Here is a 111,879-nt window from a genome sequence, read left to right as displayed (position 1 = left end):
GAGAAGCCGGCCACGCGGGTGTACTCCTCGCCGAAGCCGACACAGCCGGACAGCAGCACCAGCGGCGTGTTCAAATGCAGGCCGCAGAATTCCAGGGCCAGCCGCGGATCGGTGCGCGAATCACTCATGCTTCACATCGTCCTCTATGAACCGGAGATCCCGCCGAACACGGGCAATATCATTCGTCTGGCGGCCAATACCGGGGCGGCGCTGCACCTGATCCATCCGCTCGGCTTCGAGCTGGACAGTGCGCGGGCGCGCCGCGCCGGGCTCGACTATCACGAGCTGGCCCGGGTGCAAGAGTATGACAGCCTCGACCATTGGCGGGAATCGGTGCAGCCTGCCCGGGTCTTCGCCATGACCACGCGCGGGCAGGCCCGCTACGATGCCCCGATCTTCCGCGATGGCGATGCCTTGTTGTTCGGCCCGGAGACGCGCGGTCTGCCGGAGTCGGTCCTGGAGACCCTGCCGCCGGAGCATCGCCTGCGTCTCCCGATGCGCGAGGGCAGCCGCAGCCTCAACCTCTCCAATGCCGTTGCGGTGGTGGTTTACGAGGCCTGGCGCCAGCTGGGATTTCCTGGCGGCCAGTAGACATGCGGGGCGGCAGAACGATCCGGATTGCACTAGGCTTCGGAAGAAAGTAACCGGGCCGCCCGTCTTCCAAGGGCGCATCTGCCCGCCCCGACTCACCATTTTGATGAGGTTTCCGATGTTTCCAGTGCTGCGTTCCTTCTGTCTGCTGGCCGCCACGGCCCTGATCTCGGCCGCGCTGACGGCCGATGAACCCACCGGTTCCGACAACTGGTGGTGGGATGACGACTGGTGGGAGGACGGCGTGATGTATGCCGACCTCGAAAACCACGACGTCGCGATCGAACGCATCGAATACGAGCGCGATGGCATTGGCATTCCGGCGATGGTCGCCCGTCCGACGGACGGCGAGGACTATCCCGCAATCCTCTGGACCCATGGCCGGCGCGGCCTGGACGATCTGGCCGAACTGCATGTGAAGCGCCTGGCGGCCCGCGGCTTCGTCGTGCTGGCACCGGACCTGTACACCGGCCGCTTCATGGAGAGCCACCCGCTGGACCATGACTACGAACTGGAAGGCGACCTGAACAAGGGCCTCGACGTGCTGCTGGAGCGCGAGGACATCATTGGCAATCGCGCCTGCCTGCTTTCCATCACCCGTGGCGGCTACAAGGCGCTCAAGGTCGCCGTCACGTTCGAGCGCCAGGTCGAGGATGTCGCCTGCTGGGCCGGCTACTACCCGCACCTGCAGGACCCGAATCTGGGCGAACCGCACCAGGTGTATCGCTACGCCAACGAGGTCAACCAGCTCGAGATCCCGATGATGATCCTGATCGGCGACGAGGAGCAGTACCAGCGCCATCGCACCGCGCGCATGGCCGCCGACGGCCTCGAAAGCCGGGGCGGCGAGGTGCTCTGGATCGAATACCCGGGCGTGGGCCGTGGCTTCGACTTCCGCAACGGCAACAACCGCACCTTCGCCGACGACCTCGCCTCACGCGATGCCATGACCCGCGTCACCCGCTTCGTCAACCAGCACCTGCGCGACTAACCTCGCTGCCGTCCGCGAACGCTCGGCACCAACGAAAAGGCCCCGCCGGGGCGTAAGCCGACGGGGCCTGGTATTGAGGACTCCCCCCGGCGGTCCTGGCCGCCGGAGTGTCCGTGCTACGGCGTTAGAAGTCGTAGCGCATGCCGATCGACAGTGCCGTGGCCGTCTGGCCGAGGGGGTTGGCGTCGTCGGGGTCGGCACTGCGGGCCGCACTCCAGGGGCTCAAGGCGGAGTTCGCGTCGTTGTCGACCATTGCGACGTTGCCGTAGAAACGCAGGTCACTGTCGACACGGTATTCGAGGCCAAGCGCATACATGGTGGCGTTGGCATCGTCCAGATCGGAATCCAGCTGGAAGGCGTGGCCGTTCAGGTACATGTTCGATGTCAGGCGGAACTGCCCGCCCAGGCCGTACACATCTGCTTCGTCGCCATTGGTGGTTTCCGAGTTCTGGTAGAAGGCACCCATGCGGAAGGCCGGCGTGATGCGGTAGCCAACGGCCAGGCGCCAGGCATCCGGATCCATCGCGCCGTCTTCCTGTTTTTCGTAGGCCAGGGCACCGGTCAGGTCGCCCATGTTGAGATTCAGCGAGGTGGAGTAGGCCTTGTTGGTCGCACCGTCCACGGTGGAGGCATCGCCGGTCTCGTTGGAGTACTGGATGTTCCAGGTCAGGCCGCCGAAGCTGGGGGTCTGGTAGTGGATGCTGTTGTTGAAGCGCTCGTCGAACCGTCCGGTCTGGTCGCGTGAGCGAGTCAGGTTGCGCATGTCGCCGACCTGGTCGCCGAAGAAGTTGGCCGGGCCACGGGCGCGCTTGAACGGGGTGTCGAACTTGCCGATCCGCAGCATGCCCCAGTCGGAACCCTTCACACCCACAAAGGTGTCGCGGGTGGCGAAGTTCGTGCCGTTGGTGTCGAAATCGATCTGTTGTTCGATCTGGAACATGCCGATCAGTTGTTCGCGAAACTCGCGCTCGCCCTTGAAGCCCAGGCGGCTGGAATTGCTGGAGACGTTGAATTCGTTGTAGTCGGCGCCGTCGTCGAGGACGTCGGCGGACAGGTGGGCGCGGCCGTACAGCGTCCAGTCGGCGGTGGCCAGGGCCGGAACGATCAGGCCAGCGGCGATCAGGCTGGTCAGCAGGTGCTTGCGATTCATGGATTTCTCCCCTATTTGCGCTTGAAGGTTGGCGAGACGCGGGTGCCTCTCGACAGGGCGCCAGCATGGGGAGGCCGGGTGACGCCCCGGTTAAGCGGCGATGAAGATCGCGTTAAAAGGCAACACCGTTGCGGAAAAGACACGGCTGGGAAGGGAACCCGCTGTAAGGCGGTGGGTCCTTTGGAGAGGAGCCGGCTTCCGGTCCAATGGAGATCCAGGGGGCGAACGATAGGAGGTGCGGCGTTGCAAGCATCGGAGTCGACGATCCCCCGCCTGGGTCGCTGGATACTGCCGCCCCTTCTGCTCGTCTCCGCAGCGAGTAGTGCGGAGGACGATCCGCCGGTGCTTGATCCGGTGGAGATCACAGTGACCGCGCCGCGGCTGGCGACCCCGCTGGCGGATCTTCCGGCGGCGGTCAGTCGCGTTGGTGAGCGCCAGGCCACCGAGGGGCGTCAGGGCCTGCAACTGGACGAGGCACTGAATCGTGTGCCGGGTCTGTTCGCCCAGAACCGCTACAACTTCGCCCAGGACGCGCGGCTGTCGATCCGCGGTTTCGGCTCGCGTGCGCCGTTCGGGGTGCGTGGGCTGCGCATCCTCCAGGACGGGATCCCGGAAACCACGCCGGACGGGCAGTCGCAGGTGGATGCGATCGATCTGCTGAACCTGCGCGACATCGAGGTCCTGCGCGGGCCCAGCGCTGCGTTGTACGGCAATGCCTCCGGCGGCGTGATCGCTGCGCGCACCCGCGACGGGCGTGACCCGCGCGGCTTCGGCGGCGGCGTGCTGATGGGTAGCTACGGTTATCGTCGCGCCGAAGCGGTGGCGGAGCAGGACCACGGGACCCATCGCTATTCCCTGACCGCACATGATTTCGCCATCGACGGCTACCGCGAACAGTCCACCGCCGAGAAGCGCTATCTGCGCCTGCACACCGCCTCGGAACTGGAAGCCGGCACCCTCAACTTTCACCTGCGCTACCTCGATGCGCCGCGCACCGATGACCCCGGCGGCCTGACCCGCGAGGAGATGCGCGAGGACCGGCGTGCCGCGGCCCCGCTGGCCACGGCGCTGGACAGTACCCAGTCCGCCGAGCAGCTGACCACCGGCCTGCAATGGGAGCAGCCGCTGGCCGGGGGCGAGCTGCGCCTGGGCGGATTCTGGACCCAGCGCGATTATGCGCAGCAGTTGCCCTTCCCCGGTGATTCCCGCGTCGCCTACGAGCGCGATTTCTTTGGAGTCAATGCCCAGTACGAGCGCGACGTTGGGGCGACCCGTGTGCTAACCGGCATCGACCTGGAAGAACAGCGCGATGACCGCACTCGCCGTTGTTCTGTCGGGCTGGTTTTCGATCCAGACGAAGGCGAGTGTGCCGACCGGGCTCCGGAATCGTTCGACCGTCTGGCGCTTGACCAGCGTGAGCGGGCCCGCTCGCGCGGTGTGTTCGTGCAGACCGATACCGCACTCGGGTCGGACTGGAACCTGGTGGCCGGCGCCCGTCACGATCGTATTCGCATGTCCATCGACGATCACTTCGTCGAGCGGTTCGACGACGGTGATGACGTCACGGACCGATCGGGCCGGCGGACCTTTGACGAGACCAGCGGCATGGCCGGGCTGATCTGGCACTTTCGGCCGGAGTATCGCGCCTACGTGAATGTGGCGACCAACTTCGAGACCCCGACCTTCACCGAGTTTGCCAATCCGGAGGGCGGAGGCGGCTTTAATCCCGAGGTCGACCCACAACGGGCGCGCAGTATCGAGGTCGGTATCCGGCGCGAGAATCCGCAGCTCTCCTGGGAGGCCTCGGTCTATGCCACGCGGGTTCGAGACGAGATCGTCGTGGACGACGAGGGAGATTTCCGCGATTTCTATGAGAATGCGGGACGTACGGCGCGTGAAGGGGTGGAGCTTGGTGTCGAGTGGCGGGCGTCGGAGGCCTGGACCTTGAGCAGTGCGCTGAGTCTGAACCGCTTTCAGTTTCGGGAGTATGCGGATGCCGGGGGCCAGCACTTCGACGGCAACCGGATGCCGGGGCTGCCGCGCGAGCAGTTGTTCGTCGAGGCCGACTGGCGCGACGGCCCCTGGTTCGTGACCGTGGACGCGCTGCACGTGGGGTCGCGTTACGCGGACAACGCGAACACGGAGAAGGTGGGGCCGCAGACGACGCTGAACCTGCGCGCCGGCCGGTTCTGGCAGCAGGGCGATACCCGTGCCGAGGCCTTCGTCGCCGCCAACAACCTGCTGGATGCGGACAATGTCGACAACATCCGGATCAATGCGGCGGGCGGCCGCTACTACGAGCCAGCGCCGGGTCTGACCTTGATGGCGGGGGTGCGGATGTATTTCGGACAGTGAGAGGGGGGCGGTGCGGTTCGCTGCGCTCACGGCACCCTACGATCTGCGGGTCCGGAAGCATCATCGTAGGATGCGCTGAGCGTAGCGAACCGCATCAACACACGTGTCCGACTAATCACGTCGCCCCGGTTCCTCCGGCGGCTGTCTTGGCTCGATCTCGTCCAACCGCCCCTGCTCGATCTTGCGCAGGGTCTCCGGGTCGGTCTCGTCGTCGTCCTCCCAGGAGGATCGGCGCGCCGGGGGTAACGGGTCACGCCGGTACAGGAACCCGCCACAGACCGCGCCCACCACCGCGCCGAACAGGTGTGCCTCGAAGGACACCTTGGGACCACTGGGGAACACGCCCCACAGCATGCTTCCGTAAAGGAACAGGATGATGATGGCGAGCGCGATGGACAGCGCATCGCGGCGGCGAATCCCGATCACGACCGCGAAGAACATCAGACCGTGGGTAAGGCCGGACGCCCCGATGTGCAGCCCCTCGCGGGCAAACAGCCACACGCCCAGTCCACCCATCAGCCAGATCAGCGGCACCGCCGTGCGCGTGGCCTGGGGAAAGCCGTAGAGGGTCAGCATGCCCAGCACCCAGAGGGTCGGGACATTGGCCAGCAGGTGGCCCCAGGAGCCGTGGATCAGCGGCGAGGTGATGATGCCCAGCACCCCGACCGCGTCGCGCGGGAGGATGCCCAGGCGTGACCAGTCACCGCCGGTCAGCTCCTGCAGCGCATGGATCGCGATCAGGATGCCGGCCCCGAGCATGGGCCACATCAGGGCGCGCCGAATGCGCTCGCGTTCGGCCCTGGGATCGGTCGGGGGTGCCGGCCGGCGCAGATTCATCATGTGCCTAGCCTGCCACGCTCGGGCACGAGGTCCAATTTCTCTGGCTCCCGGGCGCCGCCCCTGGCACCGTCATTGCGAGGCCCCGCAGGGGCCGTGGCAACCTCCCAAAGCTGGCGCCGAGTCGGGAGCCGGTGGTTCCGGATGGAGGTTGCCGCGTCGCCTTCGGCTCCTCGCAATGACGGTGCCGAAGGCGAACGGCGGGATTAGTGCCCGCCCGGCCCCAGGTCGGCGCCCTTGTCGTGCAGGGCGAGCTTGTCGTGGAGTTCGCCGCTCTCGCCGTGCGGGGCCTTCACGTCGACCTCCATGCCGTTACGGCGGAACTTGCCGACCACCTTGTCGATCGCGGCCACGGCCGAGCTGTCCCACAGCGAGGCGCGGGTCAGGTCGATCTCGACGTTATGGATGCCTTCGCGGTAGTCGAAGCTGTCGATGAACTTGTCCACGGCGACGAAGAAGAGCTGGCCGCGAACGGTGTAGATACGGGTCTTGCCGTCCTCCGACAGGTCACTCTTCACTTCCACCGCCTTGACCATCTTGCGCGCGAAGAAGATCGCGGCGAGCAGCACGCCGGCGAACACGCCCATCGACAGGTCGTGGGTGATCACGGTGACCGCGACGGTCACGATCAGCACCACGGCATCGGTGCGCGGCAACTTGTGCAGCGTGGTCAGCGAGCCCCAATCAAAGGTGGCGATGGAGACCATGATCATCACCGCGACCAGTGCGGCCATCGGGATGATCGAGACCAGATCGCCCAGCACCAGGATGAAGAACAGCAGGAACAGGCCGGCCGACAGGGTCGACAGCCGACCGAGACCGCCGGACTTGATGTTGATGACCGACTGGCCAATCATCGCGCAGCCGGCCATGCCGCCGAAGAAGCCGGTGACGATGTTGGCGATGCCCTGGCCCTGGGCCTCGCGGTTCTTGCCGGAGGGGGTGTCGGTCAGGTCATCGAGGATCGAGGCCGTCAGCAGCGACTCCAGCAGACCAACGATCGCCAGCGCGAAGGCGGTCGGGAAGATGATCTGCAGGGTCTCCAGGTTCCACGGGATGTCTGGGAACAGGAACACCGGCAGGCCGGAGGGCAGGTCGCCCATGTCGCCGACTTCCAGCGTGGGCATGCCCATGTAGTAGACGACGGCGGTTAGCGCGATGATCGCGACCAGCGGTGGCGGCAGGAGCTTCGGGTAGCCCGGGATCATCGGCAGGCCGTAGAGGATGATCAGGCCGGCCGCGACCAGCGCCCACATGGTGGTGTCGCCATCGACCAGATACGGCACCTGGGAGAGAAAGATCAGGATCGCCAGCGCGTTGACGAAGCCGACCAGCACGGTGCGCGGTATGAACATCATGTAGCGCGCGAGCTTGGCCCACGAGAACAGGAGCTGGATGATCCCGGTCAGGATGGTGGCCGCCAACAGGTACTGCAGCCCGTGCTCGGCCACTAGCGTGACCGTGAGCAGGGCCATCGCCCCGGTTGCCGCCGAGATCATGCCGGGGCGCCCGCCGGCGAAGGCGATCACCACGGCCATGGTGAACGAGGCGTACAGGCCCACGCTCGGATCGACGCCGGCAATGATGGAGAAGGCGATCGCCTCGGGGATCAGGGCCAGTGCGACCACGATCCCGGCGATCAGGTCGCCGCGGACATTGAAGAACCAGACCTTGCGCTGGCGGGACAGGAAGTCTTGTGTGGTCTGCTGCACGTTGCGTTCCCCAATACCGGTGCGCGCCGAAGCCGACCCGGGTCGGGATCAACGGGTGAACGAACAGGTACCAGAGACTTTGGGAGGCGCGGATCCACGCGAAGGGTTGGATCGGCGCTTCCCCGGGAAGTAGCCGGGCCCGGTTGCCACCAGTGGATGGCGCGGTTGCAAGCGGTTCGGTGCCAGTACAGACTGAGAACCGCTCAGGAAAGGCGCGAAATTGTACCACTCTATGTAGTCGGTTCTGAAGTTTTCATGACCCCGGGCGCGTACGCCGGGTCGGTTTCAAGCGATCACAAAGGGGATCTTCATGCTGCAGCGCGTCATCATCGCCATCGACTTCTCGCCCGCTTCGGCCTCGGCCCTGGCGATTGCCCGCCAGCACTGCCCGGGGGCGAAGAAGCGGTTGCTCTATGTGATGAAGCCGTCGGACGTGGCCGGTCCCAGCTCTGCCGGTGCGTTCAGTGGTGCGGGCTCGTCGCCGCTGAACGCGAAGGACATGCGCAATGCTGCGGAGGAGAAGGTGCGTGCCCAGATGCAGGAGTGGGCCGAGGCAGACGACGACGTCGCCATCGCCGTGGGCAGCGCCCCCGAGGAAATCTCGCGCCACGCCGAGGAGTGGGGTGCGGACATGATCGTGATGGGGACCCGTGGGCGCAGCCAGATCTCCAACATGCTCTCTGGTTCTGCCACCGAGTGGCTGGTGCGCAATGCGCGCCTGCCGGTGCTGGTGGTGCACGACGTGCCGCTGTCCGACTCGATGAAGGAAAAGCTGCCGCCGGAAGGCGCCGTCGACTGAGCCGGCTCGCAGCCCTCCCGGCATGCAGAAGGCCCGCTTTCAGCGGGCCTTTCTCGTTCCTGCGGCATGCTCTCGCGATGACGGCTGGTCGGGCGTCAGCCCCCGGTCATGGACATGAAGCGCAGGACTTTCTCCGGGCGCTCGGAGAATTCGTGGCGTTCCGGCTTCAGGTTGATGGCCTGGATCACCAGGTCCTCCAGTTCCGAATCGGTGCAGCCCTCGCGCAGGTAGGGGCGCAGGTTCAGGCTGTGGTCGTTGCCGAGGCAGGTGTAGATGGTGCCGTCCACCGACAGGCGCACGCGGTTGCAGGTATCGCAGAAGTGCTGCGAGATCGGGGTAATGAAGCCGATGCGCACATCGGTATCCGGGATCTGCATGTAGCGCGCCGGGCCGCCCCCGGGCATCACGCCGGGCACCAGGTTGTAACGCGGCTCCAGGCGGGCGCGCACATCCTGCAGGTTCACGTAATGGCCCTCTTTCGCCTGGCGGCCCGTGTCGCCCATCGGCATGGTCTCGATGAAGCGCAGGGTGAAGCCGTGCTCGATGCAGAAGTCGACCATGTCCTCGACCTCCGGCTCGTTGATCCCGCCCATCACGACCATGTTGATCTTGATTGGGGCGAGGCCCGCGGCCTTGGAGGCCATCAGCCCGTCCAGCACCTTCTCCAGCTTGCCGCCGGTGATCTCCTTGAAGACCTCGGGCTTGAGCGAATCGAGGCTGACGTTGATCCGGTCGACGCCAGCATCCTTCAGCTCCTGCGCATGGCGCGCCATGCGCGTGGCGTTGGTGGACAGCGAGATATCGTCGATGCCGGGCAGGGCATTCAGGCGCGCGGCCAGATCCGGGAGGTTCTTGCGCACCAGGGGCTCGCCGCCGGTCAGGCGCACACGGCGGGTGCCGAGGCGACCGAAGGCGCCCATAACGCGCTCGATCTCCTCGAAGCTGAGCCAGTGTTCCGGCTCCTCGAAGTCGCGAAAGCCCTTGGGCATGCAGTAGAAACAGCGCAGATCGCAGCGATCGGTGACCGAGAGGCGCACGTATTCGATGCGGCGACCGAAGGCGTCGATCAGGGCGTTTCCTTCCGTGGGGGTGTCGGCGTGTTCCATTGGCGGGCCTGTAACGTCGAGTGGGGCGATATGTTCCGTGGTACACATCGTAGATCATTTTGCCGTCTTTGCCACATGAACGTGCAAATCATCTGTGGATTCGCGTCACAATAAAAAAAATCTTCACCCGATAATTCTGGCTTATCCGCAAATAGAAAAGACTCGTTGGCAGAATGTGTCCGCTCCGTCCACAATGCGCGATGCATAACTGAACCGAGATCACGAGGTCGCCCCCATGAGCGCGTTGCCCGAATTCGAAAAGCACGGCGAGCAGGAGATCAAGTACACCACCTGCTACATGTGCGCCTGTCGTTGCGGTATCAAGGTTACCGTCCAGGACAACAAGGTCCGCTACATCCAGGGGAATCGGCACCACCCGATCAACAAGGGTGTGCTCTGCGCCAAGGGCAACGCGGGGATCATGAAGCAGCAGTCCCCGGCGCGCCTGCACCAGCCGATGCGCCGCAAGCCGGGCACCGAGCGCGGTGCTGGCGAGTTCGAGCCGATCTCCTGGGACGAGGCGCTGGACACCCTGTCCGCGCGCCTGCAGAAGATCCGCGAGACCGACCCGCGCAAGCTGGCGTTCTTCACCGGCCGTGACCAGATGCAGGCCCTGACCGGCCTGTGGGCAACCCAGTTCGGTACCTACAACTGGGCGGCCCACGGTGGCTTCTGCTCGGTGAACATGGCCGCCGGCGGCCTGTATACCACTGGCTTCGCCTTCTGGGAATTCGGCGACCCCGACTGGGATCGCACCAAGTACCACATGCTCTGGGGTGTGGCGGAAGACCATGCCTCCAACCCGATCAAGATCGGGCTGGAAAAGCTCAAGCGCAGCGGCGGCAAGTTCGTCGCGATCAACCCGGTGCGCACCGGCTACCAGGCGATCGCCGACGAGTGGGTGGGCATCAAGCCCGGCACCGACGGCCTGTTCGCGCTGTCGATGCTGCACGTGCTGCTGAAGAACGACCAGTTCGACTGGGACTTCCTGGTGCGCTACACCAACGCCACCCAGCTGGTGGTACAGACCCCGGGCCAGAAGGGCGACGGCCTGATCCTGCGTGACGAGGCCGGCAACCCGCAGGTCTGGGAACTGGAGAAGGAGGCCTTCGTCGACGGCAGCCAGGTCGACATCAAGCCGGCCCTGTTCGGTGAGTACACCGCCCCGGACGGCCGCCCGGTCAAGACCGTGATGACCCTGCTGGCCGAACGTTACCTGGCGGACGAGTATTCCCCGGAGAATACCGCCGCGGTGACCGGCATCCCGGCCGAGCAGACCGAGCGCCTGGCGCTGGAGATGGCCCACGTCGCGTTCAAGGAGACCATCGAGCTCGACATCGAGTGGACCGACTCCTGGGGCCGCAAGCACGACAAGGTGTTCGGGCGTCCGGTGTCCATGCACGCGATGCGCGGCATCTCCGCGCACTCCAATGGATTCCAGACCTGCCGCGCGATCCACCTGCTGCAGATCATGCTCGGCTCGGTGGACTGCCCCGGCGGTCACCTGGCCAAGCCGCCATATCCGAAGCACATCCCGCCGGGCATCAAGCCGGCCAAGGAATGCGCCCCGAACACCCCGCTGAAGAGCCCGCCGCTCGGTTTCCCGACCGCGCCGGAGGATCTGGTCATCGATGACGACGGCAACCCGCTGCGCATCGACAAGGCCTTCTCCTGGGATGCGCCGGTGTCCAACCACGGCATGATGCACATGGTGGTGACCAACGCGGTCAACGCCGACCCGTACCCGATCGACACCCTGATCTTCTTCATGGCGAACATGTCGTGGAACTCCACGATGAACACCGCCGAAGTGATGGACATGCTGCGGTCCAAGGACGAGAACGGCGAGTACAAGATCCCGTTCCTGGTGGTCTCGGATGCGTTCAATTCCGAGATGGTCAGCTTCGCCGACCTGGTGCTGCCGGATACCACCTATCTGGAACGCTACGACACCATCTCCATGCTCGACCGCCCGATCTCCGAGCCGGCCGCGGCGGCGGATTCCATCCGTCACCCGATCCTCGAGCCCGATCGCAACGTGCGGCCGTGGCAGGAGGTCATGGTCGAGCTGGCCGGGCGCCTGAAGTTCCCGGCGTTCACCAAGGACGATGGCAGCCGCAAGTTCTCGGACTACAAGGACTTCATCGTCAACTTCGAGAAGGAGCCGGGTATCGGCTTCCTGTCCGGCTATCGCGGCAAGGACGGCCAGAGCCACCTGCGCGGCGAGCCGAACCCGAAGCAGTGGGAGGCGTACATCGAGAACCAGGGGTTCTTCCTGTACCACCTGGCGCCGAACCAGCAGTTCTACCGCTACGCCAACAAGGACTACCTGGAGCTGGCCAAGCACGCCGGCTGGGTAGGCAAGACCGATCCGATCACGATCGAGATCTACTCCGAGACCCAGCAGCGCTTCAAGCTGGCCGGCCAGGGCCTGTACGACGGCCCGCAACCGACCAAGCAGGAGCACAAGGACCGGCTGACCCAGTACTTCGATCCGCTGCCCATCTGGCACAAGCCGCTGGAGCAGACCCGGATCGACGAGGACGAGTACCCGTTCTACGCGGTCAACCAGCGCCCGATGTTCATGTACCACTCCTGGGATTCGCAGAACGCCTGGCTGCGCCAGATCTGCGCCCAGAACTACCTGTACATGAACCGTCAGAAGGCGGAGTCCATGGGCATCGAGGATCTGTCCTGGGTGTGGCTGGAGTCGCACAACGGCAAGATTCGCGTGCAGGTCAAGCTGATCGAGGGCTGCGAGCCCAGCACCGTCTGGACCTGGAACGCCATCGGCAAGCAGAAGGGCGCCTGGGGCCTGAAGCCGGAGGCGAACGAGTCGCAGAAGGGCTTCCTGATGAATCACCTGATCAGCGAGCTGCTCCCGAAGAAGGGCGACCCGATCGACAACATCACCAACTCCGACCCGGTCACCGGGCAGGCCGCGTGGTACGACCTCAAGGTCAAGATCACCCCGGCCGGTCCCGACGAGCAGAGCGCCTGGCCGCAGTTCGACGAGGTGAAGGCCACGCCGGGCATGTCCGAATCGCCGGACCAGCTGCGCTACCACGCGCACAAGCCCGTGCACCTGAACCGCGACATCCGCGACGTGCTCACGCGCGGTTCGCTGGACGACGAGAAAAACTGATCCGGCCCGGTTCCGCGACGGCCTCAAGGCCATCGCGGGGCTTGCCCGCACGAACGATTTGAGGGAGTACCAACCATGCGACTTGGACTCGTAATCGACATGGACACCTGCGTGGGCTGCCATGCCTGCGCGGTGGCCTGCAAGCAGTGGAACACCAGCGGCACCACGGGTCCGCTGACCGACTATCGCCCCTACGGCGAGGACCCGAGCGGCGTGTGGTTCAACCGCATCCGCCACTACGAAGTCGGGGACTACCCCAACAACAAGACCGTCAACATCCCGATGTCCTGCATGCACTGCGAGCATGCCGACTGCGTGAATGTCTGCCCGACCGGCGCCTCCTACAAGCGTCCGGAAGACGGCATCGTGCTGGTCGATCAGGACAAGTGCATGGGCTGCAACTACTGCGCCTGGGCCTGCCCGTACGGCGCTCGCGAGCTCGACCGCGAAGACGGCGTGATGAAGAAGTGCACGCTTTGCGTGGACCGCATCTACGACGAGCAGCTGCCGCCGGAAGAGCGTCAGCCCGCCTGCGTCATCACCTGCCCGGCGCACGCGCGTTTCTTCGGCGACTTCGATGACGACGCCTCCGAGGTGAGCCGCCTGATCCGCGAGCGTGGCGGCGTGAAGCAGATGCCCGAGCTTGGCTACAAGCCGGTCAACACCTATCTGCCGCCGCGGATCACCCGTTCCATCCCCACCGACGACGTGCGTGCCAACACGCTGATCACCTCGGTGAAGGACTGGGTCAACAAGATGGTGGCGCGCTAAGCGCGCCCGATCGGGGAGAGAAAACCATGCATCCGGCGTTTTCCGTCATTCTGTTTACTGTCATCTCTGGTGCGGGCTACGGCCTGTTCCTGTTGCTGGTGGCCTTCCATCTCGCGGGCATCGGTCCGGTCATGAGCCATGGCGAGCTGATCGCGCACGGGGTTGCGGCCCTGGGCATGATCACCGTCGGGCTCATGCTGTCCACCGGCCACCTGGCGAACAAGAAGAACGCCTGGCGTTCCTTCATGCGCTTCAAGACCTCCTGGCTCTCGCGCGAGGCGGTATTTGCCGTGCTGTTCTACCCGTTCGCCGCGATCTATGGCCTCGGCGTGCTGGTGCAGGGCCACGAAGTCGGTCCGTTGGCCGCAGTGGCTGGCGCCATCGCCGCCGTGCTGGCGGTGGTCACGCTGTTCTCCACCGGGATGATCTACGGCTGCCTGAAGACCATCCGCCAGTGGAACACCGCGCTGACCCCGGCCAACTACATCCTTCTGGGTGTGGCCACCGGCGCCGTCGCCTTCGCCGCCATTGCCAGTGTGTTCGGCAACGCCACCGCGATGCATGCGGGCGTGGCCATCGTGCTGCTGCTGATCGCCGGCGTCCTCAAGGGGATCTACTACTTCTGGATCTCCCGCGTGACCGGCCCGACCATCAACACCGCCACCACCTTCAACCGCGCGACCGTGCGCTTGCTGGATACCGGGCATACCGCCGGTACCTTCCTGACCGACGAGTTTGGCTACGATGCAGGCAAGAACACCACCGACACCCTGAAGATGGGCGTGTTCCTGCTCGCGTTCGGCACCCCGATCCTGGTATTCGCGGCGATCCTGTCCGGCGTGCCGGCCGTCGTGGCCTGGCTCGGCCTGGTCGCGGCCCTGGTGGGCGTCATCATGGAGCGCTGGCTGTTCTTCGCCGAGGCCCGGCACGTGGTGCGCCTGTACCACGGGGACCAGCACACCTGAGCCCTGCTGGCTGAGGTGGCACATGGAACGCCCGCCTTGCGCGGGCGTTTTCATGGGTGGCCGTCGCGGGCGCGCCGGCCACGGAGGGTTACTCTTTCTGCTTGTCCTGGCGCATGCCGTGGATGATGTAATAGCCCACGTAGCCAAAGAACGCCACGATCCCCAGCAGGGTGATGATCGTCAGAATGCCGATGGGCGACTGGAACATGATTTCGGTCAGCATGATCGTTCTCCTGAGGTGTCGATACACCTCAGACGCTAGCGCTGCCCCGGGCTGTCGAATTTGATCCAGATCAAGGCAATAGCCGATCGCCCCGGCGACCCTGCACATCCACTTTCGTGATGTATCTACGCACCTTTGCTGCCAGCCGGCCTATCATTAGAGTGAGTTGATGCTGCCCGTGGTGCGCAATGACCGGCGCGCTGCTGCGACGAGGTCCCCTTGAAACACTGGTACACCATCCAATGCAAACCCCGGGAAGAAGCCCGCGCCGAGGCGAATCTCGACCGCCAGGGGTATCGCACGTTCCGGCCGTTAATCCGCCGGGCCATTCGCCGCGGGGGGCGTCGCACCGCCGTCACCGAGTCCCTGTTTCCGCGCTACCTCTTCGCCCAGCTTTGCGACGTCGAAGAAAACTGGGCGCCAATTCGCTCCACGCGCGGCGTGCTTGGTTTGGTGCGCTTTGGTTGCAGCCCGCTGCCAGTGCCCGAGCCGGTCATCGAGGGTATCCGCCTGCGTCTGGACCCCGACAGCGGCTGTCTCGACCTTACCCGTGACAGCGACTTTGCCCCCCAGCAGCCGGTCACCATCACGGATGGACCGTTTCAGGGGCACGAGGCCCTGTTTCTCGCCCGCACCGGAGAAGAGCGCGTGATCGTGCTCATGCAGATCATGAACCAGAGTCAGCAGGTCGAACTGCCGGCTGCGGCCGTGGGGCCTGTTGCCTGATCACGCAGTCCGAGGGCGAGGCTGTCGTCTGCTATGCACAGAGGCTTGGGATTGTCCTGGCGGGGCTGAGGTGTTTGCGCGTTCTGCGGGCCTCGATTCGAGAGGGGAGGCTCGGCCGGCCCCGGGCTGCAGCCGCATAACGAAGAAGGGCCCATAAAATGGGCCCTTCTTCGTCGTCATGATGGCGCGCCCGGCAGGATTCGAACCTGCGACCCCTGCCTTCGGAGGGCAGTACTCTATCCAGCTGAGCTACGGGCGCAAGACCTGCCATGATACGGGCGCGAGCTTTGGCGCGTCCAGCCATATTTGACCGCCACACTCGGTTTGTGGTCCTGGTTTGCATGATGCCCTATACTCTGCGCCCGATTTGCGCTTGATGCGCGAGGGCTTTTGAATAGCACACCACATGGCCACTCAAGGCCAGGATCTCGGAGGGAGAGAAGTGGGAAATCAACCGATCAAGATGGACACCGGGAACAAGGTGTTGCTGTTTATTGCGTCCCTGGCCCTGCTGGCCACGGTCCTTTTTCTGGTGTCGCACCTGGCCGGCTGGCTTGCCGGCATGCAGGTGTCCCAGCCCGACACCGTGAGTGACGAGCGCGTCGCCCAGCGCATCGCGCCGATCGGTCAGGTGGTCTCCGGTGAGGTGGACGCGGCCGAGGAAGCCGCAGACCTGAGCCCGGGCGACCTCTACTCGAACGTCTGCGCGGCCTGCCATGATGCTGGTGTTTCCGGCGCCCCGCTCAAGGACGACACCGACGAGTGGAGCAACCGCCTGAACGACAAGGGTCTGGACACCATCTTCGCAAATTCCATCAACGGCATCGGCGCCATGCCGGCGCGCGGTGGCGATCCCAGTCTGAGCGACGAGCAGATGCGCGACGTCGTCGCCTACATGCTGGATCAGGCTGGCGTTGAACACGACTACGAGGGCAACGGCGACGATAACGGCAACGGCGACACCGCCGCCGCCGAGGGCGAAGAGCCGGTTGCGAGTACCGATACCGGGGAAGCGGCGGCCGAAGAAGAGGCCGAGGCGGTTGCAGCCATCGCGGTCGAAGATGGCGATGCGGAGCGCGGTCAGTCGGGTTACAACACCTGTATTGCCTGCCATGGTGCGCAGGGTCAGGGTACCCCGGTGTTCCCGAAGCTGGCCGGTCGTGATGCCGAGTACATCGCCGACAAGCTGGTGCGTTACCGTGCGGGCGAGACCGTTGGCGATCAGACGGCCCTGATGGCGCCGAATGCCGCCAACCTGTCGGATGGGGATATCGCCGACCTGGCCGTGTACGTGGCGACCTTCGAAGACTGATCGTCCCAGTAAGAACGGCAGTACGAAACCCCGCTCAGGTACCGCCTGGGCGGGGTTTTTCTTTTGCCGCATCCTATTGTGTGCGCCAGTGGTCCAGGGCGCGGTAGCTCAGTGCCTCGGTCAGGTGCTGGGTCGCGATCGCCTCGGCGCCGTTGAGATCGGCAATGGAGCGCGCCACCCGCAGGATTCGGTGGTAGGCCCGCGCGGAGAGCCGAAAGCGTTCCGCAGCCTTGTCCAGCAGCTCCCGGTCAGCCGTTCCGAGGGCGGCGTACCCGTCCAGTGCCGTGCCATCGAGTGCGCTGTTCAGTCCATTCTGGCGCTCGCGCTGCACCTTGCGGGCCCGAGCGACGCGCTTCGCCACCGAGGCCGAGTCTTCCGATGCCTCGGCTGATCCGGCCAGGTCCTTGGGCGGGATGCGCGGGACCTCGATGGCCAGGTCAATCCGGTCGAGTAGCGGTGCGGACAGGCGCTTGCGGTGGCGGGCCCGCTGCTCCGGGGTGCATTCGCAGCGTTCGGCGAGGTCGCAGTCGAATCCCTGTGGGCAGGGGTTCATCGCACCGACCAGCTGGAAGCGGGCCGGAAACTCGGCCTGGCGGGCCGCGCGCGAGATGTGGATGACCCCACTCTCCAGCGGTTCGCGCAGTACGTCGAGCACCGAGCGGCTGAACTCGGTGAGTTCGTCGAGGAACAGTACGCCCTGGTGCGCGAGCGAGATCTCGCCGGGGCGTGGTGTACTGCCGCCGCCGACCAGCGCGACGCCCGAGGCGGTGTGGTGCGGGGACCGGAACGGGCGCGCCCGCCAGTCCTGGCGCAGGTGCGAGCTGCCGCGCAGGCTGTGGATGGCCGCGGTCTCCAGGGCCTCGGCCTCGTCCATTGGCGGCAGGATGCCGGGGATGCGCGAGGCCAGCATGGACTTGCCGCTCCCGGGTGGGCCGACCATCAGCAGGTGATGCCCGCCGGCGGCCGCGATCTCCAGGGCCCGGCGCGCCTGGTGTTGGCCGCGCACGTCGGCGAGATCGGGGTGGGCGGGTGCGGAGGGCGCGGGCGGTTGCGCCGGGGCCAGTGCGGCGCGCCCCGCCAGCGCGGCGCAGACGGCATTGAGGTGCGAGCCGGTGAGGACCCGGGCACGGCTGGCGAGGGCCGCCTCCGCCCCATCCTCCGGGTTCACCACCAGCGCCCGCTCGGCGTCGGCCGCCGCAAGCCCGGCGGCCAGGGTGCCGCCCACTGGGCGCAGGGTTCCGTCCAGCCCCAGCTCGCCGAGGAATTCGTGGCGCGCCAGCGCCTCGGCCGGGATCTGCTGGCTGGCGGCCAGGATGCCCAGGGCAATGCCGAGGTCGAACCGGCCGCCGTCCTTGGGCAGATCGGCGGGGGCCAGGTTGACGGTGATGCGGCGCCGTGGGAACTCGAAGCCGCTGGTCTGGATCGCCGCGCGGACGCGGTCACGGCTCTCGCGCACCGCAGCCTCGGGCAGGCCGACGATCTGGAAGGCGGGCAGCCCGTTGGCCAGGTGGGTCTCGATGGTGACCAGCGGGGCGTGGATGCCGTCGATGGCGCGGGCGTAGGCAATGGTGACGGGCATCCGTGCCCCTCCGTTCTGCCGCCAGGCATCCGTGCCCGGCGGGTGGTTTCAGATGGTGGTTACTGCCCGGCTTCGTCGCTCGGGCGGGCTTCCAGCGCGGCGACCCGAGCCTCCAGCTCTGCCAGGCGTTCGCGGGTGCGTTCCAGCAGGGCCACCTGGATGTCGAAGTCCTCGCGGGTCACCAGGTCCATGCGCTCGAAGCCGCTTTGCAGCGACGAGCGGACCTGGCGTTGCACGTCCTCCTGCATGTGGCGTACCGACTCCGGCAGGCTTTCGGTGATGCGGCGGGCGAGGTCGTCGAAGCGTTTGGAATCGATCATGCTGCAGTCTCCTGGCGCAAATGCTCGGTTGGGGGCCAGTGTAGCGCGGCAGGACGGGGTCGCGGCTACTGCGATGCTGACCGGCCGCCGTCCACCGGGATCACCTGGCCGGTAATGTAGGGCGCGTCCAGCAGCAGGAAGCGCACGGTGCGTGCGATGTCCTCCGGGCTGCCCTCGCGCTTGAGCGCGGTGCGCTCGATCATTGCCTCGTGGGTGCCGGTGTTTTCCGCGTCCTCGGGGGCGAGGATCGCGCCGGGGGCGACGCCGTTGACCCGCACGTCCGGCCCCAGCTCGCGGGCGTAGGCCTGGGTGAGCGCCCACAGCCCGGCCTTGGCCGCCGAATACACTGGGTAGCCCTTTAGCGGGCGCAGGGCGTGGATGTCGACGATATTCACGACCGCGCCCTGCTGGCGTTGCAACGCCGGGCTGCAGGCCTGGGTGAGGAAGGTCGGGGCCTTCAGGTTGGAGCCGATCAGGTCGTCCCAGGCCTGTTGTGTGATTTCGCCCACGGCGGTGGCGTAGAAGGTCGAGGCGTTGTTGACCAGGAAATCCAGGCGGCCCCAAGCCGCCTCGGCCTCGCGGGCCAGGCGTTCGATGGCCTCCAGGTCGAGGAGGTCGGCCTGCAGGGCGCGGGCGCTGTCCGCGCGCTTCGCGTTCAGTTCGGCGGCGAGGTCTTCGGCATCCGTGCGCGAGCCGCGGTAGTGGATCAGTACCCGCAGCCCGGCTGCGTGCAGCCCGCGCACGATGGTTGCGCCGACCCGCCGCGCGGCCCCGGTGACGAGTACCACCCGTGCTTGCCCGGAGGTCGTGTCCATGCTGTCGGTTTGAACCTGCGCCACGCCTGCCCCCGGGTTGGTACCATTCGTCGTCATGATGCCGCCGAAACCTAGCACAAACGCCCCGGCCGATCCGGTTGCTGCCGATATCGCCCTGCGTCTGCACGCCTTCCTGCAACAGAGTGTCGTCGCCGGCGAGGGGTTCCTTCCGTTCGTCGATTACATGCAGGCCGCGCTGTATGCGCCGGGGCTGGGCTATTACGTGAACGGGGCGCACAAGCTGGGCGAGGGGGGCGATTTTGTCACCGCACCGGAGCTCTCGCCGCTGTTTGGCGAGACCCTGGCGACCTGGCTGGCCCCGGTGTTGCGGGACGATCTGGACGGGACCGGCACACTGCTCGAGTTCGGCGCCGGCAGTGGCCGGCTCGCGGGGGACGTGATCGCCACGCTGCGCGAACTCGGGGTGGCATGGGAGCGCTACTGGATCATCGAGGTCAGTCCGGACCTGCGGGCGCGGCAGCAGGCCCACCTGGAGGCCACGCTTGAACCCGCCGAGTACGCCCGGCTGGCGTGGCTGGATGCCCTGCCCGAGACCCCGTTGCGCGGCGTGGTGCTCGCCAACGAGGTGCTGGATGCCCTGCCGGTGGAGCTCTTCCGCTGGCGCGAAGGCCGGGTCTGGCAGGTCGGGGTCACGACCGATGCAGCGGGCGCCCTGGGCCTGGCCGAGCGACCGGCCTCGGCCGGCCTCGCCGAGCCGGTGGCGCGGCTGCAGGCCGAGCATGGCCCGTGGCCCGAGGGTTACCTCTCCGAGTGGCGCCCGGCCCAGGCCGCGTGGGTGACCGCGCTGGCCGGTTTTCTGGAGCAGGGGGCCGCCGTGATCGTGGACTATGGCTTTCCGCGCAGCGCCTACTACGCGCCGGAGCGTCACCAGGGGACGCTGGTGGGTTACTACCGCCAGCAGATGATCCAGGACCCGCTGGCCCATCCGGGCCTGATGGATCTGACCGCGAGCGTGGATTTCACCGGGATCGCCGAGGCGGCGGATGCCGCGGGCCTCGATGTGCTGGCGTATGCCGCGCAGGGCGAATTCCTGCTGGGGGCGGGGCTGCCGCAACGTTTCGAGGCGCGCGTGGGCAGCGGCGAGGATGCCCGTCTGACCATGCGGGCCGCCCAGGCCGTGCGCATGCTGACGCTGCCGGGGGAAATGGGCGAGCGTTTTCAGGTGATGGCCCTGGGTCGCGGTTGCACGCAGCTGCCGCTGGACGGTATCCCGGATCGCCGGGGGCGCCTGTGAAGCCTAGCCCGAACGCAATGGCGCGGCGCGGCAGGGGCTGCTTGGTGCGGTCTGCGAAACCCGGCATGCTTGCGCGATGATCGTACTGGGCATCGAGACTTCCTGCGACGAGACGGGTGTGGCGCTGATCGACGCGGACCGGGGCCTGCTCGCGCACCGGCTGTACAGTCAGACCGACCTGCATGCCGTCTACGGCGGCGTGGTGCCGGAGCTGGCCTCGCGCGATCATATCCAGCGGTTGTTGCCGCTGGTGCGCGCCGTGCTGGACGAGGCGGGCGTGGACGGCCACGACCTGGATGCGGTGGTCTACACCGGTGGGCCAGGGCTGCTGGGGGCGCTGCTGACTGGGGCCTCCGTGGCGCGCTCCCTGGCCTGGGGCTGGGGCATTCCGGCGCTGGCCGTGCATCACCTGGAGGGCCACCTGCTGGCGCCGTTTCTGGAGGATACCGGGCTCGATTTCCCGTTCCTGGTGCTGCAGGTCTCCGGCGGGCATACCCAGCTGATTCACGCGCGTGCCCTGGGCGACTACGACTTGGTCGGCGAGAGCATTGACGATGCCGCCGGCGAGGCCTTCGACAAGACCGCCAAGCTGCTGGGGCTGGGCTATCCGGGTGGGCCGGCGCTGGCGCGTTTGGCCGAGCAGGGGCGTTCGGATGCCCTGCGCCTGCCGCGCCCGATGCTCGACCGCCCGGGGCTGGACATGAGCTTCTCCGGTCTGAAGACTGCGGTGCTGACCGCGTTGAAGAAACAGGTCTACCGGCCGGAGGATGTCGCCCGCGCCTTCGAGGAGGCGGTGACCGATACCCTGGTGGAGAAGACCCGGCGTGGCCTGGATCAAACCGGGGCCCCGGCGCTGGTGGTGGCCGGCGGGGTGGCCGCCAACACCACGCTGCGCGCCGGCCTGCGGGCGATGGCGCAGCGTCAGGGGGTGCCGGTGTATTTCCCGCGGCCCGAATTCTGCACCGACAACGGGGCGATGATCGCGCTGGCCGGCCTGCGGCGATTGCAGGCCGGCCAGGTGGCGGAAACCGGGGCGCCGGTGGTTGCGGCGCGGGCGCGCTGGCCGCTGGCGGAGCTGACGCCGCCCGCTGCGGCATGAAGTGGTCTGCGGATGGGACTGCGGATTTGTAAACCCATCCGCGGGCCGAAGGGTTACTCCTTCGGCGCCGCCGGTGCCTTGTCCTTCTGGCCGATCCGCGATTCCTCCCCGCGCATCAGGCGGCGGATGTTGGCGTCGTGACGGATGAACAGGATCACGCTCATCAGGGCCACGGCGGCACTGATCCAGTGGTCCATGCCCAGCAGGACCATGTACACGGGGGCCATGCCGGCGGCGACCAGGGCGGCCAGCGACGAATAGCGCCAGATGGCGGCGACGACGAGCCAGGTGAGCAGCACAAGCCCGCCGACCAGCGGGCTGATGGCGAGGATCACGCCCAATGCGGTGGCCACGCCCTTGCCGCCCTGGAAGCGGTAGAACACCGGGAACACGTGCCCGAGGAAGGCGGCCAGGCCGATCAGGCCGATCGCCCAGCCGGGAAACAGGTCCAGCTGCAGGGCGACGAACACCGGCAGCCAGCCCTTGCCGACATCCCCGATGAGCGTGATGATGGCCGCCGTCTTGCCGCCCGAGCGCAGTACATTGGTGGCGCCGGGGTTCTTCGAGCCGGTGGTGCGCGGGTCCGGCAGGCGCAGCAGCTTGCTGACCAGAATGGCCGTGGAAAGCGATCCCAGCAGATACGCGATGATGATGCCGATTGTAATGCCCATGAGCGGTCAGCCTGCCTGCGCGGTTTGGCGAGAGGATTCGACCGCACATGATACGCAAGCCGGTGGTTGTCGTTCAGGGCGCTGACGTGAGCGCTGCGAAGCCGCAGGGATGCACCCCGACGTTGGTGCTCCTGCATGGCTGGGGCTTCTCCGGCGCGGTGTGGGCCCCGCTGCGGGCCGCACTCCCAGGCGCCACGCAGGTGCTGGCGCCGGACCTGCCTGGGCACGGGGCGGCCGGCGATGCCGAGACGCTGGCGGATGCCGAGCGCACCGCGGCGGCGCTGATCGCTTCGCTGCCAGCAGATGTGGAGTGTCCGGTATGGGCCGGCTGGTCTCTGGGCGGGCTGGTCGCGCTGGCCGCCGCGCGCCAATGGTCGGGGCCCCAGGGGGTGCTGCTGATCGGGGCTACGCCGCGCTTTGCGAGGGCCGACGACTGGCCGGCCGCCCTGCCCCTGGCCGAGCTGGAGGGTTTTCGTGCCGCCCTCGGGGGAGATCGCCGCCGGCTGGAGCGCCGCCTGGCGATGCTCTGTGCGCGCGGCAGCCTGGATGCCGCTTCGCTCGCCCGCCGGCTTGCGGCGCAGTTGCAGGCCGCCCCGGCCTCGCCGGAGGGCCTGCAGGCCGGCCTCGCGCTACTGGAGGCGGCGGATCTTCGGTCCGTCTGGGCGGGCCTGGAGGTGCCGGCGGCGGCCTGGCTGCAGGTGGGCGATGCCCTTGTGCCGGCCGCCGTGGCGGACGATCTGCACGGGCTGCGACCCGCCAGTCGGATCGTCCGCGGCGTGGGCGGCCACGCGGAGTGGTTCGCGCGCCCGCGGCCGCTGGCCGCTTTTGTCGCCGAGTTCTTGAATCAGTGCAGCGCAGGGAAATCCGCATGAGCCGACCCGACAGCTTCGATCTCGACAAGGCGCGGGTCCGCGAGTCCTTCGCGCGGGCGGCGTCCACCTACGAGGAGCACGCGGTCCTGCAGCGCGAGGTGCAGGAGCGAATGCTGGGCCGGCTGGACTGGATTCGCATGCAGCCGGAGCAGGTCGTGGATCTCGGCTGTGGCATCGGCGAGGCCCTGGATCACTTGAGCCGCCGCTATCGCAAAGCCCGCCTGGCCGGGGTCGATTTCGCCCCGGAGATGGTCGCGCGTGCGCGCCGCCGCGGGCGTTGGCTGCGTCGGCCGCAGGTGGTCTGCGGCGATCTCGAGGCGCTGCCGCTGGCGGAGCAATCCTTCGACCTGGCGGTTTCCAGTTCAGCCCTGCAGTGGTGCGCCAGCCTGGATCAGGCCTTCACCGAGGTGCGGCGTATCCTGCGCCCGGGCGGGCTCTGGATGTTCACCACCTTCGGTCCCGACACCCTGCGCGAGCTGCGGGCCGCCTTCGCGGCGGTGGACGGCGGGGCGGGGACGCATGTGAACGCCTTCATGGATATGCACGACATTGGCGATGCCCTGGTGCGCGCCGGGTTTGCCGATCCGGTGATGGACCAGGAGGCCCTGACCCTGACCTACCCGGATCTGACCGGGTTGATTCGCGACCTGCGCGGGGTCGGGGTGCGCAATGCCCTGTCGGGCCGGTCAACGGGCCTGTTCGGTCCGCGCCGCCTGGTTGCGGTGGCTGAGGCCTACGCGCGCGACTTCGGTGTGGAGGGTCGTCTGCCGGCAACCTGGGAGGTGATCTACGGCCATGCCTGGGTGCCGGATGCGCCGCCGCCATCGCGCCCGGAGGGGCGGGTAATCCCGGTCCAGCCGATTGCTTGATCCAGATCAAGGAATCGGCCCATCGGTCGCTCGCCTCGGCGCTCGTGGACGATGTATTCTTGACGCGGTCAAAAAGTTCCCCTGATCGTGCTTAATATCCGAGTGATCCAGGCGGTCTTGGTTTTTTGTGCGCCCAGAATGGGGTAGAGTTCACGCCCCCGAACCATCGGGACATCCGTGTTCCCCGCAGCAAGGTGGAAAAGTCATGTCACAAGCAGCCACTACGGCGGGTGCCGCACCCGCAGCGTCAGTCGCGACTTCCGAGCAGTACAACTACGCGATCATCAAGCGGTTTGCCATTGCCGCCGTCCTCTGGGGCGTGTTCGGGATGGCCGCCGGCGTCTGGATCGCCTCGCAGTTGGCGTTCCCGTTCCTGAATTTCGATATCGCGCAGATCACCTTCGGACGTTTCCGTCCGGTCCATACCACGGCCGTGATCTTCGGTTTCGGGGGTAACGCGCTGTTCGCCACCTCGTATTACGTGGTTCAGCGGACCTGTCAGACTCGCCTGTGGAGTGACTCCATGGCGAGCTTCACCTTCTACGGGTGGAACCTGGCGCTGGTCCTCGGCGTGATCAGCTACACGATGGGGATCACCCAGGGTCGTGAGTACGCCGAATTCAACTGGCAGATCGACCTGATCATCCTGGTGGTCTGGGTGGCCTATTTCATGGTCTTCCTGATGACCCTGCTGCGCCGGAACCAGCCGCATATCTACGTGGCGAACTGGTTCTTTATGTCGTTCATCCTGGCGACTGCGTTGCTGCACATCTTCAATAACATCGAGGTGCCGGTCGGCCTCTTCCACACGCAGTCCTACCCCATCTTCTCCGGGGTGCAGGACGCTATGCGCCAGTGGTGGTACGGCCATAACGCGGTAGGCTTCTTCCTCACCGCGGCCTTCCTCGGGATGATGTACTACTTCGTGCCGAAGCAGGCCGGACGTCCGATCTACTCGTACAAGCTGTCCATTATCCACTTCTGGGCGCTGGTCTTCCTGTACATGTGGGTGGGCGCGCACCACCTGCACTGGACGGCCCTGCCGGACTGGGTCTCCACCTTGGCGGCGACCTTCTCCATCCTGCTGCTGCTGCCCTCCTGGGGCGGGATGATCAACGGGATCATGACCCTGTCGGGTGCCTGGGACAAACTGCGCACCGACCCGATCATGCTGTTCCTGATCACTGCGCTGGCGTTCTACGGCATGTCGACCTTCGAAGGCCCGATGATGTCGCTGAAGAGCGTGAACGCGCTGTCCCACTACACCGACTGGACCGTGGGCCACGTGCATTCCGGTGCCCTGGGCTGGGTGGCGATGATCACCTTCGGCTCCCTGTACCACCTGATGCCGCGGCTTTGGAACGTGAACCTGTACAGCCTGAAGCTGGTGTACGTGCACTTCTTCCTGGCGACCATCGGGATCGTGCTGTACATCACTGCGATGTGGGTGGCCGGTATTGGTCAGGGCCTGATGCTGCGTGCCTTCGACCAGTACGGGAACCTCGCCTACACCTTTACCGAGTCGGTGGTGTTCCTGCACAAGCCGTACGTGGTGCGCGCCATCGGTGGCGGGTTCTTCCTCGCCGGCATGCTGATCATGGCGTTCAACATCGCGATGACCATTCGCTCGGGCATCAAGGCCGAGGCCCGCGAGGCCCAGGCTGCGTCCGCCGAAGCCCGCACGGCCTGATTAGGGAGAGACTAGACCCATGAAGCATGAAAGCGTTGAAACCAATGCCGGCCTGCTGATCATCCTCACCCTTGCGGTGATCAGCGTCGGCGGCCTGGTCGAGATCGTGCCGTTGTTCTACATCGACGACACGATCGAGGAAGTGGACGGTGTGCGTCCGTACACCCCGTTGGAGCAGAGGGGGCGCGACATCTTCCTCCGCGAGGGCTGCTACGCCTGCCACTCTCAGATGGTGCGCCCGTTCCGTGACGAGATGCTGCGCTACGGCCACTACTCGCTGGCGGCCGAGTCGCAGTACGACCATCCGTTCCAGTGGGGCTCCAAGCGCACCGGCCCGGACTTGGCCCGAGTTGGCGGCAAGTACTCCAACGAGTGGCAGGTCCAGCACATGATTGATCCGCAGTCGCTGGTACCAGAGTCGATCATGCCGGGTTATCCCTGGCTGGCGGAGACCCCGCTGAATTACTCCGATATCGACCGTCGGATGATCGCGCTGAAGCGAGTCGGTGTGCCGTACTCGCTCACCGAAGAGGAATACGAGGCCAACGTCGAGAAGTTCGGTGAAGAGCACGCCCGGATGTTCGACATCCGCAACGCCGAGGACAGCTTGGTTCAGCAGGCCCAGACCGAGAACTTTGACGGCAACCCTGGGACCATCACCGAAATGGATGCGCTCGTGGCCTATCTCCAGGTCCTCGGGACGATGGTCGACTTTAGCGAATACGACGACGGACACTTTGCCGAGTTTCGGTAAGGAGGAGCGGGCGCAAGCATGATGGGAATGTGGGAATGGATCACGGACATGGGCAACAGCAAGATGGTCGCCCTGTTGCTCTTCATGGGCACCTTTATTGGGGTCGTGATCTTCCTGTTCTCCAATCGGCGGCGCGCCCAGAAGTTCGAGACGTATCGCTACATTCCTCTGGATGACGATGATTCACATCGGGAGCCCGTGGCCCGGCGTGACAAAACCGAGAGTGACGAGCAATGAGCACACAGGACAACCGTGAAAAGGACCCGAACCAGGTCGAGACCACTGGGCACGTCTGGGACGGGAACCTCCAGGAATACAACAACCCGCTCCCGCGCTGGTGGCTGTGGGGCTTCTACGCCACGATCGTCTTCGCTGTGGTGTACTGGCTGATCTATCCGGCCTGGCCGATCGGTGACAGCTTCACCAAGGGTTTCAACACGATCACGTTCGAGCAGAATGGCGAAGAACGGACGATGCACTGGAATACCCGTGCGCTGCTGGCCAAGGACATGCAGACCGGTACCTACGCCGTGCGTCAGCGGGAAATGCTCGAACAGGTCGCGGCCCAGGATTACGAAACCATCCTGCAGGACGCCGAGAGCATGAGCTTCGTCAACGCCTACGCCCAGGGCTCCTTCGGGACCTGGTGTGCTGCCTGCCATCAGGTCGGTGGTGCGGGCGTAGTGGGGCAGTACCCGAATCTGCGCAACGACCACTGGAAGTGGGGCGGCACCGTGGAGCAAATCGAGGAAACCCTGCACCAGGGCCGCCTGGGCTACATGCCCGGTTACCGCGACACCCTGGACGGCGATCAGCTGAACCAGGTCGCCGCCTACGTACTGTCGCTGAACGACTATAGCGTCGACCAGGACGAAGCCGATGCCGGTGAACGAATCTTTACCGGTACGGACGGCGGCTGCTACCAGTGCCATGCTATGGATGCCCAGGGCCTGGCCTCCCAGGGCGCGCCCAACTTGACCAATGATCTGTGGGGTCTGGTGGACGTGCGCGGTGCGGAAAGCGACAGCGAGCGTCAGCGTCTGGTGGCGAACTTCGTTCGCAACGGCGCCCAGCGCGAGATGCCCGCCTTCGCGGACCGCCTGTCCGATGCGGAGATCAAGATGCTGACCGCCTACGTGCATTCGCTGGGTGGCGGGCAGTAAACGCGGATCTGTTGACCGTATGGGGAGCCCCGGGGCCGGGTGCTTCCCGCGATAACTACAGGGGTGCCCGCCGGGTTGTTTGACGCCCGAGGGCGCCCCTGCTTTTTTGGAAGGAACCCGATGCCAGGGCGCGCCTTGCAGCCGCCCCACTCTGCCGGATAAAACTCCGGGAGGTTTAGATGTCCCAGGCCCAGCCGTTGTACGAGGCACGCATCCCGATCCATCCGCGGTCGGTCAAGGGGCGTTTCCGCAATCTGAAGACCGGCATCCTGTTGCTCGCCTACGGCGTGTTCTTCGGCCTGCCCTGGGTCCGCTGGGAGCGCGAATACGGCCCCAATCAGGCGGTCTTGTTCGACATTCCGGGCCGTCAGTTTCACATCTTCGATCTGGTCGTCTACCCGCAGGACATCTTCTGGCTGGCCGGCTTCCTGCTCGTGGCTGCCTTGCTGCTGTTTTTCGTCACGGGTGTCGCCGGACGGGTGTTCTGCGGCTATTTCTGCTTCCAGACACTGTGGACCGACGTCTTCATGTGGCTGGAGCGCAAGATCCAGGGCGAACGGCCCGCCCGCCTGCGCCTGGCCAAGCAGCCGTGGAGTGGCGAAAAGCTCTTCAAGTACGGGTTGACCCACCTGTCCTGGCTGTTCGTGGCCTTCGCCACCGGCCTCGGCTTCGTCCTGTACTGGGGTAATGCGCCCTCGATCGTGAGCGACTTCTTTACCGGGCAGGCGGTCTACGCGGCATACTTGACCACCGGCATCCTGACGGCCACGACCTACACCTTTGCCGGATTGGCGCGCGAACAGGTCTGCACCTTCATGTGCCCCTACGCCCGCTTCCAGAGCGTGATGTTCGACCGTGACACCATGATCGTCTCTTATGACGAAACCCGTGGCGAAGGGTCGGCGGGCCGCGCGAAGGTTCAGGCCGGACTGAAGACCCGCGAGGAACGTCAGGCCAAGGGCGTGGGTGACTGCATTGATTGTGGCTACTGCGTGCAGGTGTGCCCGACCGGCATCGATATCCGCGACGGGCTGCAAGTCCAGTGCATCCACTGCGCGCTGTGCATCGATGCCTGTGACACCATTATGGACAAGCAGGGCTGGCCACGCGGCCTGATTGGCTACACCTCGGAACGCGAGCAGGAGGGTGGCAAGACCCGTGTCCTGAGGGGCAAGACCCTTGGCTACGGGGCCGCAGTGCTTATCGTGGTCGTGGCGCTGGTCGCCAGTATCCTCGGCCGCCCGCCGGTGGACGCCAACGTCAACCAGGTGCGCCAGCCACTCTACGTCCAGATGTCCGATGGCCGGACCCAGAATGGCTACGAGATCCGCCTGAACAACACCGCGGATCGGGAGTTGGACTTCGAGATCGGCCTGGCGGGGCTGGAGGGTGCCGAGCTGGATCTGGGACAGGTGGAACGCATCCGTCTGGAGCCTGGGGAACGGCTGACCGTCGTGGCACGCGTGCGCTACGACGTGCCCGCGGGTACCCCCTCGCCGCAGCCTTTCCGCTTCGTCATTACCGACCGCGAGGGCCATATCGAACCGCTCGAGGTGACCTCGCAGTTCAGTCACCGCTAGCAACCGTCCGCTGGCCACTGGCGAAGAAACAGTAATCGAGCTGCCGGAACTCGCGCGGCACACCGCAAGCGCCTAGCTTGCGTTCATGCAGGAAACGAAGAAAACAATATGAGCAACCTCGTCATTACCCTCGGCATCGGCAGTGCAGCACTGGCCATCCTGTTCGCCCTGATCTACCGTTTCACGCGGTTCAAGGCCTACAGCACCTCGGCCGTCGTGGTCGCGCTCATGCTGTTCGTGTTTATCCCTTACTCGATCCTGACCTGGCAGGGGGCGGACGTCTTCGCCATTCACCTGGCGCTCTACATCATCGTGCCTTACGGCCTGGGGATCGTCTTCACCCAGAAGGAGGCCGAGGTCGAGAGTGGTGGCAAGGGCAAGATTGGGCGTCTGCACTGGGCCCCGTTGGTATTGGTGGGTTTCTTCACCATGGTCGCCTCGGTGCAGGCGGTCCTGATCACACTCGCCCATAACGGGATGCCGCAGCAGTTCATTGGCTCGATCCTGCCGGAGCCGGAGAACCGGGCCGAGCGGGTGACCTCCGCCTTCCCCGGCACCGTGGCCGGCATGGAGAGCCGCAAGCAGGCGCTCGCCGTGCACCGGGTCTCGGATCTGCAGGAACAGCGACAGAAGGGCTGGCAGGTGCGTCAGGGCTGGGTCGACCGACCCACCGAGGGCGAGACCGCCACCCTGCAGGTCGAGGTGCGGGATGCGGACGGCGAGCCTATCGACGATGCCAGCATCCGCGGGCTATTCATGTGGCTGGCCGACGAACGTCGAGACCAGGGCTTCGAGATGGAGGCGACGGGCGAGGGCATGTATCAGGTCGAGATAGCGCTGCCGGCACCGGGGCGCTGGGATCTGCGCTTCCAGGTCCAGCACGATGGGCAGCTTCTGGAGCAACAGGCACGCACCCGCGTGCGTAGCGCCCAGCCCGGCTAGCTCCCGCCGCTCCCGCCGTGGCGCTCGCGTCCGACTCGCAGGGCCCGGCAACGCCCGAGGCCGAGGCCCGTTGTTTCCACTGCGGCCTGGAGGTGCCGGCAGGCGCCTGCTACCCGGTGACGTTCGAGGGCCGCGAGGAACCCACCTGCTGTCCCGGCTGCCAGGCCGTGGCCGGCGCGATCATCGAGCGTGGCCTGGGGGCCTATTACCATCACCGTGATGCCCCCCCGGCGGACACCGGCAGCCCCCTGATCCCCGACGAGCTCCGCGAGCTCGAACTGTTCGATCACCCCGGCGTCCAGCAACAGTTCGTCGCGCCCGCCGGCGCAGAGGGCGACCGCCGCGAGGCCGCCCTGATGCTCGAGGGCATCACCTGTGCGGCCTGCGTATGGCTGAACGAGCGTCATGTGCAGGCCCTTCCAGGCGTGGACAGCTTTCGCGTGAATTACTCTACTCATCGCGCGCAGGTCGTCTGGGACCCCGCGAGGATCGCCCTGTCGGATATCCTCAAGGCGATCCGCGACATCGGGTACCACGCCCATCCCTACGACCCCGGAACCCGCGAGCAGGCGATCGCCCGCGAACGGGGCCTCGCCTTGCGCCGGATCGCCGTCGCCGCCCTGGGGATGATGCAGGTGATGATGCTGGCCGTGGCGCTCTGGCTGGGCGCCGAGGACACCGAGCACGAAGACCTGCTCCAGTTCATGCGCTGGGTGGCGGCGGCACTGACCACCCCGGTCGTCCTGTACTCCGCAATCCCGTTCTACCAGAGCGCCTGGCGCGACCTGCGTCATCGACAGCTCGGGATGGACGTGCCCGTGAGTCTGGCGATCATCGTGACCTACCTGGCCAGCTTGTATGCGGTCATCCTCGGGACTGGCGAGCACGTCTATTTCGAATCCGTCGTGATGTTCGTCTTCTTCCTGCTCACCAGCCGCTATCTGGAACTGATTGCGCGCCAGCGCGCCAGCCATGCCATTGATCGCCTGGATCGCCTGGTCCCCGCCATCGCCAATCGTCTGGACCCAGCCGGACGCGTCGAGGCCGTCCCGGTCGGCGAGCTGATCCCGGGGGCTCGGGTGCGCGTTCGTCCGGGCGAGACCATCCCCACGGACGGCGTGGTGTGCGAGGGCGAGTCGACGGTCAATCGTGCCCTGCTGACCGGCGAGCCCGAGCCCCACGCGGTGCGGGTCGGTGATCCCGTGACGGGCGGGACCGTGAATGTCGATGGCCCGCTCGCCATCGAGGTCCAGCGCGTCGGCGCCGAGACGACCCTGGCGGCGATCCAGCGGCTGCTCGATCGCGCTCAGACCGAGAAGCCCCGGATGGCCCGCATCGCCGAGGCCGGTACCGGCTGGTTTGTGGGTGCCGTCCTGGTCCTGACGGCGCTGGCGGGTCTGGTCTGGTATGCGTGGATCGATCCGACGCGGGCCCTCTGGGTCATGGTCGCCATGCTGGTCGCCACCTGCCCCTGTGCCCTGGCGCTCGCGACGCCGGTCGCGCTGACGGCCACCACCGGCGCGTTGTCGCGCCTCGGTCTGCTGGTCACGCGCGGCAGTGCCCTGGAGACCCTGCCGCGCGTCGATATGGTCTGTCTCGACAAGACCGGCACCCTGACCGTTGGCATGCCGCGTCTGGTGGCTCAATCCGAGCTGCAGCCTGCGCCCGATGGGGCCGACTGGCGGAACTGGGCCGCCGCGCTCGAGGCCCATTCCGAACACCCCCTGGCACGCGCCCTGGTCGCCCCGGGCAAGCCCTCTTCGGTGGTCGCCAGCGAGGTTCGCAACCTCCCCGGGCAAGGCCTCGTTGGCCACATAGAGGGCCACCGTGTCGCCATTGGTGGATCGTCGATGTTGCCGCAGCGCGGTGCGCCTAGCCCGGAGGCACCCGCGGGCTATCCTCTGGCGACGCCGGTCTGGCTGGTGGTCGACGACCAACCGGTCGCCCTGTTCTGGCTGGCCGACACTCCGCGTCCCGAGGCGCGGAACGTGATCGCCGATCTGCAGGGGCGCGGGTTGCAGGTGGTGTTGCTGACCGGGGATCGCCCGCAGGCCGCGCAGGCCTTCGCGGCGGAGATGGGCATTGCCGAAGCCGAGGGTGGCCTGACCCCGGAAGACAAGCTTGCCTATGTGCGGGCTCGCCAGGCCGAGGGCCGCGTGGTCCTGATGGCCGGCGAGGGCATCAACGATGCCCCGGTGCTGGCCGGGGCCGACGTATCGCTGGCGATGGGCGGCGGCACCCAGTTGGCCCAGAATCAGGCCGACCTGGTCCTGCTCTCGGATCGCCTGGAACACCTGCCGCAGGCGCTGGACCAGGCGCGCCACACACGGCGCGTGATCCGACAGAACATCGCCTGGGCGATCGGCTACAACCTGGTGGCCCTCCCGGTGGCCGCGGCGGGCCTGCTGACTCCCTGGCTGGCGGCGCTTGGGATGTCGCTCAGCTCGTTGCTGGTGGTTGGCAATGCGCTGCGCCTGCGTCCGGCGCGCGACCTCTCGGACGCCGGCGCGGACTCGGTGCCTTCCGGGCAACAGCCCGCGCATGATCCGGCGTCGCGGCCACCCCCGGTTTAAGCGGTCCGCGCGCCTGGGTACACTGGAAGAATGACAATCCTCTACCTGCTGATCCCGCTGGCCATGCTGTTCGCCCTGGTGGTGGGGATAATGCTGTTCTGGGCGATTCGCTCGGGGCAGTACGACGACCTCCAGGGCCCGGCGCATCGTATCCTGATGGATGATGACGACCCGCGTATCCCCACGGGTGCGGGCGATGATCCGGGGGATGGGGAAGTGGAGAAGGGCCGCGAGCGCGAAAAGTCCGAGCGCTGATGTCGGACGCACTTGCGCCGCCGCTCGGCGCGGCTTACCCTTTACCCATCAAGGTTTAGAAAATTAATTCCGAGGATTCTGAGATGCGCGAGTGGTTCCGCTTTGACACTTTCCCGTTGACCTTCACGATAGCCCTGATCATCTGGTCCTGGATCAGCTTCTTCTCGGTGATCCTGTTCGGCTAATCCGGCAAGGAACCTGGCCGGCTAGGGGTACGATCCCCTGGCACCCGGCAACAAAAAGGCCCCGGCATACGTCGGGGCCTTTTTCGTTCGAAGCCTTGGGTTTCGGGATGCCGCGGGGCCGTCAGTCGTCGAAGGCGGCCCGGATGCGCTTGATCGCGCTGTTCTCGATCTGGCGGATGCGTTCGGCCGAGACGCCGTACTCCGCGGCCAGCTCGTGCAGCGTCGCCTTCTGGTCGGCCATGTAGCGGCGCATCAGGATGGTGCGCGAACGCTCGTCGAGCTCGCCCAGGGTCTCGCTCAGGCGTTCCTGATAGTGACGGTCCCAGTCCTCGTCTTCGGTCACATTGGCCGGGTCGTCGCTCAGGTCCTCCAGGCTCAGGCGTTCTGACGGAGCCTGATAGCCGTGTTCGTCGCCGGCCTCGGGGCCCGGGTCGAAACTCGGATCCTGGCTCGACAGGCGGCGTTCCATCTCCCAGACGTCCTTTTCGGAGACGCCCAAATCCTGGGCGACGGCGGAGACCTCGGCGTTGGACAGCCAGCCGAGCCGCTGCTTGGCGCTGCGCAGGTTGAAGAACAGCTTGCGTTGCGCCTTGGTGGTCGCGACCTTCACGATGCGCCAGTTGCGCAGGATGAACTCGTGGATCTCGGCGCGGATCCAGTGCACGGCAAACGACACCAGGCGCACGCCCTGATTCGGATCGAAACGACGGACTGCCTTCATCAGGCCCACGTTGCCTTCCTGGATCAGATCGCCCAGTGGCAGGCCGTACCCCTTGTAGCCGCGCGCGACGTGGATCACGAAGCGCAGGTTATGCAGGATCAGCTGGCGAGCGGCATCCAGGTCCTGGCGCTCGTGCAGCGCCACGGCCAGTTCACGCTCCTGTTCGGTGTCCAGCACCTCGATGCGGCCAACGGCCTGCATGTAGTGGTCGAGGTTGCCCACCGGTACGGGCATGTCGATGCGCGGGGTGGTCAGGGCCTGAGTCATGCGTGGTGTGTCCTCGTGATTCATCACTCTAGATTAGCAGTCTGTGAATAAGAGTGCTAAACCCTGCAAAAGTTCCGGCCGTTCCGTGTGGGACGTGATTCTCTAAGGGGCATCCCGAAGGGCATGCCCGCTGCCCAGCCGGGCGCCCAGCCAGCCGAGGAGCAACCCCGCCAGCAGCAGGGCCAGAAGGTGGGTGGCCCCGGGCAGGGCCAGGCCGAACTCGAGATCGAACGCGGCGGCGGCCTGTTCCAGCGGGGCCCGGCTAAGGCCGATCCCGATGAGCAGCAGGATGGCGGCGAAGATGCCGCCGCCGAGGCCGGTCATCAGCCCGCCATAGAGGGATGGCCGACGCAGGAACCGGTGGGTGGCCCCGCTGATGCGCGAGATGGCGATCTCTTCCCGGCGTTCGCGCAGCTCCGAGGCCGTCGCCAGGGCCAGGATCAGCAACGCCCCCAGCCCCAGCAGGGCCCCAACCACCGCCAGGATGCGCAGGCCCAGGTGGTGCAGGCTGTTCAGCTGACGCACCCAGTCGTCGTCACTGACCACGGTCGCGCCCGGCGCGGTGGCTGCAAGCGCCTCGCGCAGCGCCGCCACCGTCTCGGGGTCCGCGGTCGCGGGGACCACATCCACCACGTCCGGCAGCGGGTTTTCGTCCAGCCAGTCCAGCAGGCCCGGGTCGGCCAGGCCTTCGCGATAGCTGGCCAGGGCCTCGTCGGCATCGATCCAGGTCCAGCGTTCCACCCGCGCATCGGTCTCCAGGTGGCGTTCCAGATCCGCGACCGTGGCCGCCTCCACGCCGTCGAGATAGAGGGCGATGCGCGGGTCGTGGTCCACGTGTTCGGACAGGGTGCGGGCATTGTCCAGCAGGACCCAGAGATAGGCCGGCAGGGCGAGGATGAAGCCCAGCACGGCAATGCTGATCAGGCTCAGCACCGGGGCCTGCAGGCGGCGCTGGAGGCTGCGCCGGGCGGCATCCCGATGGGCCTCCAGCCAGGCCGGCACGGTGTCCAGCAGGCGACGGCCTGGCTTCATGCCGGGGCCCCGGCAGCCGCGCGCGCCTCGATGCGCCCGTCTTCCAGGTGCAGGATTGGCTTGCCCATGCGCTCCACCAGGCCGAGGTCATGGCTGGCGATCAGGGCGGTCATGCCGACCCGGTTGAAGTCGTCGAACAGTTGCAGGATCTCGCGCGACAACGCCGGATCGAGGTTGCCGGTGGGCTCGTCCGCCAGCAACAGGACCGGCCGGTGGACGATGGCCCGGGCAATGCCCACGCGCTGTTGTTCGCCCGCGGACAGGGTGCGCGGGTTGACCCCTTCCTTGTGCAGCAGGCCGACCTTGTCGAGCGCGGCGCGCACGCGCTTGCGCATCTCGGGGCGGCGGTAGGCGAGGATCTCCAGCGGCAGCGCGACGTTGTCGAACACCGGGCGGTCGAACAGCAGGCGGTGATCCTGGAACACCAGCCCGATACTGCGGCGAAACCCGGGAATCGCGCGGTTGGAGAGGCGGTCGAGGTCGTGACCGTTGACCCGGATGCGCCCGCGGGTCGGGCGCTCCAGGCCGGCGATCAGGCGCAGCAGGGTACTCTTGCCGGCGCCGGAGGGTCCGGTGATGAAGGCCATCGCGCCCGGGTCCACGCGCAGGCTGACGTTGCTGAGCGCCTCTGACGCGCTGCCGAATCGCTTGGTGACGCGTTGCAGTCGAATCATCCGGTGTGCACGTTAGTCGCTGTCGCGGCCGAGCAGGGCGCGCACGAAGGCGCGCGCGTCGAAGACCTGCAGATCCTCGGCCTTCTCCCCGACCCCGATGAACCGCACCGGAATGCCCAGCTGTTCGGCCAGCGCGAACAGCACGCCGCCCTTGGCGGTGCCGTCCAGCTTGGTCACGACGATTCCGGTCAGGCCCAGGGCCTCGTGAAACTGACGGGCCTGGTTCAGGGCGTTCTGGCCGGTACCGCCGTCGACCACCAGCAGGACCTCGTCCGGGGCGTGTTCGTCGAGGCGCCCCATCACGCGCTTTACCTTGCGCACCTCGTCCATCAGGTTGGTCTGGGTGTGCAGGCGCCCGGCGGTGTCGGCAATCATCACGTTGATGCCGCGCGCCTGCGCGGCCTGCAGGCCGTCGTAGACCACCGAGGCGGAATCGGCCCCGGTGCCCTGGGCGATCACCGGGGCGCCGTTGCGCTCGCCCCAGGTCTGCAGTTGTTCCACCGCTGCGGCGCGGAAGGTATCGCCGGCCGCCAGCAGCACCGAGCGATCCTCCGCGTGGAGGTGGTGCGCCAGTTTGCCAATGGTGGTGGTCTTGCCGGCGCCGTTGATGCCGACGACGAGGATCGAGAACGGGCGCTCGGCGGGCGGGATTTCCAGAGGCCGCGAGACCGGTTCGAGGATTTCGATCATGGCCGCCTCGAGGGCGTCCATCAGGGCCTCGGCATCATCCAGCTGTCCGCGTTTCACCTCGCGGGTGATACGATCCATGATCCGCTGGGTCGCATCCAGGCCCACGTCCGCGAGGAGCAGGCGTTCTTCAAGCTCCTCGAACAGTTCGTCGTCGATCTTGCGCCGGAGCAGCGATCCCAAATCGCTGCCCAGGACCTGCCCGGTTTTGGCCAGGCCCTTGCGCAACCGCTGGAACCAGCCACCGCGGGCGGGCTTTTCCGGCTCGCTGCCAGGTGCCTCCGCGCCAGGGGTGGTCGGGTCTTCGGACTTCTTTTTGCGGAAACCGAACATGCTCGATGTGGTCAAGTAGAAGAGTTCGCCAATGCTAGCACGAGGATCCATGAATCATGCGCGGTAAAAACCTGGTCACAGTGCTCGTTACGGCGCTTGCCTTTGCCTGGCCCGTCGGGGTCCTGGCCGCGGCGCCCGAGATCGAATCGAAGGTGGTCGAGACCACGCTGGACAACGGCCTGACGGTCCTGGTGCTGGAGGACCGGCGTGCCCCGGTGGTGGCCAACATGGTCTGGTACCGGGTCGGGTCGGCCGACGAGCACAGCGGCGTGACCGGCATCTCGCACATGCTGGAGCACATGATGTTTCGTGGGACCGAGCAGTACGAGCCCGGCGAGTTCTCGCGCATCGTTTCGCGTCTGGGCGGGCGCGAGAACGCCTTTACCGGCCGTGACTACACCGGTTATTTCCAGATCATCGGGCGTGATCACTGGGAGACCATGATGGCGATGGAGGCGGAGCGCATGCAGCACCTGAAGCTGCAGGAAGACGAGTTCCGTCCGGAATTGAACGTTGTAAAGGAGGAACGCCGTCTGCGCGTGGAGGACCAGCCCAATTCTCTGGTGCGGGAGCAGTTGATGGCCACGGCCTTCTTCAATCATCCCTATGGCAATCCGGTGATCGGCTGGATGAGCGATATCGAGGCCTACACCCTGGAAGACAACCAGGCGTGGTATGACCGCTATTACCATCCGAACAACGCGGTGGTCGTGGTGGTCGGCGATGTCGATGCCGAGCGGGTCATCGAGGCTGCCCGTGAGCACTTCGGCGCGATCCCGGCCGGCGAGCTGCCCGACACGAAGCCCCGCTCCGAGACGCCGCAGAAGGGCGAGCGCCGTATTACCGTCGAGGCGCCCGCGGAGCTGCCCTACCTGCTAATGGGCTGGAAGACGCCGGTTCTGAACACCGTGGACGATCCGGTGGATGTCTACGCGCTGATGGTGGCGGCCGGGATCCTGGATTCCGGTGAGGCCTCGCGCTTTGCCCGCGAGATCGTGCGTGGCGAGGAACTGGCCGGCGCGACATCGGCCCGCTACAGCCCGTTCAGCCGGCTGGATGACCTGTTCATGATTGCGGCGGTGCCCACCGCTGCCACGGATGTGGAGACGTTGGAGGCGGCCCTGCTGGAGCAGGTGGAGCGTCTGAAGGACGAGCCGGTCAGCGACAGCGAACTGGAACGGGTGCAGGCGCGGGTGATCGCCTCCGAGGTGTACCAGCGTGACTCGGTGCGCTCCCAGGCCTTCCAGCTGGGCATGCTGCAGACCATCGGCGTCGGCTGGCAGGAAGGCGATCGCTTCGTCGAGCGCGTGCGTGCGGTGACCGCCGAGGATGTGCAGCGCGTGGTGCGCGAGTACCTCGTGCCGGAACGACGCACGGTCGGCATTCTCGATCCGCAGCCCCTGGATGGCGACGACCCGCCCGATCCGGGCGCGGTAGAACCCTATGGCGATACCGCGGGGGGCATGTAATGACGGGAGACAAACCGATGCGAACGGGATTCCTGATGGCCCTGGTCGGGCTGCTGGCGCTGGCGCTGCCGGCCCAGGCGGTGGAGATCGAGGAATGGGAGACCGACGAGGGGCTGCGCGTGCTGTACGTGGCGGCGCCGGATCTGCCGATGGTCGATCTGCGCCTGACCTTCGACGGCGGGGCCTCGCGCGACGGCGACCAGCATGGCCTGGCCTCGCTGACCAGCAGCGCCCTGCGGCATGGCACGGCGGAGATGGATGCGGACGCGCTGGCCGAGGGTTTCGAGTCGGTGGGCGCGCAGTTCAGTACCACGGCCCTGCGCGACATGGCCATCGTCAGCCTGCGCAGCCTGACCGAACCGGACTGGATGGACGCGGCGCTGGAGACCATGGCCGCGGTCCTGGCCGAGCCGGCCTTCCCGGAGGCCGATTTCGAACGCACCCGGCGCCAGGCCCTGCAGGGGCTGCAGCGCGAGCGCCAGGATCCCGGGAGTGTCGCCACCCGGCGCTTCTACGAGCTGATGTATGGCGATCACCCCTACGCCAACTGGCCGGGCGGCGAGCGCGATACCCTGGAGGCGCTGCAGCCCGAGGATGCCCGCGCGTTCTACGAGCGCCACTACACCACGGCCAACGGCGCCCTGGCGATCACTGGCGGGCTGAACCGCGAAGAGGCCGAGGCGGTGGCGGCGCGGATCTCCGCCGCGTTGCCGCAGGGCCCGGCGGTGGAACCGCTGCCCGCGGTGGAGCCGCGCGAGGAACCGGTCGAGGAGCGTATCGACTTCCCTTCCGAGCAGGCCCATATCCACATGGGGGCCCCGACCCTGCGCCGCGGCGAGGATGACCACTATGCCCTGACCCTGGCCAACCATGCCTTCGGCGGGGGCGGCTTTATCTCGCGCCTGTTCCTGGAGATTCGCAGCGCGCGCGGGCTGGCCTATTCGGTCAGCAGCCGCTTTCAGCCCATGGCGGTCGAGGGCCCCTTCCGTATCGGGATGCAGACCGGGGTCGATCAGGCGGACGAGGCGGTGGCCGCGCTGCGCGAGGAACTCGAGCGCTGGCATGCCGAGGGTATCGATGCCGATGAGCTGGAGGCCTCGCGCGAGAACGTGGTCAACAGCTTCCCGCTGTCGCTGGCCTCGAACAGCGACATCGTCGGCCTGCTCGGGATGATGGCCTTCTACGACCTGCCGCTGGATTATCTGGAGCGTTACATCGAGCGCATTGAGGCGGTCGAGCTGGACCACTTGAACGCCCGGCTGCGCGAGCGCATCAACCCGGAAGCGATGGTCACGGTGATCGTGGGTGGCCAGGAGTAGGCGCGCCCCCGCCGGGCGCTCTGCCCGCATCCGCATCATCGGCGGGGCCTGGCGGCGCCGATGGCTGCCGGTGCTCGGGGTCGGCGGGTTGCGCCCGACCGCGGACGCCCTGCGCGAGACCCTGTTCAACTGGCTCCAGCCAAGACTTCCGGGCGCGCGGGTGCTCGACCTGTTCGCCGGCACCGGGGCGTTGGGGCTGGAGGCGGCCTCGCGCGGGGCGGACTCGGTGCTGCTGGTCGAGCGCGATGCCCGTGCTGCGGCACAGCTTCAGGCCAACTGCGAGACCCTGGGGGCCGAGCAGGTGAGCGTGCGCCGGGATGATGCCCTGCGCCTGCTGGCCGGCGAACCGCCCGAGGGGCTGCCCTTCGATCTGGTGCTGGTGGATCCGCCGTTCGGCCAGGGCCGGGTGGCGCCGGTGCTGGAGGCCCTTCGCGCGCACGACTGGCTGCACGTGGACAGTCGGGTCTACGTGGAGATCGAGTCCGAGGCGGGCCTCGATTTCCTCGCTGCGAGTGGCTGGGAGATCGAGCGCGAGCGCCAGGGCGGGCAGGCCCGCGCCCTGTTGTTGGCACGCGCTCCAGTCACAGAGGCGACGTAATATTGCGCCGGGTGCAACGCCCTTCACGTTTTTGCAGTCGGAGTAGTCTTTCGCTACGGTAGCTTCGTCCCACCTACTGCGGCAACGCCCAACGGGCGTGATCCTGCGCGGCTCCCGGAGCACGTCCGGAGCAAGGTCGCGCCGGCCCGCGTTCGCCACAAGAATACAAGGGGAAACCGAATGGATGAGCAGTCCACCCCCGGTCTGACGCAAACCCGCCTCGGCGGCTTTGGCGTGATCTGCAGCCCGGTCTTCTACACCTCCAGTATCGTGATCGCACTGTTCGTGCTATTCGGGGCGATCTTCCCGGAGCGCGCCGAGGCCATCTTCGACCAGCTGCAAAGCGGCATCGGGGAGTACCTCGGCTGGTACTACGTTCTGGTCGTGACGGTGTTCCTGGTCTTCTCCGTGTACCTGATGTTCAGCCGTTATGGCGGGATCCGCCTGGGCGATCAGTTCGAGGCCCCGCGCTTCAGCTACGCCGCCTGGTTTGCGATGCTGTTCTCCGCGGGCATGGGGATCGGGCTGCTGTTCTGGAGCATCGCCGAGCCGATGTACCACTACCTCAGCCCACCACACGCGGAGGGCGAGACCAGCGCGGCGGCTGTCGAGGCGATGCGCTACACCTTTTTCCACTGGGGGCTGCATGCCTGGGCGATCTACATCGTCGTCGGGCTGTCGCTGGCGTATTACGCCTACCGCCACAATCTCCCGCTGCTGATCCGTTCCTCGCTGTACCCCTTTATCGGCGACCGGATCTATGGCCCCTGGGGGCACCTGGTGGATATCGTGGCGCTGTTCGGCACCATGTTCGGTGTAGCCACCTCGCTGGGCCTCGGCGTCATGCAGATCAACTCGGGTCTGAACTTCGTGTTCGGGATCGAGGAATCGACCTACATGCAGATCATTCTGGTGGCGATCATCACCCTGATCGCCGTCGGGTCGGTCGCACTGGGCGTCGACAAGGGCATCAAGCGCCTGTCGAACTTCAATATCGGCCTGGCGGTGATCCTGATCGCGCTCCTGCTGGTCATGGGCCCGACCCTGTTCATCCTGCGCCTCCTGGTGGAAAGCACTGGCGTCTACGTTCAGTTTCTGCCCGAGATGAGTCTGTGGGCCGACACGATCGAGGATTCCGGCTGGGCGACCTCCTGGACCATCTTCTACTGGGGTTGGTGGATCTCGTGGGCCCCGTATGTCGGTATGTTCATTGCCCGTGTCTCCCGCGGCCGCACCATTCGCGAGTTCATTGCCGGCGTGCTGCTGGGCCCGACCGCCGCGGCCTTCGTCTGGCTGGCCGTGTTCGGCGGTACCGCGATGAGCTACGAGCTTGACGGTGTGGTCGACCTGACCGGTGCCGTGTCGGAGAACATGTCCACCGCGCTGTTCGTGACCCTCCAGGCCATGCCGCTGTGGGATTGGCTGTCCGTGGCGGTGATGGCCGCGGCGACGGTGCTGATCATTACCTTCTTCGTGACCTCCTCGGACTCCGGCTCGCTGGTCATTGACACCCTGGCCTCCGGCGACGTGCGCAACCCGACCGTCACCCAGCGCGTCTACTGGGCGATCATCGAGGGCATTGTCGCCTCCATCCTGTTGCTGGCGGGCGGTCTGGCCGCGTTGCAGGCGGCCGCGATCAGCGTCGGGCTGCCCTTCTCGATCATCATGTTGATCATGGTGGTCGGGCTGTGGAAGAGCCTGCATCAGACTGAGTCGGTCACGCCGAGCAAGTACCAGAAGGAGGCGCCCGCGCCGCATACCCTGTTCGGGTATACGGATGATCTCGATGACAAGATCAAGTAGGTCGTGACGATGGCTGCGTCCCGAGTGGCGCTGCTGGGATGCGGGCTCATGGGGCAACCCATGGGCCTGCGTCTTTTGCAGGCCGGATTTTCCGTGGTGGCCTACAACCGCACGGTCGCGCGTGCAAGCGATCTGGCGGCCGCGGGGGTCACCGTTCACAGTGCTCCCGCCGCGGCCGTCGCGGAGGCGGACGTGCTGGTGCTGATGCTCAGTGATGCAGCCGCCATCGGTGCCGTGCTGGACGACCTGCCGGCCGGCGCGCTGGATGGGCGCTGCGTGATCCAGATGGCGACCATTCTGCCGGCCGAGAGCCGGGCGCTGGCGGAGCGAGTGCGCGCGGCCGGGGCCTGCTACGTGGAGGCCCCGGTGCTGGGCTCCATCCCGGAGGCCCGGGATGGCCGTCTGCTGATCATGGCGGGCGCCGACAGCGACGCGGATTTCGCCCGTGCGCAGCCGGTTTTGGCGGCCCTGGGCGAGACCCCGCGGCATGTTGGCCCGGTGGGGCAGGGGGCGGCGCTCAAGCTCGCCTTCAACCAGCTGATTGCGAGTCTCACCGCTGCATTCTCCCTCAGTCTGGGGCTGGTGCGTCGCGAGGGGGTGGAGGTGGATACCTTCATGGAGATCCTGCGCGACAGTGCGCTGTATGCCCCGACCTTCGACAAGAAGCTGGACAAGATGCTGTCCGGCGACTTCGGGACCGCCAACTTCCCGGTCAAGCACCTGCTGAAGGATGTGCGCCTGACCGAGCGGGCGGTGGAGGATGCCCACCTGGTGGGGCCATGGCTGCCGCTGCTGGCGGATCTGCTGGATCGGGCGCGCGAGCAGGGCCTGGCTGATGCGGATTATTCGGCCATCTACACCACGATTGCCCCGGAAAACGGGGGGCAATGAGGAAGATACGGCGACCCTTATGCACAGCGCTCGGCGATGGCGACCGGGGCTGAAGGGGGCGGCCCGTGGCGACATCACGGACCGATTGGGTGATATGAACTAATGTAAAAACAGTGGGTTGATGGGTTTTCTTGCCGAGGGGCGGCGGTGCCGCCTTGACGTTTCCGGTGCGTTCCGTTCCGGGCGCGACAATTCGTCCACAAAGTTATCCACAAGTTGTTCGGGTGGGCAAAACCACTCGGTCATTCAGGCAGTTGTCACCCGGAGTTGAAACACGCTCTGCAAATGCCGTCGCAACCTGGTCTTGCGCTCGGGCTGGTAGCACCGCTATGCTATCGGACTTTTCGCCAGAACCTGCGTGAGCCGACCATGAAAGCCGACATCCATCCGAACTACCACACCGTCAAGGTGAGCTGCAGCTGCGGTACGCAGTTCGAGACCCGTTCCACGCTCTCCGGCGAGGAGATGCACCTGGACGTGTGCTCGCAGTGCCATCCGTTCTACACCGGCAAGCAGAAGATCGTTGACACCGCCGGTCAGGTCGACAAGTTCAACCGCCGCTTCGCATTCTGAAGCTGCGGCGCGCCGGATGGCGCGCAACGCGAACGGACGCGTGACTGCTGCGGCGGGCGCTGTCCGACCCGACGAGGGCGTCCTGCGGGGCGCCCTCGTCTGCGTTGTGGGCCTGGGCCTGGTGCTGCTGGCCGTTGCGGTCCGGGCCGAGTGCCGGCTGGTGGATCAGGATCCGCGTGGGCTTCAGGAGGTCGCGGTCGAGCGCGTGCAGGGCTTCGATAGTCTGCGGTTGACCGATGGGCGGACCGTTCAGGTGATCGGTCTGGCCCCGGCCGCGCCGCTGCCGGAGAGGGCCTCCCCGATGCGTCCCCTGCATCTTCACGAAGGGCTGCGCGAGGCGCTGACCGCACGCCTGGGCGAGGTCGATCAGCGGCTGATCCTGCGCCCGGGCCGCCCCGCCCGGGACGCCGAAGGGCGCCTGCGCATGCATGTCTGGCTGCCCGGCGGACCGTTGCTGGCGGCCGAATTGATTGCCGCTGGCGAAGCGATGCCGCGCCCCGGACCGCAGCCGGCCGCCCTGGATACCTGCTTCTACGTGGCCGAGGCCGAAGCGCGGGCAGGGGAGCGGGGTCTGTGGATGGAGCGCCCGGCGGCTCTGCCGGCCCGAATGCTGGACCCGCGTTCCGGCGCCCTGCGCCAGGGCCGGCTGCGGGTGCAGGGCGAGGTGGTGGCGGTGCGCGAGACGTCGCGTCACTGGGTGCTGGAGCTGGACGGGCCGCTGGACGTCCTGATCCGCGGGGGTGACCGCGATCAATGGCCCGACCTCGAGCCCGCTACCTTGAACGGCGAGGCGGTGATTGTGCGTGGGCAGGTGTATCCTTGGAGAGACCGACTCCGGATGCGCATTCGCCATCCGCTCGATTTAGAGGTACCGGAATAATGCGTGCTCTTTCCAAGTCCTGGCGGACCCCTCGCGGTCGTCTGGTCTCTCTGCTTCTGACCGTCCTGGTTGCGGCCGGCCTCGCCGTGGCGATCCCCGGTTGTACCACCAACCCGGTGACCGGGCGCTCGCAGCTGATGCTGGTCTCCGAGAACCAGGCGATCGACGCCTCGCGCAGCGCCTATGTCGAGATGCTGGCTCCGGCGCGCGACGAGGGTCGCATTAATGCCGATCCCGCGATGACTGCGCGGGTGCAGGGCATCACCGAAAAGGTGGTCGCGCAGGCGGTCAAGTACCGTCCCGAGACCGCGGACTGGGACTGGGAGATCGCGGTGATCGAGGCCCCGGACACCGTCAACGCCTTCGCGATGGCGGGCGGCAAGATGGCGATCTACTCGGGCATTATCGAACAATTGAAGCTGACCGATGACGAGCTCGCGCAGATCATTGGGCACGAGATCGCCCACGCGCTGTCGGCGCATACGGCGGAAAAGATGTCGGTCGCGCTCGCCAGCAATCTGGCTCTGACCGGTTACGCCCTCTCCGGCGATCGTTCGCAGCTGGCCCTGACCGGGGCGGCGCTGGGGGCCGTGCTCGCCGTGCAGCTCCCGCATAGCCGGGGCATGGAATCCGAGGCCGACCGCATTGGTATCGAGCTGGCGGCGCGCGCCGGTTACAACCCGGATGCCGCAGCCAGCCTGTGGCGCAAGATGGCTGCGCAGGCCAATGGTGGCCAGCCGGAATTCCTGAGTACTCACCCGGCACCGGATTCGCGCCAGCGCGAGCTCACTCGTCTGGCCGACCAGTACCGCCCGTTGTATGACGAAGCCCGGCGCGGGTCCGTCCCCACCCACCCGGTCAACTGATTTCCGCACCCGGTGCGGGCCCGTGCCGGGTCTGCGCCTGTATGTGAATGCAACCGTCCGACAAAAGGCCCCGCTACACCATGTCCAAGGATTTCAACCAGCGCGCGCTGGAATACCACGAGCAGCAGCCGGCCGGGAAGCTGGCGATCCACATCACCAAGCCCACCGCTACCCAGGACGATCTGTCGCTGGCCTATTCGCCAGGCGTCGCCGCGCCGGTGCGGGCGATTGCCGAGAACCCGGAGCTGGCCTATCGCTACACCGGCAAGGGCAACCTGGTCGCGGTGATCACCGATGGCACCGCAGTGCTGGGGCTGGGCAACGTGGGCGCTCTGGCCTCGAAGCCGGTGATGGAGGGCAAGGGGGTTCTGTTCAAGGCCTTTGCCAATATCGATGTCTTCGACATCGAGGTGGAGGCCTCGCAGCCGGAAGACTTTATCAACACGGTCGCGCGCATTGCCGGCGGCTTTGGTGGCATCAATCTGGAAGACATCGCCGCGCCGCATTGCTTCGAGATTGAACGTCGCTTGTCCGAACGCCTGGACATCCCGGTCTTTCACGACGATCAGCACGGCACCGCGATCATCACTGCGGCGGGCCTGGTCAACGCCCTGGAGATCCAGGGCAAGAAGTTGGACGAGGCGAAGATCGTTTGCGTCGGCGCCGGTGCTGCCGGGATCGCGTCCATGCAGCTGCTGGTGCGGCTGGGCGCGGCCAAGAAGAACCTGTTCATGGTCGATCGCAAGGGCGTGATTCACAGCCACCGCGATGACCTGAACGAGCACAAGCAAATCTTCGCGGTGGATACCGACGCCCGCAGCCTGGCCGATGCCTGCGCCGGTGCCGACGTCTTCATCGGGTTGTCCGGCCCGGACCTGCTGACCCCGGAAATGCTGCGCTCCATGGCGCCGAAGCCGATTGTGTTCGCCCTGTCCAACCCAGACCCGGAGATCCTTCCGGAGCTGGCGCACGCAACCCGCGACGACCTGATCATGGCCACCGGGCGCTCGGACTACCCGAACCAGGTGAACAACGTGCTCGGCTTCCCGTTCATCTTCCGCGGTGCGCTGGATGTGCGCGCCCGGACGATCAATGACGAGATGCTGGTGGCCGCGGTGCACGCCCTGGCCGGACTGGCCCGTGAGCCCGTGCCTCAGGTGGTACTGGATGCCTACGGCCTGGAGGCCCTGGAATTCGGCCCGAACTACATCCTGCCGACCCCGTTCGATCCGCGTCTGATCGACACGGTGCCGCAGGCGATCAGTCAGGCCGCCCGCGACAGCGGGGTCGCCCGCCTGTAACGCAGTCCTGTAGGAGGAGCAGCGCATGCAGAAGATCGCCATTGTCGGTGCCGGACGCGTTGGCGAATCCACCGCCCAGTTTCTGGCCCGCCGCGACATCGCCCGCGAGATTGCGCTGCTGGACGTACGCGAGGGCGCGGCGGCCGGCGCCGCCCTGGATATCCAGGAGACCGCGCCACTGCTGCGTTTCGATACCCGGCTGACCGGCAGCCACGAGGCGTCGGTGATCGCCGGCGCGGAACTGGTGATCATCACCGCCGGGTTGCCGCGCAAGCCGGGCATGTCGCGTTCCGATGTGCTGGACAAGAACGTCGAGATCCTTGATGCCATCCTGCAGGACATCCTGGTCCATGCCCCGCAGAGCCGCATCCTGGTGGTCTCCAACCCGGTGGACGTGCTGACCTACCGTGCCTGGCAGAAGACTGGCTGGAGCCGCGACCGCATCTTCGGTCAGGCCGGGGTGCTGGATACCTCGCGCATGGCCGCCTTCATCGCGCTGGAGACCGGCCTTTCCACCCATGACATTCAGGCGCTGGTGCTGGGCGGCCACGGCGACGCCATGGTGCCGATGCTGCGCTATTCGTCCGTCAACGGCGTCCCGCTGCATCACTTCATGGATCAGGCCACGCTGGACAACATCGTCGAGCGGACCCGGCACGGCGGCGCCGAGATCCTGGCCCTGAAACAGACCTCCAGCGCCTACGGCGCACCGGCCGCAGCCATCGCCGAGATGGTCGAGGCAATCGCCTTGGATCGGCGGCGGGTGCTGCCCACGGTGGCCCTGCTGGACGGCGAGTACGGCGAGCGCGACGTGGCCATGGGCGTGCCCTGTATCCTTGGTCAGGGCGGGATGGAGCGTGCCATCGAGCTGGAACTGAATGCCGAGGAGCGCGCGGGCTTCGACCAGTCCATCGCTGGCGTGCGGAAGGACCTTGAACGCCTCGCCTGAATCCGGCCCAGTGCCGGCTGTGCGGTTGCCGACCCTGACCCTGGTCGACAGCAGCATCTTCGTCTTTCGCGCCTGGTTCGCTCGCGGCCTGGACCCGGATCCGCAGGGCCGACCGGGCGGTGCGCTGCACGGCCTGGTGCACTCGCTCTGTCAGTGGCTGCCGGGCTGCGCGCCGGGCCCGGTGGCCTTTTGTTTCGACACCGGCCAGCGCCGTGGTTTTCGTCACCGCATTGACCCTGCCTACAAGGCCCATCGTCCACCGGCCCCGCCGGAGCTGCGCGAGCAGTTCGCGCGGATCCGCGAACTACTGGGCAGGCTGGGGTTTGCGACCCTTGCCGACGCGGAATACGAGGCCGACGACCTGATCGCCAGCCTGGCCCGCGCCGGGCGCGCGGCCGGCTATCGCATCGACGTGAAGAGTGCCGACAAGGATCTGACCCAGGTGATCCTGGGCGGGCAGGACCGCCTGCACGACCCGGAACGCGGGGTCGACATGGATCGTCGCGCCATCGAAAAGCGCTTTCGCATCCGCCCCGAGCAGGTTGCGGACATGCTGGCCCTGGCTGGGGATGCCAGCGACAACATTCCCGGAATCGACGGGGTTGGACCGAAGACGGCCGCGCGCATCCTGCGCCGGTTGCACGACCTCGACACGGTCCTGGCCGACCCGCCGGCCGTCACCCGTTGCAACATCCGCCGGGCGCCCGCGGTGGCCGCGGCCATCGCCGAGCAGGCCGACCGGCTGCGCCGCTCGCGCCGGCTGACCGGCCTCGCCGATCGTATCCCGGACCTGCCGCCGCCCGGGCAACTGCAGCCGTCGGCGCCGGCCCCCGATGCGCCCGCCTGGCTGCAGGACCTGGGTGTTGCCCCCGCCTACCACGGCCCCCTCCTCGCCGCCGCGGGCGCCTGGGGCCTGACGGATACGAGGCAGCCGGCATGATCCGTCGGCTGCACATCCTGGGGGGCTTGGTGCTGGCTGCGCTCGTGCTGCTGCCGGCCGTCGTGCAGGCGCACCCGCATGCCTGGATCGACCTGCGGATCAGCTTCGAGCGCGACGGCGACGGGCAGATCACCCATATGCTCCATCACTGGCGCTTCGACCCGACCTACGGGCAGTACCTGTACGACGATGCCCAGGAGCACCAGTCCGGCGATACCGCTGAGGCGCGCCTGCAGGGGCTTGCCACCGAGATCCTCGACAATCTGGACGAGTACCGCTGGTACAGCCACCTGGAGGTGGGTGGAGAGGAGCTCGGGATCGCGGCCGCCGTCGATCCACGGATGGCCATGGACGCGGGGCTGCTGCATTTCCGCTTCCGCCTGGAGTTGGAGCAACCGGTGGACCCGGCCGGCGAGCCTCTGGCGTACAAGGTCTACGACCCGACGTACTTCATCGAGATCCTGCATCAGGACCCGCATGGCACGCGCATCCTTGATACGTCCGGACTGGTGGATGCGACCTGCCAGGCCCGGCTTGAGCGGCCGCGCCCGGACCCGGCGCTGGTGGCGCGTGCGATGGCGCTGGACTATGGCGCCAGCGTGGACTACGACCTCGGCCGGCACTTCGCCGAACGTGTCACCCTGCGCTGCGACTGAGGCACTGGTTATGGCCCGGGTCGTGTTGTTTCACAAGCCCTGGGGCGTGCTGCCCCAGTTCACCGACCCCGAGGGTCGTCCGACACTGGCCGACTACATGGCGATCCCCGGCGTCTATCCGGCCGGTCGTCTGGACCGTGACAGCGAGGGCCTGCTGGTCCTGACCGACGATGGGCGTCTGAACGCGCGTCTGACCCAGCCGCAGCACAAGACCAGCAAGACCTACTGGGTCCAGGTCGAGGGCGAACCCGACGACGCCGCGTTGAATGCCCTGCGCGATGGTGTCGAGTTGAAGGATGGCCTGACCCGCCCGGCGCAGGTGGAGCGCATGGACCCACCGGACCTCCCGGAGCGCGACCCACCCGTGCGTTTTCGCCGCCACATCCCGACCCGCTGGCTGGCGCTCACCCTGCGCGAGGGGCGCAACCGCCAGGTTCGCCGAATGACCGCGGCGGTTGGCCACCCGACCCTGCGTCTGGTTCGCTACCGGGTCGACTCCTGGACCCTCGACGGCCTCGACCGTGGCGAGGTTCGCGTTCTGGCTACCTGATCCCGCGGTCGACGCGCCGGAATGCCGGAACTGCCGCCCGAGTCGCGCGAAACCGGAGGATCCTCGTTGCAAGCGCTCTGGCGCAGGCCGATGATGGGAAACCATTGATACGAGGGCAGGACATGCGCCAATCCAGGAACGTCATCGCCGGGCTGGCCGGCCTGTTGCTGGTCCTGGCCGCGGCGCTGCCGGCGGCCGCGGCCGAAGAAGACCTTTATGTCTTCGAGCGCAGCCTGTACCTGCTCGCCGAGCGCGCCCTGAACCGCGGCGACATGACGGCCTACCGGGCCGCGCGCAGCACCCTGACGGGCTACCCACTGACCCCCTACCTGGATTACCGCGACCTGGCGCGCAATCTCAATCGCGCCGACCCGGACGCGGTGCGCCGCTTTGTGCGAGAGCATGACGACACCCCGCTGGCGGGCCGGCTGCACGGCAGCTATCTGACCCATCTCGCGCGCGAGGAGCAGTGGGCGGACTATCTCGAATTCCTCGATTCGGACCGCTCGCTGGGCGTCGAGCAGGATTGTCATCGACGCCAGGCGCTGTTGAAGACGGGGGAGCGCGAGGCGGCCCTGGAGGACGTGGAGTCCATCTGGCTGCACGGGCAGTCGCGCCCTTCGGCCTGCGATCCGGCCCTGAAGGCCTGGCGCGACGCCGGGGGGCTGACCGGCGAGCTCGCCTGGGATCGTTTCGTGCTGGCCGTCGAGGCGGGACAGACGGGCCTGGCCCGTTACTTGCGCCGCTACCTTGACCGCGATGACCGCCCGTGGGCGGAGCGCTGGCTGGATCTGGCCAGCCGCCCCGCGCGGGTTGTGGAGGCCGACTTCGACGCCGGCGAGCACCGCTCGGCGGAGGCGCTGATGGAGCGGGCCTTTACCCGCTGGATCCGCCAGGACCTGGATGCCGCCCTGGAAGGCTGGGAGAAGGGCGGGGGCGATCTCGGGCTGTCCCCCGAATCGGCCGGGCGTGTGCAGCACGCCCTGGCCCTGCGCCTGGCGCTGCGCTATCGCCCCGAGTCGCTGGACTTCATGGCGGCCCTTGAGCCCGAGGTGTTCGACACCCAGTTGCGCCAGTGGCAGGTGCGCGCGGCGCTGTACGAGCGCGACTGGGAGACGGTGATGGACGCGATTCGCGCCATGGATCGCGACGTGCGCGACGAGGCGGCGTGGCAGTACTGGTATGCCCGTGCCCTGGAGCAGATCGAGTCGCTGGAGGCCGCACGCGGCTTCTACGAGCGCGCGGCCCGCGAACGTAACTTCTACGGCTTCCTGGCGGCTGACCGCTTGGGTCAGCCCTATCGCATCGGTCATCAGCCCCTGGTGCTGGAAGACGGGCAGCAGGCGGCCATGCGCACGCACGCTGGCATGCAGCGCATGCGCGAGCTGGTCCGCCTGGACCGCAACGCCGAGGCCCGCCGCGAATGGACGCGCGCGGTGGCCGACATGGATACCGCGGAGCTGGAGGCGGCGGCGCGCACCTTTGCCGACTGGGGCTGGCACGACCGCGCGATCTTCACCGCGGCCCGCGCCCGCAACTGGGACGACATCGAGCTGCGCTTCCCGCTGGCCTTTGATGACCTGATCGTGGCCGGGGCACGTGAACAGGGTATCGATCCGGCCTGGGCCATGGCGATCGCGCGCCAGGAGAGTGCCTTCCTCCACGACGTCCGTTCCGGTGCCGGGGCGCTGGGGATCATGCAGGTCATGCCCGCGACGGGCCGGTCCATCGCCTCGGCGGCGGGGGTGCGGGTGAACTCCGATTGGGACATCCTCGACCCGGCGACCAATGCCCGGCTCGGCACCTACTACCTGCGGCGCAATCTCGACCGTTTCGGAGGCCACAGCATGCTGTCCTCCGCGGCCTACAACGCCGGCGCCCACCGGGTGAGTTCCTGGCTGCCGGAGGACCGCGCGATGGATCCGGATATCTGGGCCGAGCTGATCCCGTTCTCCGAGACCCGCGACTATCTCCGCCGCGTGTTTGCCTATCGCATCCTGTACGCGGTGCGCCTGGGGCAGGAGCCGCCGTCGCTGTCCACCCTGCTGTATCCGGTGACGCCGCAGGACGGCCTCGCTGCGAGCCGCGAACGCCACCTGGCCTCGCTTCCGGGCGAGGTGGGCATCACCCTGAGCCGCGCCTTCTGCGACGCCCCGGGCTACACCGAAAACGCCTGCTAGGATCCGCTTCCGGAGGGCCTTTTAACCACGAAGCGCACGAAGCCACGAAGAAGGGCGAGGGCGATTTGCAGGAAGGCTTGAAGACCCGGAAGGAGGTGGAGGGCTAAGGTCTCCGACGAACAGTGGCGCTGCGGCCCACCAGGAGCAGGGTTGGCAACGCACATCGGAACAGCCCTCGCCGCTGGCGATTCGACGCGTGGCAACCCCAACCGCGACCGCAAAGGCATCAGCGCGAGGACGTACCCCGGCGCCACCCCACAAGATTCCTTCCTGCCTACCCTTCTTCCTGTGAATCGCCCTTGACCTTGACCTTGACCTAGCCCTTCTTCGTGTTTTTGTGCGCTGCGTGGTGCAAACAAAGATCGGTCAGCCGCGGATGATGTCCTCGCGCATGCGACTGGCGATGCCATCGGCCAGTTGCTGCCATTCGGCTGCCAGCGGCGGCTCCAGGTGATCCTCGGTGGTGGCCTTGAAGTGGCGCATCCAGACGGCCAGGTCGGCCTCGGTCAGGTTCAGCGGTGCGTGCTTGCCGACCATGTCGATGGTCGGCGGCTGTTCCAGGCGCCCGCCCAGGTTCATGTACCAGAAATCGGCGATGCGCTTCACGTGATCCGGGAAGTCCTGGATGCGCTCGAAGTGATGGCCGATCTCGGGGTCGGCCGACAGGCGGCGGTAGAAGTCGTCGATCACCGCGCGGATGCGCTCGGCGCCGATCTTGTCGCACAGAGGTTCGAGCTTGCGAAAGGCCATGGGGTGTCTCCTGACGGATCCTGCGACAGCCGGTAACCTGCACACTGACATGGAACCCGGATGCCAAGGATGAACCAATTTGATTCAACGGGCCCCGATGCCGTGACGGCGGCGGTGGCCCAGTGTATTGCCGACCATACCGGAACGCCCTTCGAGCCAACAGGAAGCCAGGCCTGTTCCGGGGGCTCCATCAATCAGGCGCAGCGTTTCACCGGAAGCGACGGGCGGGAGTTCTTCGTCAAGCTGAGTGGGGGCGACGGCGCTGCGATGTTCGCGGCCGAGGCGCGCGGCCTGGAAGAGCTCGCGCGCTGCGAACGCCTCAAAATCCCCGATGTCGTCGGCGCCGGATCGGCCGGCGGCACCCACTTTCTGGTGATGGAGAACCTGGCGCTGGGGGGGCGCCGCGATGGCGTGGCCCTGGGGCACGGGATTGCCGACATGCACCAGAAGACCCGCCCGCGCTTTGGGCTGGATCACGACAACTTCATTGGCAGCACGCCGCAGCCGAATACCGAGCACGACGACTGGGTGTCGTTCTACCGTGATGAACGTCTGGGCTTCCAGCGTCAGCTGGCGCAGAAGCGTGGGGCGGCGGGATCGCTGCTGGGGGCGCTGGAGGAACTGGAGTCCTCGCTGGGCGGCTTCTTTACCGACTATCAGCCGGTACCCTCCCTGCTGCACGGCGACCTGTGGAGTGGCAACTGGGGGTTCCTGGCGGATGGCAGCGTGACGATCTTCGATCCGGCGGTGTACTACGGCGACCGCGAGGCCGACCTGGCGATGATGGAGCTGTTCGGCCACCCGGGCCAGGACTTCGTCGCCGCCTACGAGGAGATCCTGCCCATCGACCCCGGCTATGGCGTGCGGCGTACGCTCTACAACCTCTACCACATCCTCAATCACGACCACCTGTTCGGCGGGGGCTACGGCCCCCAGGCCGAGCGCATGATCCGCCAGCTGCTGGCCGAGCTGCGCTGATTGCCCCACCACGAAGCGCTCCTGACCGGGCCCTCCTTCGTGCGCTTCGTGGTGACTCAGGGTTTCAACGCCCGAGTTCGCGTGAGCGTTCGGCGGCTGCGGTCATCGCGCGGCGCATCAGTTCGCGCAGGTCACCGTCTTCCAGGACCTGCAGGGCGCGTTCGGTGGTGCCGCCCGGGGAGGTGACGCGATGGCGCAGCTCCGCGGCGCTCTCGTCGCCCTCTGCGGCCAGACGGGTGGCCCCGGCCAGGGTGCCCAGGGTCAGTTCCAGTGCGGTGTCTGCCGGCAGGCCCAGTGACTTCGCGGCCTCCTGCATCGCCTCGATCATCAGGAAGACGTAGGCCGGTCCGCTGCCGGAGGTGGCGGTCACGGCGTGCATTTGTTCCTCGTCCTCCACCCAGATCGCGCGGCCCACCGCCTCCAGCAGCCGGGTGGCCGTGGCGCGATCCTCGGGGCTTGCGGTGGGGGCGGCGTAGAGTCCGGTGACCCCGGCGCCGACCAGGGCCGGGGTGTTCGGCATCGCGCGGACCAGGCGCGTGGCGTCGCCCAGCCACCCGGCCAGTTGGGTAGTGGTGATGCCCGCGGCCACCGAGATCACCAGCGGCTGGCCCTGGTTCACCGCGTCGCGCAGCGTCGGGGCCAGCTCCGGCAGGGTCTGGGGCTTGACCGCAAGGATCAGGGTGGCGCTGTTGGAGGCCAGTTCGGTGGCGCTGCCGCTGGCGAGGCCTGGATAGCGGGCCTGCAGGTCGCGTACGCGCTCGGCGCCCTTGTCGGCGATGGCGATGCGTTCGGCGGCATGGCCGGACTGGACCAGCCCTTGAAGCAGGGCCTCGCCCATGTTGCCGGCCCCGATGAAGCCGACCTCGAAGCGGTGTTCCGTCATGCGGACTCCTTGGATTTGGGTTGGCGCGGGCCGAACAGAGCGGTGCCGACACGCACCAGTGTGGCCCCCTCGAGGATGGCCGCCTCGAGATCGTCCGACATCCCCATGGACAGCGTATCCATCGAAAGGCCCTCTGCGTTCAGGGTATCGCGCAGAGCGCGCAGGCGCGCGAAGGGTTCCCGCTGTAGCGGGATGTCGTCGGCGGCGGCCGGGATGGCCATCAGCCCGCGCAGCACGAGGCCGGGCAGGCCCTGCACTGCGGCGGCCAGGGCGGCAGCCTCCCCGGGGGCGACCCCGGCCTTCTGCGGCTCCTCGCTGATGTTGACCTGCAGGCACACCTGCAGCGGCGGCATGCCCTCCGGGCGCTGATCGGACAGACGCCGGGCGATGCGCTCGCGGTCGACGGTATGTACCCAGGCGGCGCGTTCGGCCACCGCGCGGGTCTTGTTGCCTTGCAGGGCGCCGATGAAGTGCCACTCGAGGCCGAGCGGCGCCGGTGCGGCCTCCAGGGTGTCGTATTTATCCACCAGCTCCGGGGCGTAATTCTCGCCGAAGGCGGACTGTCCCAGCGCATGCAGGGCGCGAATCTCGTCCGCGCCCCGAGTCTTGCTGACGGCCAATAGACGGACCGAATCCGGGTCGCGCCCGGCCTCGCGGCAGGCGGCCTCGATACGGGCTCGAACGGTGCTCAGGGCATGGTCTGGTGCGGTCATTTCCCTATGATATAGTCCGGAAGAACACAAGGTCACCGCGGATTTTCGCGCGGGCCTTCATAAAGCGACAGGGAGTGGTGGTGGTTGTGGCTGCCACCAGGGCGATGACGCGGGTCGGCGCCACGTCCGATAACAGGGGGGATGCATGGATATCACGCAGTTGCTGGCCTTTTCGGTCAAGAACGGGGCCTCGGACCTGCACATCTCCGCGGGCATGCCGCCGATGGTGCGTATTGACGGCGACATGCGCCGGGTGAACGTGCCGGTCATGGACCACAAGGAGGTCCAGGGCCTGATCTACGACATCATGAACGACCGCCAGCGCAAGGACTACGAGGAGTTCCTGGAGACAGACTTTTCGTTCGAAATCTCGGGGCTGGCGCGTTTTCGTGTCAACGCCTTCAACCAGGACCGTGGCGCGGCGGCAGTCTTCCGGACCATCCCCTCCAAGGTCCTGACGCTGGAAGAACTGGGCGCCCCGCGCATCTTCGAGGAGATCTCGGACTACCCGCGCGGCATCGTGCTGGTGACCGGCCCTACCGGTTCAGGCAAGTCCACCACGCTGGCGGGCATGGTCAACCACCGCAACGAAAACGACTACGGGCATATCCTCACCATCGAGGACCCGATCGAGTTCGTGCACGAATCGAAGAAGTCCCTGATCAACCAGCGCGAGGTGCATCGTGACACCCACGGCTTCAGCGAGGCCCTGCGCTCGGCCCTGCGTGAGGACCCGGACACCATCCTGGTTGGCGAGCTGCGCGATCTCGAGACCATCCGCCTGGCGCTGACCGCGGCCGAGACCGGCCACCTGGTGTTTGGCACCCTGCACACCAGCTCCGCGGCCAAGACGATCGACCGCATCGTCGATGTGTTCCCGGCGGCCGAGAAGGATATGGTTCGGGCGATGCTGTCGGAGTCGCTGCGCGCGGTCATCGCGCAGACCCTGATGAAGAAGATCGGTGGCGGGCGCGTCGCGGCGCACGAGATCATGCTGGGCACGCCGGCGATCCGGAACCTCATCCGCGAGAACAAGATCGCGCAGATGTACTCGACCATCCAGACCAGTTCCGGCTCCGGCATGCAGACGCTGGACCAGTGCCTGAAGGACATGCTCGCACAGGGCGTGATCAGCCGCGAGGACGCTCGCCGCAAGGCCAGCAACCCGGATTCCATCTGACCAGAACGCCTCCGATGCGCTTGACCGTCGGACCGGGGACCAAGGGAGAATGCCATGGATCGTGAAAAGGCGATCAAGTACATGCACGACCTGCTACGGGCCCTGGTGGACCGGGACGGCTCGGATCTGTTCATCACGGTGGGCATGCCGCCGGCGGCGAAGATCGACGGCCGCGTGGTACGGATGACCGAACAGAACCTGACGGCCTCGCATGCCCAGGCGCTGGTTCGCTCGATGATGAACGACAAGCAGTCGGCCGAGTTCGAGCGCCACCAGGAGTGCAACTTCGCGATTGGCTTGCCGGGCGTGTCGCGTTTCCGCGTGAACGTCTTCACCCAGCGCGGCACCCCCGGTATGGTGCTGCGAACCATCAATTCGGTGATCCCGAAGTTCGAGGACATCCAGATGCCGCCGCAGCTGGAGAAGATCACCCAGGAGCGGCGTGGCCTGGTGATCTTTGTCGGCGGCACCGGCTCGGGCAAGTCGACCTCGCTGGCGGCCATGATCGGCTATCGCAACCGCACCACAGCCGACCATATCGTCACCATCGAGGACCCCATCGAGTTCGTCCACGAGCACGCGATGAGCATCATCACCCAGCGTGAGGTCGGTGTGGACACCGAGAGCTACGAGATCGCGCTGAAGAACACCTTGCGCCAGGCGCCGGACGTGATCCTGATCGGCGAGATCCGCGACCGCGAGACCATGGACTACGGCGTGGCCTTCGCGGAGACCGGGCATCTGTGCCTGTCCACGTTGCACGCGAACAGCACCAACCAGGCACTGGACCGCATCATCAACTTCTTCCCCGAGGACCGGCGCGAACAGCTGCTGATGGACCTGTCGCTGAACCTGAAGGCCGTGATCTCGCAACGCCTGGTACGCAAGGATGGCGGCGAGGGCCGGGTGCCGGCGGTGGAGATCCTGATCAACACCCCGCTGATGTCCGACCTGATCCTGAAGGGCCAGGTGCACGAGATCAAGGAGCTGATGTCCCGTTCCCGCGAACAGGGCATGCAGACCTTCGACCAGGCCCTGTTCGACCTCTACGAGGATCGCCACATCAGCTACGACGAGGCCCTGCGCAACGCCGACTCGGTGAACGACCTGCGCCTGCGCATCAAGCTCGACAGCCAGCGAGCCCAGGATGACGGGGCGCCCGCCGTGAAGGATGAGGGCGAAGGTCTGTCCGTGGACGAGCGCGCCGAAGACTTCAACCTGCGCTAGTCGTTGGGGAAACAGGAAACATGAGCCAGTTGCAGATTGAGCCCTACCTGAAGTTGATGGCCCAGAAGGCCGCCTCGGACCTGTTTTTTTTGACCGGCGCGCCGGCCAGCATCAAGGTCGACGGCCAGTTGCAGCCAATCTCGCGCAAGGCGCTGGCGCACGGTCAGGCCGAGGGCATTGCGCGCGAGCTGATGAGCGAGCACCAGGCCGAGATCTTCGAGCGCGAGACCGCGGTCAACTTTGGCCTGTCGCGCGAAGGCCTGGGACGCTTCCGCGTGAATGTCTACCGCCAGCGCGGCGAGGTCGCGATGGTGATCCGCTTTATTCGGGTGGCAATCCCGACCATCGAGCAGCTCGGACTGCCGGAGGTGCTCAAGCAACTTGTCGCCTATAACGATGGGTTGGTGCTGATCGTCGGGGCGACCGGAACCGGCAAGTCGACCACGCTGGCATCGATGATTGATCACCGCATCACGACCCAGAGCGGGCATATCCTGACGGTCGAGGATCCGATCGAGTTTCTGTTCAGTCACAAGCGCTCCATCGTCGGTCAGCGCGAGGTGGGGATCGATACCCCCAGCTACGATCACGCCCTGCAGGAGGGCATGCGCGAGGCCCCGGACGTGATCATGGTCGGCGAGGTCCGCTCGCGCGAGACCATGCGCGCGGCCCTGACCTACGCCGATACCGGGCACCTGGTGCTGACGACCCTGCACGCGACCAACGCCACCCAGGCCCTGGACCGAGTGATCAACCTGTTCCCCGAGGACAATCGCCCGCAGATCCTGTCGGACCTGTCGCTGAACCTGCGCGCGATCGTCGCCCAGCGCCTGCTGCAGACCAAGGACGGGCGTCGTGTCGCAGCGCTGGAGATCCTGATCAACACGCCTTACATCTCCGAGCTGATCCGCGGCGAGAAGATCAACGAGATCAAGGAGATCATGGCCAAGGGTGGCTCCGTGGGCATGCAGACCTTCGATCAGGCGATCGTCAAGCTGTTCAAGACCGGCGACGTCATGCTGGACGAGGCCCTGAACAAGGCGGATTCGCGGGCCGATCTCGAGTGGCGCCTGAATTTCGGGGGCGGCGTCTCGTCCGCCGAAGAGACCGAGGAAGAGCTGAAGCTCCCCGACAAGTAGGCTGCGCTGAGCGAAGCGAACCGCATCGTGCCCCGCTCCTGCGACGGAGGCCATGGGTAACCGCTACGCGGTTTTCAGGATGACGCTTTTGGTCTACCCGGGGGCTCTTCAGGCGCGCTCCGGCTCCGGGAATACATCGGCGGCCGCGAACACCGGCCCGTCCACGCAGACGCGTTTCATCGCTACCCCGTTCGGGGTGCGAACCGGTACCGTGCAGCCGGCACAGCCGCCGACCGCGCAGGCCATGAACTCCTCCAGCGATACCTGGCAGGGGAGATCGAACTCCGCTGCCAGTTCCGCACAGGCGGCGAGCATCGGGTGGGGACCGCAGGCGAAGAGCTCCACCTGTTCGAGTTCTTCGGGCGCGAGATTAGCCAGCCACGCGCGCCCCAGGTCAGTGACGAAGCCGTCATAGGCGCCCGGCAACCCAGCCTTGGAGGTCAGGCGGCAGGCGACCCCCCAGTCTTCCAGCAGCGGCAGGGTCGCGATCGCCCCGTCCGGCAGGCCCGGCCAGAGGATCTCCGACGGGCGGGCATGAAAGGGAAACGGGACCTCGGAGCCCAGCACCGCATGGGTCTTCCCGGCCTCGCCCTGAAGATGCAGGCGGTGGGCGAGGAAGATCATCGGCGGAATGCCGACCCCGCCCCCCAGCAGCAGGCGCCTCGGGCGCTCCGGATTCAGGCGGAACGGCTGGCCGATCGGGCCCAGCACGCTGAGGGTGTCGCCCTTCGCCTGTTGCGACAGGGCGCGGGTGCCGTCGCCGACCACCTTGTAGAGGAACTCCACCCAGCCGGCCTCGCGGTCCACGCGCTGGATCGACAGCGGGCGGCGCATCAGCAGGCGCGGGGCGCATTGCAGATGGGCAAACTGCCCGGGCTGGGCCGCGCGGGCGCATTCGGGCGCAAAGACGCGGAGGATCCACTGGTCCGCACCGGCGTCATGGTGATCCAGGATGCGGCCTTCCTCCTGGAAGATCGTGCCCCGGTGCTTCCGGTCGGCAGTGTGGGTCGTGCTCATGCGGTGTCCTCGACGGGGCGGGTCCAGACCGGGCGCCCGGCGACCCAGGTCTCGCGGACCTGTCCGGCGAAGGTCCAGTTGAAGAAGGGGGTGTTGTGGCCTGCGCTCAACCAGTCTTGGCGGCGGACCTCGTGCATCGCGGCCGGGTCCCATAGCACGAAGTCGGCGCGCGCGCCCGCGGTCAGGCGTCCCTGGGCAAAGCCGAGGATATCCGCCGGCCCGGTGGTGACCCGGGCCAGTGCCTCATGCAGGCTCAGGAGCCCGTCCTCGACCAAGCGCAGCGTCAGCGGTAGCAGGGTCTCCAGCGCCGAGATGCCGGGCTCGGTACTGGCGAATGGGCCCAGCTTGCTGTCCGGTTCGTGTGGCTGGTGGTCGGAGCAGATCGCGCTGATGTCGCCGCGCGCGACGGCCGCGCGCAGGCCGTCGCGGTCGCGCTGGCCGCGCAGTGGCGGGATCACGTGGCAGTTCGGGTCGTATTCGGCGACGTCGACCTCGGTCAGGAACAGCTGGTGGGCGGCCACGTCTGCGCTCACCGGCAGGCCGTCGGCGCGCGCCTTGGCGATCATCTCCGCGCCGCGGCGAGTCGACAGCCGCGCCACGTGGACCCGCGCCCCGGTCTGCTCGACCAGCGCCAGGATGGCGCCCAGCGCCGCGGTCTCGGCGGCCTCGGGGATGCCGGCCAGTCCCAGACGGGTGGAGACCGCGCCCTCGTGCATGCAGCCGGAGCCGGTCAGGGCCGGGTCCTGCGCCGAGAGCACGATGGTCAGATCGAAGGTGGTGGCGTATTCCAGTGCCCGGCGCAGCACCAGCAGGCTGGCCAGCGGTTTGCTTGCGTTGCTGACTCCGCGCGCGCCGGCCTGCATCAGGGCGGCCATCGCGGCCAGTTGCTGGCCCTCCAGCTGATGGGTCAGCGCGCCGAGTACGTAGACCCGCACGCCGCAGGCCTGGCGGGCACGGCGATTGATCAGTTCGATCTCGGCGGGCGAGTCGATCGGTGGCTCGGTATCCGGCGGGACGACTACGCTGGTGATGCCGCCCCGGGCCGCGGCGAGGGTCTCGCTGGCGACGGTGGCCTTGTGCTCCTCGCCCGGTTCGCGCAGGCGTGCCGCCAGGTCGATCAGGCCGGGGATCAGCCACAGCCCGCTGCCGTCGATGCGTCGGCGCGGTTCGAAGCCGTCCGGGATCTGGCCGCGGGCAAGAATCTCGCTGCCCTGCACGCACAGCGAGCCGACCGCGTCGAAGCCATCCGCAGGGTCGAGGATACGGGCGTTCTCGATCAGCACGCTCATGCCTGGTGGGCCCCCATCACCATGGACATTACCGCCATGCGTACCGAGATCCCGTAGGTCACCTGTTCGAGGATCACCGAGTGCGGCCCGTCGGCCACGGCGGATTCGATCTCCACCCCGCGGTTGGCGGGTCCGGGGTGCATGACCAGGCAGGTCGGGTGCGCCAGTTGCAGCCGGCGCGAGGTCAGGCCGAACAGCTGGTAGTACTCGTGCTCGGAGGGCAGGTGGGCGTGTTCCATGCGCTCACGCTGCAGGCGCAGCATGATGATCACGTCGACGTCCTTCAGCCCGGCGTCGAGGTCGTTGTAGACGTGCACCCCGAGCTGGTCGACATTCGACGGCAGTAGCGAGCAGGGGGCGACCACGCGCACCTCGCCGGTCTGCAGGATGTTCAGCGCGTGGATCTGCGAGCGCGCGACCCGCGAATGCAGGATGTCGCCGACGATCGCCACCTTCAATTTGGTGAAATCGCCCTTGTGGCGGCGGATGGTGAACATGTCCAGTAGCGCCTGGGTCGGGTGCGCATGGCGCCCGTCGCCGGCGTTCAGCACGCTGATCCCCGGGGCTACGTGGCGGGCGATGAAATGGGCGGCCCCGCTCTCCTCGTGACGCACCACGAACATGTCGACATTCATTGCCTCGATGTTGCGCAGGGTGTCCAGCAGGCTCTCGCCCTTCACCGCCGAAGAGGTGTCGATGTTCACGTTCAGCACGTCGGCAGACAGGCGCTTGGCGGCCAGCTCGAAGGTGGTGCGGGTGCGCGTGCTGGCCTCGAAGAACAGGTTGACGATGGTCTTGCCACGCAGCAGCGGGACCTTCTTCACCGCCTTCTCGTTCATGTTGGCGAACGACTCGGCGGTGTCCAGGATCTCGGTCAGGAGCTCCCGGTTCAGCCCCTCGATGGTCAGCATGTGGCGCAGCTGGCCGTCGTCGGTCAGCTGCAGGCGGTTGGGCAGCGGGCCCGGTTCGGGCAGGCGCGCGCCGGGGTGGGCAATCTGGGTCTCGGTCATCCGTTGTGGTCCCGGCGGTTCAGGCCTTCAGGTCCTCGGGATCGATCGTCACCCGTTCCAGGCGTAGTGGCTCGGGGCCGCGCAGCTTGATCTGTTCGGTCTTGCCCAGCTCCATGTGGGCGCCAACGATCGCCGCCGCGATCGGCAGTTCGCGACCGTCGCGCTCGACCAGCACCGCGAGGGTCACCGAGGCCGGGCGGCCATAGTCGAACAGCTCGTTCAGCGCCGCGCGGATGGTGCGGCCGGAGTACAGGACGTCATCCACCAGCAGCACGTGTTCGCCGTCGAGGTCTTCCGGGAGTTCCGACGGGCGGACCTGCGGGTGCATGCCGATGCGCGAGAAGTCGTCGCGATAGAAGCTGATGTCCAGGCGCCCCAGCGGGCGCTCCACGCCCAGGCGTTCGCGCAGGTGCTCCGCGATCCAGACGCCGCCGGAGTGGATGCCGACCACGATGGGTGCGGCGATCCCGTGGGTCTTCAGGTAGTGGCGGGCCTGCTCGGCCATGTCGTCGAGCAGGGTCGGGACGTCCGGTGTCGTCATGATGCATTCTCCAGAAACCAGCCTTCGAGGATGACCGCGGCGGCGTGGGCGTCCAGCCCCGGGTCGTGGCGTCCCGGCCTGCGACGTTCGCGGGCCAGATGAGATGTCAGGTGCTCGTCGCACCAGTATACCGGTTGCCCGTAGCGCTCTTCGAGGGCGCGGGCAAAGCCCCGGATGCGCCGGGCCAGCGGGGTGGGCTTGCCGTCGGCCTGGGTTGGCCAGCCGACCACGAACCCCTCCGGGCCCCATTCCGCGACCAGGGCATCAATCGCGGGCCACAGGGCGGGCGCATCGTTGGTGAGCGTGCGCAGGCCGCGCGCGGAACCCGTGAGTTCCTCGCCCACCGCGACCCCGATCCGGCGCCGCCCATAGTCGAACGCCAGCAGCCCCACGTTCAGGCGTGGCCGGAGGCCGAACTGATCAGGTTGACGTCGATGCCGATCAGTTCGGCGGCGGCGCGCCAGCGCTCGGCGCTGGGGCGATCAAACAGGATGTCGCTGTCGGCGCGGGCGGTAAGCCAGGCGTTCTCGGCCAGCTCGCTTTCCAGCTGGCCGGGGCCCCAGCCGGCATGACCCAGCGCGATCAGGACCCGGCGGGGCCCCTGGCCCGCATTGATCGCCTCGAGGATGTCGCGCGAGGTGGTCAGCACGATGGAGTCCGTGATGGGCTGGCTGCCGCGCCAGGTCTGCTCCGCGGAGTGCAGCACGAAGCCGTGCTCCGGCTGTACCGGGCCGCCGCGGTAGACCGGCATCTCCGGCAGATCCTCGCCGGGTTCCAGTTCCACGTGCTCCAGCAACTCGCGCAGCGAGAACTCGGTGGGCTGGTTGATGACCAGGCCCAGCGCGCCCTCTTCGTCGTGATCGCAGATATAGGTGACCGCATGGCTGAAATAACCATCGTTCAGGCTTGGCATGGCGATCAGGAAGTGATCGCGCAGGCAATCGGGCTCGTGACGGGCGGTCGTCGGCTTCATGCCACCAGTATCGATGCTGACTCTGCAGGTCGCAAGGAAGGCCGGGCCGGTTTTTCCGGTCCCGTGTGCGGCGCCGTTAATCAGCGTCTCCCTAGCGGATCTGTTCCATCTGGTCGCGGCGGAAGGCCCAGGTACGGGTGATCACCAGTTCGTCGTATTCCTCGCGCATCGCCTCGGTGAATGGCGCGTAGGGGGCCGCCAGTTCCACGATGCGGATGGCGGCCTGGTCGAGGACCGGTTCGCCCGAGCTGCGGGCGACCTCGATGTTGATCAGCTCGCCCTCCGGGTTCAGGCGGACCGACAGGACCAGGGTCCCCGACAGGCCGCGGCGCCGCGCCTCGTCCGGATAGTTCACGTTGCCCAGGCGTTGCACCTTGTTGATCCAGGCCTGCAGGTAGGCGGCCTCGGGAGCGCTGCGCGCGGCCAGGCTGTCGAGGTAGCGCGTGCGGCTGGCGCGGGTGGAGAAGGTCTGGCGCTCTTCGGCCGGCGCGGCGCGGGCGCTTTCCAGGCCGCGATTCATCAGTGTAGCGGCAGAGGGTCGGTCCTCGGCATCGGGAGACTCCAGCGGCTCGGGGTCGGCGACCTCGGGGGGCGCTGCGCGCTCGTCCGGGGTCTCGGCGGTGACCTGTTCCGGTTCCGGCTCGGGTTCCGGGAGCGCCGGGTCCATTACCAGCGGGCCGGCCTCTGGCAGTGGCGCGTCGAGGCCCTCTGGCTCGGGCTCGCCGACGCCGGCATCCTCCGCATCCGGGGCCTGCGCCTCGCGGATCTCCTCGCCCTCGCCGCTGGCGGCCTGATCCCGGGTGGCCATGTGCTCGACCTCGGCGTCCGGCTCCGGTGGCGGGGCGTCGGGGTCGGTGATCCAGGTGATGTCCAGGGGCTCGCGGGTGGGGGTCTCGATGGGATCGACCGCGAAGCCGATGCCGAGGATGATCAGCGCATGCGCGATCACCGCGAGGAAGATCATGGTCCCCAGGTGGTCCTGTACGCGGGGCGTTTCCGGCGGGGGCGTGCCGGCCGGCCGTCCGGCGTGGGCGTCCGAAGCGGTATTCGCCGTCATGCCCCCTCCGGCCCACGGCGGACGCACACGGCCCCGGGGCCCGTGGGACGGGCCGGGCTGGCGTTAATGATTGGCGGTGGGGTTGCGGACATGGCGCTGGATTCGCGGGTCGGCGAGCACGTGGGCGGTCAGTATACCGGTCAGGCTGCCGGTGATCAGGGCGGTGAGCAACAGTGGCGGCAGCACCAGGGGCAGGTTGGGGTGCGGGATGATGATTGCCCAGGCGAGCAGAAACTGCCCGGTGATGTGGGCCATCGCGGCGGCGATGGCCAGGCCCACTGGACCGACATGCCGGGGGGCGAAGGGGCGCAGGGCGGCCAGCAGGGCGAGGCTCGCCACGGCGCCGGCCAGCGACAGCCAGAACGCGGGGCTCAGCAGGGTCCCCAGCAGCAGGCTGCTGCCGACCACCCGGATCAGGGTGACCGCGACCGCCGCGCGCCAGCCCAGGATCAGCAGGGTGACCAGGGTGACGATGTTGGCCAGCCCCGGCTTGATGCCCGGGACCGGACTGGGGATGGCGGCCTCGAGGATCTGGATGCCGATGGCAATGGCGGCCAGCGCGGCGATCGCGCGGTCGCGGGTGTCGGTCCCGGCATGCGGATCGCCGGTCATCGTGGGCACATCAGTAATGCATGCTGTCGAAGCCGGGTTCCGTGCCGAGGACCTGCAGGGTCAGCCGATTGGGCAGGCTGACGGCGACCTCGCCGTGGGCCTGCAGCCAGCCGCTGGCCTCGCAGATGTTCTGGCGCCCGGGGGAGTCGGCGCAACGCGCCCGGCCGGGCTCGATCTCGATGCGGGTGATGCCGGCCGGACCGTGGATTTCGAGCACCCGGGCCCGGTCCAGCGGCTCGTGTTGCGGCGTGGCGCCGGCCTGGTTGATGACCAGCACCCGGGCATCCCCCGAGGGGCTGTAGGCGAGCGTGAAGGCCGCGACCACGATCCCTGCGGCCAGAGTCCCGATCAGGATGTCGCCCCAGCGCAGCAGGCCGCGGTTCACGGCAGTTCGCGAATCACGAACGGCTCCCGGTCGGGGCCGGGTTGTACGCGCAAGGCCAGCGCCGGCGTGGCCTCGATGCGGTCGTCCAGTACCACCAGGGCCTGCTCGATGCCCATTTTGCGGGCGTATTCCGGCCAGGCGTCGGGCCCGGCGATCATCAGCGTGGTGGCGGCGGCGTCGGCCAGCGCCGGGTCGTGGTGGAGCACCGTGGCGCTGTCGATTCCCTGGCTCGGGCGGCCGCTGCGCGGGTCGATGACGTGGTGGATGCGCTCGCCCTCCCAGTCGTAGCCGCGTTCGTAGTCGCCGGAGGTGAACAGGGCCTCGCCGGCGTCCAGTTCGATACTGCCGAGCACGCCGCCATGCGGATGGCGGATTCCCACCCGCCAGGGCCGTTCGCTGGGCCGCCCCAGGGTCATCAGGTCGCCGCCGGCGTTGAAGATCGCGGCGTCGACGCCGCGTTCCGCCAGCAGCTCCAGCACGCGCTCCACCGCCAGGCCCTTGGCCAGTCCGCCGAAGTCGAGCTGCAGATCCGGATGCGTCCCGCGCAGACGCACGCCGTTGCGTTCGATGTCCTGCATGCGGGGCGGATCGTCCAGCAGCTCGGCCAGGGTGGCCTCGTCCGGGGGCGGGCCGTCGGGTTCGTCCTGATGGAAGCCCCAGGCGGCGACCAGCTTGCCCAGTGCGGGATTGAACAGGCCGTCGCTCAGGGTCTCCATCTCGCGGCCGCGCTCGATCAGCGGCAGTACCGATGGCGGCGCGCTGAACTCGCCCTGCATGGCCAGCAGATCGTTGGTGCGCCCGAGCGACCCGGGTTCCCATGCATGCCAGGAGGTATGCAGGATCTCCAGTTCCTCCTGAACCGCGGTCCCGATCGCCTCCACGTCGTATTCGCCGGCCGGGTAAAGGCTGAGATCCACCAGCGTGCCGAAGGCGTAGAAGGCGAGCTGTTCGGTGTCGGATTCGTCGCGCCCGCAGGCGAACAGCAGACTGGTTGCGAGCAGCAGGAGCAGGGTTTGGGTGATCGCGGCGCGCATGTCGGTCATCCTTCGATCGGGCGAGTGAGGTAGTCGATGTACTGGCCGGCCAGGTCGCCGCCGCCCGCCGCGTCCAGTTCGCGGACGCCGGTGGGGCTGGTGACGTTGATCTCGGTCAGGGAGTCCCCGATCACGTCGATGCCGACGAAGTCCAGCCCGCGGGCCTTCAGCTCCGGGGCGATCTCGTGACAGATCCAGCGATCGCGTTCGGTCAGGGGCACGGCCTCGCCCCGGCCGCCGGCGGCCAGGTTGGCGCGGCTTTCACCCGCGGCCGGGATGCGGGCCAAAGCGTGGTCGTAGGGCTCGCCGCCGATCAGGATGATGCGCTTGTCGCCAGCGGTGAACTCCGGCAGGAAGCGCTGCGCGACCACGCTGCGCTGGTCGAATTCGGTGATGGTCTCGAGGATCACCGAGGTGTTCGGGTCGCCCTGGCGGACACGGAATATCGAGGCCCCGCCCATGCCGTCCAGCGGTTTGACCACGATGTCTCCCTGCGCCTCGAGGAAGGCGCGGATCCGGCCCCGGTCACGGGTAATCAATGTGGGCGGGCAGCACTGGGGGAAGTGGACGGTAAAGGCCTTCTCGTTGACATCGCGCAGGGCCTGCGGGCGGTTCGATACCCGTACGCCGTCGCGCTCGGCGAGCTCGAGGGCGTAGGTCGCGTAGATGTACTCCAGATCGAACGGCGGGTCCTTGCGCATCAGCAGCAGGTCAAAGCGCGCCGCCGGACCCGTCACGGGCTCGCCCAGGGTGAAGAAGTCCTCGCGCCGGTCGTGCACCTCGATCGGGCGGCTCCGGGCCGCCGCCCGGCCCTCCTCGATCCACAGGTCGGCCGGTTCCAGGTAGTGCAGGCGATGGCCGCGGGCCTGTGCCGCCAGCATCATGGCGAAGGTGGTGTCCTTCCACGGTTTGATACCCGTGATCGGGTCCATCAGGATGGCGATGTTCTGGGCCACGTTGCCTCGCGCGAACGGGATGTGCCGGGGAGTATGCCATGCCCGTCGGGGCCGTCGGTGACCCCGCAAGCTGGATCAGGGCCGCGCGTATTGCAGTCCCCGGTATGCAATATCATTGTGTGCTGTTTGTCACAGAGCCCCGGTTCCGCTAGATTCGGGGCGAAATGACCTCAGGGGGAAAAGGTGTCTAACGCGCTTGCCGAAGCGGACTCGGCCACCGAGTTTCAGGGGCTCAAGGTCATGGTGATCGATGACAGCAAGACCATTCGGCGTACCGCCGAATCCTTGCTGCAGAAGCACGGGGCCGAAGTCATCACCGCCGTGGACGGCTTCGAGGCGCTGTCCAAGGTCGCACAGTCGCGCCCGGACATTATCTTCATCGACGTCATGATGCCGCGCCTGGATGGCTACCAGACCTGCGCACTGATCAAGAACAACCGGGAATTCCGTGCCACGCCGATCATCATGCTGTCGAGCAAGGACAGCGTGTTCGACAAGGCGAAGGGGCGCGTTGTGGGGTCGGAGGACTACCTCACCAAGCCGTTTACCCGGGATGACCTCCTGGGCGCCATGCGCCGATACGCCAGTCCTGCGGCGTGATACGCAGCGTCGCCACTGCACACTAACCAAGGAAAGACGAACCCCATGGCCCGCATTCTGATCGTTGACGATTCGCCGACCGAAATCCACGTCCTGCGCACGATGCTCGAGAAGAACGGGCACTCGGTGACCACTGCCGAGAGTGGCGAGGATGGGGTCGCCGCCGCCAAGTCGCAGGTGCCGGATCTGGTCCTGATGGATGTGGTGATGCCGGGCCTGAATGGCTTCCAGGCCACGCGTCAGCTTTCCCAGGCGGATGAAACGGCGCACGTCCCGGTGGTTGTGGTCAGCACCAAGGACCAGGCTACCGACCGGGTCTGGGCGATGCGTCAGGGGGCTCGCGACTACATCACCAAGCCAGTGGTCGAGAAGGACCTGCTGGCCACCATCGGGAAATATCTGTCGGCATGAAGACCGACCTGTCCTCGCCGTTTGCGTTGATCGCGAGCCTTGATCGCGAAGGGCGCCGCGTCAATCGCGAACTGCGGCGGGACATCGGGACCGGCTGGCGCGGCGTCCTGTTGCGGGTCGGCGATTTTCGCTTCCTGGTCGACATGGACTCGATTGCGGAGGTCGCCGACCCAATGGCGCTGACCCGCGTGCCGCTGGCGGATTCCGCCGTGCTCGGCGTGGGCAATCTGCGGGGACTGGTGCTGCCGGTCTTCGACATGGGCCGGCTGCTGCTGGACCGGCCATTGCCGGACGACGCGAGCGGGCAGCGCATCGTGGTGGCGCCCCAGGGCCAGGGCCTGGCCGGGCTTCTGGTCAGCCAGGTCGAGGGGATGCGCCGCTGCATCCCCTCCCAGCGGCGCCTGGAGGTCTCGGTACCCGAGGCCGTCCGCCCATTCATTACCGGCGGGTTCGATCTGGGGCACCGGTTGCATCCGGTGCTGGATCTGGACCTGCTACTCAATGACAACAATCGCTTTACCGGCACGGGCATGGCCGGTACATCCAATAGCGAACAGTCCGCAGCTACCGTCTGATGACGGGGTTCGCGGTGCTGCGACAGGGAGTATGAACTGATGGGATCGAGTCGTCGCGCACGTAACTTCGTCCTCGGGGGCTTGCTGGTGCTGGCCCTGATCGCGACAGGCGGGGCCTTTACCTACCACGAGTACGAGCAGAGTCAGTACCGTGACCGGATCGCGCTGGCCAATGACCTGCGTCTGTTGTCGCAGCGTCTCGCCACCAGCTCGCTGGAGGCGGCAGCCGGCTCCGAGCAGGCATTCCGCGACCTGCAGTCTCTGCGCGATGACTTCGAGGCCCGCCTGGATCGAATCCGCCAGGGGGGTGACGGCCTGCAGCCACTTCCGGAACCCTTGCAAGAGGATATCGCCGCGGTGGATCGTGAATGGTCGGCGTACCGGGACAACATCAACACCGTCATCCTCGGGCGCTCGGATATCCAGTTGATCACGGAATTTTCCGACGCGGTGGCCGCGTTTTCTCCGGAGCTCTCGCGCCTGTCCGACGATGTGGTGCGGCGCATGACCCGGATCGGCGAGCCGCCTGAGCAGGTCTATGTGGCGGCGCGCCAGACCATGCTGATTCAGCGTATCGCCAACAGCCTGGGCCGCGTGCTCCAGGGGGGCGCCGAGGCGGCCCCCGCGATCGAGCGCTTCGAGCGTGATGCCACGTTGTACGGCCGCGTGCTGGACGGCCTGATCGAGGGTTTCGCCCCGCTGGGGGTCGAACCCGTTGATGACCCTCAAGCGCGTGCCCTGCTGATGGAGATCGCCACGCTGTTCGTCGCCTTTAGCGAGGCCGTGGAAGGCGTCCTGGACACCTCCACCCAGGTGTTCGAGGTCAATGCGGCGGCCTCCAATGTCGAGGCCAGCAGTGGTGCGATGCTGGAGACCACCGGTGACTTCGAGAATGCCATCACCGTCGAGGCCGAGCGCGCGGGCGTGATTGCGCTCATCGGCTTTGGGTTCGGTGGCCTCGCGCTGCTGCTGCTGATCGCGATGGGCCTGTTCCTCTACCGCGATACCAAGCGCGAGCTGGCCGAGACCGAGGCGCAGAACGAACGCAACCAGCAGGCGATCCTGCGCCTGCTCGATGAAATGATGAACCTTGCGGATGGTGACCTCACGGTCAACGCGACGGTGACCGAGGACTTCACCGGGGCCATCGCGGATTCGATGAACTACGCGATCGAGAACCTGCGCACCCTGGTCGCGACGATCAACACGGTGGCGGCCGATATCAGCGAATCGTCGGCCACGACGCGGTCACAGGTTCTCGGGCTGGCCGAGAAGTCGGAAGAACAGGCCCGCGAGATCCAGCGCGCGGACGATGCGATCGACGAGGTGTCGGGCTCGGTCGACAAGGTCGCCCAGGATGCCGAACAGTCGGCCTCCGTGGCACGTAACTCGGTGGAGATCGCATCCCGCGGGGCGGGTACCGTGCGCCGCTCCATCGAGGGCATGGACAACATCCGCGAACAAATCCAGGAGACGGCGAAACGGATCAAGCGCCTGGGCGAATCGTCCCAGGAGATCGGCGACATCATCGGCCTGATCAACGACATCGCGGAACAGACCAACGTGCTCGCACTGAATGCGGCGATCCAGGCCTCCGCCGCGGGCGAGGCCGGACGTGGCTTCGCGGTGGTGGCCGACGAGGTCCAGCGCCTCGCGGAACGCTCCTCCAGTGCAACCCGTCAGGTGGAGGGCCTGGTCAAGGCCATCCAGGCGGATACCAGCGAGGCCGTGAGCTCCATGGAGCAGAGTACTGCCAACGTGGTCCAGGGGGCCGAACTGGCCCAGGCCGCGGGCGAGGCCCTGTCCGAGATCGAGCAGGTCTCCAGCGATCTGGCGGACCTGATCGACGGTATCTCCTCGTCGGCGCGCAAGCAGTCCGAGATGGCGCAGGATGTGACCTCCATCATGGCCCAGATCCGCGAGATTACCTCCGAGACCACGCAGGGGACCCAGTCCACTGCGGCGGCGATCGGCGACCTGGCCCAGCTCTCGGCCCAGCTGCAGTCCTCGGTATCGGACTTCAAGCTGCCGGAGCCGGGCGGTACCACCGAGCGCGTCGATGTTGCGATCGAGGAGGAGCCGGCTTCCGACTCCGATCCGACCTCTTCCGACGAACAACGGGCCTGACGGCGGACGCGGCCGATGGCATCCAGCGCACTGAACTGGGTCCGCGACGAGCTCGACAAGCTGTTTGTCGAGGTCCAGGACGCGTTGCGACGGTACTCCGACGATCCGGGCTGTAGCGATTGTCTGGCCGAGGCGCGCAGCCGTGTCGAACAGATCCGCAACACCCTGGTCATGGTCCAGGTCGACAGCGTGGTTCTGATCTGCGACGAGATGCTGCAGGTCCTGGACCAGATCGAACGCGCTGACCAGCCGAATGTGGCTGCCACCGAGCCGCTTCTGCGGGCCGCCCTGCAATTGCCCGACTACCTCGAGAACGAGGGCGATGGCGAATTGCCGTCGCCCATGATCCTCGTCCCCTTGCTGAATGAGCTGCGCAACAGTCGCGGCGCTTCGTTGCTGCTGGACGTCGCGGCGTTGATGCCGGACCCGCAGACAGTGGACGACGAGCGTGTGGGCTCGGGTGGAGACGTGCTCGACCCGGCATCTCGCGTCCCGCTGCTGCAACAGGCGCGCCGGCGCTTCCAGCGCGATCTGCTGGAATTGGTGCGCGGCGAAGATGCGACCGAACCGGCCGCTCGAATGCAGGCGACCGCCCGCGTTGTGGAGGAGGCGGTTCCGGCGGGCGAGGCCCGGCGCTTGTTCTGGGTCGCCGGTGCGGTGCTCGAGGCGGTCGCCGAGGGCGGTGTCGAGGCCGATACCGACGTGCGTCGACTGGTTGGGCGGGTCGATCGCGAGCTTGGGCGCTATCTGAACGCTTTGTCGGCCCATGTGGAGGCCGGTAATGCCGGATCGGAGCCGCAATACGAGGCATCGCCCGATCTGATCAAGACGCTGCTGTTCCACGTTGCCTGTGCGACCTCCGAGGGCGAACAGACCCTCGCCGTGCGCGAGGTCTTCGGGCTCGACCGGTTGAGCCTCGTGGAAGGCGGTACCGGGGTGGGCCGTTCGGTCTACGACAACCTGCGGCAGGCCCTGGAAGACGACCTTGCCGAGGTCCGCGAGCGGCTGGATGTCTTGATGCGTTCGCAGGTGCGGGGCGTCGACGACCTCGAGAGCCTGCGCGGGCAGGTCGAGCGTATTGGCTCGACGCTCAGTCTTCTCGGGCTGGATGCCGGGCAGGAGCACACCGACGCCCTGATGGCATCGCTTACGCCCGAGCGAGCGGGCGAGGCGGATGAACAGGTCGACATGGTGCTGGCAGAGCACCTGCTGGCGCTGGAGTCCCTGCTGGAATCCGGTCTGCGCCGCAAGAGCAGCAGCCCCACGCCACAGGCCCAATTCGATCGCGCTCTGGCGGCGGCAGTCTACAAGGAGGCCCTGGTCGATGTGCGCCGGGTCCGCGACATTTTCCTCGGATTCCTCGATGCTGGCGCGGACGCCTCTGGCGATGGTCTCGACGAGGCCCGCGAGGGGCTGCGCCGGATCGAGGGGGCGATGTCGATGTCCGGCTTCGAGGCCCTGCACGCCCTGCTGGGCCCGCTGATCCGTCATCTCGACTCCCGTGCCGGCATGGCCGCGGCCGAACTCGACGAAGGCGAGATCGAGGCCCTTGCCGAGGTCCTCAGCAGTATCGAGGTCGCCCTGGAGTCCTCCGGACAGCCCTGGCGTGAACTGGACAGTGTCCACGAACGCGGGATTGCGGCCCTGCAGCGCATCGGTGCGATCTCCGGTGGCGAAGTCGCGGCCACTCATCTGGCTGCGGTCCCGGATGCGCCGGCAGCGGATGTCGACGGAGAACAGGCGCCGGGTCTCGAGGCCGAAGTGGGAGAGGCCGGCCTCGCCGAAGCGCCGATCCTGGATCTCGACATGTCTGTCGATGAACCCGGCGAGGTGCCACTGGACGCGATCGACGATGCAGATGCCGCCGACGCCGCTGCAACGCCTGTCGTGCAACCGGCGCGCCCGCTGCCCGCGGGCGGTCGCGATTCGCTGCCTTTCGACGACAGCGTGCTGGCGGAGCAGGTCCGCGGTCCGGATGTCGACCTGGAGATCCTGGAAATCTTCCTCGAGGAGGCGGACGAGGAGGTAGCCAGCCTGGGTGAACACTTCCCCCGCTGGCAGGCCAACCCGGCCGATCTCGACAGCCTCTCGGTCATTCGGCGTTCCTTCCACACCCTGAAGGGGTCGGGTCGGCTGGCCGGCGCCTTGCGCCTGGGCGAGTTCGCCTGGGCCGTGGAGTCGTTCCTCAACCGCCAGCTGGATTCCGGCCAGGAGGCGGACCACGCCACGTTGCAGGTGATTGAGGATGGCATCGGCGTCCTGCCCGGCCTGGTGGCGGAGGTGCGTGACGATACCGGGCCGGTTACGCCGGTTCTGGACATTGCCCTGCGCCTGCGTGCTCTGGCCGGCGGAGAGCCGGAACCCGAGGCCGAGGCGGAGGATGACGAGCCGGCCGTGCGCGCAGCGCCGCCGGGTGCGGACGCGGAGTTCGAGGCCCTGGCGCGGACCCTCGACGAACTGGACGCACCGGATTCGCTGGCAGTCGCCGAGGTGGCGGCCCCCGACCAGGACGAGGCTGCCGACGAGCTCCTGCAGGAGTCGGGCGCCTTTGTGCCCGATCTGCCGCCGGATGCCCTCGACCCGGAGAACGCCGAAGCCGAATCCGTCGAGTCCTCGCAAGGCGAGGAACCTGTCTTTCAGTCGGAGACCGACGCACCGCCGTCGGCTGAGGCGTCCGTCGAACCGCTGGATCTCGACGCCCTGGAACTCCCCGCCGATGCCTTCGAGTTGACCGAAGAGGCGCTGACCGAGGGAGAAGCGACGGCCCCGGATGTTGGGGTCGAGGTCGGGGAGCATTCCGGTGCCGTCGAGGAAGGTGCCCTCGAAGGTCCTGTAGACGGAGAGGCCGAGGCTGAAGAGCAGCCGGAGGTCGCGTCCGAGCCCGTGGCCGCTCGCATGGACACGGATCCCCAGCTGTGGCAGGTGTTTGCCGCCGAGGCGCAGGTCCATCTGCTCGCGCTGCGTGGCTGGCTGGACGAGTCCCAGTGGCGCCCGGACCGGGTTCCGAACCATGACCTGGAGCGGGCGCTGCATACCCTGAACGGCAGCGCCCGGACGGCCGATATCCGTGGCATTTATTCGGTGTGCGGACCGTTCGAACGGCTGATCCGGATCCATCGCGACATGGAATGGGCACTGCCGGCGCAGGCCATCGAGTTGCTGCGGCAGCTGGAGACGTATGTCGCCGATGCAGTCGGCGATGAGGCGCCGGACCCGCTCAAGGTCCTGGATCCGCCGCCCTGGGCCCCGGAGGTCTATGGCCTGCTGGATACCGCGACCGCGGAACAGCTGCTGCGGACTGAAGACGATGCCAGCGAGGAAGAGTCGCCCGACTTCGACGACCTCGATGTCGCCGAGTCGACCGCAGAGCCGGAACCGGAACCGGAACCGGAGATCGACTGGGAGTTCGCCGAGGTCTTCATCGAGGAGGCACGCGATATCCTCGAGTCTGCGTTCACTGCCCTGAATGGCTGGCGCGAGACTGGGGGGCGCCCGGGGCCGGATCAGCATGCCTTCCAGCGCGAAGTGCACACCCTGAAGGGCAGTGCCCGCATGGCCGGTTTCACCGTGGTCGGCGCCATTGCGCACGCCCTGGAGAGTGCGCTGAGCGTGGAGACGGAGACCGGTCTGGAGCCGCGCGACGGCTTCTTCCAGCTTGCCGAGCGGGCCTTGAGCGACGTGCAGCGTCTGGTCGAGCGCGGGGTCGGGGCCTGGCAGATGGACGAGTCGGCCAGCGAATCGCTGCCAGCCCTGCGCGCCTGGGCCGGGGGTGAAGCGGACGCCGAATCGACCGACGCGGAGCCCGAGGCGGATACGTTTGAGAGCGACGACCCCGAAGCCGAAGATACATCCGAGAAGCATCTGGAAGTCGAGGAGTCGACAGCGGAGACCGATCGGCGCAGCCACGAGACGCCGGAGACCGAGGGCCGGCGGATCCAGGACCAGGTGCGCATGGATGCCGAGGTCCTCGACAGCCTGGTGAACAATGCCGGCGAGCTGGCGACCTTCCACCGCCGCTTCGAACAGACGGTTGGGCGGGTCGAGAGCCAGGTCGACGAACTGGATCGCACCATCGCCCGTCTGCGCGATCAGCTGCGCAAGCTCGAGATCGAGACCGAGACACAGATCCTGTTCCGGGTGGAGGAGGAGAGTGGCGAGGAAGCCCTCGACTTCGATCCGCTGGAAATGGACCGCTATTCCGGCATCCAGCAGCTGTCCCGCGCGCTCGCCGAGAGTGTCAGTGACCTCGAGGCCCTGAAGCAGGAAGTCGGTGACGAGTTGCAGAATGCCGGGGGCATCTTGCTGCAGCAGCGACGGGTGGGGACCGATCTGCAGGACCAGTTGATGCGTCAGCGCATGGTGCGTTTCGCGCGTATGGCTCCTCGGCTACGGCGGGTGGTGCGTCAGGCGGGCGAGGACCTGGGCAAACAGGTCCGTGTCGAATTCACCGGCCAGGGGGCCGAGATGGACCGTGCCCTGCTCGAACGCCTGGTGTCGCCGCTGGAGCACCTGCTGCGCAACGCCATTGCGCACGGAATCGAGGGTTCCGCCGAACGAGAACACGCACACAAGCCGGCGCAGGGCCACATCGATGTCAGCCTGGAGCAGTCCGGCAGTGAGATCCGGGTGCAGGTCACGGATGATGGCAGGGGCATCGATGCCGAGGCGATCCGGGCGCGCGCGGCGGAGCGCGGGCTCATTGCGACGGATGCCGAGGTCACGGATGCCCAGGCCCTGCAACTCATCCTGCAGTCCGGTTTCTCCACCGCCGCCGAGGTCTCGCAGGTGGCGGGACGCGGCGTTGGCCTGGACGTGGTGAACAGCGACGTGAAGCAGCTGGGCGGCACACTGGAGATCCAGTCGACGCCCGGCAAGGGTTCGCGTTTCACCATGCGCCTGCCGTTCACCCTGGCGATCTCGCAGGCCTTGCTGGTGCAGGTGGGCGAGGAAACCTTTGCGGTCCCGATGGCCTCGGTGGAGGGCGTGGTTCGCGCGCGTTCCGAGGAGATCGATCGCCGGGACGACGAGGCAATCTACAACTACATCGGTCAGGACTACGCAGTGCGCGGGCTCGGTGACTTGATGGGTGTGGAGAGTCAGGCGGGGGTCGAACACTTGCCGGATCATCCGTTCCCGTTGTTGCTCGTGCGCGCCGATGATCAGCGCATCGCGTTGCGCATTGACGGCCTGCTGGGTAGTCAGGAGGTTGTGGTGAAGTCGGTGGGCCCGGTCCTCAGTCGGATCCCGGGCGTGGCCGGTGCCACCCTCCAGGGTGATGGTTCGGTCATGCTGATCCTTGATCTGAGCATGTTGGTGCGCTTTGCCTCTGCGACGGCCTCCCTGGTGGAGACAAAGCAGGCTGTTGTCGAGACGGCGACCGCGAAACGGATCATGGTGGTGGATGACTCGATTACCATTCGCAAGGTCACCGCGCGTCTGCTGGCACGTCACGGCTACGATGTGGTCACGGCCCGAGATGGTCTCGATGCGGTGGGCCTGCTGGACGAGCGGCGCCCGCAGCTGATCCTGCTGGACGTGGAAATGCCGCGCATGGACGGCTTCGAGTTCGCCGCCCACGTGCGCGATCATCCGGACTTCGGGCGGGTGCCCATCATCATGATCACCTCGCGCAGCGGGACCAAGCACCGCGAGCGAGCCAACCGTCTCGGGGTCAACGGTTATCTCGGGAAGCCGTATCTGGAGAATGACCTGCTGAACGCGATCCGCGAGCAACTCGAAGGGATGCCGGCATGAGCGAGGAAGCACAGGGCCAGGCCGTCGAGGCGGTGATCGTTCAGCTGGATAGCGGCTCCATCCTGCTCCCGCGCAGCGCCTTTCTCGAGGTCACCACCCGCGCCGGGGCAGTCCAGCAGCAATCCGAGCATCCGGATGTCCCGTGGCTGCAGCCCAGCCTGATCTGGCAGGACGTGCAGGTTCCGGTGATCAACGTGAACCAGTTGCTGGATCCGGGCCGCGACAGCGGCGAGGATCGCCGGCGGTTCACCCGGCTTCTGGTGATGCAGGCAGTGATGCAGCCGGATCACCTGCCGTTTTATGCCCTGGAGGTTCGCGGTACGCCGCATCCGGTGCAGATCACCGCGCAGAATATCTATGCGCTGGAGGACGTCGACGCCACTCCGTGGTCCTGGCGGGTCAAGGCCTCGGGCGTGACGACTCACTTGCTACGGCTGGATACCCTCGAGCAGCGTCTGCTCGAGCTTGCGGAGACTCAGCCAGCCTGATCAGTGCGGCGGCGACCAGGCGACAACACCGGGTCGGCCCCGCCTGATGTGACTAGCCTCGAAGGTCCCCGAGGCGCGCCTGCACCAAGGTGATCAGGGCCATCGCGGCCGTCTCGGTGCGCAGGGTCCGCGGGCCCATCCCGACGCCCAGAAATCCGCCTGCCCGGGCCTGCTCGCGCTCCGCGGGTGTTAGCCCCCCTTCCGGTCCGATATACAGCGCCACTGCGCCGGGCGGGTGCCCGTGGGCGACAAGGCGCTCATCCAGCCCGGGCGCGCCTTCGTCGGCGAGCAGCCCAAGGCTGTCCGGGCATTCCGCGAGTGCGGCCGCGGGTGGGGCCGGTTGATGTAGCGCTGGCAGTTCATTGCGGCCGCATTGTTCCGCGGCGGCCTGCAGGATGCCCTGCCAGTGCCGCTGGCGCTTCTCCAGTCCCTTGTGGGCGGCGGCCGAACGCGAGCGTTCGCAGAGCACCGGGCGGATGGACTGTGCGCCGAGTTCCACGGCCTTCTGAATGGCCAGGTCCATATGGTCGCCACGGGCCACGCCCTGCAACAGGTGGATCGGAAACACGGGATGGGTCGGGGCGGCGGCACGGTCGCCCAGATGGAAGGTGCCGTGGCGTCGGTCGGTGAGTTCGAGGGTCGCGTCGAATTCGTTGCCGAGGCCGTCGAAGACGCGGCAGTGGGCACCGCTTTTCAGGCGCAGGACGGTGGTGGCGTAATGCAGCCGGTCCTGTGGGGCGGGGAGCGACTGCCCCGCGGCCAGTGCCTCGGATTCGAGCAGCAGCCGGGGGCATCGCATGTCGGGCTACTTCCGGTTGTCGAGGTCCAGGGCCTTCCAGATCTGTTCGGTCGGTCCGGCCTGGTTCATCGAATAGAAGTGGATCCCCGGCGCGCCGTGCGCGAGCAGGTCGTCGGTCAGACGCGTGGCGACCTCGATGCCGAATTTGCGGATCGATTCCTTGTCGTCGCCATAGGCCTCCATCCGCTTGCGGATGTAGCGCGGGATCTCGGCGCCGCACATCTCGGAGAAGCGCACGATCTGGGTGTAGTTGGTGATCGGCATGATCCCGGCAATGATCGGGATGGTGATGCCCATCTTCTCTACCCGTTCCATGAAGGCCACGTAGGCGTCCGGATTGTAGAAGTACTGGGTGATCGCGGCGTCGGCGCCAGCGTCCACCTTGGTCTTGAAGTTCTCCAGGTCCTTCTCGGCATTCGGTGCCTGCGGATGGAACTCCGGATAGGCCGCGACCTCGATCTTGAACTGGTCGCCGAACTCGGCGCGGACGAACTCCACCAGCTCGGAGGCATAACGGAAATCACCGCCGGAATGCTTGGTGCCGGACGGCAGATCGCCGCGCAGCGCCACGATACGTTTGACCCCGGTATCGCGGTAGGTCGACAGCAGGTCACGCAGCTCGTCCTTGGTCGACGAAATGCAGGAGACGTGCGGGGCGGCGGGGATGCCGTCGTTGTCGATGATGTCCTTGACCGTCTCCAGGGTGCGGTCGCGGGTGGAACCCCCGGCGCCGAAGGTGACGGAATAGAACTCGGGATTCAGGGCGCCCAGGCGCTTGCGGGCCTTGGCCAGGCGTTCGGCTCCGGCCTCGTCCTTGGGCGGGAAAAATTCAACGCTGTAGACGCGTTTTTGTGCAGACATGTTTGTCCTCCAGACAAAAAGAAGGCGGACCGCACGAACATGCGGCCCGCCTCGGCGTTCACATTAACAACGAATTGAAATGTGAGGCTGGCCGATCAGTAGCGGTAGTGTTCCGGCTTGAACGGACCATCCGCGGACATACCCAGGTACTTGGCCTGCTCGTCGGTCAGACGGGTCAGGTTGGCGCCCAGCTTGAACAGGTGCAGCTGTGCGACCTTCTCGTCCAGGTGCTTCGGCAGCACGAAGACGTTCTTGTCGTACTGGTCACCCTTGGTCCACAGCTCGATCTGAGCCAGGGTCTGGTTGGTGAAGGAGTTGGACATCACGAAGCTCGGATGACCGGTACCGCAGCCCAGGTTCACCAGGCGGCCTTCGGCCAGCATGATGATCCGGTTGCCGCTCGGCAGGATGATGTGGTCAACCTGCGGCTTGATGTTGTCCCACTCGTACTTGCGCATCGCGGCGACGGCGATCTCGGAGTCGAAGTGACCGATGTTGCAGACGATGGCCTGGTTCTTCATCCGGGTCATGTGATCTTCGGTGATCACGTCCTTGTTACCGGTGGCGGTGATGAAGATCTCGGCCTTGTCGGCCGCGTCTTCCATCGTGACCACGCGGAAACCTTCCATGGCGGCCTGCAGGGCGCAGATCGGGTCGATTTCGGTGATCCACACGGTGGCACCGAGACCGGCCAGCGACTGGGCGGCACCCTTGCCGACGTCACCGTAGCCGCAGACCACGGCGATCTTGCCGGCGATCATGACGTCGGTGGCGCGCTTGATGGAGTCCACGGTGGACTCACGGCAGCCGTACAGGTTGTCGAACTTGGACTTGGTGACCGAGTCGTTGACGTTGATCGCCGGGAAGGCCAGTTCGCCGTCCTTCGCCATCTGGTACAGGCGATGGACACCGGTGGTGGTCTCTTCGGTCACGCCCTTGATCTTGGCGAGCTGCTCGGAGTACCAGGTCGGCTGCTTGGCCAGGCGATCCTTGATCGCGGCAAACAGGGCGACTTCTTCTTCGTTATCCGGGCTGGAGATGACCGACTGGTCCTTCTCGGCCTTGGCGCCGATGTGCAGGAGCATCGTGGCGTCACCGCCATCGTCCAGGATCATGTTGGCGCCGCCGTCGAATTCGAAGATGCGGTGGCAGTAGTCCCAGTACTCTTCCAGGGTCTCGCCCTTCACGGCGAAGACCGGGGTGCCGGCGTCAGCAATTGCGGCCGCGGCGTGGTCCTGGGTGGAGTAGATGTTGCAGGAGGCCCAGCGCACGTCGGCACCCAGGGCTTCCAGGGTCTGGATCAGCACCGCGGTCTGGATGGTCATGTGCAGGGAGCCGGCGATCTTGGCGCCCTTCAGCGGCTTGGAGCCCGAGAACTCTTCGCGAGTCTGGACCAGGCCGGGCATTTCGGTCTCGGCAATCGCAATTTCCTTGCGGCCGAATTCGGCAAGGTTAATGTCCTTGACGACGTAATCGGTATTCTTTTTGTCGTTCATCACAGCATTCATGGATCAACTTCTCCGTTTCTCTGGATGAGCGCCGTGTTCATGTTTCAGGGTGCATCCGGCTGAGCCTGACGGTAAAACCGCTGCAGCGCTCCTCAGCCGGATGGGTATTTCGTTTAAGAAATGTCGGGGGCTCTTAGAGGCCCGCCATCTTCTTAAGTTCCTCGGCCTTGTCGGTGCGCTCCCAGGGGAGGTCGACGTCTTCGCGGCCGAAGTGACCGTAGGCGGCAGTCGTCTTGTAGATCGGACGCAGCAGATCCATCATCTGGATCAGGCCCCACGGGCGCAGATCAAACACTTCGCGGACGAAGCCTTCGATCTTGCGATCGTCCAGCTTGCTGGTGCCGAAGGTGTCGATGGTGATCGAGGTCGGCTCGGCCACGCCGATGGCGTAGGAGACCTGAATCTCGCACTTGTCGGCGAGGCCGGCGGCAACGATGTTCTTGGCCACGTAGCGGCCGGCGTAGGCAGCGGAACGGTCCACCTTGGACGGGTCCTTGCCGGAGAACGCGCCACCACCGTGACGGGCCATGCCGCCGTAGGTGTCGACGATGATCTTGCGGCCGGTCAGGCCGGCGTCGCCCACCGGGCCACCGATCTCGAACTTCCCGGTCGGGTTGATGTGGAGCTTGTCGTCGGCGACCTGGCTCAGCCATTCAGCCGGCAGGACCTTCTTGAAGATCTCTTCGTAGATCGCTTCCTTCAGATCCTTCTGCGAGATGTCCGGGCTGTGCTGGGTCGACAGGACCACGGCGTCCAGGCCGGCCGGCTTGCCGTTTTCATAGCGCAGGGAGACCTGGCTCTTGGCGTCGGGGCGCAGCCACGGCAGCTTGCCGCTCTTCATCAGCTCGGACTGGATGCGCACCAGCTTGTGGGCGTAGAAGATCGGAGCGGGCATCAGGGTCTCGGTTTCGCGCGCGGCGTAGCCGAACATCAGGCCCTGGTCACCGGCGCCCTGGGTGGCGCGGTCGGAGACGTCGCGGTCCACGCCCATGGCGATGTCGGGGGACTGCTGGCCCAGCACGTTCAGCACGGCGCAGGTGCTGCCGTCGAAGCCGACATCGGAATCGTTGTAGCCGATCTCGTTGACGGTGCCGCGCACCAGGCTTTCGTAGTCGATCTGGGCGCTGGTGGTGATCTCGCCCAGCAGCATCACCATGCCGGTCTTGGTGGCGGTCTCGCAGGCGATACGTGCATGCGGGTCCTGCTCGATGATGGCGTCGACGATGGTGTCGGACACCAGGTCGGCCATTTTGTCGGGGTGACCGGCAGAGACAGATTCCGAAGTAAAGATATAGTCGTTGGACATTAAGCGTTCCTTTTGGGGTCGTTTCTATTTAGTTTTGCGCAAAACGACCTCTAGTGTAACGCGACTCGCAGGATTTTTCTAAGCCCCTCCCCCGCGACGGTCAGGGCATCGGTGCCCCGGCCGGCGGCGAGGGCGCAGCGTGGCGCGGTTTGGGGCCGACTTGCCCCGGTGCTCGAAAGTGGCCAAAATGCACCGCCTTTGATGGGGAGTGCTGCCCGCCGCGCGTTCGCATGGCCGAGAAGGGCCCGCTCCCGCAGGCTGCTCGGGCCCCCGCCGTGCGCTGGCGCGCCGGCCGGTACTGGTGAGCCCTCGTTCGGTCGACTCGTCCGGGTCTGCCGCCGCTGGCGCCTCGCGCCGCCGCCCGCCATCAGCCGAACCCATTACTACTTAGAGCAGGAGATCAGCATGCCGACCCGTAGAGAGCTTGCAAACGCCATCCGCGCCCTTTCGATGGACGCAGTTCAGAAGGCTAATTCCGGTCACCCGGGAGCGCCGATGGGGATGGCGGACATCGCCGAGGTGCTGTGGAACGACTATATGCAGCACAACCCGGCGAACCCGAGCTGGCCGGATCGCGACCGCTTCGTGATGTCCAACGGTCACGGCTCCATGTTGGTCTACTCGCTGCTGCACCTGACCGGCTACGACCTGCCGATGGACGAGATCAAGCAGTTCCGTCAGCTGCACTCCCAGACGCCGGGCCACCCGGAATACGGTTACACCGCCGGTGTCGAGACCACCACAGGTCCGCTGGGCCAGGGCGTCTCCAACGCGGTCGGCATGGCGCTGGCCGAGAAGATGATGGCCGCTCACTTCAACCAGCCGGGTCACGACATCGTTGATCACAACACCTACGCCTTCCTCGGCGACGGCTGCATGATGGAAGGGATCTCCCACGAGACCTGCGCGCTGGCCGGCACCCTGGGCCTGGGCAAGCTGGTCGCGTTCTGGGATGACAACGGCATCTCCATCGACGGCGAAGTCGAGGGCTGGTTCACCGACGATACCCCGGCCCGCTTCGAGGCCTATGGCTGGCACGTCGTGCGCGGCGTGGATGGTCACGACGCCAACGCGGTCAAGGCTGCGATCGAAGAGGCGCGCAAGAACAGCGACAAGCCGAGCCTGATCTGCTGCAAGACCGTGATCGGCTTCGGTTCGCCGAACAAGTCCGGCAAGGAAGAGTGCCACGGCGCTGCCCTGGGCGATGATGAAATCGCGCTGACGCGCAAGGAGCTGGGCTGGGAGCACGGCCCGTTCGAGATCCCGGGCGACATCTACGAAGGCTGGACCGCGAAGGACAAGGGTGCCAAGGCCGAGGCCGAGTGGAAGGAACGCTTTGCCGCCTACAAGGCCGCGCATCCGGAACTGGCCGCCGAGTTCGAGCGCCGCATGGCCGGTGATCTGCCGTCCGACTGGAGCGAGAAGGCCAGCGCCTACATCAAGCAGACCGTCGAGAAGGCCGAGAAGGTCGCCTCGCGCAAAGCCTCGCAGAACGCCATCGCCGGCATGGCCCCGGCCGTCCCGGAACTGTTGGGCGGTTCCGCCGACCTGGCCGGCTCCAACCTGACCATGTATGGCGGCTCCAAGGGTGTCACCCGCGACGACGCCGCCGGCAACTACGTATTCTACGGCGTGCGCGAGTTCGGTATGGCCGCGATCATGAACGGCATCTCCCTGCACGGCGGGTTCATCCCGTACGGCGGTACCTTCCTGATCTTCTCCGACTACGCCCGTAACGGCATCCGCATGTCCGCGCTGATGAAGCAGCGCATCATGTACGTGCTGACCCACGACTCCATCGGTCTCGGCGAAGACGGCCCGACCCACCAGCCGATCGAGCAGACCCCGAGCCTGCGCCTGATCCCGAACCTGAACGTCTGGCGCCCCTGCGACGCGGTCGAGACTGCGGTCGCGTGGAAGGCCGGAATCGAGCGTACCGACGGCCCGTCTGCGTTCATCCTGTCGCGTCAGGGTCTGCCGCACATGGAGCGTGACGGCGAGCAGCTCGCCAACATCGCCCGCGGCGGCTACGTGCTGAAGGATTGCGACGGCACCCCGGACCTGATCTTCATCGCCACGGGTTCCGAGATTGAACTGGCCGTGCAGGCCGCCGACATGCTGAGCGGCGAGGGCAAGAAGGTGCGCGTGGTCTCCATGCCCTGTGTCGAGCTGTTCGACCAGCAGGACCCGGCCTACCGCGAGGCCGTGCTGCCGAAGGCCGTCCGCGCCCGTGTTGCCATCGAGGCCGGCGCGACCACGACCTGGCACAAGTTCACCGGCCTCGACGGCGCGGTATTCGGCCTGGATCGCTTCGGCGAATCCGCCCCGGGTGGCGCCCTGCTCGATTACTTCGGCTTCAAGCCGGAGAACATCGCTCAGGTCGCCCGTGACGTGATGAACGGCTGAGCCCGAATCGATTTCGCTTAAGCAATAAAGAGGAGACTCTCATGTCTATCAAGGTTGGTATCAACGGCTTCGGTCGTATCGGCCGTATGGCCTTCCGTGCCATCGCCAAGGATTTCCCGAACCTCCAGGTGGTCGGCATCAACGACCTGCTGGATCCGGAATACCTGGCCTACATGCTGCGTTATGACTCCGTGCATGGCCGCTTCGAAGGCGACATCAGCGTCGACGGCAACGATCTGATGGTCAACGGCAATCGTATCCGCCTGACCGCCGAGAAGGATCCGGCCGCGCTGAAGTGGGGCGATATCGACGCCGACATCGTGATCGAATCCACCGGTCTGTTCCTGACCGCCGAGACCGCCCAGAAGCATCTGGACGCCGGCGCCAAGAAGGTCGTCATGTCCGCGCCGTCCAAGGACGACACCCCGATGTTCGTCTATGGCGTGAACCATGGTGAGTACGCCGGCCAGAGCATGGTCTCTGCCGCGTCCTGCACCACCAACGCCCTGGCCCCGGTGGCCAAGGTGCTGAACGACAAGTTCGGCATCAAGCGTGGCCTGATGACCACCGTGCACGCCGCCACCGCGACCCAGAAGACCGTCGACGGCCCGTCCATGAAGGACTGGCGCGGCGGTCGCGGCATCCTGGAGAACATCATCCCGTCCTCCACCGGTGCCGCCAAGGCCGTGGGCAAGGTGCTGCCGGAACTCAACGGCAAGCTGACCGGTATGGCCTTCCGCGTGCCGACCTCCGACGTGTCGGTGGTCGACCTGACCGTGGAGCTCAACAGCGACGCCAAGTACGACGACGTCTGCGCGGCCATGAAGAAGGCCTCCGAAGGCGAACTGAAGGGCGTGCTGGGCTACACCGAAGACCTGGTGGTCTCCACCGACTTCCGTGGCTACACCGCTCCGTCCGTGTTCGACGCCGGTGCCGGTATCCAGCTCGACCCGACCTTCGTCAAGGTCGTCGCCTGGTACGACAACGAGTACGGCTACACCTGCAACATGCTGCGCATGGTGGAGCACGTCGCCAAGTAAGACCGGATGGCCGGGCCCCCGGGCCCGGCCATTTCCGTTCTCCCGGGGCCCAGAGGCCTGGGGCCAGTCCCTGCGGGGGCTTGCCCGAAGCCTTTTTCTCTTTCCAACCGTATTTCGAGAGGTACTCCCATGTCTGTCATCAAGATGACCGATCTCGACCTGCAGGGTCGCCGCGTGCTGGTGCGTCAGGATCTCAATGTCCCGGTGAAGGGCGGCAAGGTCACCTCCGACGCCCGCATCCGTGCGAGCCTCGAGACCGTGCAGAAGGCCCTGGATGCCGGCGCGGCCGTGATGCTGATGTCGCACCTGGGGCGCCCCACCGAAGGCGAGTTCTCCGAAGAGGACTCCCTGGCCCCGGTCGCCGAGCACATGGGTGGCCTGCTCGGGCGTGAAGTGCGCCTGGTGCGTGACTACCTCGACGGCGTGGACGCCAAGCCGGGCGAGGTGATCCTGCTCGAGAACGTGCGCTTCAACGCCGGCGAGAAGAAGGACGACGAGGCGCTGGCCAAGAAGTACGCCGCGCTGTGCGACGTGTTCGTGATGGACGCCTTCGGCACCGCCCACCGCGCCCAGGCCTCCACCCATGGGGTGGCCAAGTTCGCCCCGCAGGCCTGCGCCGGCCCGCTGCTGGCCAAGGAGCTGGAGGCCCTGGGCCAGGCCCTGGAGACCCCGAAGCGCCCGCTGGTGGCGATCGTCGGCGGCTCCAAGGTCTCGACCAAGCTGACCGTGCTGGAGTCGCTGTCCAAGGTCGTCGATCAGTTGATCGTCGGCGGCGGCATCGCCAACACCTTTATCGCGGCCCAGGGTCACGGTGTCGGCAAGTCGCTGTACGAGGCCGATCTGGTTGACGAATCCAAGCGCCTGATGGAGGCCGCCCGTGCCAAGGGCGGCGAGATCCCGGTGCCGACCGACGTGACTGTGGGCAAGGAGTTTTCCGAATCCACCCCGGCCGAGACCAAGGCCGTGGATGCCGTTGCGGACGACGACATGATCTTCGATGTGGGCCCCGAGACCGCGGCGACCTACGCCGAGGCCCTGCGCAATGCCGGCACCATCGTCTGGAACGGCCCGGTGGGCGTGTTCGAGTTCGATCAGTTCGCCGGCGGCACCAAGGCCCTGGGCGAGGCGATCGCCGAGAGCAACGCGTTCTCCATCGCCGGCGGTGGCGACACCCTGGCCGCGATCGACAAGTACAACCTGGCGGATCGCATCAGCTACATCTCCACCGGCGGCGGCGCCTTCCTCGAGTTCCTCGAGGGCAAGACCCTGCCGGCCGTCGCCATCCTGGAAGAACGGGCCAAGGGCTGAGGCCCTTGTCCTTACCCGCTGACGGAGACACGCGCGGATGAGACGTACCAAGATCGTAGCCACGCTGGGGCCGGCAACGGACAGCGACGAGGCCATGGAGGCCATCATCCGGGCCGGGGTGGATGTGGTCCGGTTGAACTTCTCGCATGGCGATCCGGATGACCACCGCCAGCGCCTGGCGCGCCTGCGGGCCGCCTCCGAGCGCGCCGGACGTTGCGTCGGCGTTCTGGGCGACCTGCAGGGGCCCAAGATCCGCATCGACCGCTTTCAGGGTGGCAAGGTCCAGCTGGAGGAGGGAGCGCCCTTCGCGCTGGATGCCAACCTGGATCGCGATGCGGGCGACGCCACCCAGGTCGGCTTGACCTACAAGGACCTCCCGGATGACGTGCGCATGGACGACATCCTGCTGCTGGATGACGGCCGCATCGTGCTCAAGGTCACGGGCGTCAGCGGCAGCCGGATCGAGACCACCGTCGAGGTCGGCGGCGAGCTGTCCAACAACAAGGGCATCAACCGCCAGGGCGGCGGCCTTTCCGCTCCGGCGATCACCGACAAGGATCGCGAGGACATCCGTCTGGCGGCCGAGCTGCAGGTGGACTACCTCGCCGTCTCGTTCCCGCGTTCCGCCCAGGATCTGCACTTTGCGCGTGGCCTGTTGAAGGAGGCCGGCTGGGAGGCCGGGATCTGCGCCAAGATCGAGCGTTCCGAGGCCCTGGAGGTGATCGACGAGATCATTGCCGCTTCGGAGGTCATCATGATCGCCCGCGGCGATCTGGGCGTGGAGATCGGCGACGCCGAATTGCCGGGGGTGCAGAAGACCCTGATCACCCGCGCGCGCCGCCTCAATCGTCTGGTCATCACCGCGACCCAGATGATGGAGACCATGATCACGAACCCGATCCCGACCCGCGCCGAGGTGTTCGACGTGGCGAACGCGGTGCTGGACGGCACGGATGCGGTGATGCTCTCCGGCGAGACCGCGACCGGGCGCTATCCGGCGCGCGTGGTCACCAGCATGGACCGAATCTGCGAGGCCGCAGAGCGCCAGCGCGCCGCACGCCAGTCCGACCATCGCATGGATTCGACCTTCGGCCGCGTCGACGAGGCCATCGCAATGGCCACCATGTATACCGCGAACCACCTCGATGTCTCCGCGATCGCTGCGCTTACCGAGTCCGGCTCCACGGCGCTGTGGATGTCGCGTATCAGTTCGGGCATCCCGATCTACGCGCTCACCCAGCACGAATCCACCAGCCGCCGCATGACGCTTTATCGCGGCGTCTACCCGGTGACCCTGAAGCCGATCCCCGAGAGCCACGAAAGCGTGAACCGTGAAGCCGTGAGCTTGCTCAAGGCGGAGGGCGTCGTGCAGGATGGCGAGTTGGTCATCATTACCAAGGGCGACCTGCAGGGCGAACATGGCGGCACCAACGCCATGAAAATCGTGCGCGTCGGCGACCTGGCCTGAACCGCGCACCGCCACAGTCGCACAAGCAAAGAATCGACTTTTTCACTACCTCAGTCCGAATCCCGTAAGGAGGAATTCATGGCTCTAATCTCACTTCGCCAGCTTCTGGACCATGCCGCCGAGCATGGCTATGGCATGCCGGCGTACAACGCCAACAACATGGAACAGGTCCATTCGATCATGGAAGCGGCCGCTGCGGTCGACTCCCCGGTGATCATTCAGGCCTCCGCAGGTGCCCGCAAGTACGCCGGCGAGGCCTTCCTGCGTCACAACATCATCGCCGCCATCGAGCAGTACCCGGACATCCCGGTCGTGCTGCACCAGGACCACGGCTCCGAGCCGGCGGTCTGCCTGCGCTCCATCCAGTCCGGCTTCAGCTCGGTGATGATGGACGGCTCCCTGATGCCCGACATGAAGACCCCGGCCACTTACGACTATAACCGTGACGTGACCGCCAAGGTCTCCGAGATCGCTCACGCCTGTGGCGTGTCCGTGGAAGGCGAGCTGGGTTGCCTGGGTTCGCTGGAAACCGGCATGGCCGGCGAGGAGGACGGTTCCGGTGCCGAGGGCAAGCTGTCCCACGACCAGCTGCTGACCGACCCGGACGAGGCCGCCGACTTCGTGAAGAACACCAAGTGTGATGCCCTGGCGATCGCCATCGGTACCTCCCACGGCGCGTACAAGTTCACCCGTCCGCCGACCGGTGACATCCTGGCCATCCAGCGCGTGAAGGAGATCCACGCCCGCATCCCGGATACCCATCTGGTCATGCACGGCTCCTCCTCCGTTCCGCAGGAGTGGCTGCAGATCATCAACAAGTACGGCGGCGACATGGGCGAGACCTACGGCGTGCCGGTCGAAGAGATCCAGGAAGGCATCAAGCACGGCGTGCGCAAGGTCAACATCGACACCGACCTGCGCATGGCCTCCACCGGTGCGGTGCGCAAGTTCCTGGCCGAGAACCCGAAGGAATTCGATCCGCGCAAGTTCCTGAAGGCCTCGACCGCCGCGATGAAGGACCTCTGCCAGGCCCGTTACGAGGCCTTCGGTTGCGCCGGCATGGCGTCCAAGATCAAGCCGATCTCCCTGGACGACATGGTCAAGCGTTACCTGTCCGGCGAGCTGGATCCCAAGGTCAACTGATCCTGCGGATTGCAGCACGAAAAAGGGGGCTTCGGCCCCCTTTTTTTGTGCCATGATGAGCCTATTCGTTAGGGAGACGCCGACGCATTCGCGCGGCCGCGTCTCCCTTGGCCTTTCTGGAGGTTTCCGCGATGCAACGACTGGTCCTTTTCTGCCTGACGACCCTGGTGCTTGCCGCCATGGTGGGGAGCGCTCACGCGAACCCGTTCAGCCGCGAGATCGATCCGCAGGACATCATCGATCGCGCCCAGGCGACGGTGGAGAACATGGCGACCCATCCCGAGTACGAGTCCCTTAAAGAGGACCTGCGCGACGCCCGCGGCGTGGTGATCTTCCCGCGCGTGGCCCGTGGCGCCTTTCTCGTGGGCGGTTCCGGAGGCATCGGCGTGTTCCTGGCCTGGGACGACGAGCGCGGCGATTACTCGCCGGTGGCGTTCTACTCCCTCGGCTCGGTCAGCTTCGGCATGCAGTTCGGCGGTGACGCCGCCGAGGTGGTGATGGTCGCGCGCACCCAGGATGCGGTGGATTCCATGTTCGGGTCTGCCATTCGCCTGGGTGGCGATGCCTCGGTGGCTGCCGGTCCGGTGGGTGCCGGGCGCAGTGCCACGCCGACCGCCGACTTCCTGTCCTACTCGCGGGCGCGGGGCGCCTACCTGGGCATGAGCTTCTCCGGTTCGCGCATGACCGTGCGGGACGACTTCAACGAGGCGTACTACGGCGAGTCACAGCGCCCAGTGCACATCATCGAGACTCGCCGCGTGGACAGCGAGGGCACCCGTGCCCTGCGCGAGACCCTGGCCGGGTTCCGGGGCGATGCTGCCGCGGAGGAAGCCCCTGAGGCCTCCGGGTCCCGCAGTCAGGAGCGCGAATCCTCCGGCGGCGTGCGCCCGGACAACTTCGAGGTGGAGAGCTTCTGAACCAGGGCCTCGCGGGTGATGCCTTCCGCTGACTCGATGATCGGGGCACTCGTGCGAGGGCGCAGGGCGGCCGCATTGTCGAGGCGCGGGTCGGCGTCCGCCCGGCGCCGGTTGAGCACGATCCCGGCCAGCTGGAGATCGCGCCGCTCCAGGGCCTCCAGGGTCAACAGGCAGGTGTTCAGCGTCCCCAGCCGATCTTCGGCCACCAGCAGTACTGGCAACCCCAGGGCCTCGGCGAGGTCCGCATTCAGACCATCCGCGCACAGCGGCGAGTAGAAGCCCCCCGCGCCTTCCACCAGTCGCGGCCCCGTGCCGTCGGAGGTGCAGGCCGCGGCCAGCTCCGCCACCGTCAGGCGCACGCCCTGGTTCGCTGCGGCCTGGTCCGGGGCGATGGCATCGGGAAAGCGCCAGGGCGTCACGCGCTCGATCGCGGTGTCCGGAAGTCCCGCGGCGCGGGTCAGATTCAGGCCGTCCTCCGGTGTCAGTCCGTTGGCACCCATCGGGCAGCCGGATTCCACCGGTTTTCGCGGCTGCGGGTGCAGACCGCGTTCCCGCCAAAGCTGCAGCAGGGCGCAACTGACGAAGGTCTTGCCGACGCCGGTATCGGTGCCGGTGACGAACAGGCCTGTCATGCTGAGTCGCGGGTCAGGCGCTCCGAGGCCTCGCGGTAGCGCGCCGCGGTCTGTTGCACCACTTCCGGGGGCAGTTCGGGGCCGGGCGCCTGCTTGTCCCAGTCCAGCGTCTCCAGATAGTCGCGCACGTACTGCTTGTCGAAGGATTCCGGGCTGGTGCCCGGCGCGTAGCGGTCGGCCGGCCAGAACCGCGAGGAATCCGGAGTCAGTACCTCGTCGATCAGATGCAGGCTGCCGGCGGCATCGACGCCGAACTCGAACTTGGTGTCCGCGATGATGATGCCGCGTTCGGCCGCGTAGTCGCGTGCCATTGCGTAGATCGCGAGCGCCGCATCACGCACCTGCCGCGCCCGGTCCTCGCCAATGGTCGCCACCACGGAATCGAAGTCGATATTGGCGTCGTGGTCGCCGACATCGGCCTTGGTGCTGGGGGTGAAGATCGCCTCGGGGAGCTTCGAGGCGAGTTCCAGGCCGGCCGGTAGCGGGATGCCGCAGACCGCGCCGCTTGCCTGGTAGTCCTTCCAGCCGGAGCCGATCAGGTAGCCGCGTACCACCGCCTCCACCGGCAGGGCCTCGAGCCGGCGAATCACCAGGCTGCGTCCTTCCAGCGGGGCGCGAATGGCCGGGTTCGGGATCACCTGTTCCAGCGGGATATCGGTCAGCTGGTTGGGGATGCCCAGCTCGCGCTCCACCTTGTGCATCCAGAACTGCGTGATCTCGGTCAGCACCCGGCCCTTCTCTGGCACGGCAGTGGGCAGGATCACGTCGAAGGCGGACAGGCGGTCGGTGGTGACCATCAGCCAGTGGTCGGCGTCCACCGCATAGAGATCGCGCACCTTGCCGCGATGGACGAGTTCCAGGTCGGGGATATGGCTTTCGAGCAGGGTGTCAGTCATGCCGCGATTCTACCGGGCGCGGGCTTTGTGCACCACGAAGCGCACGAAGAGACGAAGAAGAACCAGGCAAGGGCGATCTACAGGAAGACGGGAAGGTCGGAAGGTTTTAATGGTGAGACCAACGCGGGCCCGCGCTGCGTCCTGAATCGCCCGCGGGCTCACGAATAGCGTTCAAATCATCTTTCTTCCGGCCTTCTTGCCTTCCTGTGAATCCTTTTTCTTCGTGCCTTCGGGGGGCTTCGTGGTTCGCATGGGTGGTGCGCATGGCTTGTCGGGTGGGGCCGGGGTCGCTATCGTTCGGGCCATGACTGAGATGGCAGGCAATTCGGCGGCGCCTCGCGTGGGCGTCGTGATGGGGAGCACCTCCGACTGGGCGACCATGGAGCGGGCGGTGGATGTGCTGGACGAACTCGGGGTCCCGTTCGAGGCCCGGGTGGTGTCGGCCCATCGCACGCCGGATCTCCTGTTCGAGTATGCGGAACAGGCGCGCGCGCGTGGCCTGCAGGCGATCATTGCCGGGGCCGGCGGGGCGGCGCACCTGCCGGGGATGCTGGCATCCAAGACCCCGGTGCCGGTGCTCGGGGTGCCGGTCGCCTCGCGCCATCTGAAGGGGCAGGACTCGCTGCTCTCCATCGTGCAGATGCCGCGCGGCATCCCGGTGGCGACTTTCGCCATCGGCGAGGCCGGTGCGGCGAATGCCGCCCTGTTTGCGGCCGCGATGCTGGCCAATAACGATCCCGATTTACGCGACCGTCTGGATGCCTTCCGCCAGTCCCAGAGCCAGGCCGTGCTGGGGCAGACCCTGCCGCCGGACCCGTCATGATCCAGCCCCCCGCGACCCTCGGGCTGCTCGGTGGCGGGCAGCTCGGCCGCTATTTCGTGGAGGCCGCACAGGGCATGGGTTATACCGTATGGGTCCTGGACCCGGACCCGGCCAGCCCGGCCGGGCGGGTGGCGACGCGGCACCTGTGCCAGTCCTTCGACGACCCGGAAGCGCTGCAGGCGCTGGCCGGGGCGTGCGCGGTCATTACCACCGAATTCGAGAACATCCCGCCGGCGGCAGTGGAGTGGCTGGATGCGCATGCCTGTCTGCGCCCGGGGCCCCGGGCCCTGACCATTGCCCAGGATCGCCTGGAGGAGAAGGCCTTCCTCGGCGAGATTGGCGTGGCGGTGGCGCCCTGGCAGGCGGTTCCGGCCGGCCAGACGCCCGAGGTGCGAACCGACGCGGGAGGGCTGACGTTCCCCGCCATCCTGAAGACCGCGCGTCTGGGATACGACGGCAAGGGCCAGGTACGGTTGACGCAGGCCGACGAGCTGCCCGCGGCGCATACCGAACTGGGGCAGGTGGACTGCGTGCTGGAGACCCGGGTCGAGTTGGACCGTGAGCTCTCGGTGCTGGTGGCACGCACTGCGGACGGGGCGAACGAGGCCTTTCCGGTGGCGGAAAACGCCCATCATGCGGGCATCCTGCACCTGACGCGGGTGCCGGCGCGGGTCGGCGACGAGCCGCGCGAACGCGCCACGGCCATCGCCCGGCACATCGCCGAGCAGCTCGACTACCAGGGGGTGCTGGCGGTGGAGTTCTTCCTCACGGTGGAGGGCGAGTTGCTGGTTAACGAGATCGCCCCGCGCCCGCACAACTCCGGGCACTACACCCAGGACGCTTGCACGGTCAGCCAGTTCGAGCAGCAGGTGCGCGCGGTCTGCGGGCTGGGGCTGGCCCCGGCGTTGCTGACGACCCCGGTGGCGATGGTCAACCTGCTGGGCGACCTGTGGCCCGCTGGTGAGGAGCCCGACTGGCGGGGCGTGCTGACGGCCGGCCGTGCACGACTGCATCTGTATGGCAAGGCCGAGGCCCGGACCGGGCGCAAGATGGGGCATGTGAACGTGCTCGGCCTTCCGGGCGAGGACGACGTCGGCGCCGCGACTTCCACTGCCGAGGGCCTGTGGCAGGGCCTCGCCGAGGCTGTGGATCTGACTATGGACGGAGGGGTGGCATGAAGGAGAGCTTCCCCACGATCCAGGCGCGGCGTACCCGTCAGGCGGAGCTGAAGCGCGACCTGGAATTCGAGGACACCCTGGCCGGAGAACACCTGCGGTTCCGCACGACCTGGGGCCTGTTTTCGCCGCGCCGGATCGACGACGGCACGCGGATGCTGCTGGACCGCATCGAGGTGGGACCAACGGATGCCTGCCTGGATCTCGGCTGCGGCTACGGCCCGATCGGCCTGACGCTGGCGCGCAAGGCGTCGCAGGGCCACTGCACGCTGGTGGACACGAACTTCCTGGCGGTGGAGTACAGCCGGCGCAATGCCGAGCTGAACGGCATCACCAATGTCGATTGCGTGACCAGCAACGGCTTCGCGCAGATCCGTGACCGGCGTTTCGATCTGGTTACGTCGAATCTTCCGGCCAAGGTGGGGCGCGAGATGCTCTACACCTACCTGCTGGACGCCCATGAGCAGATGAACCCGGGTGGACGCATCTATGTCGTCACCATTACCGGGTTGCGGCGGTTCATCGAGAAGGGGTTCAAGGAAGTGTTCGGCAACTACGACAAGGTCAAGCAGGGCCGCGAGTACACCGTCGCGGCCGCGGTGCGCGAGCCCGACTGAGCATGGTCGAGGGGGCGGGCGAACTGCCGGCCGCGCTCCGGGTGCTGTCCGCTGTGCTGCTAGGCGTGGGCATGCTGGTGGCGCTGCGGCGCATGCCCTGGGAGGCCTTCTTCGTGCCCGGCCGCGCCCAGCTGTTCGTGATCGCCACGCTGTGCCTGCTGCTGATCTGGAGCATGCGGGCGCAGACCCTGGACGGGCTGGCCCTGCATTTTCTTGGCATGACCACCGTGACCCTGATGTTCGGCTGGCAGCTGGCGATCCTGATGGTCTTCCTGGTAGTGGCAATCCTGGCCCTGTTCGGCGTGCTCCCTCTGGCCGCTTTCCCGTTGACGGTGCTGCTGGCGGGCATCCTGCCCGTCGTGGTCACCTGGGGGCTGCTGCGGCTGTCCGAGGCGCGCCTGCCCGCGCACATGTTCATCTATCTCTACGCCGTCGGTTTCCTGGGGGGCGCGTTGTCGGTGGTCGCCACCGTGCTGGCCTCGGCGGCGATCTACGGGCTGTTCACCGAGCTCGCCTGGGCGGATATCCATCGCGACTACCTGCGCTACCTCGCCCTGCTGGTGCTGCCCGAGGCGGTGATCAACGGCATCGTGATTACCGGCCTGGTCATGGTGCGTCCCGAGTGGCTGGCGACCTGGTCGGACGAGCGTTACATCCACGGACGCTGACATCGCGATCGGCGGCATGAGGCGCCCTGCGGGTATTTCCTTGTTTGGTTCTATGTTAATGCACCATTCAGGAAAGCCCTGCTAACGTTTGCATCAAGACGGGGCGACGACCCTGTCCAGGAACTTGAACGAGGAGACCACAACAATGAAAACCAAGCTGTTCGTGCTGGCCGGTATTGCCGGTAGTGTCCTGATGCTGTCCAGTGCGGCCCAGGCCGCCGATATCCAGGCCGGTCAGTCCATGTACCAGAACACCTGTGCCAGCTGTCACGGTGCCCAGGGCATGGGGCAGGCGATCTTCCCGGCGCTGGTCGGCCAGGACGCGGACACCGTGGCCGGCCTGCTGGAGCGCTATCGCGCCGGCGAGGAAGTCGGCGATCACACCGCCCTGATGCGTCCGCAGGCCCAGGGGTTGAGCGATGACGACATCGCCAACCTGTCCAACTACATCGCGACCGAGTTCAACTGATCCGGGCGCCTTGTTAAAGGCGAGCGAAGGCAACGAAAGGGCCGGGGTTTCCCCGGCCCTTTTGCGTTGGAGGGCCGCTCGTTGCGACCACTGGCTTTTGCCTGGCATCCCGGCATCCGGTAAAGTTCGGCGATTCCGAGAGCACGGTCGACGGTCGGCCCTGCTTCACCAGCGATCCCTGCGAGGCTTTCCATGGCACAACCCGATTTCATCGCTCCGTCCATCCTCTCCGCCGACTTTGCCCGCCTGGGCGAGGAAGTCGACAACGTCCTGGCCGCCGGTGCCGACACCGTGCACTTCGACGTGATGGACAACCACTACGTGCCCAACCTGACGATCGGCCCGCTGGTCTGCGATGCCCTGCGCAAGCACGGCGTGACCGCGCCGATCGACGTGCACCTGATGGTCAAGCCGGTGGATCGCATCATCCCCGACTTCGCCCAGGCCGGCGCCAGCTACATCACCTTCCATCCGGAGGCGTCGGACCACATTGACCGCACCCTGCAGCTGATCCAGGCCGAGGGCTGCAAGGCCGGGCTGGTGTTCAACCCGGCGACCCCGCTGTCCTATCTCGACTACGTGATGGACAAGGTCGACATGATCCTGCTGATGTCGGTGAACCCGGGCTTTGGTGGCCAGAAGTTCATCCCGAATACCCTCGACAAGCTGCGCGCCGCGCGCAAGATGATCGACGACTCCGGTCGTGACATCCGCCTCGAGATCGACGGAGGCGTGAAGGTCGACAACATCCGCGAGATCAAGGCCGCTGGCGCCGACACCTTCGTCGCCGGGTCCGCGATCTTTAGTGCCAGCAGCGATTCCGACCCGCACTGCTACGACAGCATCATCCAGCAGATGCGCGACGAGCTGGCCAAGGCCTGAGAATCGACGGCCACCGGAGACCGGGATGTCCCTGAAACGCCCCCGCATGATCCTGATCGATCTGGACGGCACGCTGATCGACAGTGTGCCGGATCTGGCCTATAGCGTGGATGCGATGATGCGCGAGCTGGGCCTGCCCGAGCGGGGCGAGCCAGCCGTGCGCAACTGGGTCGGAAATGGCGTGGAGCGGCTGGTGAAGCGGGCGCTGGTCAACGACCTCGACGGCGAGCCGGACACGGAGCAGTTCGAGCGTGCGCTGCCCGTGTTCATGCGCATCTATCAGGAGAACACGGCCGGGCGCTCGCCGCTTTATCCGGGCGTGCGCGAGGGGCTGGACCAACTGAAGGCCGCGGGATACCGGCTGGGCTGCGTGACCAACAAGGCCGAGCGCTTCACCGTGCCGCTATTGCGCGAGAAGGGTCTCCTCGACGACTTCGAGATCGTGGTCGCCGGCGACGCCCTGCCGCAGAAAAAGCCGGATCCGGCCCCGCTGCTGCACGCGGCCGAGAAGCTCGGCGTGGATCCGTCCGAGGCGCTGATGGTCGGGGACTCGAAGAGCGACGTGAAGGCTGCGCGCGCGGCCGGCTTCCAGATCGTCTGCATGACCTACGGCTACAATCATGGCAATGACATTCGCGACGAGAACCCGGACGCGGTGCTCGATCGCCTGGACGAGCTGCCGGACCTGCTGCCCGCCCGGGCGGCCTGAACCGCATGTCGGCAACGGACCGGACAGCGGGGCGATGGCGAGACGGCGAATGAACCGCCGCGCCATCCACCCCCTTCGTCTGGAATCGTTGTGATGACCCCCGAACAGTTCGATCAGCTGGCCCGCGAGGGCTATAACCGCATCCCGCTGGTGCGCGAGGTCCTGGCGGATCTCGAGACCCCGCTGTCCATCTTCCTCAAGCTGGCCAATCGGCCGTATTCCTACCTGTTCGAGTCCGTGCAGGGCGGGGAGCGCTGGGGGCGTTATTCCTTTATCGGCCTGCCGGCGCGCACCCTGGTGCGCGTGCATGGCCACGACATCACTGTGGAGACCGGCGGTGCGGTGGTGGAGCAAACCACCGAGACCGACCCGCTGGCCTGGATCGAGGCCTATCAGGCGCGCTTCAAGGCCGCGGAGTTGCCGGGGCTTCCACGCTTTACTGGTGGTCTGGTCGGCTACTTCGGCTTCGAGACCGTGCGCCTGATCGAGCCGCGCCTGGAGGGCCCGGAGAAGCCGGACGCCCTGGGGTTGCCGGATATCCTGCTGATGGTCTCCGAGGAGGTCGTGGTCTACGACAACCTCTCCGGGCGGCTGTATCTGGTGGTCCATGCCGATACGACGCAGGCCAACGGCCAGGCCGTGGCCGCCGCCCGCCTGGACGAGCTGGAGACCCGCCTGGGTGAGCCGTTGGTGCCGCCGGAGGATCCGCCGCATCCGCACGCGGTGCCGGAGTATGTGTCCGGCTGGTCGTCCGCGGGCTTTCAGGCCGCGGTCAAACGGGCGCAGGAATACATCATGGACGGCGACGTGATGCAGGTGGTGCTGGCGCAGCGCATGAGCGTGCCGTTCTCCGCGCCGCCGCTGAACCTCTACCGTGCCCTGCGGGCGCTGAATCCGTCGCCCTACATGTACTACCTCGACCTTGACGACCACCACGTGGTCGGTGCCTCGCCGGAGATCCTGGTGCGCCTGGAGGACGACCGCGTGACGGTGCGCCCGATCGCCGGCACCCGCCCGCGCGGGCGTACCGAGGAGGAAGACCGCGCGCTGGAGGCCGAGCTGCTGGCGGATCCCAAGGAGCTTGCCGAGCACCTGATGCTGATTGACCTCGGGCGCAATGACGTCGGCCGGGTCTGCGAGATCGGCTCGGTGGAGGTGACCGACACCATGAGCATCGAGCGCTACTCGCACGTGATGCACATCGTCTCCAACGTGGAGGGGCGGCTGGCCCCGGGCCACTCGCCGATGGACGTGCTGCGCGCGACCTTCCCGGCCGGGACCGTCTCCGGCGCGCCGAAGATCCGCGCGCTGGAGATTATCGACGAGCTGGAGCCGGTCAAGCGCGGGCCCTACTCCGGTGCGGTGGGGTATCTCTCGTGGTCCGGCAACATGGATACCGCGATCGCGATCCGCACCGCCGTGCTGCACGACGGGGAGTTGCATATCCAGGCGGGGGCCGGTGTGGTCCACGACTCGGTGCCGGAAAACGAGTGGCAGGAGACCCTGAACAAGGGGCGCGCGGTGGTGCGCGCGGCCGAGACCGCCCTGGGCGGTCTGGGACCCCGGCGCCACCGCGACTGAGGGTCGTGACGATGCGCGGCACTGGCCTTCGCATCCTGTTGCTGGTCCTCGGGCTTTGGTTGCTGCCGGGGCTGGCGGCGGCGCAGATTGTGGTGCTGGTGCCCGGTGGCTGGGATCGCGGCGACGGCTTTCGCCAGGCCGGATTCACCGCGGCCCTGAACGCCGCCGGTTATGCCGATGGCGGGCGTGCCCGCGCAAGTGCGGGTACCACGCGATTCGATCGCGCCCCCGACCCCGCCGTACGCCAGTTCTATACCGTGGATCTGCCAACCGGCGTGGCACCACCGGACCGGGCGCGGGCGCTCGGCCGGGTGGTGGATGGCCTGACCCGGCGCCATCCCGGCCGCGAGCTGGTGCTGGTCGGGCATTCCACCGGCGGGGTCGTGGCGCGCGAGCTGCTGGTGCGTCAGCCGCACCCGGCCATCTCCACCCTGGTGACCTTCTCCGCGCCGCATGCGGGGGGTGGCTGGTCCGCGCTGGCGCGTTCGGTGACGGATGCGCTGGCCGATTCCCCGCTGGGGCTGTACGCCCCGTTCGCCGGCGTGCAGGGGCTGCACCGGCGCGAAGGGCTGTGGGGCCCGGAGGGTGGTTCGCCGGATGCGATGCATCTGGAGTGGCTGAACACGCAGGCGCATCCGCCCATCCGCTATGTCTCGGTGGTGCGCCTGGCCGACCCGTGGGTGGATGCCGCCAGCCAGGACATGAACCGCCTCCCGGCCCTGCGCGGAAGGGCTCACACCCTGCCCAGCCCTGGCGGGCACCGGTTGGAGGCCGCCGATGGCACCCTGCTGGTGGCGCTGTTACTGCCGCGATGAACGCGCATGGTTTCGCCAGCGCGATTGCGGTTGCGGGGCAACCACCCCGGGACCCGGGGTATGCTTTGACCCTGCCGGGGCGCGCATGACCTCGGCTTTATTCGTCTGCCCCGTTTCTTTCGGCCTCCAGGGAGGCTTGCCATGATCCTGATGCTCGACAACTATGACTCGTTCACCTTCAACCTGGTCCAGTACCTGGGCGAGTTGGGGGCGGAGGTGGTGGTGCACCGCAATGACTGCATCACCCCGGAGCAGATTGCGGAGCTCGACCCCGCCGGCATCGTGATCTCCCCCGGCCCCTGCACGCCGAACGAGGCGGGGGTGTCGCTGGAGGTGATCCGGCGCTTTGCCGGACAGATCCCGATCCTCGGGGTCTGTCTTGGACACCAGGCGATCGGCCAGGTCTTTGGCGGTCGCGTGGTGCGCGCCCGCGAGATCATGCATGGCAAGACCTCGCCGGTTCATCACACCGGGGTCGGGGTGTTTGCCGGGCTGGAGAATCCGCTGGAGGCCACGCGCTATCACTCGCTCGTGGTCGACGCCGCGAGCCTCCCGGAATGTCTGGAGGTCACCGCCTGGACCCAGCGCGAGGACGGCTCGCGCGACGAGATCATGGGCCTGCGCCATCGCGAGCTGGATGTCGAGGGCGTGCAGTTCCACCCGGAATCCATCCTGACCCGCCAGGGCCACGAACTGCTCGGCAACTTCCTGAGTCGCCTGCCCCAGCCGGCGTGAAGCACGGGGCAATCGACACCCCTCCACGCGGCACCCGCTGCTCGGTTTTGGCGGCAGGAAGGGCCCGCCTGGCCGTGCCCGCTGACGGCATTGCGGCTCGCACCGCTCGCGTGGCGACCTGTCGTTCGCCGTGTACGGTTGCTGCACACGCTCGATTCCGGCGCGCATGCTTCGCTTGAGGGGCGCCGCCACGGAACGCCGCACGCGGCTGCGCTTCGCCCTGCTGGTGGCGCCGCTGTCCATGCTGGCGCCGTTCTCGCTGGATACCTATCTGCCCTCGTTTCCGGCGATGGCCGAGGCCCTGGCCGTGGACAGCGTGGCCATGCAGGCGACGCTGTCGGCCTATCTGGTCGCGTTCGCCGTCGCTACCCTGATTGCCGGCCCGTTGTCGGATGCCTATGGCCGGCGCCCGGTGGTGTTGTGGGCCCTGCTGGCCTACGTGCTGACCTCGGCGTTGCTGGTGGTCGCGGTGGAGTACTGGCAGGTGCTGGCGCTGCGCATGGGGCAGGGGCTGGCGGCGGCGGCCGGGGTGGTGGTCGGACGGGCGCTGATCCGCGACCGCTTCGATCCCACCGATGCGCGGCGGGTATTCGCGCTGGTCACCATGATGTTCGCGGTCGGGCCGGCGGTCGCGCCGATCATCGGTGGCTGGCTGCAGGCGGCCTTTGGCTGGCGCTCGGTGTTCGCCTTCCTGATGCTCTACGGCGTCTTCCTGCTGTTGGCGGTGCGCGCCTGGATGCCGGAGACCCTGCCGCCGGTGGGCCGCGTCTCCAGCCACCCGCGCCCGGTCATCCGTGGCTACCTGGGCACGCTGCACAACCCGGCCTTCCTGTTCCCGGTCGCGGTCCATGCGGGGATGTTCGGGGCGATGTTCCTGTTCATTGCCGCGTCCCCGACCATCATCTACGAGCACCTGCAGGGCGGGGAGCAAGATTTCTGGTGGTTGTTCGGGCCGCTGGTCGCCGGACTGGTGGTGGGCGGCTTCGTCGCCGGGCGTGTGGCCGGGGTGGTGAGTCCGCGGCGGGCCGTGGCGATCGGGCTCGGGTTGTCCGGGCTGTCGCTGGCGCTGGTGGGCCTGGCGGTGCTGGCCGACGGCCCGGTGGCCGCGATCACGGGGCCGTTCGCGCTATACAGCTTCGCCCTGGCCACGGCGATGCCGTCGCTGACCCTGCTGGCGCTGGATTGCTATCCCGGCGCGCGCGGCATGGCTGCGGCCATGCAGGCCTTCGTGCAGCTGGGCTTCAGCGCGCTGCTGGCGCTGTTCCTGGTCGACTGGCTGGACGACGCCATGGGCCACCTGGTCCTCGCCGCGCTGCTGATCTGGGCCCTGGCGTTGGTCGTCTGGCTGGTCGCGCCGGGCGGTGGTCGTGCGGGCACCGCGCGGACGTTACACTAGCCGCTTCGATTTTCCCGCAGGAGCAAGCCCGTGACCGTGCAGCAAGCGATAGCGGCCCTCATCGAGCGCCGCGACCTGGACGAGGCGACCATGACCGCCGTGATGCAGGCGGTGATGACCGGCGAGGCGACGGATGCCCAGATCGGCGCGTTCCTGGTGGCCCTGCGCATGAAGGGCGAGACCATCGAGGAGATCCGCGCGGCCGCCGGCGTGATGCGCTCGCTGGCCACGCGCGTGGATGTGCCGCGTACCGGGCTGGTGGATACCTGCGGGACCGGCGGCGATGCCTCGGGTACCTTTAATATCTCCACCGCCGCTGCGCTGGTGGCGGCGGCGGGCGGTGTGCGAGTGGCCAAGCACGGCAATCGCTCGGTGTCGTCGAAATCCGGCAGTGCCGACGTGCTGGAATCGCTGGGGATCTCCCTCGGTCTGTCGCCGGCGGCAGTGGGGACCTGCATCGACGAGGTCGGTGTCGGCTTCCTGTTCGCCCCCGCCCATCACGGCGCGATGAAGCACGCGATCGGTCCGCGCAAGGAACTCGGCGTGCGTACGCTGTTCAATGTGCTGGGACCGCTGACCAACCCCGCCGGGGCGCCGAATCAGGTGCTGGGCGTGTTCTCGCAGGACTGGGTGCGCCCGCTGGCGGAGGCCCTGAAGGGACTGGGCAGCGAGCATGTGCTGGTGGTGCATGCCGAGGACGGCCTGGACGAAATCAGCATCGCCTCGCCGACCCGGGTGGCGGAGCTGCACGACGGCGAGATCCGCGAATACACCATCCGCCCGGAGGATTTCGGGTTGACGACCACAGCGCTGGACGCAGTCCGGGTCGACAGCGTGGAGGCCTCGGCCAGCATGCTGCGCGGCGTGCTGGACGGGCAGGCGGGTGCGGCGCGCGACATCGTGCTGCTGAATGCCGGGGCCGCGATCTACGCCGGCGGTGGGGCGGACACGCTCGCAGCGGGGATCGAGGCCGCCGCCCGGGCGATCGATTCCGGCGCGGCGCGCGAACGGCTGGAGCGCCTGCAAGCGACCAGCACAAGACTGGCAAACAAGGAAGCACAATGAGTGAAGGCAACGCAGTACCCGACATCCTGCAGCGCATCCTGGAGCGCAAACGCGAGGAGCTGAAGGAGCGCCAGGTGTACTGGCCGCTGCGCGAACTGCGCGGCTGGATGGGCTCGGCGCCGGCGCCGCGCGGCTTTCGCGCCGCGTTGCAGCGCGACATCGATGGTGGGCGCGCGGCGGTGATCGCGGAGATCAAGAAGGCCAGCCCGAGCCAGGGCCAGATCAGCCCGAACTTCAATCCGGAGGCCTTTGCGCGCAGCTACGAGGAGCACGGCGCCACCTGCCTGTCGGTGCTGACCGACATGGACTTTTTCAAGGGGCGCGACGGCGATCTGCGGGACGCGCGTGTGGCCTGCAAGATCCCGATCCTGCGCAAGGATTTCGTGATCGATCTCTACCAGGTCTACGAGGCGCGCGTGCTGGGCGCGGACTGCGTGCTGTTGATCGCGGCGGCGCTGGATGACACGGCGCTGCACGAGCTCTTCTTCCTGACCCGCGAGCTGGGCATGGATGCGCTGGTGGAGGTACACGACGCCGAAGAGCTGGAGCGGGCCAAGCGAATCGGGGCCGACCTGATCGGCATCAACAACCGCGACCTGCACAACTTCGAGACCCGCCTGGAGACGACGCTGGAGCTGAAGGATCAGGTGCCGGACGAGGCCCTGCTGGTGACCGAGAGCGGCATCCACACGCGCGAGGATGTCGCGCGCATGCAGGCGGCCGGGGTGAATGCCTTTCTGGTGGGCGAGGCCTTCATGCGTACCGAGGATCCGGGCGCGGCCCTGGGCCAGCTGTTCCGCGGCGAACAGTAGCCTCGTCCGTGGGAGGTGGCGGGAGACGCAGCGTCAGCGGGTGCCGAACACCACGATGGTCTTGCCGTGGGCGGTGATCAGGCCGCGTTCTTCCAGATCCTTGAGCACGCGCCCGGCCATCTCGCGCGAGCAGCCGACGATGCGTGCGATCTCCTGACGGGTGATGCGCAGCTGCATGCCGTCGGGGTGGGTCATCGCGTCGGGCTGGTGGGCCAGGTCCAGCAGGGTGTGGGCGATGCGTCCGGTGACATCCACGAACGCGAGGTCCATCACCTTGCGCGAGGTCTGACGCAGGCGGGCCGCGATCTGGCTGGTCAGCAGCATCAGGATCTCGGGGTCGCGCTGGGCGATCTCGCGGAACTGCGTGTAGGGGATCTCCGCGGTCTCGGTGTCCTCGCGGGTAGTGACCGTCGCGCTACGCGGGTCGTCCTCGAACATGCCCAGCTCGCCGAAAAACTCGCCCTTGTTCAGGTAGGCGAGCACCAGTTCGTGGCCGTTGTTCTCGCCCAGTACCGAGACCGAGCCACTGACCACGTAATACAGCGTGTCGGGCACCGTGCCCGAGTGAATGATCGTGGTGCGCTTGCGGTACTGGCGCCGGTGGCAGTAGCCGAGGAAACGCTCCAGCGCGGGCGACGACTGCGCCGGGCGGTAGACGAACGGGTTGTTCAAGGCTTCCATGGTCACGTCCGATTTCAGTTTCCTGAAGATGTGCGCCAGTGTAATGCAGCACCCGTGCCTCGCACGCCGGGCTGGCTGGCACCGTTCACAAAATACCCTGACGGCCGCCGGTTTTGTGCGGCAGGTCCGCCCTGGGTAGAGTTCCATGTGAAGTATAGGCATGGATTTCTCCATTCAACAGCAACAACGCGGACGTGCGTTTGACGCAGCGTTTGTTTAAAGGACGAGCCCGATGCAGGTGAAAGTGAAATGGCTGGACCAGGTGGCCTTTGTCGGCGAGACCGACAGCGGCCACGCGGTGGTAATGGACGGGGCGCCGGACGCCGGGGGGCGCAACCTGGGCGCACGCCCGATGGAGATGCTGCTCCTGGGGATGGGCGGCTGTACCAGCTTCGATGTGATTGCGATGCTGAAGAAGGCGCGCCAGCAGGTGCTGGACTGCGAGGTGACCGTGGAGGGCACGCGGGCGGAGACCGTGCCCAAGGTCTTTACCGATATCCACGTGCACTTTCGCGTGTACGGCCACGCGTTGTCGGAGAAGCACGTTGGGCGTGCGGTGGGGCTCTCGGCCGAGAAGTACTGCTCGGCCTCGCTGATGCTGGGGGCCTCGGCGAAGGTGACCCATGACTTCGAGATCATCGAGGGGCCGGCGCCGCGCTGAAGCCGCGTCTCCCTGGGCCCGTCCTTGGACTTGCGGGCCGGGGCGTCTACAATTCGCCGCTCGCTGCGGCCCGGGCCAAGAGGACACGCCATGCCTCGTCACAAGAAGCAGATCAAGCTCCACGGTTTCAACAACCTGACCAAGAGCTTGAGCTTCAACATTTACGATATCTGCTATGCCTCGGGTGACCGGCATCGCGATGAATACATCGCGTACATCGACGAGGCGTACAACGCCCAGCGTCTGACGCAGATCCTGTCCGATGTGGCCCACCTGATCGGGGCCAACATCCTCGATATCTCCCGCCAGGACTACGATCCGCAGGGCGCGTCGGTGACCATGCTGATCTCGGAAGAGCCGGTGGCCACCGAAAAGATCGGCTACACCGAAGGCCCCGGCCCGCTGCCGGAGACCGTGGTCGGCCACCTGGACAAGAGCCACATCACGGTGCACACCTACCCGGAGGCGCACCCGGAGGGCGGGATCGCGACCTTCCGCGCGGATATCGACGTGTCCACTTGCGGGCGTATCTCGCCACTGCGCGCCCTGAACTACCTGATCCACAGCTTCGAGTCCGACATCGTGATCATGGACTACCGCGTGCGCGGCTTCACCCGCGACGTGCGTGGCAAGAAGCACTTCATCGATCACAAGATCAACTCCATCCAGGACTTCCTGTCGCGTGACACCCAGGAGAAGTACCAGATGGTGGATGTGAACGTGTACCAGGAGTACCTGTTCCACACCAAGATGGTGCTGAAGGACTTCGACCTGGACAGCTACCTGTTCGGGCTGGGCAAGGATGATTACTCGGCCAAGGAGGCCAAGCGCATCTCCAAGCTGCTCAAGCACGAGATGATGGAGATCTTCTACGGCAAGAACATGAGCAGTCCGGGCTGAGGCCGTGCTCGCCGCGTGTTGCACGCGGCGATGATCTTCGGGCGTCCCGTGTTGCGGGTCAGATCCAGTAGGCGGTGCGCGTCATCACGCTGGACGTCAGCGGCATCAGGAGGTTGCGCACCGGCCACGGGGGCGCCTTGCCGCCCAGTGCCATCGCGTGCGCGCCGTGTTCCACCTCGTCCTGCTTCATCTGCGCCAGGATGCGCGCGGAGACCTCGTCGTGCGCCGGAAGGCGCTCCAGGTGGCGGTCCAGGTGGCGTTCCACCTGGCGCTCGGTCTCGTCGATAAAGCCCAGGCTGTAGGCATCGCCGGTCAGGCCGGCGAGCGCGCCCATCCCGAACGAACCCATGTACCAGAACGGCCCCAGCAGGCTGGTGCGGCCGCCCAGGTCGTGTACCCGGCGGGCGCACCAGTGCAGGTGATCGCCCTCCTCGCGCGAGGCCTGGTCCAGGTGGCCGCGGATCTCCGGGTTGCGGGCGGTCAGCATCTGGCCCTGGTACAGCCCCTGCGCCGCGACCTCGCCGGCATGATTGACCCGCATCAGGCGGGCGGACAGGTCGCGTTCGTGATCCTCCAGGTGCGGCCCGATGTCGTCCCCACCCGGGGATGGCCGGCCGGTGGAGCGGGCCTGTCCGGAGACGACCTTCACGAAGGCGTCGGCCTGGTTGATCAGGTGGTCCAGCGGGGAAAGTCGGCGCATGGTTCCGGTCCGGTTGGGGCGTCGTGGTGTACCCCTCAAGGGTACCGCAAGCGCGGGCAGGGATCAGCGCCCGGCGGAGTGGTGGGTGTGGTTTTTCAGACGCCGTGCCAGAAAGCGGGCGGGCGACAGGATCTCCGGCAGGCCCGATTGTTCGCTGGCCAGCGCCCGCAGGTGCACGCTGCAACCGACATTGGGGCTGATGATCACGTCCGGCGCATCGGCGGTCAGGACCTTCAGGGTCTCGGTGCCCAGGTCGTCGGCCATGGCTGCCTGCGTCAGCATCGCGGTGCCGCCGGCGCCGCAACAGTTCGGCGCGTCGGCGACCGGCGCCAGCGTGACCCCAGGCAGGCGTGCCAGGAGCGCGGGCAGCTCGTGGGCCTCGCGGGTGACGTTGCGCAGGGTGCAGGGCCGATGCAGCGCGATGCGTATCGGTGTGGCGTCCCAGATATCTCCGTTGGTGTTGGTGTCCAGCCACTGCGCCAGAAACCGGGTGAGGCTCTGGCTGCGTGCCGACACAGTGCCCTCGGGGTATTCGCGCAGCGTGGCCTCGCAACCGCTGTCCAGCGCGATCACCGGCACCTCGCGGGTGCCGAAGGCTTTGCCATTCCGCGCCTGCAGCGCCTGCGCCGCCGCGCGGTGGCCGGTGTGCTGGTCCAGCGCTCCGCAGCAAACCTGGCCCTGCGGGATGGCGATGCGCACGCCGAGGGCGTCGAGGACCTCCAGCGCGGCCTCCAGGTCGGGTCCGGTGAAGAAGCGGTCCATGCAGCCGGTAAACAGCAAGGCGTCGGCCGTTTCCGGGGTCGCGGTCGCTCGCAGCCGGGGGGCGGGTGCCAGGGAGTCGCGGGTGTGGGCGAGACTGCGTTCCCAGCCGCCGCGCGGCAGCAGGCGGTCTACACCCAGGCGGGCGCCAGTGCGCGCCGCCAGCCCCCCGAGGCTGCGCAGGCTCGGATGTAGCAGGGCCTGGTGCTGTAGCGCCTGGCGCCAGCGCTCCCCGCGCGACGGCGTGGTGGGGTGTTCGGTCAGGATCTCGCGGGCGCGGTCCATCAGTGCCCCGAAGGGCACGCGTGCCGGGCACACCGTCTCGCAGGAGCGACAACCCAGGCAGCCTTCCAGATGGCTGCGCAGGCGTTCGGATTCCGGCTCCAGCCGGCCCTGGGCCAGGCCCTGCATCAGGGTCAGCCGCCCGCGCGGGGAGTCGCCCTCGACCCCGTGCCAGCCGTAGGTCGGACAGTGCGGCAGGCACAGCCCGCAGTGCACGCACTGGTCCGCGGCGGAAAGTCCCCGGAATCTCAGGGGCTGGTCCGATGCGCCGAGCGGCTTTGCTAGGGTCTTGCCCTCATTCGATTCCGGGAGGTCTCCCATGCTCGTGCGTTCGTTCCGGCCCGTCGGGTCTGCGTTTGCCTCGCTCATCCTGCTGAGCATACCAGTCTCGCAGGCCCTGGCCTGGGAGGCCGAGGGCTGGCAATCGACGATCGAGCTCGGGGCCTCCAAGACCACCGGGAACACCGAGTCCACCACGGCCACGGGCCGTTTCCGCGCCGAGCACACCACCATTGACTGGCGCAATCGCATCCGCCTGGACGCGTACTTTCACGAGGAAGACGACGAAACCACCGGCGAGCGCTACATCGCCGGTTATCAGGCGGACCGCAAGCTGGGCGAGCACGACTATTTGTTCGGGGCGCTGCGCTACGAGCGTGACCGTTTTAGCAACTATGACTACCAGGGTTCGGCCACGGCTGGTTATGGTCGTCGCCTGATCGACGGCGAGCGGGTGCAGCTGGACGGCGAGATCGGTGCCGGTATGCGCCAGGTGCGCATCCGCACGACCGGGGAGACCGACAGCGAACCGGTCGGCCGCCTGGCCGGCAACTTCCGCTGGGAGATCAGCGAAAGCGCCCGCCTCACCGACGAGTTGCTGATCCTGACCGGTAGCGACAACACCGAGATCGAGAACATCCTCGCCCTGACCGCGGATGTCACCAGCCGGATGTCCCTGCGTACCAGCTTCACCGTGAAGCACAACACCGACGTCGAGCCCGGCGTGGAGAATACCGACACCATCACGGACGTGAGCCTGGTCTACCGCTTCCGCTGAATGCACGGACAGCGCACGCTGCCACCCGCCGTTTTGCCGGTGGCAGCGTTATCATGAGCCGCAGGGATCACCGGAGACTTCCATGGGCTACTACCAGCGCCATATCTTTTTCTGCACCAACTGCCGCGAGGACGGCAACTGTTGCGAGGACCACGGGGCGACCGAGATGCGCGCCTATGCCAAGAACCAGGCCAAGGCCATGGGCATCCACGGCAAGGGCCAGGTGCGGGTGAACACCGCCGGCTGCCTGGACCGCTGCAACGAGGGACCGGTCGCGGTCGTCTATCCGGAGGGCGTCTGGTACACCTACCAGGACGAACGCGACATCGACGAGATCCTGGAAGAGCACCTCAAGAACGGCCGCGTGGTCGAGCGCCTGCAGATCTGAACCCCGCCGGGCGCCGCGCTGGCTTGACTTTATGCGCCGGCCTCCGGAGAATTCGCAGCCCGCGTGGCTACGTAGCTCAGCTGGTTAGAGCACATCACTCATAATGATGGGGTCCCCTGTTCGAATCAGGGCGTAGCCACCACTGAATCCCGAACAGGGGCTGTCATATCGATGACAGCCCCTGTTTTGTTTATGGCGTTGGTGCACTGGTTGTGCCGGCATCCGTATTGCCGGTCTGCAGGGGCTCGGCTAGACTGCGCGCCGGGTCGCGTCGTGAACGCGGCGGCCCCTAAAGGAAGCAACCTCGGACGAATCCATGAAACGCTACGGAATCCGCATCCGCCTGCCGGAAGGCAGCACCATGGCCATGCCGCACCTGCTGGGGCCGGACTGGGAATCCTATCGCTGGTACGACAGCGAGCCGGCGCGCGAGAAGGCGCTGGTGGACATGCAGCGCGACCTCCCGAACTACCGCAAGGGCGATCACGTCGCCCAGGTTCTCGAGCGCGTCGAGCGCGACGCCTGACCCTGACTCGAATCCGTCGCGACCCGCGGCGGGATCAGAGCGTCAGCGGCTCCATCAGATAGCACAGGCAGTCCTGGGCGATCACGCGGGTGTTCAGCGTGAGCATGGACGGCATCGCCTGGCGCTTCAGGCGGATCTCCTGACCAGCCCGCTCCAGATATTCCCCGGTCACCTCCGAACCGTCCTCGGCGATCGCGATCAGCGGGTCCTGGGCGTCCGCGTGCACATTCACCAGGCGCGAGCCGGCGGGCAGTAGCTGGAAATTCAGGCCGTCCAGGTCGGGTTCCAGGCGGACGTCGTGCTGCGCGTCCAGTCCGACCTGCAGTCCGGGGCGCACCCGTACCTGGGCCACGGTGTGGAAGATCTCGATGGCGCCCGTCCGCGGCGGCTCCTGGGCGAAGTGGTCCAGGTGCAGCACTGCATCGATCATCTCGCGCGCGTGGTCCACGCCGGCCGCGTCCTCGGGGTGGCCGCATTCCACTGTGACGGCCGGTGCGATACGCGCCAGTGCCATGGAGGCGACCCCGCGCGGCCGGGTGAAGTAGACCACCGTGCGTCCGAACAGCGCGGCCAGATTGAGGAACGGCGCCTCCAGGCGGTTGATGCAGGCGTAATGGGGATTGCGCCCGGTGTTGTTGTGCAGGTCGATTGCGGCGAACAGGCCGCGTCCTTCCAGGCGCCGGCAGAGTTCGGCGAAGACGTCGGCCTCGCGCGAGCCGCCCTGCTCGGTCCCCGGCCAGATGCGGTTGAAGTCCGGCTGGTCGTCCAGGTGGCGCTGGTTGAGCGCCGCGGCCTGCGGGTTGCCCACGACCAGGGTCAGCGCGCGCGGCAGCGGGCGCCCGGTGTAGTGGCGCAGGAGTTGCTGCACCGCGTGCAGGCCCACCGGTTCGTTTCCGTGCAGCAGCAGGACCACGGCCACGGCGGGTTCGCGCTGGCCCTCCAGGTGAATCAGCGCCGGCCCGGGCACGCACTGGTGCAGGGTGGCGGGCGTGGCCTCAAGGAAGCCGTCGGGCAGTTCGAAATATTCGTTGATCGAATGAGTCACGGGTTTCCTCAAAGTCCCCAGGTGTGAACCGGCGCGCCGGTGTTCTGCCAGCCGCGGTAGGCGTGGACCAGGCCCGGCCAGTCGCGGCCGTGGCGCGCGACCCAGTCGCGTTGCCAGTGCGTGCCGGTCTGGCGGCTGGCGACGCGCGCGGCGATGATGCCAAGCAGGTTGTCGCGTTCGCTACGGTCGATGCCCAGGCGCTCCAAACCCTCGGCCGCCCGGGGGAGCAGCTCCCGCGTGATCAGGCGTGGCGCCGGGACGGGGTCGCGATGGCCCCAGCGCAGGCGGGCGTCCAGCCCGTAGCGGGCGGCATTGTAGAAGTTGTCGCGCGCCTCGGAAAACGGGGTCTCCAGCGTTCCGTTGGGCGATTCGGCCACCAGGTACTCGATCAGGCCCAGGGTGAAGGCGGTGTTGGCCAGCATGTCGATCAGCGACGGCCCGGCCGGCAGGCAGCGAAACTCCAGGCGCAGGCTGCGTCGGCCGTCCGCGTCGCAGCCGACGATCGGCCGGTTCCAGCGCCAGATCGTGCCGTTGTGGAAGGCGAGGTGGGCCAGTTGATCGGCCGGCTCGTCGAGGGCTACCGGCAACAACACCGGGAAGTGCTCGAGGTTTTCGGTGAACAACTCGCCGATGGATGCGTGCAGATAGCCGGTGCCGAAGGTCACGCGGCGGATCGGGCCACGCGCCGAGTTGGCGAACCCGCCGACCTCCACCGATTGCTCGAACAATGGGATGCGGCTCTCGGCCCACAGGTCGTGGCCGAAGATGTAGGGCGTATTGCCGGCGGCGGCCAGCACCGGTGCCGCGGCGACCAGCGAGGCGTTGTAGGCGCGGTGGGCGACCTCGGGGCGGGTCTCGATATGCACCTGGAAGGAGGTCGCCGCGGCCTCCAGCATCACGTCCGCGTGGCGGTGCTGCAGGTGCTCGTGACCGACGATATCCACCTGCAGCGGGCGCTGGGCGCGTTGTTCCAGGATCGCGCTGTTCAGGGCCCGGTAGCGGGCCTGCTGCGACATGTGGTGGATCCCGAGGTCGTCCGGTTCCAGGGTGGGCAGGCTGCCGGCCATCAGCAGTTCCGCCCCGGCGTGGCGGGCGGCCCGGCGCGCGCGGCGCAGGGTCTCGTTCAATTCGTCGAGGATTGCGCTGAAGCAGCCGG

At 67.0% G+C, this 111,879-nt stretch carries 108 protein-coding genes, 2 tRNA genes and 1 riboswitch (2 of these 111 running past the window's edge); of the genes, 70 read left to right on the top strand and 40 right to left on the bottom strand.

Annotation, left to right across the window (positions count from 1 at the left end; translation table 11 throughout):
- On the bottom strand, positions 1 to 128 hold the 5' portion of the coding sequence (locus D578_RS0101275; protein ID WP_018168885.1) for a dihydroorotate dehydrogenase. It extends 865 nt beyond the left edge of the window; 128 of the gene's 993 nt are visible here — the first part of the coding sequence; it begins with the start codon at positions 126 to 128; its stop codon lies off the left edge, out of view.
- On the opposite strand from D578_RS0101275, the gene D578_RS0101270 reads away from it, so the two are divergent.
- Positions 127 to 591, top strand: coding sequence for a tRNA (cytidine(34)-2'-O)-methyltransferase (locus tag D578_RS0101270; protein ID WP_018948204.1), 465 nt, complete (start codon positions 127 to 129; stop codon positions 589 to 591). The genes D578_RS0101275 and D578_RS0101270 overlap by 2 nt on opposite strands.
- 118 nt (positions 592 to 709) lie before the next feature.
- Positions 710 to 1,582 (top strand): dienelactone hydrolase family protein, encoded by an 873-nt coding sequence (locus D578_RS0101265; protein WP_018948203.1) that lies wholly within the window; start codon positions 710 to 712, stop codon positions 1,580 to 1,582.
- Between the two features lie 124 nt (positions 1,583 to 1,706).
- Here D578_RS0101265 and D578_RS0101260 read toward each other — a convergent pair whose 3' ends face one another.
- Positions 1,707 to 2,732, bottom strand: a complete 1,026-nt coding sequence (locus D578_RS0101260) for a porin (RefSeq protein WP_018948202.1) — start codon at positions 2,730 to 2,732, stop codon at positions 1,707 to 1,709.
- Between the two features lie 243 nt (positions 2,733 to 2,975).
- Here D578_RS0101260 and D578_RS0101255 point away from each other — a divergent pair, with 243 nt between their 5' ends.
- Positions 2,976 to 5,087 carry a TonB-dependent receptor domain-containing protein gene (locus tag D578_RS0101255; protein ID WP_026289110.1) on the top strand — a complete coding sequence of 704 codons (2,112 nt, stop codon included), beginning with the start codon at positions 2,976 to 2,978 and terminating at the stop codon, positions 5,085 to 5,087.
- 111 nt (positions 5,088 to 5,198) lie between these two features.
- Here the strand turns inward: D578_RS0101255 and D578_RS0101250 are convergent, their stop codons facing one another.
- On the bottom strand, positions 5,199 to 5,927 hold the full coding sequence (locus D578_RS0101250) for a rhomboid family intramembrane serine protease (protein ID WP_018948200.1): 729 nt from the start codon (positions 5,925 to 5,927) through the stop codon (positions 5,199 to 5,201).
- Between the two features lie 203 nt (positions 5,928 to 6,130).
- Positions 6,131 to 7,636: a SulP family inorganic anion transporter gene (locus D578_RS0101245; RefSeq protein ID WP_018948199.1), complete on the bottom strand. Its 1,506-nt coding sequence runs from the start codon at positions 7,634 to 7,636 to the stop codon at positions 6,131 to 6,133.
- Between the two features lie 310 nt (positions 7,637 to 7,946).
- Here D578_RS0101245 and D578_RS0101240 point away from each other — a divergent pair, with 310 nt between their 5' ends.
- Positions 7,947 to 8,435 (top strand): universal stress protein, encoded by a 489-nt coding sequence (locus tag D578_RS0101240; protein WP_018145067.1) that lies wholly within the window; start codon positions 7,947 to 7,949, stop codon positions 8,433 to 8,435.
- A gap of 95 nt (positions 8,436 to 8,530) precedes the next feature.
- On the opposite strand, the gene moaA is transcribed toward D578_RS0101240, so the two are convergent.
- Positions 8,531 to 9,541 carry a GTP 3',8-cyclase MoaA gene (gene moaA / locus D578_RS0101235; protein ID WP_018948198.1) on the bottom strand — a complete coding sequence of 337 codons (1,011 nt, stop codon included), beginning with the start codon at positions 9,539 to 9,541 and terminating at the stop codon, positions 8,531 to 8,533.
- A gap of 235 nt (positions 9,542 to 9,776) precedes the next feature.
- On the opposite strand from moaA, the gene D578_RS0101230 reads away from it, so the two are divergent.
- The 3 genes from D578_RS0101230 (at position 9,777) to D578_RS0101220 (ending at position 14,422) form a co-directional block, all read left to right on the top strand.
- Complete coding sequence (locus D578_RS0101230; RefSeq protein WP_018168893.1) at positions 9,777 to 12,686, top strand: molybdopterin oxidoreductase family protein; 2,910 nt, start codon at positions 9,777 to 9,779, stop codon at positions 12,684 to 12,686.
- Positions 12,687 to 12,761: 75 nt separating this feature from the next.
- Positions 12,762 to 13,457 carry a 4Fe-4S dicluster domain-containing protein gene (locus D578_RS0101225; protein WP_042798304.1) on the top strand — a complete coding sequence of 232 codons (696 nt, stop codon included), beginning with the start codon at positions 12,762 to 12,764 and terminating at the stop codon, positions 13,455 to 13,457.
- 26 nt (positions 13,458 to 13,483) lie between these two features.
- A complete protein-coding gene (locus D578_RS0101220) occupies positions 13,484 to 14,422 on the top strand; it encodes a DmsC/YnfH family molybdoenzyme membrane anchor subunit (protein WP_018948196.1) in 939 nt (312 codons plus the stop codon).
- A gap of 88 nt (positions 14,423 to 14,510) precedes the next feature.
- Here the strand turns inward: D578_RS0101220 and D578_RS16240 are convergent, their stop codons facing one another.
- Positions 14,511 to 14,645, bottom strand: a complete 135-nt coding sequence (locus D578_RS16240; protein ID WP_018948195.1) for a hypothetical protein — start codon at positions 14,643 to 14,645, stop codon at positions 14,511 to 14,513.
- 219 nt (positions 14,646 to 14,864) lie between these two features.
- Between D578_RS16240 and rfaH the strand changes: the two genes are divergently transcribed.
- On the top strand, positions 14,865 to 15,371 hold the full coding sequence (gene rfaH / locus D578_RS0101210) for a transcription/translation regulatory transformer protein RfaH (RefSeq protein WP_018948194.1): 507 nt from the start codon (positions 14,865 to 14,867) through the stop codon (positions 15,369 to 15,371).
- A gap of 182 nt (positions 15,372 to 15,553) precedes the next feature.
- On the opposite strand, the gene D578_RS0101205 is transcribed toward rfaH, so the two are convergent.
- Positions 15,554 to 15,630 (bottom strand) — tRNA-Arg (locus tag D578_RS0101205).
- Positions 15,631 to 15,813: 183 nt separating this feature from the next.
- On the opposite strand from D578_RS0101205, the gene D578_RS0101200 reads away from it, so the two are divergent.
- Positions 15,814 to 16,683: a c-type cytochrome gene (locus D578_RS0101200; RefSeq protein WP_018948193.1), complete on the top strand. Its 870-nt coding sequence runs from the start codon at positions 15,814 to 15,816 to the stop codon at positions 16,681 to 16,683.
- 73 nt (positions 16,684 to 16,756) lie between these two features.
- Here D578_RS0101200 and D578_RS0101195 read toward each other — a convergent pair whose 3' ends face one another.
- From D578_RS0101195 to D578_RS0101185, 3 genes are all read right to left on the bottom strand, one after another.
- Positions 16,757 to 18,262 (bottom strand): YifB family Mg chelatase-like AAA ATPase, encoded by a 1,506-nt coding sequence (locus D578_RS0101195; RefSeq protein ID WP_018948192.1) that lies wholly within the window; start codon positions 18,260 to 18,262, stop codon positions 16,757 to 16,759.
- 59 nt (positions 18,263 to 18,321) lie between these two features.
- On the bottom strand, positions 18,322 to 18,582 hold the full coding sequence (locus D578_RS0101190) for an accessory factor UbiK family protein (RefSeq protein ID WP_018948191.1): 261 nt from the start codon (positions 18,580 to 18,582) through the stop codon (positions 18,322 to 18,324).
- Positions 18,583 to 18,647: 65 nt separating this feature from the next.
- Positions 18,648 to 19,370 carry a pteridine reductase gene (locus D578_RS0101185; protein WP_026289109.1) on the bottom strand — a complete coding sequence of 241 codons (723 nt, stop codon included), beginning with the start codon at positions 19,368 to 19,370 and terminating at the stop codon, positions 18,648 to 18,650.
- 82 nt (positions 19,371 to 19,452) lie between these two features.
- Here D578_RS0101185 and D578_RS0101180 point away from each other — a divergent pair, with 82 nt between their 5' ends.
- The gene (locus D578_RS0101180) at positions 19,453 to 20,652 is read left to right on the top strand and encodes a class I SAM-dependent methyltransferase (RefSeq protein ID WP_026289108.1); all 1,200 of its coding nucleotides are present in this window, start codon (positions 19,453 to 19,455) and stop codon (positions 20,650 to 20,652) included.
- Positions 20,653 to 20,728: 76 nt separating this feature from the next.
- Positions 20,729 to 21,751 (top strand): tRNA (adenosine(37)-N6)-threonylcarbamoyltransferase complex transferase subunit TsaD, encoded by a 1,023-nt coding sequence (gene tsaD / locus D578_RS0101175; RefSeq protein ID WP_018948188.1) that lies wholly within the window; start codon positions 20,729 to 20,731, stop codon positions 21,749 to 21,751.
- A 53-nt stretch (positions 21,752 to 21,804) separates the two neighbouring features.
- On the opposite strand, the gene plsY is transcribed toward tsaD, so the two are convergent.
- A complete protein-coding gene (plsY, locus tag D578_RS0101170; protein ID WP_018948187.1) occupies positions 21,805 to 22,422 on the bottom strand; it encodes a glycerol-3-phosphate 1-O-acyltransferase PlsY in 618 nt (205 codons plus the stop codon).
- A gap of 47 nt (positions 22,423 to 22,469) precedes the next feature.
- Here plsY and D578_RS0101165 point away from each other — a divergent pair, with 47 nt between their 5' ends.
- The 10 genes from D578_RS0101165 to ccoS all read left to right on the top strand — a co-directional run bounded on the left by D578_RS0101165 (position 22,470) and on the right by ccoS (position 33,120).
- Complete coding sequence (locus D578_RS0101165) at positions 22,470 to 23,294, top strand: alpha/beta fold hydrolase (protein WP_026289107.1); 825 nt, start codon at positions 22,470 to 22,472, stop codon at positions 23,292 to 23,294.
- On the top strand, positions 23,291 to 24,163 hold the full coding sequence (gene bioC, locus D578_RS0101160) for a malonyl-ACP O-methyltransferase BioC (RefSeq protein WP_018948185.1): 873 nt from the start codon (positions 23,291 to 23,293) through the stop codon (positions 24,161 to 24,163). Before D578_RS0101165 ends, bioC begins: the two co-directional genes overlap by 4 nt.
- Positions 24,164 to 24,368: 205 nt before the next feature.
- Positions 24,369 to 25,853 (top strand): cytochrome-c oxidase, cbb3-type subunit I, encoded by a 1,485-nt coding sequence (ccoN, locus tag D578_RS0101155; protein ID WP_018948184.1) that lies wholly within the window; start codon positions 24,369 to 24,371, stop codon positions 25,851 to 25,853.
- Between the two features lie 19 nt (positions 25,854 to 25,872).
- Positions 25,873 to 26,607, top strand: a complete 735-nt coding sequence (gene ccoO, locus D578_RS0101150; protein WP_018948183.1) for a cytochrome-c oxidase, cbb3-type subunit II — start codon at positions 25,873 to 25,875, stop codon at positions 26,605 to 26,607.
- An 18-nt stretch (positions 26,608 to 26,625) separates the two neighbouring features.
- Entirely contained in the window at positions 26,626 to 26,844 is a 219-nt protein-coding gene (locus tag D578_RS0101145) for a cbb3-type cytochrome c oxidase subunit 3 (protein WP_026289106.1), read from the top strand.
- On the top strand, positions 26,841 to 27,770 hold the full coding sequence (ccoP, locus tag D578_RS0101140; protein ID WP_018948181.1) for a cytochrome-c oxidase, cbb3-type subunit III: 930 nt from the start codon (positions 26,841 to 26,843) through the stop codon (positions 27,768 to 27,770). Before D578_RS0101145 ends, ccoP begins: the two co-directional genes overlap by 4 nt.
- Positions 27,771 to 27,949: 179 nt before the next feature.
- Positions 27,950 to 29,350: a cytochrome c oxidase accessory protein CcoG gene (gene ccoG, locus D578_RS0101135; RefSeq protein WP_018948180.1), complete on the top strand. Its 1,401-nt coding sequence runs from the start codon at positions 27,950 to 27,952 to the stop codon at positions 29,348 to 29,350.
- A gap of 108 nt (positions 29,351 to 29,458) precedes the next feature.
- Positions 29,459 to 30,292: a FixH family protein gene (locus D578_RS0101130; RefSeq protein WP_018948179.1), complete on the top strand. Its 834-nt coding sequence runs from the start codon at positions 29,459 to 29,461 to the stop codon at positions 30,290 to 30,292.
- Between the two features lie 17 nt (positions 30,293 to 30,309).
- Positions 30,310 to 32,865, top strand: coding sequence for a heavy metal translocating P-type ATPase (locus D578_RS0101125; protein ID WP_018948178.1), 2,556 nt, complete (start codon positions 30,310 to 30,312; stop codon positions 32,863 to 32,865).
- A 30-nt stretch (positions 32,866 to 32,895) separates the two neighbouring features.
- Positions 32,896 to 33,120 carry a cbb3-type cytochrome oxidase assembly protein CcoS gene (gene ccoS, locus D578_RS0101120; protein ID WP_018948177.1) on the top strand — a complete coding sequence of 75 codons (225 nt, stop codon included), beginning with the start codon at positions 32,896 to 32,898 and terminating at the stop codon, positions 33,118 to 33,120.
- A gap of 306 nt (positions 33,121 to 33,426) precedes the next feature.
- Here ccoS and rpoH read toward each other — a convergent pair whose 3' ends face one another.
- From rpoH to ftsY, 4 genes are all read right to left on the bottom strand, one after another.
- A complete protein-coding gene (rpoH, locus tag D578_RS0101110; protein WP_018948175.1) occupies positions 33,427 to 34,293 on the bottom strand; it encodes an RNA polymerase sigma factor RpoH in 867 nt (288 codons plus the stop codon).
- 102 nt (positions 34,294 to 34,395) lie between these two features.
- A complete protein-coding gene (locus D578_RS0101105; protein WP_018948174.1) occupies positions 34,396 to 35,325 on the bottom strand; it encodes an ABC transporter permease in 930 nt (309 codons plus the stop codon).
- Positions 35,322 to 35,999, bottom strand: a complete 678-nt coding sequence (ftsE, locus tag D578_RS0101100) for a cell division ATP-binding protein FtsE (protein ID WP_018948173.1) — start codon at positions 35,997 to 35,999, stop codon at positions 35,322 to 35,324. Before ftsE ends, D578_RS0101105 begins: the two co-directional genes overlap by 4 nt.
- A gap of 12 nt (positions 36,000 to 36,011) precedes the next feature.
- Positions 36,012 to 37,019 (bottom strand): signal recognition particle-docking protein FtsY, encoded by a 1,008-nt coding sequence (gene ftsY / locus D578_RS0101095; protein WP_026289105.1) that lies wholly within the window; start codon positions 37,017 to 37,019, stop codon positions 36,012 to 36,014.
- Positions 37,020 to 37,075: 56 nt separating this feature from the next.
- Here ftsY and D578_RS0101090 point away from each other — a divergent pair, with 56 nt between their 5' ends.
- The 14 genes from D578_RS0101090 (at position 37,076) to D578_RS0101025 (ending at position 51,994) form a co-directional block, all read left to right on the top strand.
- Positions 37,076 to 38,488 carry a pitrilysin family protein gene (locus D578_RS0101090; RefSeq protein ID WP_018948171.1) on the top strand — a complete coding sequence of 471 codons (1,413 nt, stop codon included), beginning with the start codon at positions 37,076 to 37,078 and terminating at the stop codon, positions 38,486 to 38,488.
- A gap of 17 nt (positions 38,489 to 38,505) precedes the next feature.
- Positions 38,506 to 39,807, top strand: coding sequence for a pitrilysin family protein (locus D578_RS0101085; protein WP_018948170.1), 1,302 nt, complete (start codon positions 38,506 to 38,508; stop codon positions 39,805 to 39,807).
- Positions 39,794 to 40,405, top strand: coding sequence for a 16S rRNA (guanine(966)-N(2))-methyltransferase RsmD (gene rsmD, locus D578_RS0101080; RefSeq protein ID WP_018948169.1), 612 nt, complete (start codon positions 39,794 to 39,796; stop codon positions 40,403 to 40,405). The genes D578_RS0101085 and rsmD overlap by 14 nt, the downstream gene beginning before the upstream one ends.
- A gap of 180 nt (positions 40,406 to 40,585) precedes the next feature.
- Positions 40,586 to 42,208 carry a BCCT family transporter gene (locus tag D578_RS0101075; protein WP_018948168.1) on the top strand — a complete coding sequence of 541 codons (1,623 nt, stop codon included), beginning with the start codon at positions 40,586 to 40,588 and terminating at the stop codon, positions 42,206 to 42,208.
- A 9-nt stretch (positions 42,209 to 42,217) separates the two neighbouring features.
- Positions 42,218 to 43,099, top strand: coding sequence for an NAD(P)-dependent oxidoreductase (locus D578_RS0101070; RefSeq protein ID WP_081617311.1), 882 nt, complete (start codon positions 42,218 to 42,220; stop codon positions 43,097 to 43,099).
- A gap of 369 nt (positions 43,100 to 43,468) precedes the next feature.
- The gene (rpmE, locus tag D578_RS0101065; protein WP_018948166.1) at positions 43,469 to 43,672 is read left to right on the top strand and encodes a 50S ribosomal protein L31; all 204 of its coding nucleotides are present in this window, start codon (positions 43,469 to 43,471) and stop codon (positions 43,670 to 43,672) included.
- Between the two features lie 16 nt (positions 43,673 to 43,688).
- Positions 43,689 to 44,552, top strand: coding sequence for a thermonuclease family protein (locus tag D578_RS0101060; protein ID WP_018948165.1), 864 nt, complete (start codon positions 43,689 to 43,691; stop codon positions 44,550 to 44,552).
- Positions 44,552 to 45,418 carry a M48 family metallopeptidase gene (locus D578_RS0101055; RefSeq protein ID WP_018948164.1) on the top strand — a complete coding sequence of 289 codons (867 nt, stop codon included), beginning with the start codon at positions 44,552 to 44,554 and terminating at the stop codon, positions 45,416 to 45,418. The genes D578_RS0101060 and D578_RS0101055 overlap by 1 nt, the downstream gene beginning before the upstream one ends.
- Before the next feature lie 80 nt (positions 45,419 to 45,498).
- Positions 45,499 to 46,719: a malic enzyme-like NAD(P)-binding protein gene (locus D578_RS0101050; protein ID WP_018948163.1), complete on the top strand. Its 1,221-nt coding sequence runs from the start codon at positions 45,499 to 45,501 to the stop codon at positions 46,717 to 46,719.
- 25 nt (positions 46,720 to 46,744) lie between these two features.
- Complete coding sequence (gene mdh / locus D578_RS0101045) at positions 46,745 to 47,668, top strand: malate dehydrogenase (RefSeq protein ID WP_018948162.1); 924 nt, start codon at positions 46,745 to 46,747, stop codon at positions 47,666 to 47,668.
- A complete protein-coding gene (locus D578_RS0101040; protein WP_196800649.1) occupies positions 47,652 to 48,608 on the top strand; it encodes a 5'-3' exonuclease H3TH domain-containing protein in 957 nt (318 codons plus the stop codon). The genes mdh and D578_RS0101040 overlap by 17 nt, the downstream gene beginning before the upstream one ends.
- Entirely contained in the window at positions 48,605 to 49,264 is a 660-nt protein-coding gene (locus tag D578_RS0101035) for a DUF1007 family protein (RefSeq protein WP_018948160.1), read from the top strand. The genes D578_RS0101040 and D578_RS0101035 overlap by 4 nt, the downstream gene beginning before the upstream one ends.
- A gap of 10 nt (positions 49,265 to 49,274) precedes the next feature.
- On the top strand, positions 49,275 to 49,814 hold the full coding sequence (locus D578_RS0101030; RefSeq protein WP_018948159.1) for a pseudouridine synthase: 540 nt from the start codon (positions 49,275 to 49,277) through the stop codon (positions 49,812 to 49,814).
- Positions 49,815 to 49,936: 122 nt separating this feature from the next.
- Positions 49,937 to 51,994 (top strand): transglycosylase SLT domain-containing protein, encoded by a 2,058-nt coding sequence (locus tag D578_RS0101025; RefSeq protein ID WP_018948158.1) that lies wholly within the window; start codon positions 49,937 to 49,939, stop codon positions 51,992 to 51,994.
- A gap of 366 nt (positions 51,995 to 52,360) precedes the next feature.
- On the opposite strand, the gene D578_RS0101020 is transcribed toward D578_RS0101025, so the two are convergent.
- Positions 52,361 to 52,744 (bottom strand): group III truncated hemoglobin, encoded by a 384-nt coding sequence (locus D578_RS0101020; protein ID WP_018948157.1) that lies wholly within the window; start codon positions 52,742 to 52,744, stop codon positions 52,361 to 52,363.
- Between the two features lie 69 nt (positions 52,745 to 52,813).
- On the opposite strand from D578_RS0101020, the gene D578_RS0101015 reads away from it, so the two are divergent.
- The gene (locus D578_RS0101015) at positions 52,814 to 53,722 is read left to right on the top strand and encodes a fructosamine kinase family protein (RefSeq protein WP_018948156.1); all 909 of its coding nucleotides are present in this window, start codon (positions 52,814 to 52,816) and stop codon (positions 53,720 to 53,722) included.
- A 64-nt stretch (positions 53,723 to 53,786) separates the two neighbouring features.
- Here D578_RS0101015 and proC read toward each other — a convergent pair whose 3' ends face one another.
- Positions 53,787 to 54,605, bottom strand: coding sequence for a pyrroline-5-carboxylate reductase (proC, locus tag D578_RS0101010; RefSeq protein ID WP_018948155.1), 819 nt, complete (start codon positions 54,603 to 54,605; stop codon positions 53,787 to 53,789).
- Positions 54,602 to 55,318, bottom strand: a complete 717-nt coding sequence (locus D578_RS0101005; RefSeq protein WP_018948154.1) for a YggS family pyridoxal phosphate-dependent enzyme — start codon at positions 55,316 to 55,318, stop codon at positions 54,602 to 54,604. The genes proC and D578_RS0101005 overlap by 4 nt, the downstream gene beginning before the upstream one ends.
- A gap of 145 nt (positions 55,319 to 55,463) precedes the next feature.
- Here D578_RS0101005 and D578_RS0101000 point away from each other — a divergent pair, with 145 nt between their 5' ends.
- The 3 genes from D578_RS0101000 to D578_RS0100990 are packed head-to-tail and all read left to right on the top strand — an operon-like array spanning position 55,464 to position 58,864.
- Complete coding sequence (locus D578_RS0101000) at positions 55,464 to 56,498, top strand: type IV pilus twitching motility protein PilT (RefSeq protein WP_018145114.1); 1,035 nt, start codon at positions 55,464 to 55,466, stop codon at positions 56,496 to 56,498.
- 54 nt (positions 56,499 to 56,552) lie between these two features.
- Positions 56,553 to 57,725 carry a PilT/PilU family type 4a pilus ATPase gene (locus tag D578_RS0100995; RefSeq protein WP_018948153.1) on the top strand — a complete coding sequence of 391 codons (1,173 nt, stop codon included), beginning with the start codon at positions 56,553 to 56,555 and terminating at the stop codon, positions 57,723 to 57,725.
- 20 nt (positions 57,726 to 57,745) lie between these two features.
- Positions 57,746 to 58,864, top strand: a complete 1,119-nt coding sequence (locus tag D578_RS0100990; RefSeq protein WP_018948152.1) for a PilT/PilU family type 4a pilus ATPase — start codon at positions 57,746 to 57,748, stop codon at positions 58,862 to 58,864.
- Between the two features lie 108 nt (positions 58,865 to 58,972).
- Here D578_RS0100990 and D578_RS0100985 read toward each other — a convergent pair whose 3' ends face one another.
- The 11 genes from D578_RS0100985 to gshB all read right to left on the bottom strand — a co-directional run bounded on the left by D578_RS0100985 (position 58,973) and on the right by gshB (position 67,738).
- Positions 58,973 to 59,881 carry a dihydroorotate dehydrogenase electron transfer subunit gene (locus D578_RS0100985; protein ID WP_018948151.1) on the bottom strand — a complete coding sequence of 303 codons (909 nt, stop codon included), beginning with the start codon at positions 59,879 to 59,881 and terminating at the stop codon, positions 58,973 to 58,975.
- Entirely contained in the window at positions 59,878 to 61,170 is a 1,293-nt protein-coding gene (locus D578_RS0100980) for a dihydroorotase (protein ID WP_018948150.1), read from the bottom strand. Before D578_RS0100980 ends, D578_RS0100985 begins: the two co-directional genes overlap by 4 nt.
- Positions 61,167 to 62,180 carry an aspartate carbamoyltransferase catalytic subunit gene (locus D578_RS0100975; RefSeq protein WP_018948149.1) on the bottom strand — a complete coding sequence of 338 codons (1,014 nt, stop codon included), beginning with the start codon at positions 62,178 to 62,180 and terminating at the stop codon, positions 61,167 to 61,169. Before D578_RS0100975 ends, D578_RS0100980 begins: the two co-directional genes overlap by 4 nt.
- Before the next feature lie 19 nt (positions 62,181 to 62,199).
- On the bottom strand, positions 62,200 to 62,721 hold the full coding sequence (gene pyrR / locus D578_RS0100970; RefSeq protein ID WP_018948148.1) for a bifunctional pyr operon transcriptional regulator/uracil phosphoribosyltransferase PyrR: 522 nt from the start codon (positions 62,719 to 62,721) through the stop codon (positions 62,200 to 62,202).
- Positions 62,718 to 63,113, bottom strand: coding sequence for a Holliday junction resolvase RuvX (gene ruvX / locus D578_RS0100965; protein ID WP_018948147.1), 396 nt, complete (start codon positions 63,111 to 63,113; stop codon positions 62,718 to 62,720). Before ruvX ends, pyrR begins: the two co-directional genes overlap by 4 nt.
- Before the next feature lie 2 nt (positions 63,114 to 63,115).
- Positions 63,116 to 63,694 (bottom strand): YqgE/AlgH family protein, encoded by a 579-nt coding sequence (locus tag D578_RS0100960; RefSeq protein WP_018948146.1) that lies wholly within the window; start codon positions 63,692 to 63,694, stop codon positions 63,116 to 63,118.
- Positions 63,695 to 63,785: 91 nt separating this feature from the next.
- Positions 63,786 to 64,658, bottom strand: a complete 873-nt coding sequence (locus tag D578_RS0100955; protein WP_026289104.1) for a TonB family protein — start codon at positions 64,656 to 64,658, stop codon at positions 63,786 to 63,788.
- A gap of 156 nt (positions 64,659 to 64,814) precedes the next feature.
- Positions 64,815 to 65,363: a Gx transporter family protein gene (locus D578_RS0100950; protein WP_018948144.1), complete on the bottom strand. Its 549-nt coding sequence runs from the start codon at positions 65,361 to 65,363 to the stop codon at positions 64,815 to 64,817.
- A 10-nt stretch (positions 65,364 to 65,373) separates the two neighbouring features.
- Complete coding sequence (locus tag D578_RS0100945; protein ID WP_018948143.1) at positions 65,374 to 65,748, bottom strand: NusG domain II-containing protein; 375 nt, start codon at positions 65,746 to 65,748, stop codon at positions 65,374 to 65,376.
- The gene (locus tag D578_RS0100940; protein ID WP_026289103.1) at positions 65,745 to 66,782 is read right to left on the bottom strand and encodes an FAD:protein FMN transferase; all 1,038 of its coding nucleotides are present in this window, start codon (positions 66,780 to 66,782) and stop codon (positions 65,745 to 65,747) included. The genes D578_RS0100945 and D578_RS0100940 overlap by 4 nt, the downstream gene beginning before the upstream one ends.
- A gap of 5 nt (positions 66,783 to 66,787) precedes the next feature.
- A complete protein-coding gene (gene gshB / locus D578_RS0100935; protein ID WP_018948141.1) occupies positions 66,788 to 67,738 on the bottom strand; it encodes a glutathione synthase in 951 nt (316 codons plus the stop codon).
- A gap of 183 nt (positions 67,739 to 67,921) precedes the next feature.
- Between gshB and pilG the strand changes: the two genes are divergently transcribed.
- From pilG to D578_RS0100905, 6 genes are read left to right on the top strand one after another with little or no spacing between them, the layout of a single operon-like run.
- Positions 67,922 to 68,338 carry a twitching motility response regulator PilG gene (gene pilG / locus D578_RS0100930; protein ID WP_018175663.1) on the top strand — a complete coding sequence of 139 codons (417 nt, stop codon included), beginning with the start codon at positions 67,922 to 67,924 and terminating at the stop codon, positions 68,336 to 68,338.
- Between the two features lie 45 nt (positions 68,339 to 68,383).
- Positions 68,384 to 68,749 (top strand): PleD family two-component system response regulator, encoded by a 366-nt coding sequence (locus D578_RS0100925; RefSeq protein ID WP_018145129.1) that lies wholly within the window; start codon positions 68,384 to 68,386, stop codon positions 68,747 to 68,749.
- Positions 68,746 to 69,324 (top strand): chemotaxis protein CheW, encoded by a 579-nt coding sequence (locus tag D578_RS0100920; RefSeq protein WP_018948140.1) that lies wholly within the window; start codon positions 68,746 to 68,748, stop codon positions 69,322 to 69,324. Before D578_RS0100925 ends, D578_RS0100920 begins: the two co-directional genes overlap by 4 nt.
- 39 nt (positions 69,325 to 69,363) lie before the next feature.
- On the top strand, positions 69,364 to 71,451 hold the full coding sequence (locus D578_RS0100915) for a methyl-accepting chemotaxis protein (protein WP_026289102.1): 2,088 nt from the start codon (positions 69,364 to 69,366) through the stop codon (positions 71,449 to 71,451).
- A gap of 15 nt (positions 71,452 to 71,466) precedes the next feature.
- A complete protein-coding gene (locus D578_RS0100910) occupies positions 71,467 to 77,205 on the top strand; it encodes an Hpt domain-containing protein (RefSeq protein WP_018948138.1) in 5,739 nt (1,912 codons plus the stop codon).
- A complete protein-coding gene (locus D578_RS0100905) occupies positions 77,202 to 77,693 on the top strand; it encodes a hypothetical protein (protein ID WP_018948137.1) in 492 nt (163 codons plus the stop codon). Before D578_RS0100910 ends, D578_RS0100905 begins: the two co-directional genes overlap by 4 nt.
- A gap of 52 nt (positions 77,694 to 77,745) precedes the next feature.
- Here the strand turns inward: D578_RS0100905 and D578_RS0100900 are convergent, their stop codons facing one another.
- From D578_RS0100900 to metK, 4 genes are all read right to left on the bottom strand, one after another.
- The gene (locus D578_RS0100900) at positions 77,746 to 78,492 is read right to left on the bottom strand and encodes a 16S rRNA (uracil(1498)-N(3))-methyltransferase (RefSeq protein WP_018948136.1); all 747 of its coding nucleotides are present in this window, start codon (positions 78,490 to 78,492) and stop codon (positions 77,746 to 77,748) included.
- A gap of 6 nt (positions 78,493 to 78,498) precedes the next feature.
- Entirely contained in the window at positions 78,499 to 79,353 is an 855-nt protein-coding gene (gene metF, locus D578_RS0100895; protein WP_018948135.1) for a methylenetetrahydrofolate reductase [NAD(P)H], read from the bottom strand.
- Between the two features lie 95 nt (positions 79,354 to 79,448).
- On the bottom strand, positions 79,449 to 80,861 hold the full coding sequence (gene ahcY, locus D578_RS0100890; RefSeq protein WP_018948134.1) for an adenosylhomocysteinase: 1,413 nt from the start codon (positions 80,859 to 80,861) through the stop codon (positions 79,449 to 79,451).
- A 19-nt stretch (positions 80,862 to 80,880) separates the two neighbouring features.
- Positions 80,881 to 80,961, bottom strand: a riboswitch (S-adenosyl-L-homocysteine riboswitch).
- A 33-nt stretch (positions 80,962 to 80,994) separates the two neighbouring features.
- On the bottom strand, positions 80,995 to 82,167 hold the full coding sequence (gene metK, locus D578_RS0100885; RefSeq protein WP_018948133.1) for a methionine adenosyltransferase: 1,173 nt from the start codon (positions 82,165 to 82,167) through the stop codon (positions 80,995 to 80,997).
- A gap of 405 nt (positions 82,168 to 82,572) precedes the next feature.
- Between metK and tkt the strand changes: the two genes are divergently transcribed.
- The 6 genes from tkt (at position 82,573) to D578_RS0100855 (ending at position 90,449) form a co-directional block, all read left to right on the top strand.
- Positions 82,573 to 84,573 carry a transketolase gene (gene tkt / locus D578_RS0100880; RefSeq protein ID WP_026289101.1) on the top strand — a complete coding sequence of 667 codons (2,001 nt, stop codon included), beginning with the start codon at positions 82,573 to 82,575 and terminating at the stop codon, positions 84,571 to 84,573.
- A gap of 41 nt (positions 84,574 to 84,614) precedes the next feature.
- A complete protein-coding gene (gene gap, locus D578_RS0100875) occupies positions 84,615 to 85,613 on the top strand; it encodes a type I glyceraldehyde-3-phosphate dehydrogenase (protein ID WP_018948131.1) in 999 nt (332 codons plus the stop codon).
- 129 nt (positions 85,614 to 85,742) lie between these two features.
- Positions 85,743 to 86,921 carry a phosphoglycerate kinase gene (locus tag D578_RS0100870; protein ID WP_018145140.1) on the top strand — a complete coding sequence of 393 codons (1,179 nt, stop codon included), beginning with the start codon at positions 85,743 to 85,745 and terminating at the stop codon, positions 86,919 to 86,921.
- 37 nt (positions 86,922 to 86,958) lie between these two features.
- The gene (gene pyk / locus D578_RS0100865) at positions 86,959 to 88,389 is read left to right on the top strand and encodes a pyruvate kinase (RefSeq protein ID WP_018948130.1); all 1,431 of its coding nucleotides are present in this window, start codon (positions 86,959 to 86,961) and stop codon (positions 88,387 to 88,389) included.
- A 78-nt stretch (positions 88,390 to 88,467) separates the two neighbouring features.
- On the top strand, positions 88,468 to 89,532 hold the full coding sequence (gene fba, locus D578_RS0100860) for a class II fructose-bisphosphate aldolase (protein ID WP_018948129.1): 1,065 nt from the start codon (positions 88,468 to 88,470) through the stop codon (positions 89,530 to 89,532).
- Between the two features lie 131 nt (positions 89,533 to 89,663).
- Positions 89,664 to 90,449, top strand: a complete 786-nt coding sequence (locus tag D578_RS0100855; protein WP_018948128.1) for a lipid-binding SYLF domain-containing protein — start codon at positions 89,664 to 89,666, stop codon at positions 90,447 to 90,449.
- On the opposite strand, the gene bioD is transcribed toward D578_RS0100855, so the two are convergent.
- Complete coding sequence (gene bioD, locus D578_RS0100850) at positions 90,389 to 91,081, bottom strand: dethiobiotin synthase (protein WP_018948127.1); 693 nt, start codon at positions 91,079 to 91,081, stop codon at positions 90,389 to 90,391. The genes D578_RS0100855 and bioD overlap by 61 nt on opposite strands.
- Positions 91,078 to 91,977, bottom strand: coding sequence for a phosphoribosylaminoimidazolesuccinocarboxamide synthase (locus D578_RS0100845; protein WP_018948126.1), 900 nt, complete (start codon positions 91,975 to 91,977; stop codon positions 91,078 to 91,080). The genes bioD and D578_RS0100845 overlap by 4 nt, the downstream gene beginning before the upstream one ends.
- 313 nt (positions 91,978 to 92,290) lie before the next feature.
- Between D578_RS0100845 and purE the strand changes: the two genes are divergently transcribed.
- The 13 genes from purE to trpC all read left to right on the top strand — a co-directional run bounded on the left by purE (position 92,291) and on the right by trpC (position 103,724).
- Complete coding sequence (gene purE, locus D578_RS0100840; RefSeq protein WP_018948125.1) at positions 92,291 to 92,800, top strand: 5-(carboxyamino)imidazole ribonucleotide mutase; 510 nt, start codon at positions 92,291 to 92,293, stop codon at positions 92,798 to 92,800.
- Positions 92,797 to 93,978 carry a 5-(carboxyamino)imidazole ribonucleotide synthase gene (locus D578_RS0100835; RefSeq protein WP_018948124.1) on the top strand — a complete coding sequence of 394 codons (1,182 nt, stop codon included), beginning with the start codon at positions 92,797 to 92,799 and terminating at the stop codon, positions 93,976 to 93,978. The genes purE and D578_RS0100835 overlap by 4 nt, the downstream gene beginning before the upstream one ends.
- Positions 93,975 to 94,592, top strand: coding sequence for a class I SAM-dependent methyltransferase (locus D578_RS0100830; protein WP_018948123.1), 618 nt, complete (start codon positions 93,975 to 93,977; stop codon positions 94,590 to 94,592). Before D578_RS0100835 ends, D578_RS0100830 begins: the two co-directional genes overlap by 4 nt.
- A gap of 2 nt (positions 94,593 to 94,594) precedes the next feature.
- Positions 94,595 to 95,260: an energy-coupling factor ABC transporter permease gene (locus D578_RS0100825; RefSeq protein WP_018948122.1), complete on the top strand. Its 666-nt coding sequence runs from the start codon at positions 94,595 to 94,597 to the stop codon at positions 95,258 to 95,260.
- A gap of 145 nt (positions 95,261 to 95,405) precedes the next feature.
- A complete protein-coding gene (locus tag D578_RS0100820) occupies positions 95,406 to 95,729 on the top strand; it encodes a c-type cytochrome (RefSeq protein ID WP_018948121.1) in 324 nt (107 codons plus the stop codon).
- A gap of 192 nt (positions 95,730 to 95,921) precedes the next feature.
- Entirely contained in the window at positions 95,922 to 96,611 is a 690-nt protein-coding gene (gene rpe, locus D578_RS0100815; protein WP_018948120.1) for a ribulose-phosphate 3-epimerase, read from the top strand.
- 25 nt (positions 96,612 to 96,636) lie between these two features.
- Positions 96,637 to 97,320 (top strand): phosphoglycolate phosphatase, encoded by a 684-nt coding sequence (locus D578_RS0100810; RefSeq protein ID WP_018948119.1) that lies wholly within the window; start codon positions 96,637 to 96,639, stop codon positions 97,318 to 97,320.
- A 93-nt stretch (positions 97,321 to 97,413) separates the two neighbouring features.
- Complete coding sequence (gene trpE / locus D578_RS0100805) at positions 97,414 to 98,901, top strand: anthranilate synthase component I (protein ID WP_018948118.1); 1,488 nt, start codon at positions 97,414 to 97,416, stop codon at positions 98,899 to 98,901.
- A gap of 11 nt (positions 98,902 to 98,912) precedes the next feature.
- The gene (locus D578_RS0100800; protein WP_018948117.1) at positions 98,913 to 99,716 is read left to right on the top strand and encodes a triacylglycerol lipase; all 804 of its coding nucleotides are present in this window, start codon (positions 98,913 to 98,915) and stop codon (positions 99,714 to 99,716) included.
- A gap of 141 nt (positions 99,717 to 99,857) precedes the next feature.
- Positions 99,858 to 100,451, top strand: coding sequence for an aminodeoxychorismate/anthranilate synthase component II (locus D578_RS0100795; protein WP_018948116.1), 594 nt, complete (start codon positions 99,858 to 99,860; stop codon positions 100,449 to 100,451).
- Between the two features lie 166 nt (positions 100,452 to 100,617).
- On the top strand, positions 100,618 to 101,847 hold the full coding sequence (locus D578_RS0100790; protein WP_018948115.1) for a multidrug effflux MFS transporter: 1,230 nt from the start codon (positions 100,618 to 100,620) through the stop codon (positions 101,845 to 101,847).
- A gap of 30 nt (positions 101,848 to 101,877) precedes the next feature.
- Positions 101,878 to 102,912 (top strand): anthranilate phosphoribosyltransferase, encoded by a 1,035-nt coding sequence (gene trpD, locus D578_RS0100785; RefSeq protein WP_018948114.1) that lies wholly within the window; start codon positions 101,878 to 101,880, stop codon positions 102,910 to 102,912.
- Entirely contained in the window at positions 102,909 to 103,724 is an 816-nt protein-coding gene (trpC, locus tag D578_RS0100780; protein ID WP_018948113.1) for an indole-3-glycerol phosphate synthase TrpC, read from the top strand. Before trpD ends, trpC begins: the two co-directional genes overlap by 4 nt.
- Before the next feature lie 33 nt (positions 103,725 to 103,757).
- On the opposite strand, the gene crp is transcribed toward trpC, so the two are convergent.
- Entirely contained in the window at positions 103,758 to 104,405 is a 648-nt protein-coding gene (crp, locus tag D578_RS0100775; protein ID WP_018948112.1) for a cAMP-activated global transcriptional regulator CRP, read from the bottom strand.
- Positions 104,406 to 104,637: 232 nt separating this feature from the next.
- Here crp and D578_RS0100770 point away from each other — a divergent pair, with 232 nt between their 5' ends.
- Together D578_RS0100770 and speD are read left to right on the top strand one after the other, a co-directional pair.
- The gene (locus D578_RS0100770) at positions 104,638 to 105,066 is read left to right on the top strand and encodes an OsmC family protein (RefSeq protein ID WP_018948111.1); all 429 of its coding nucleotides are present in this window, start codon (positions 104,638 to 104,640) and stop codon (positions 105,064 to 105,066) included.
- Between the two features lie 90 nt (positions 105,067 to 105,156).
- Positions 105,157 to 105,966: an adenosylmethionine decarboxylase gene (speD, locus tag D578_RS0100765; protein ID WP_018937368.1), complete on the top strand. Its 810-nt coding sequence runs from the start codon at positions 105,157 to 105,159 to the stop codon at positions 105,964 to 105,966.
- 58 nt (positions 105,967 to 106,024) lie between these two features.
- On the opposite strand, the gene coq7 is transcribed toward speD, so the two are convergent.
- Positions 106,025 to 106,666: a 2-polyprenyl-3-methyl-6-methoxy-1,4-benzoquinone monooxygenase gene (gene coq7 / locus D578_RS0100760; protein ID WP_018937367.1), complete on the bottom strand. Its 642-nt coding sequence runs from the start codon at positions 106,664 to 106,666 to the stop codon at positions 106,025 to 106,027.
- A gap of 63 nt (positions 106,667 to 106,729) precedes the next feature.
- Entirely contained in the window at positions 106,730 to 107,923 is a 1,194-nt protein-coding gene (locus D578_RS0100755; protein ID WP_196799427.1) for a (Fe-S)-binding protein, read from the bottom strand.
- Positions 107,924 to 108,026: 103 nt separating this feature from the next.
- On the opposite strand from D578_RS0100755, the gene D578_RS0100750 reads away from it, so the two are divergent.
- From D578_RS0100750 to D578_RS0100735, 4 genes are all read left to right on the top strand, one after another.
- Positions 108,027 to 108,764, top strand: coding sequence for a YdiY family protein (locus D578_RS0100750; protein ID WP_018948109.1), 738 nt, complete (start codon positions 108,027 to 108,029; stop codon positions 108,762 to 108,764).
- 82 nt (positions 108,765 to 108,846) lie between these two features.
- Positions 108,847 to 109,152, top strand: a complete 306-nt coding sequence (locus D578_RS0100745) for a ferredoxin (protein WP_018168966.1) — start codon at positions 108,847 to 108,849, stop codon at positions 109,150 to 109,152.
- 65 nt (positions 109,153 to 109,217) lie between these two features.
- A tRNA-Met gene (locus D578_RS0100740) sits at positions 109,218 to 109,294 on the top strand.
- A 174-nt stretch (positions 109,295 to 109,468) separates the two neighbouring features.
- Positions 109,469 to 109,678 carry a hypothetical protein gene (locus tag D578_RS0100735; protein WP_018948108.1) on the top strand — a complete coding sequence of 70 codons (210 nt, stop codon included), beginning with the start codon at positions 109,469 to 109,471 and terminating at the stop codon, positions 109,676 to 109,678.
- Positions 109,679 to 109,712: 34 nt separating this feature from the next.
- Here the strand turns inward: D578_RS0100735 and D578_RS0100730 are convergent, their stop codons facing one another.
- Entirely contained in the window at positions 109,713 to 110,723 is a 1,011-nt protein-coding gene (locus tag D578_RS0100730) for a M14 family metallopeptidase (RefSeq protein WP_018948107.1), read from the bottom strand.
- Between the two features lie 8 nt (positions 110,724 to 110,731).
- On the bottom strand, positions 110,732 to 111,879 hold the 3' portion of the coding sequence (locus tag D578_RS0100725; RefSeq protein ID WP_018948106.1) for a glutamate-cysteine ligase family protein. The gene runs 292 nt beyond the window's last position; the window shows 1,148 of its 1,440 coding nt (coding positions 293-1,440); its start codon lies beyond the right edge, outside the window; its stop codon occupies positions 110,732 to 110,734.

The organism is Thioalkalivibrio sp. ALMg11 (assembly GCF_000377905.1).
Classification (GTDB): Bacteria; Pseudomonadota; Gammaproteobacteria; order Ectothiorhodospirales; family Ectothiorhodospiraceae; genus Thioalkalivibrio.
This window is presented reverse-complemented; position numbering and strand designations above follow the sequence as displayed.

What these genes read in the sequence shown, in the direction of transcription:
- D578_RS0101270 (WP_018948204.1), top strand. Translation starts at nt 127, where the DNA reads ATGCTTCACATCGTCCTCTATGAACCGGAGATCCCGCCGAACACGGGC.
- D578_RS0101265 (WP_018948203.1), top strand. Translation starts at nt 710, where the DNA reads ATGTTTCCAGTGCTGCGTTCCTTCTGTCTGCTGGCCGCCACGGCCCTG.
- D578_RS0101260 (WP_018948202.1), bottom strand. Translation starts at nt 2,732, where the DNA reads ATGAATCGCAAGCACCTGCTGACCAGCCTGATCGCCGCTGGCCTGATC.
- D578_RS0101250 (WP_018948200.1), bottom strand. Translation starts at nt 5,927, where the DNA reads ATGATGAATCTGCGCCGGCCGGCACCCCCGACCGATCCCAGGGCCGAA.
- D578_RS0101240 (WP_018145067.1), top strand. Translation starts at nt 7,947, where the DNA reads ATGCTGCAGCGCGTCATCATCGCCATCGACTTCTCGCCCGCTTCGGCC.
- moaA (WP_018948198.1), bottom strand. Translation starts at nt 9,541, where the DNA reads ATGGAACACGCCGACACCCCCACGGAAGGAAACGCCCTGATCGACGCC.
- D578_RS0101230 (WP_018168893.1), top strand. Translation starts at nt 9,777, where the DNA reads ATGAGCGCGTTGCCCGAATTCGAAAAGCACGGCGAGCAGGAGATCAAG.
- D578_RS0101225 (WP_042798304.1), top strand. Translation starts at nt 12,762, where the DNA reads ATGCGACTTGGACTCGTAATCGACATGGACACCTGCGTGGGCTGCCAT.
- D578_RS0101220 (WP_018948196.1), top strand. Translation starts at nt 13,484, where the DNA reads ATGCATCCGGCGTTTTCCGTCATTCTGTTTACTGTCATCTCTGGTGCG.
- D578_RS16240 (WP_018948195.1), bottom strand. Translation starts at nt 14,645, where the DNA reads ATGCTGACCGAAATCATGTTCCAGTCGCCCATCGGCATTCTGACGATC.
- D578_RS0101195 (WP_018948192.1), bottom strand. Translation starts at nt 18,262, where the DNA reads ATGCCCGTCACCATTGCCTACGCCCGCGCCATCGACGGCATCCACGCC.
- D578_RS0101190 (WP_018948191.1), bottom strand. Translation starts at nt 18,582, where the DNA reads ATGATCGATTCCAAACGCTTCGACGACCTCGCCCGCCGCATCACCGAA.
- D578_RS0101180 (WP_026289108.1), top strand. Translation starts at nt 19,453, where the DNA reads ATGATGCCGCCGAAACCTAGCACAAACGCCCCGGCCGATCCGGTTGCT.
- tsaD (WP_018948188.1), top strand. Translation starts at nt 20,729, where the DNA reads ATGATCGTACTGGGCATCGAGACTTCCTGCGACGAGACGGGTGTGGCG.
- plsY (WP_018948187.1), bottom strand. Translation starts at nt 22,422, where the DNA reads ATGGGCATTACAATCGGCATCATCATCGCGTATCTGCTGGGATCGCTT.
- D578_RS0101165 (WP_026289107.1), top strand. Translation starts at nt 22,470, where the DNA reads ATGATACGCAAGCCGGTGGTTGTCGTTCAGGGCGCTGACGTGAGCGCT.
- bioC (WP_018948185.1), top strand. Translation starts at nt 23,291, where the DNA reads ATGAGCCGACCCGACAGCTTCGATCTCGACAAGGCGCGGGTCCGCGAG.
- ccoN (WP_018948184.1), top strand. Translation starts at nt 24,369, where the DNA reads ATGTCACAAGCAGCCACTACGGCGGGTGCCGCACCCGCAGCGTCAGTC.
- ccoO (WP_018948183.1), top strand. Translation starts at nt 25,873, where the DNA reads ATGAAGCATGAAAGCGTTGAAACCAATGCCGGCCTGCTGATCATCCTC.
- D578_RS0101145 (WP_026289106.1), top strand. Translation starts at nt 26,626, where the DNA reads ATGATGGGAATGTGGGAATGGATCACGGACATGGGCAACAGCAAGATG.
- ccoP (WP_018948181.1), top strand. Translation starts at nt 26,841, where the DNA reads ATGAGCACACAGGACAACCGTGAAAAGGACCCGAACCAGGTCGAGACC.
- ccoG (WP_018948180.1), top strand. Translation starts at nt 27,950, where the DNA reads ATGTCCCAGGCCCAGCCGTTGTACGAGGCACGCATCCCGATCCATCCG.
- D578_RS0101130 (WP_018948179.1), top strand. Translation starts at nt 29,459, where the DNA reads ATGAGCAACCTCGTCATTACCCTCGGCATCGGCAGTGCAGCACTGGCC.
- ccoS (WP_018948177.1), top strand. Translation starts at nt 32,896, where the DNA reads ATGACAATCCTCTACCTGCTGATCCCGCTGGCCATGCTGTTCGCCCTG.
- rpoH (WP_018948175.1), bottom strand. Translation starts at nt 34,293, where the DNA reads ATGACTCAGGCCCTGACCACCCCGCGCATCGACATGCCCGTACCGGTG.
- D578_RS0101105 (WP_018948174.1), bottom strand. Translation starts at nt 35,325, where the DNA reads ATGAAGCCAGGCCGTCGCCTGCTGGACACCGTGCCGGCCTGGCTGGAG.
- ftsE (WP_018948173.1), bottom strand. Translation starts at nt 35,999, where the DNA reads ATGATTCGACTGCAACGCGTCACCAAGCGATTCGGCAGCGCGTCAGAG.
- ftsY (WP_026289105.1), bottom strand. Translation starts at nt 37,019, where the DNA reads ATGTTCGGTTTCCGCAAAAAGAAGTCCGAAGACCCGACCACCCCTGGC.
- D578_RS0101090 (WP_018948171.1), top strand. Translation starts at nt 37,076, where the DNA reads ATGCGCGGTAAAAACCTGGTCACAGTGCTCGTTACGGCGCTTGCCTTT.
- D578_RS0101085 (WP_018948170.1), top strand. Translation starts at nt 38,506, where the DNA reads ATGCGAACGGGATTCCTGATGGCCCTGGTCGGGCTGCTGGCGCTGGCG.
- D578_RS0101075 (WP_018948168.1), top strand. Translation starts at nt 40,586, where the DNA reads ATGGATGAGCAGTCCACCCCCGGTCTGACGCAAACCCGCCTCGGCGGC.
- D578_RS0101070 (WP_081617311.1), top strand. Translation starts at nt 42,218, where the DNA reads ATGGCTGCGTCCCGAGTGGCGCTGCTGGGATGCGGGCTCATGGGGCAA.
- rpmE (WP_018948166.1), top strand. Translation starts at nt 43,469, where the DNA reads ATGAAAGCCGACATCCATCCGAACTACCACACCGTCAAGGTGAGCTGC.
- D578_RS0101060 (WP_018948165.1), top strand. Translation starts at nt 43,689, where the DNA reads ATGGCGCGCAACGCGAACGGACGCGTGACTGCTGCGGCGGGCGCTGTC.
- D578_RS0101055 (WP_018948164.1), top strand. Translation starts at nt 44,552, where the DNA reads ATGCGTGCTCTTTCCAAGTCCTGGCGGACCCCTCGCGGTCGTCTGGTC.
- D578_RS0101050 (WP_018948163.1), top strand. Translation starts at nt 45,499, where the DNA reads ATGTCCAAGGATTTCAACCAGCGCGCGCTGGAATACCACGAGCAGCAG.
- mdh (WP_018948162.1), top strand. Translation starts at nt 46,745, where the DNA reads ATGCAGAAGATCGCCATTGTCGGTGCCGGACGCGTTGGCGAATCCACC.
- D578_RS0101035 (WP_018948160.1), top strand. Translation starts at nt 48,605, where the DNA reads ATGATCCGTCGGCTGCACATCCTGGGGGGCTTGGTGCTGGCTGCGCTC.
- D578_RS0101030 (WP_018948159.1), top strand. Translation starts at nt 49,275, where the DNA reads ATGGCCCGGGTCGTGTTGTTTCACAAGCCCTGGGGCGTGCTGCCCCAG.
- D578_RS0101025 (WP_018948158.1), top strand. Translation starts at nt 49,937, where the DNA reads ATGCGCCAATCCAGGAACGTCATCGCCGGGCTGGCCGGCCTGTTGCTG.
- D578_RS0101020 (WP_018948157.1), bottom strand. Translation starts at nt 52,744, where the DNA reads ATGGCCTTTCGCAAGCTCGAACCTCTGTGCGACAAGATCGGCGCCGAG.
- D578_RS0101015 (WP_018948156.1), top strand. Translation starts at nt 52,814, where the DNA reads ATGAACCAATTTGATTCAACGGGCCCCGATGCCGTGACGGCGGCGGTG.
- proC (WP_018948155.1), bottom strand. Translation starts at nt 54,605, where the DNA reads ATGACGGAACACCGCTTCGAGGTCGGCTTCATCGGGGCCGGCAACATG.
- D578_RS0101005 (WP_018948154.1), bottom strand. Translation starts at nt 55,318, where the DNA reads ATGACCGCACCAGACCATGCCCTGAGCACCGTTCGAGCCCGTATCGAG.
- D578_RS0101000 (WP_018145114.1), top strand. Translation starts at nt 55,464, where the DNA reads ATGGATATCACGCAGTTGCTGGCCTTTTCGGTCAAGAACGGGGCCTCG.
- D578_RS0100995 (WP_018948153.1), top strand. Translation starts at nt 56,553, where the DNA reads ATGGATCGTGAAAAGGCGATCAAGTACATGCACGACCTGCTACGGGCC.
- D578_RS0100990 (WP_018948152.1), top strand. Translation starts at nt 57,746, where the DNA reads ATGAGCCAGTTGCAGATTGAGCCCTACCTGAAGTTGATGGCCCAGAAG.
- D578_RS0100985 (WP_018948151.1), bottom strand. Translation starts at nt 59,881, where the DNA reads ATGAGCACGACCCACACTGCCGACCGGAAGCACCGGGGCACGATCTTC.
- D578_RS0100980 (WP_018948150.1), bottom strand. Translation starts at nt 61,170, where the DNA reads ATGAGCGTGCTGATCGAGAACGCCCGTATCCTCGACCCTGCGGATGGC.
- D578_RS0100975 (WP_018948149.1), bottom strand. Translation starts at nt 62,180, where the DNA reads ATGACCGAGACCCAGATTGCCCACCCCGGCGCGCGCCTGCCCGAACCG.
- pyrR (WP_018948148.1), bottom strand. Translation starts at nt 62,721, where the DNA reads ATGACGACACCGGACGTCCCGACCCTGCTCGACGACATGGCCGAGCAG.
- D578_RS0100960 (WP_018948146.1), bottom strand. Translation starts at nt 63,694, where the DNA reads ATGAAGCCGACGACCGCCCGTCACGAGCCCGATTGCCTGCGCGATCAC.
- D578_RS0100955 (WP_026289104.1), bottom strand. Translation starts at nt 64,658, where the DNA reads ATGATCTTCCTCGCGGTGATCGCGCATGCGCTGATCATCCTCGGCATC.
- D578_RS0100950 (WP_018948144.1), bottom strand. Translation starts at nt 65,363, where the DNA reads ATGACCGGCGATCCGCATGCCGGGACCGACACCCGCGACCGCGCGATC.
- D578_RS0100940 (WP_026289103.1), bottom strand. Translation starts at nt 66,782, where the DNA reads ATGCGCGCCGCGATCACCCAAACCCTGCTCCTGCTGCTCGCAACCAGT.
- D578_RS0100925 (WP_018145129.1), top strand. Translation starts at nt 68,384, where the DNA reads ATGGCCCGCATTCTGATCGTTGACGATTCGCCGACCGAAATCCACGTC.
- D578_RS0100920 (WP_018948140.1), top strand. Translation starts at nt 68,746, where the DNA reads ATGAAGACCGACCTGTCCTCGCCGTTTGCGTTGATCGCGAGCCTTGAT.
- D578_RS0100915 (WP_026289102.1), top strand. Translation starts at nt 69,364, where the DNA reads ATGGGATCGAGTCGTCGCGCACGTAACTTCGTCCTCGGGGGCTTGCTG.
- D578_RS0100910 (WP_018948138.1), top strand. Translation starts at nt 71,467, where the DNA reads ATGGCATCCAGCGCACTGAACTGGGTCCGCGACGAGCTCGACAAGCTG.
- D578_RS0100905 (WP_018948137.1), top strand. Translation starts at nt 77,202, where the DNA reads ATGAGCGAGGAAGCACAGGGCCAGGCCGTCGAGGCGGTGATCGTTCAG.
- D578_RS0100900 (WP_018948136.1), bottom strand. Translation starts at nt 78,492, where the DNA reads ATGCGATGCCCCCGGCTGCTGCTCGAATCCGAGGCACTGGCCGCGGGG.
- metF (WP_018948135.1), bottom strand. Translation starts at nt 79,353, where the DNA reads ATGTCTGCACAAAAACGCGTCTACAGCGTTGAATTTTTCCCGCCCAAG.
- ahcY (WP_018948134.1), bottom strand. Translation starts at nt 80,861, where the DNA reads ATGAATGCTGTGATGAACGACAAAAAGAATACCGATTACGTCGTCAAG.
- metK (WP_018948133.1), bottom strand. Translation starts at nt 82,167, where the DNA reads ATGTCCAACGACTATATCTTTACTTCGGAATCTGTCTCTGCCGGTCAC.
- tkt (WP_026289101.1), top strand. Translation starts at nt 82,573, where the DNA reads ATGCCGACCCGTAGAGAGCTTGCAAACGCCATCCGCGCCCTTTCGATG.
- gap (WP_018948131.1), top strand. Translation starts at nt 84,615, where the DNA reads ATGTCTATCAAGGTTGGTATCAACGGCTTCGGTCGTATCGGCCGTATG.
- D578_RS0100870 (WP_018145140.1), top strand. Translation starts at nt 85,743, where the DNA reads ATGTCTGTCATCAAGATGACCGATCTCGACCTGCAGGGTCGCCGCGTG.
- pyk (WP_018948130.1), top strand. Translation starts at nt 86,959, where the DNA reads ATGAGACGTACCAAGATCGTAGCCACGCTGGGGCCGGCAACGGACAGC.
- fba (WP_018948129.1), top strand. Translation starts at nt 88,468, where the DNA reads ATGGCTCTAATCTCACTTCGCCAGCTTCTGGACCATGCCGCCGAGCAT.
- D578_RS0100855 (WP_018948128.1), top strand. Translation starts at nt 89,664, where the DNA reads ATGCAACGACTGGTCCTTTTCTGCCTGACGACCCTGGTGCTTGCCGCC.
- bioD (WP_018948127.1), bottom strand. Translation starts at nt 91,081, where the DNA reads ATGACAGGCCTGTTCGTCACCGGCACCGATACCGGCGTCGGCAAGACC.
- D578_RS0100845 (WP_018948126.1), bottom strand. Translation starts at nt 91,977, where the DNA reads ATGACTGACACCCTGCTCGAAAGCCATATCCCCGACCTGGAACTCGTC.
- purE (WP_018948125.1), top strand. Translation starts at nt 92,291, where the DNA reads ATGGCAGGCAATTCGGCGGCGCCTCGCGTGGGCGTCGTGATGGGGAGC.
- D578_RS0100835 (WP_018948124.1), top strand. Translation starts at nt 92,797, where the DNA reads ATGATCCAGCCCCCCGCGACCCTCGGGCTGCTCGGTGGCGGGCAGCTC.
- D578_RS0100830 (WP_018948123.1), top strand. Translation starts at nt 93,975, where the DNA reads ATGAAGGAGAGCTTCCCCACGATCCAGGCGCGGCGTACCCGTCAGGCG.
- D578_RS0100825 (WP_018948122.1), top strand. Translation starts at nt 94,595, where the DNA reads ATGGTCGAGGGGGCGGGCGAACTGCCGGCCGCGCTCCGGGTGCTGTCC.
- D578_RS0100820 (WP_018948121.1), top strand. Translation starts at nt 95,406, where the DNA reads ATGAAAACCAAGCTGTTCGTGCTGGCCGGTATTGCCGGTAGTGTCCTG.
- rpe (WP_018948120.1), top strand. Translation starts at nt 95,922, where the DNA reads ATGGCACAACCCGATTTCATCGCTCCGTCCATCCTCTCCGCCGACTTT.
- D578_RS0100810 (WP_018948119.1), top strand. Translation starts at nt 96,637, where the DNA reads ATGTCCCTGAAACGCCCCCGCATGATCCTGATCGATCTGGACGGCACG.
- trpE (WP_018948118.1), top strand. Translation starts at nt 97,414, where the DNA reads ATGACCCCCGAACAGTTCGATCAGCTGGCCCGCGAGGGCTATAACCGC.
- D578_RS0100800 (WP_018948117.1), top strand. Translation starts at nt 98,913, where the DNA reads ATGCGCGGCACTGGCCTTCGCATCCTGTTGCTGGTCCTCGGGCTTTGG.
- D578_RS0100795 (WP_018948116.1), top strand. Translation starts at nt 99,858, where the DNA reads ATGATCCTGATGCTCGACAACTATGACTCGTTCACCTTCAACCTGGTC.
- D578_RS0100790 (WP_018948115.1), top strand. Translation starts at nt 100,618, where the DNA reads ATGCTTCGCTTGAGGGGCGCCGCCACGGAACGCCGCACGCGGCTGCGC.
- trpC (WP_018948113.1), top strand. Translation starts at nt 102,909, where the DNA reads ATGAGTGAAGGCAACGCAGTACCCGACATCCTGCAGCGCATCCTGGAG.
- crp (WP_018948112.1), bottom strand. Translation starts at nt 104,405, where the DNA reads ATGGAAGCCTTGAACAACCCGTTCGTCTACCGCCCGGCGCAGTCGTCG.
- D578_RS0100770 (WP_018948111.1), top strand. Translation starts at nt 104,638, where the DNA reads ATGCAGGTGAAAGTGAAATGGCTGGACCAGGTGGCCTTTGTCGGCGAG.
- speD (WP_018937368.1), top strand. Translation starts at nt 105,157, where the DNA reads ATGCCTCGTCACAAGAAGCAGATCAAGCTCCACGGTTTCAACAACCTG.
- coq7 (WP_018937367.1), bottom strand. Translation starts at nt 106,666, where the DNA reads ATGCGCCGACTTTCCCCGCTGGACCACCTGATCAACCAGGCCGACGCC.
- D578_RS0100750 (WP_018948109.1), top strand. Translation starts at nt 108,027, where the DNA reads ATGCTCGTGCGTTCGTTCCGGCCCGTCGGGTCTGCGTTTGCCTCGCTC.
- D578_RS0100745 (WP_018168966.1), top strand. Translation starts at nt 108,847, where the DNA reads ATGGGCTACTACCAGCGCCATATCTTTTTCTGCACCAACTGCCGCGAG.
- D578_RS0100735 (WP_018948108.1), top strand. Translation starts at nt 109,469, where the DNA reads ATGAAACGCTACGGAATCCGCATCCGCCTGCCGGAAGGCAGCACCATG.